General features: G+C 45.0%; 113 protein-coding genes and 1 pseudogene (1 of these 114 running past the window's edge). 65 read left to right on the top strand and 49 right to left on the bottom strand.

From position 1 onward, the window contains the following. Positions 1-131, top strand: the final stretch of a protein-coding gene (locus LZU85_RS14420; RefSeq protein ID WP_237287392.1) for a sensor histidine kinase. The gene continues 1903 nt to the left of window position 1, outside the view; 131 of the gene's 2034 nt are visible here — the last part of the coding sequence; its start codon lies beyond the left edge, outside the window; the stop codon is at positions 129-131. An 84-nt stretch (positions 132-215) separates the two neighbouring features. On the opposite strand, the gene LZU85_RS14415 is transcribed toward LZU85_RS14420, so the two are convergent. Both LZU85_RS14415 and LZU85_RS14410 read right to left on the bottom strand, forming a co-directional pair. After that, positions 216-1097, bottom strand: coding sequence for a mechanosensitive ion channel family protein (locus LZU85_RS14415; RefSeq protein ID WP_237287391.1), 882 nt, complete (start codon positions 1095-1097; stop codon positions 216-218). Between the two features lies 1 nt (position 1098). Continuing rightward, positions 1099-3444 (bottom strand): ATP-binding protein, encoded by a 2346-nt coding sequence (locus LZU85_RS14410; protein WP_237287390.1) that lies wholly within the window; start codon positions 3442-3444, stop codon positions 1099-1101. A gap of 223 nt (positions 3445-3667) precedes the next feature. Here LZU85_RS14410 and LZU85_RS14405 point away from each other — a divergent pair, with 223 nt between their 5' ends. Beyond that, entirely contained in the window at positions 3668-5260 is a 1593-nt protein-coding gene (locus tag LZU85_RS14405; RefSeq protein ID WP_237287389.1) for an ABC-F family ATPase, read from the top strand. Between the two features lie 109 nt (positions 5261-5369). Here the strand turns inward: LZU85_RS14405 and LZU85_RS14400 are convergent, their stop codons facing one another. Continuing rightward, positions 5370-7232 (bottom strand): methyl-accepting chemotaxis protein, encoded by a 1863-nt coding sequence (locus LZU85_RS14400; RefSeq protein WP_237287388.1) that lies wholly within the window; start codon positions 7230-7232, stop codon positions 5370-5372. Between the two features lie 126 nt (positions 7233-7358). Beyond that, complete coding sequence (locus LZU85_RS14395; protein ID WP_011150298.1) at positions 7359-8186, bottom strand: formate dehydrogenase accessory sulfurtransferase FdhD; 828 nt, start codon at positions 8184-8186, stop codon at positions 7359-7361. Positions 8187-8469: 283 nt separating this feature from the next. Between LZU85_RS14395 and LZU85_RS14390 the strand changes: the two genes are divergently transcribed. From LZU85_RS14390 to cobB, 11 genes are all read left to right on the top strand, one after another. Continuing rightward, the gene (locus LZU85_RS14390; RefSeq protein ID WP_011150297.1) at positions 8470-8928 is read left to right on the top strand and encodes a DUF3305 domain-containing protein; all 459 of its coding nucleotides are present in this window, start codon (positions 8470-8472) and stop codon (positions 8926-8928) included. Next, positions 8918-9505 (top strand): DUF3306 domain-containing protein, encoded by a 588-nt coding sequence (locus LZU85_RS14385; RefSeq protein WP_237287386.1) that lies wholly within the window; start codon positions 8918-8920, stop codon positions 9503-9505. Before LZU85_RS14390 ends, LZU85_RS14385 begins: the two co-directional genes overlap by 11 nt. Positions 9506-9734: 229 nt before the next feature. Then, a complete protein-coding gene (locus LZU85_RS14380) occupies positions 9735-11393 on the top strand; it encodes a 4Fe-4S dicluster domain-containing protein (RefSeq protein ID WP_043877171.1) in 1659 nt (552 codons plus the stop codon). A gap of 9 nt (positions 11394-11402) precedes the next feature. Continuing rightward, on the top strand, positions 11403-12026 hold the full coding sequence (locus LZU85_RS14375) for a TorD/DmsD family molecular chaperone (protein ID WP_237287384.1): 624 nt from the start codon (positions 11403-11405) through the stop codon (positions 12024-12026). A 62-nt stretch (positions 12027-12088) separates the two neighbouring features. Continuing rightward, positions 12089-12289 carry a twin-arginine translocation signal domain-containing protein gene (locus LZU85_RS14370; protein WP_011080438.1) on the top strand — a complete coding sequence of 67 codons (201 nt, stop codon included), beginning with the start codon at positions 12089-12091 and terminating at the stop codon, positions 12287-12289. A 12-nt stretch (positions 12290-12301) separates the two neighbouring features. Further along, complete coding sequence (locus LZU85_RS14365) at positions 12302-15157, top strand: formate dehydrogenase subunit alpha (protein WP_072605467.1); 2856 nt, start codon at positions 12302-12304, stop codon at positions 15155-15157. 11 nt (positions 15158-15168) lie between these two features. Beyond that, positions 15169-15777 (top strand): formate dehydrogenase FDH3 subunit beta, encoded by a 609-nt coding sequence (gene fdh3B / locus LZU85_RS14360; protein WP_011150292.1) that lies wholly within the window; start codon positions 15169-15171, stop codon positions 15775-15777. 14 nt (positions 15778-15791) lie between these two features. After that, on the top strand, positions 15792-16850 hold the full coding sequence (locus LZU85_RS14355) for a formate dehydrogenase subunit gamma (protein WP_237287375.1): 1059 nt from the start codon (positions 15792-15794) through the stop codon (positions 16848-16850). Continuing rightward, the gene (locus tag LZU85_RS14350) at positions 16834-17262 is read left to right on the top strand and encodes a membrane protein (protein WP_017420117.1); all 429 of its coding nucleotides are present in this window, start codon (positions 16834-16836) and stop codon (positions 17260-17262) included. The genes LZU85_RS14355 and LZU85_RS14350 overlap by 17 nt, the downstream gene beginning before the upstream one ends. Before the next feature lie 358 nt (positions 17263-17620). Beyond that, positions 17621-18841, top strand: a complete 1221-nt coding sequence (locus LZU85_RS14345; RefSeq protein ID WP_237287374.1) for an ammonium transporter — start codon at positions 17621-17623, stop codon at positions 18839-18841. A 174-nt stretch (positions 18842-19015) separates the two neighbouring features. After that, positions 19016-19753: a Sir2 family NAD+-dependent deacetylase gene (gene cobB, locus LZU85_RS14340; protein WP_237287371.1), complete on the top strand. Its 738-nt coding sequence runs from the start codon at positions 19016-19018 to the stop codon at positions 19751-19753. Positions 19754-19816: 63 nt separating this feature from the next. On the opposite strand, the gene LZU85_RS14335 is transcribed toward cobB, so the two are convergent. The 5 genes from LZU85_RS14335 to potA form a co-directional block, all read right to left on the bottom strand. Further along, the gene (locus LZU85_RS14335) at positions 19817-20854 is read right to left on the bottom strand and encodes an extracellular solute-binding protein (protein ID WP_072610592.1); all 1038 of its coding nucleotides are present in this window, start codon (positions 20852-20854) and stop codon (positions 19817-19819) included. A gap of 160 nt (positions 20855-21014) precedes the next feature. After that, complete coding sequence (locus LZU85_RS14330; RefSeq protein ID WP_011080449.1) at positions 21015-22046, bottom strand: extracellular solute-binding protein; 1032 nt, start codon at positions 22044-22046, stop codon at positions 21015-21017. A gap of 103 nt (positions 22047-22149) precedes the next feature. Further along, the gene (gene potC / locus LZU85_RS14325) at positions 22150-22920 is read right to left on the bottom strand and encodes a spermidine/putrescine ABC transporter permease PotC (RefSeq protein ID WP_011150281.1); all 771 of its coding nucleotides are present in this window, start codon (positions 22918-22920) and stop codon (positions 22150-22152) included. Continuing rightward, positions 22920-23777, bottom strand: a complete 858-nt coding sequence (gene potB, locus LZU85_RS14320; RefSeq protein ID WP_237287369.1) for a spermidine/putrescine ABC transporter permease PotB — start codon at positions 23775-23777, stop codon at positions 22920-22922. Before potB ends, potC begins: the two co-directional genes overlap by 1 nt. Then, complete coding sequence (gene potA, locus LZU85_RS14315; RefSeq protein WP_176298790.1) at positions 23761-24894, bottom strand: spermidine/putrescine ABC transporter ATP-binding protein PotA; 1134 nt, start codon at positions 24892-24894, stop codon at positions 23761-23763. Before potA ends, potB begins: the two co-directional genes overlap by 17 nt. Positions 24895-25268: 374 nt before the next feature. Between potA and LZU85_RS14310 the strand changes: the two genes are divergently transcribed. The 3 genes from LZU85_RS14310 to LZU85_RS14300 are packed head-to-tail and all read left to right on the top strand — an operon-like array spanning position 25269 to position 27528. After that, complete coding sequence (locus LZU85_RS14310) at positions 25269-26066, top strand: DUF2189 domain-containing protein (RefSeq protein ID WP_011080453.1); 798 nt, start codon at positions 25269-25271, stop codon at positions 26064-26066. Next, positions 26059-26847 carry a glucosaminidase domain-containing protein gene (locus LZU85_RS14305; protein ID WP_045620014.1) on the top strand — a complete coding sequence of 263 codons (789 nt, stop codon included), beginning with the start codon at positions 26059-26061 and terminating at the stop codon, positions 26845-26847. The genes LZU85_RS14310 and LZU85_RS14305 overlap by 8 nt, the downstream gene beginning before the upstream one ends. 18 nt (positions 26848-26865) lie before the next feature. Next, positions 26866-27528 (top strand): DUF2987 domain-containing protein, encoded by a 663-nt coding sequence (locus LZU85_RS14300; protein WP_237287367.1) that lies wholly within the window; start codon positions 26866-26868, stop codon positions 27526-27528. Positions 27529-27597: 69 nt separating this feature from the next. On the opposite strand, the gene ttcA is transcribed toward LZU85_RS14300, so the two are convergent. The 11 genes from ttcA to ccoN all read right to left on the bottom strand — a co-directional run bounded on the left by ttcA (position 27598) and on the right by ccoN (position 37567). After that, positions 27598-28530 (bottom strand): tRNA 2-thiocytidine(32) synthetase TtcA, encoded by a 933-nt coding sequence (ttcA, locus tag LZU85_RS14295; RefSeq protein WP_237287365.1) that lies wholly within the window; start codon positions 28528-28530, stop codon positions 27598-27600. A gap of 115 nt (positions 28531-28645) precedes the next feature. Then, positions 28646-29593, bottom strand: coding sequence for a universal stress protein UspE (gene uspE, locus LZU85_RS14290; protein ID WP_176298795.1), 948 nt, complete (start codon positions 29591-29593; stop codon positions 28646-28648). 132 nt (positions 29594-29725) lie between these two features. Then, positions 29726-30472 (bottom strand): FNR family transcription factor, encoded by a 747-nt coding sequence (locus LZU85_RS14285; protein WP_176298796.1) that lies wholly within the window; start codon positions 30470-30472, stop codon positions 29726-29728. 85 nt (positions 30473-30557) lie between these two features. Further along, complete coding sequence (locus tag LZU85_RS14280; protein ID WP_176298797.1) at positions 30558-31235, bottom strand: sulfite exporter TauE/SafE family protein; 678 nt, start codon at positions 31233-31235, stop codon at positions 30558-30560. Further along, positions 31232-31405 carry a cbb3-type cytochrome oxidase assembly protein CcoS gene (ccoS, locus tag LZU85_RS14275; protein ID WP_176298798.1) on the bottom strand — a complete coding sequence of 58 codons (174 nt, stop codon included), beginning with the start codon at positions 31403-31405 and terminating at the stop codon, positions 31232-31234. Before ccoS ends, LZU85_RS14280 begins: the two co-directional genes overlap by 4 nt. Before the next feature lie 2 nt (positions 31406-31407). Further along, positions 31408-33777: a heavy metal translocating P-type ATPase gene (locus tag LZU85_RS14270; protein WP_237287364.1), complete on the bottom strand. Its 2370-nt coding sequence runs from the start codon at positions 33775-33777 to the stop codon at positions 31408-31410. Between the two features lie 4 nt (positions 33778-33781). Further along, on the bottom strand, positions 33782-34258 hold the full coding sequence (locus LZU85_RS14265) for a FixH family protein (protein ID WP_237287361.1): 477 nt from the start codon (positions 34256-34258) through the stop codon (positions 33782-33784). Positions 34259-34344: 86 nt separating this feature from the next. Beyond that, complete coding sequence (ccoP, locus tag LZU85_RS14260) at positions 34345-35322, bottom strand: cytochrome-c oxidase, cbb3-type subunit III (protein WP_176298801.1); 978 nt, start codon at positions 35320-35322, stop codon at positions 34345-34347. After that, entirely contained in the window at positions 35322-35495 is a 174-nt protein-coding gene (locus tag LZU85_RS14255; RefSeq protein ID WP_176298802.1) for a cbb3-type cytochrome oxidase subunit 3, read from the bottom strand. The genes ccoP and LZU85_RS14255 overlap by 1 nt, the downstream gene beginning before the upstream one ends. Before the next feature lie 10 nt (positions 35496-35505). Then, a complete protein-coding gene (gene ccoO / locus LZU85_RS14250; protein WP_176298803.1) occupies positions 35506-36126 on the bottom strand; it encodes a cytochrome-c oxidase, cbb3-type subunit II in 621 nt (206 codons plus the stop codon). Between the two features lie 13 nt (positions 36127-36139). Next, on the bottom strand, positions 36140-37567 hold the full coding sequence (ccoN, locus tag LZU85_RS14245) for a cytochrome-c oxidase, cbb3-type subunit I (protein WP_176298804.1): 1428 nt from the start codon (positions 37565-37567) through the stop codon (positions 36140-36142). Between the two features lie 256 nt (positions 37568-37823). Between ccoN and LZU85_RS14240 the strand changes: the two genes are divergently transcribed. The 3 genes from LZU85_RS14240 (at position 37824) to LZU85_RS14230 (ending at position 41206) form a co-directional block, all read left to right on the top strand. Continuing rightward, positions 37824-38177, top strand: a complete 354-nt coding sequence (locus LZU85_RS14240; RefSeq protein WP_237287360.1) for a hypothetical protein — start codon at positions 37824-37826, stop codon at positions 38175-38177. A 115-nt stretch (positions 38178-38292) separates the two neighbouring features. Beyond that, positions 38293-39507: an FIST signal transduction protein gene (locus tag LZU85_RS14235; protein WP_237287358.1), complete on the top strand. Its 1215-nt coding sequence runs from the start codon at positions 38293-38295 to the stop codon at positions 39505-39507. Next, complete coding sequence (locus LZU85_RS14230; protein ID WP_419795973.1) at positions 39494-41206, top strand: ATP-binding protein; 1713 nt, start codon at positions 39494-39496, stop codon at positions 41204-41206. Before LZU85_RS14235 ends, LZU85_RS14230 begins: the two co-directional genes overlap by 14 nt. A gap of 604 nt (positions 41207-41810) precedes the next feature. Here the strand turns inward: LZU85_RS14230 and LZU85_RS14225 are convergent. Beyond that, entirely contained in the window at positions 41811-42323 is a 513-nt protein-coding gene (locus tag LZU85_RS14225; RefSeq protein ID WP_053543213.1) for a helix-turn-helix transcriptional regulator, read from the bottom strand. A gap of 108 nt (positions 42324-42431) precedes the next feature. Here LZU85_RS14225 and LZU85_RS14220 point away from each other — a divergent pair, with 108 nt between their 5' ends. The 5 genes from LZU85_RS14220 to LZU85_RS14200 all read left to right on the top strand — a co-directional run bounded on the left by LZU85_RS14220 (position 42432) and on the right by LZU85_RS14200 (position 45313). Next, positions 42432-42623 carry a hypothetical protein gene (locus tag LZU85_RS14220; protein ID WP_011152123.1) on the top strand — a complete coding sequence of 64 codons (192 nt, stop codon included), beginning with the start codon at positions 42432-42434 and terminating at the stop codon, positions 42621-42623. Further along, positions 42620-43915 carry a replication initiation factor domain-containing protein gene (locus tag LZU85_RS14215; protein WP_182291602.1) on the top strand — a complete coding sequence of 432 codons (1296 nt, stop codon included), beginning with the start codon at positions 42620-42622 and terminating at the stop codon, positions 43913-43915. The genes LZU85_RS14220 and LZU85_RS14215 overlap by 4 nt, the downstream gene beginning before the upstream one ends. A gap of 3 nt (positions 43916-43918) precedes the next feature. After that, entirely contained in the window at positions 43919-44266 is a 348-nt protein-coding gene (locus LZU85_RS14210; protein WP_017789047.1) for a DUF1293 family protein, read from the top strand. Between the two features lie 113 nt (positions 44267-44379). Beyond that, the gene (locus LZU85_RS14205; protein WP_017789048.1) at positions 44380-45030 is read left to right on the top strand and encodes a hypothetical protein; all 651 of its coding nucleotides are present in this window, start codon (positions 44380-44382) and stop codon (positions 45028-45030) included. 67 nt (positions 45031-45097) lie between these two features. Beyond that, complete coding sequence (locus LZU85_RS14200) at positions 45098-45313, top strand: DUF8087 domain-containing protein (RefSeq protein ID WP_080527277.1); 216 nt, start codon at positions 45098-45100, stop codon at positions 45311-45313. Positions 45314-46172: 859 nt separating this feature from the next. On the opposite strand, the gene LZU85_RS14195 is transcribed toward LZU85_RS14200, so the two are convergent. After that, positions 46173-46685 (bottom strand): helix-turn-helix transcriptional regulator, encoded by a 513-nt coding sequence (locus tag LZU85_RS14195; protein ID WP_053543213.1) that lies wholly within the window; start codon positions 46683-46685, stop codon positions 46173-46175. 108 nt (positions 46686-46793) lie between these two features. Here LZU85_RS14195 and LZU85_RS14190 point away from each other — a divergent pair, with 108 nt between their 5' ends. The 5 genes from LZU85_RS14190 (at position 46794) to LZU85_RS14170 (ending at position 49675) form a co-directional block, all read left to right on the top strand. Further along, positions 46794-46985 (top strand): hypothetical protein, encoded by a 192-nt coding sequence (locus LZU85_RS14190; protein WP_011152123.1) that lies wholly within the window; start codon positions 46794-46796, stop codon positions 46983-46985. After that, positions 46982-48277, top strand: a complete 1296-nt coding sequence (locus LZU85_RS14185) for a replication initiation factor domain-containing protein (protein WP_182291602.1) — start codon at positions 46982-46984, stop codon at positions 48275-48277. The genes LZU85_RS14190 and LZU85_RS14185 overlap by 4 nt, the downstream gene beginning before the upstream one ends. A gap of 3 nt (positions 48278-48280) precedes the next feature. Beyond that, the gene (locus LZU85_RS14180) at positions 48281-48628 is read left to right on the top strand and encodes a DUF1293 family protein (RefSeq protein ID WP_017789047.1); all 348 of its coding nucleotides are present in this window, start codon (positions 48281-48283) and stop codon (positions 48626-48628) included. A gap of 113 nt (positions 48629-48741) precedes the next feature. After that, positions 48742-49392: a hypothetical protein gene (locus LZU85_RS14175; protein WP_017789048.1), complete on the top strand. Its 651-nt coding sequence runs from the start codon at positions 48742-48744 to the stop codon at positions 49390-49392. Between the two features lie 67 nt (positions 49393-49459). Beyond that, the gene (locus tag LZU85_RS14170) at positions 49460-49675 is read left to right on the top strand and encodes a DUF8087 domain-containing protein (RefSeq protein WP_080527277.1); all 216 of its coding nucleotides are present in this window, start codon (positions 49460-49462) and stop codon (positions 49673-49675) included. Between the two features lie 498 nt (positions 49676-50173). Here the strand turns inward: LZU85_RS14170 and LZU85_RS14165 are convergent, their stop codons facing one another. Beyond that, positions 50174-50446: a hypothetical protein gene (locus LZU85_RS14165; RefSeq protein WP_237287354.1), complete on the bottom strand. Its 273-nt coding sequence runs from the start codon at positions 50444-50446 to the stop codon at positions 50174-50176. Between the two features lie 239 nt (positions 50447-50685). Between LZU85_RS14165 and LZU85_RS14160 the strand changes: the two genes are divergently transcribed. After that, positions 50686-50991, top strand: a complete 306-nt coding sequence (locus tag LZU85_RS14160) for a hypothetical protein (RefSeq protein WP_237287347.1) — start codon at positions 50686-50688, stop codon at positions 50989-50991. 6 nt (positions 50992-50997) lie between these two features. Next, a complete protein-coding gene (locus LZU85_RS14155) occupies positions 50998-51618 on the top strand; it encodes a hypothetical protein (RefSeq protein WP_237287346.1) in 621 nt (206 codons plus the stop codon). A 611-nt stretch (positions 51619-52229) separates the two neighbouring features. On the opposite strand, the gene LZU85_RS14150 is transcribed toward LZU85_RS14155, so the two are convergent. After that, entirely contained in the window at positions 52230-52976 is a 747-nt protein-coding gene (locus LZU85_RS14150; protein WP_237287345.1) for a hypothetical protein, read from the bottom strand. Between the two features lie 214 nt (positions 52977-53190). On the opposite strand from LZU85_RS14150, the gene LZU85_RS14145 reads away from it, so the two are divergent. The 17 genes from LZU85_RS14145 to LZU85_RS20905 all read left to right on the top strand — a co-directional run bounded on the left by LZU85_RS14145 (position 53191) and on the right by LZU85_RS20905 (position 61473). Further along, entirely contained in the window at positions 53191-53415 is a 225-nt protein-coding gene (locus LZU85_RS14145; protein ID WP_237287344.1) for a hypothetical protein, read from the top strand. Positions 53416-53457: 42 nt separating this feature from the next. Continuing rightward, the gene (locus LZU85_RS14140; RefSeq protein ID WP_237287343.1) at positions 53458-53778 is read left to right on the top strand and encodes a hypothetical protein; all 321 of its coding nucleotides are present in this window, start codon (positions 53458-53460) and stop codon (positions 53776-53778) included. Continuing rightward, positions 53771-54322, top strand: coding sequence for a hypothetical protein (locus tag LZU85_RS14135; RefSeq protein ID WP_237287342.1), 552 nt, complete (start codon positions 53771-53773; stop codon positions 54320-54322). The genes LZU85_RS14140 and LZU85_RS14135 overlap by 8 nt, the downstream gene beginning before the upstream one ends. Beyond that, positions 54309-54788 carry a hypothetical protein gene (locus tag LZU85_RS14130; protein WP_039452206.1) on the top strand — a complete coding sequence of 160 codons (480 nt, stop codon included), beginning with the start codon at positions 54309-54311 and terminating at the stop codon, positions 54786-54788. Before LZU85_RS14135 ends, LZU85_RS14130 begins: the two co-directional genes overlap by 14 nt. Beyond that, complete coding sequence (locus LZU85_RS14125; RefSeq protein WP_237287341.1) at positions 54751-55521, top strand: hypothetical protein; 771 nt, start codon at positions 54751-54753, stop codon at positions 55519-55521. Before LZU85_RS14130 ends, LZU85_RS14125 begins: the two co-directional genes overlap by 38 nt. Before the next feature lie 137 nt (positions 55522-55658). Further along, on the top strand, positions 55659-55787 hold the full coding sequence (locus LZU85_RS20910; protein WP_039452211.1) for a hypothetical protein: 129 nt from the start codon (positions 55659-55661) through the stop codon (positions 55785-55787). A 12-nt stretch (positions 55788-55799) separates the two neighbouring features. Then, positions 55800-56630, top strand: coding sequence for a major capsid protein P2 (locus tag LZU85_RS14120; RefSeq protein WP_237287340.1), 831 nt, complete (start codon positions 55800-55802; stop codon positions 56628-56630). Between the two features lie 9 nt (positions 56631-56639). Continuing rightward, a complete protein-coding gene (locus tag LZU85_RS14115) occupies positions 56640-56930 on the top strand; it encodes a hypothetical protein (protein WP_237287338.1) in 291 nt (96 codons plus the stop codon). A 130-nt stretch (positions 56931-57060) separates the two neighbouring features. Further along, the gene (locus tag LZU85_RS14110) at positions 57061-57255 is read left to right on the top strand and encodes a hypothetical protein (RefSeq protein WP_237287336.1); all 195 of its coding nucleotides are present in this window, start codon (positions 57061-57063) and stop codon (positions 57253-57255) included. Then, positions 57252-57620, top strand: a complete 369-nt coding sequence (locus LZU85_RS14105; RefSeq protein ID WP_237287334.1) for a DNAase — start codon at positions 57252-57254, stop codon at positions 57618-57620. Before LZU85_RS14110 ends, LZU85_RS14105 begins: the two co-directional genes overlap by 4 nt. 2 nt (positions 57621-57622) lie before the next feature. Further along, positions 57623-58141, top strand: coding sequence for a chemotaxis protein (locus LZU85_RS14100; protein ID WP_237287332.1), 519 nt, complete (start codon positions 57623-57625; stop codon positions 58139-58141). Continuing rightward, a complete protein-coding gene (locus tag LZU85_RS14095) occupies positions 58138-58869 on the top strand; it encodes a hypothetical protein (RefSeq protein ID WP_237287331.1) in 732 nt (243 codons plus the stop codon). Before LZU85_RS14100 ends, LZU85_RS14095 begins: the two co-directional genes overlap by 4 nt. Before the next feature lie 3 nt (positions 58870-58872). Continuing rightward, complete coding sequence (locus tag LZU85_RS14090; protein WP_237287330.1) at positions 58873-59979, top strand: hypothetical protein; 1107 nt, start codon at positions 58873-58875, stop codon at positions 59977-59979. A gap of 81 nt (positions 59980-60060) precedes the next feature. After that, the gene (locus LZU85_RS14085; RefSeq protein WP_237287329.1) at positions 60061-60444 is read left to right on the top strand and encodes a structural protein; all 384 of its coding nucleotides are present in this window, start codon (positions 60061-60063) and stop codon (positions 60442-60444) included. Further along, positions 60425-60808 (top strand): hypothetical protein, encoded by a 384-nt coding sequence (locus tag LZU85_RS14080; RefSeq protein WP_237287328.1) that lies wholly within the window; start codon positions 60425-60427, stop codon positions 60806-60808. Before LZU85_RS14085 ends, LZU85_RS14080 begins: the two co-directional genes overlap by 20 nt. Next, complete coding sequence (locus LZU85_RS14075; protein WP_237287327.1) at positions 60805-61212, top strand: hypothetical protein; 408 nt, start codon at positions 60805-60807, stop codon at positions 61210-61212. The genes LZU85_RS14080 and LZU85_RS14075 overlap by 4 nt, the downstream gene beginning before the upstream one ends. A gap of 135 nt (positions 61213-61347) precedes the next feature. After that, positions 61348-61473, top strand: coding sequence for a hypothetical protein (locus LZU85_RS20905; protein WP_272909908.1), 126 nt, complete (start codon positions 61348-61350; stop codon positions 61471-61473). Between the two features lie 33 nt (positions 61474-61506). Here the strand turns inward: LZU85_RS20905 and LZU85_RS14070 are convergent, their stop codons facing one another. The 6 genes from LZU85_RS14070 to matP form a co-directional block, all read right to left on the bottom strand. Further along, positions 61507-61926 carry a hypothetical protein gene (locus tag LZU85_RS14070; RefSeq protein WP_237287326.1) on the bottom strand — a complete coding sequence of 140 codons (420 nt, stop codon included), beginning with the start codon at positions 61924-61926 and terminating at the stop codon, positions 61507-61509. A 152-nt stretch (positions 61927-62078) separates the two neighbouring features. Beyond that, positions 62079-62207: a DUF3693 domain-containing protein gene (locus LZU85_RS14065; protein ID WP_419795972.1), complete on the bottom strand. Its 129-nt coding sequence runs from the start codon at positions 62205-62207 to the stop codon at positions 62079-62081. A gap of 43 nt (positions 62208-62250) precedes the next feature. Then, positions 62251-63468: an HDOD domain-containing protein gene (locus LZU85_RS14060; protein ID WP_237287325.1), complete on the bottom strand. Its 1218-nt coding sequence runs from the start codon at positions 63466-63468 to the stop codon at positions 62251-62253. 202 nt (positions 63469-63670) lie between these two features. After that, on the bottom strand, positions 63671-63997 hold the full coding sequence (locus LZU85_RS14055; RefSeq protein WP_237287323.1) for a hypothetical protein: 327 nt from the start codon (positions 63995-63997) through the stop codon (positions 63671-63673). A 104-nt stretch (positions 63998-64101) separates the two neighbouring features. Continuing rightward, positions 64102-64413 carry a DUF3634 family protein gene (locus tag LZU85_RS14050; protein ID WP_176298810.1) on the bottom strand — a complete coding sequence of 104 codons (312 nt, stop codon included), beginning with the start codon at positions 64411-64413 and terminating at the stop codon, positions 64102-64104. Between the two features lie 15 nt (positions 64414-64428). After that, complete coding sequence (gene matP / locus LZU85_RS14045) at positions 64429-64878, bottom strand: macrodomain Ter protein MatP (protein WP_237287321.1); 450 nt, start codon at positions 64876-64878, stop codon at positions 64429-64431. A 189-nt stretch (positions 64879-65067) separates the two neighbouring features. Between matP and LZU85_RS14040 the strand changes: the two genes are divergently transcribed. Both LZU85_RS14040 and fabA read left to right on the top strand, forming a co-directional pair. Then, positions 65068-66711: a S16 family serine protease gene (locus tag LZU85_RS14040; protein WP_237287319.1), complete on the top strand. Its 1644-nt coding sequence runs from the start codon at positions 65068-65070 to the stop codon at positions 66709-66711. A 71-nt stretch (positions 66712-66782) separates the two neighbouring features. Next, entirely contained in the window at positions 66783-67301 is a 519-nt protein-coding gene (fabA, locus tag LZU85_RS14035) for a bifunctional 3-hydroxydecanoyl-ACP dehydratase/trans-2-decenoyl-ACP isomerase (protein WP_011080474.1), read from the top strand. 142 nt (positions 67302-67443) lie between these two features. Here fabA and rmf read toward each other — a convergent pair whose 3' ends face one another. From rmf to LZU85_RS13965, 14 genes are all read right to left on the bottom strand, one after another. Continuing rightward, positions 67444-67617 carry a ribosome modulation factor gene (rmf, locus tag LZU85_RS14030; RefSeq protein ID WP_176298813.1) on the bottom strand — a complete coding sequence of 58 codons (174 nt, stop codon included), beginning with the start codon at positions 67615-67617 and terminating at the stop codon, positions 67444-67446. A 165-nt stretch (positions 67618-67782) separates the two neighbouring features. Further along, on the bottom strand, positions 67783-69468 hold the full coding sequence (locus LZU85_RS14025) for a DUF3466 family protein (protein WP_237287316.1): 1686 nt from the start codon (positions 69466-69468) through the stop codon (positions 67783-67785). A 7-nt stretch (positions 69469-69475) separates the two neighbouring features. After that, positions 69476-71395, bottom strand: a complete 1920-nt coding sequence (locus LZU85_RS14020; protein WP_080536104.1) for an ABC transporter ATP-binding protein — start codon at positions 71393-71395, stop codon at positions 69476-69478. Beyond that, positions 71373-71615, bottom strand: coding sequence for a glutaredoxin family protein (locus LZU85_RS14015; RefSeq protein WP_176298816.1), 243 nt, complete (start codon positions 71613-71615; stop codon positions 71373-71375). Before LZU85_RS14015 ends, LZU85_RS14020 begins: the two co-directional genes overlap by 23 nt. A gap of 14 nt (positions 71616-71629) precedes the next feature. After that, entirely contained in the window at positions 71630-73750 is a 2121-nt protein-coding gene (rlmKL, locus tag LZU85_RS14010; RefSeq protein ID WP_237287314.1) for a bifunctional 23S rRNA (guanine(2069)-N(7))-methyltransferase RlmK/23S rRNA (guanine(2445)-N(2))-methyltransferase RlmL, read from the bottom strand. Between the two features lie 504 nt (positions 73751-74254). Then, positions 74255-74797, bottom strand: coding sequence for a cell division protein ZapC (locus LZU85_RS14005; RefSeq protein WP_039553641.1), 543 nt, complete (start codon positions 74795-74797; stop codon positions 74255-74257). A gap of 155 nt (positions 74798-74952) precedes the next feature. After that, positions 74953-75963, bottom strand: coding sequence for a quinone-dependent dihydroorotate dehydrogenase (pyrD, locus tag LZU85_RS14000; RefSeq protein ID WP_237287313.1), 1011 nt, complete (start codon positions 75961-75963; stop codon positions 74953-74955). 296 nt (positions 75964-76259) lie between these two features. Continuing rightward, positions 76260-81098: an NAD-glutamate dehydrogenase gene (locus LZU85_RS13995; RefSeq protein WP_237287311.1), complete on the bottom strand. Its 4839-nt coding sequence runs from the start codon at positions 81096-81098 to the stop codon at positions 76260-76262. A 207-nt stretch (positions 81099-81305) separates the two neighbouring features. Continuing rightward, entirely contained in the window at positions 81306-81524 is a 219-nt protein-coding gene (locus tag LZU85_RS13990) for a DUF2835 domain-containing protein (protein WP_176298820.1), read from the bottom strand. A gap of 51 nt (positions 81525-81575) precedes the next feature. Then, positions 81576-84182 (bottom strand): aminopeptidase N, encoded by a 2607-nt coding sequence (gene pepN / locus LZU85_RS13985; protein ID WP_237287310.1) that lies wholly within the window; start codon positions 84180-84182, stop codon positions 81576-81578. Between the two features lie 263 nt (positions 84183-84445). Then, the gene (locus LZU85_RS13980) at positions 84446-85114 is read right to left on the bottom strand and encodes a hypothetical protein (protein ID WP_237287308.1); all 669 of its coding nucleotides are present in this window, start codon (positions 85112-85114) and stop codon (positions 84446-84448) included. Between the two features lie 196 nt (positions 85115-85310). Next, positions 85311-87311: a carboxy terminal-processing peptidase gene (prc, locus tag LZU85_RS13975; RefSeq protein ID WP_237287307.1), complete on the bottom strand. Its 2001-nt coding sequence runs from the start codon at positions 87309-87311 to the stop codon at positions 85311-85313. A gap of 17 nt (positions 87312-87328) precedes the next feature. After that, on the bottom strand, positions 87329-87952 hold the full coding sequence (gene proQ / locus LZU85_RS13970; protein WP_013571847.1) for an RNA chaperone ProQ: 624 nt from the start codon (positions 87950-87952) through the stop codon (positions 87329-87331). Positions 87953-88051: 99 nt separating this feature from the next. Beyond that, on the bottom strand, positions 88052-88525 hold the full coding sequence (locus LZU85_RS13965; protein WP_038963528.1) for a GAF domain-containing protein: 474 nt from the start codon (positions 88523-88525) through the stop codon (positions 88052-88054). Positions 88526-88652: 127 nt separating this feature from the next. Here LZU85_RS13965 and LZU85_RS13960 point away from each other — a divergent pair, with 127 nt between their 5' ends. The 4 genes from LZU85_RS13960 to rsmF all read left to right on the top strand — a co-directional run bounded on the left by LZU85_RS13960 (position 88653) and on the right by rsmF (position 95942). Beyond that, the gene (locus tag LZU85_RS13960; RefSeq protein WP_176298824.1) at positions 88653-90452 is read left to right on the top strand and encodes an ABC transporter ATP-binding protein; all 1800 of its coding nucleotides are present in this window, start codon (positions 88653-88655) and stop codon (positions 90450-90452) included. A gap of 57 nt (positions 90453-90509) precedes the next feature. Further along, positions 90510-91784 carry a paraquat-inducible protein A gene (locus LZU85_RS13955; protein ID WP_176298825.1) on the top strand — a complete coding sequence of 425 codons (1275 nt, stop codon included), beginning with the start codon at positions 90510-90512 and terminating at the stop codon, positions 91782-91784. Beyond that, on the top strand, positions 91768-94425 hold the full coding sequence (locus tag LZU85_RS13950) for an MlaD family protein (protein WP_176298826.1): 2658 nt from the start codon (positions 91768-91770) through the stop codon (positions 94423-94425). The genes LZU85_RS13955 and LZU85_RS13950 overlap by 17 nt, the downstream gene beginning before the upstream one ends. Positions 94426-94523: 98 nt before the next feature. Beyond that, the gene (gene rsmF / locus LZU85_RS13945; RefSeq protein WP_176298827.1) at positions 94524-95942 is read left to right on the top strand and encodes a 16S rRNA (cytosine(1407)-C(5))-methyltransferase RsmF; all 1419 of its coding nucleotides are present in this window, start codon (positions 94524-94526) and stop codon (positions 95940-95942) included. A gap of 298 nt (positions 95943-96240) precedes the next feature. Here the strand turns inward: rsmF and LZU85_RS13940 are convergent, their stop codons facing one another. Then, a complete protein-coding gene (locus tag LZU85_RS13940; protein WP_176298828.1) occupies positions 96241-97077 on the bottom strand; it encodes a CvfB family protein in 837 nt (278 codons plus the stop codon). Between the two features lie 96 nt (positions 97078-97173). Here LZU85_RS13940 and LZU85_RS13935 point away from each other — a divergent pair, with 96 nt between their 5' ends. Then, positions 97174-98532 carry a hypothetical protein gene (locus LZU85_RS13935; RefSeq protein WP_176298829.1) on the top strand — a complete coding sequence of 453 codons (1359 nt, stop codon included), beginning with the start codon at positions 97174-97176 and terminating at the stop codon, positions 98530-98532. 2 nt (positions 98533-98534) lie between these two features. Here LZU85_RS13935 and LZU85_RS13930 read toward each other — a convergent pair whose 3' ends face one another. Beyond that, a complete protein-coding gene (locus LZU85_RS13930; RefSeq protein ID WP_176298830.1) occupies positions 98535-99020 on the bottom strand; it encodes a PaaI family thioesterase in 486 nt (161 codons plus the stop codon). Between the two features lie 340 nt (positions 99021-99360). On the opposite strand from LZU85_RS13930, the gene LZU85_RS13925 reads away from it, so the two are divergent. Both LZU85_RS13925 and LZU85_RS13920 read left to right on the top strand, forming a co-directional pair. Then, entirely contained in the window at positions 99361-100413 is a 1053-nt protein-coding gene (locus LZU85_RS13925; RefSeq protein ID WP_237287304.1) for a 3-deoxy-7-phosphoheptulonate synthase, read from the top strand. Positions 100414-100438: 25 nt separating this feature from the next. Then, complete coding sequence (locus LZU85_RS13920; protein ID WP_017422085.1) at positions 100439-100921, top strand: YajQ family cyclic di-GMP-binding protein; 483 nt, start codon at positions 100439-100441, stop codon at positions 100919-100921. Between the two features lie 218 nt (positions 100922-101139). On the opposite strand, the gene LZU85_RS13915 is transcribed toward LZU85_RS13920, so the two are convergent. Beyond that, positions 101140-102066, bottom strand: coding sequence for a siroheme synthase (locus LZU85_RS13915; protein WP_176298831.1), 927 nt, complete (start codon positions 102064-102066; stop codon positions 101140-101142). A gap of 457 nt (positions 102067-102523) precedes the next feature. Here LZU85_RS13915 and LZU85_RS13910 point away from each other — a divergent pair, with 457 nt between their 5' ends. The 6 genes from LZU85_RS13910 to LZU85_RS13885 all read left to right on the top strand — a co-directional run bounded on the left by LZU85_RS13910 (position 102524) and on the right by LZU85_RS13885 (position 108094). Continuing rightward, positions 102524-103552 (top strand): amino acid ABC transporter substrate-binding protein, encoded by a 1029-nt coding sequence (locus LZU85_RS13910; RefSeq protein WP_176298832.1) that lies wholly within the window; start codon positions 102524-102526, stop codon positions 103550-103552. A gap of 73 nt (positions 103553-103625) precedes the next feature. After that, complete coding sequence (locus tag LZU85_RS13905; protein WP_176298833.1) at positions 103626-104831, top strand: amino acid ABC transporter permease; 1206 nt, start codon at positions 103626-103628, stop codon at positions 104829-104831. Position 104832: 1 nt separating this feature from the next. After that, positions 104833-105930 carry an amino acid ABC transporter permease gene (locus LZU85_RS13900; RefSeq protein WP_176298834.1) on the top strand — a complete coding sequence of 366 codons (1098 nt, stop codon included), beginning with the start codon at positions 104833-104835 and terminating at the stop codon, positions 105928-105930. A 23-nt stretch (positions 105931-105953) separates the two neighbouring features. Next, a complete protein-coding gene (locus LZU85_RS13895) occupies positions 105954-106703 on the top strand; it encodes an amino acid ABC transporter ATP-binding protein (protein WP_176298835.1) in 750 nt (249 codons plus the stop codon). A gap of 202 nt (positions 106704-106905) precedes the next feature. Further along, positions 106906-107574, top strand: a complete 669-nt coding sequence (locus tag LZU85_RS13890; RefSeq protein WP_176298836.1) for a Bax inhibitor-1/YccA family protein — start codon at positions 106906-106908, stop codon at positions 107572-107574. A 190-nt stretch (positions 107575-107764) separates the two neighbouring features. Beyond that, positions 107765-108094 (top strand): TusE/DsrC/DsvC family sulfur relay protein, encoded by a 330-nt coding sequence (locus LZU85_RS13885; protein WP_237287302.1) that lies wholly within the window; start codon positions 107765-107767, stop codon positions 108092-108094. A 28-nt stretch (positions 108095-108122) separates the two neighbouring features. Here the strand turns inward: LZU85_RS13885 and yccX are convergent, their stop codons facing one another. After that, positions 108123-108395 carry an acylphosphatase gene (gene yccX, locus LZU85_RS13880; RefSeq protein WP_237287300.1) on the bottom strand — a complete coding sequence of 91 codons (273 nt, stop codon included), beginning with the start codon at positions 108393-108395 and terminating at the stop codon, positions 108123-108125. 88 nt (positions 108396-108483) lie between these two features. On the opposite strand from yccX, the gene LZU85_RS13875 reads away from it, so the two are divergent. After that, positions 108484-109887 carry a methyl-accepting chemotaxis protein gene (locus LZU85_RS13875; protein WP_237287299.1) on the top strand — a complete coding sequence of 468 codons (1404 nt, stop codon included), beginning with the start codon at positions 108484-108486 and terminating at the stop codon, positions 109885-109887. Between the two features lie 108 nt (positions 109888-109995). Beyond that, positions 109996-111189 (top strand): class I SAM-dependent methyltransferase, encoded by a 1194-nt coding sequence (locus tag LZU85_RS13870; protein ID WP_237287298.1) that lies wholly within the window; start codon positions 109996-109998, stop codon positions 111187-111189. A gap of 68 nt (positions 111190-111257) precedes the next feature. On the opposite strand, the pseudogene LZU85_RS13865 reads toward LZU85_RS13870, so the two are convergent. Next, positions 111258-115238: pseudogene (locus LZU85_RS13865) on the bottom strand (cadherin domain-containing protein); the annotation flags it as partial. Positions 115239-115343: the final 105 nt, after the last annotated feature.

Raw genomic sequence — 115343 nt, 5'->3', positions numbered from 1 at the left:
GCCAGAGTTTGCTTAGCCAATCAGGCGGGGAGATCAAAGTGCGTTCACAACTGGGGATAGGCAGCACGTTTAGCGTTTACCTCCCAAGAAAGAACGAAGCCAAACTGCGTGATACCTTGCTGATTCAATAATTGTGTGGATGAGCATAAAGAAAGCTCTGTCATATCGACAGAGCTTTTTACTTGGAGGGTTTATTGATGCTTGTTGAACACCGCTTATTGGCCGCTGAATGCAATCCTTGGTGGTTTGATGCCGTGCTTCTTAAACTCTTTCATTACACGTAAAGTAATGTCAGATTCAAACAGTTTTTCATAAGCAGTGTCCACCACATAGGCTTTGCAGGTTAGCTGGATGGCCAAATAGTTGTCCGTGATCGTCTGTTTCACCAGTACCACCACCGGTTTTGGTAGATGGATGTAACGGCTAGACGAAGCCGCTTCCTGAATCAACTCACGCGCAAGCACAATATCCTCATCCATACCGACATAGAAGGGAATCACCACCTGCATGTCGAGTGCGCCATAGTTTCCACTGACCGTCACTTCATTGAGAAACTTGTTGTTCGGAATGGTAATAATGTCATCGGTCAGTGTTCTCATGCGCACAGAACGAAGGCCAATCGCGATGATGTCACCATAGTTGCCTTCAAACGTGACACGGTCACCCACCTGAAACGGGCGGTCAATCATCACCGTCAACCCGGCAATAAAAGACGCGGCCAAGTCTTTCAACGCAAAACCAACCGACACCGCCAGCGTGCCTCCGATTAAGGCTAAGATATGGTCGTTGATGCGAAAGCTCATCATAAACACCACAAGGCCAGCGGTTAAGTAGATGAAGAACTGTAGGAACGATTGGGTTTTCTGCAACAGCATTCGATACTGCGCAAACTGGCCACCGATGGTCTCTACCATCGAGCTCATGAACTTCAACAGCAACCATGTAACGGCGATGATAATGACAGAGAAGAACACACCGCTCCAGCGGATCAAGCTGGCAAATTGCTGGATGTTTTCCATATTGGCGATTTCTTCCGTTGCGAAAGCCGGTGCCGAGATTAATGCCGCGGCGAATAGCGCGTAGAGTTTCTTATTCATATTACTTCACCAGCAAATGTTGACGATCGAGAACGTTGGTAATGTAGCGGAACCAATGGTCCGAGACGCGAGCTTTATCCTCATTCCAAGCAATAAAACCGCGGCTTTCAAAGAAACGCAGTGTGCCAATCACTTCAGCGATGCTGAGCTGAGTACACTCAGAGAGCTCTTCGGGAGAGGCCACTTCAAGTTGTACAATCGAACGTAACACCGCCAGCATCGGTTTAGGCATCTGCTCCAGCTCCTTGGATTCCGGCGCATGGAACAAACGTACCACGACGCTTTCAGACTCTTTATTGCGTCGTAACGACAAACGGAAGAATCGCAGCGCAACGGTTGGGTTACCATCGGAGTAGTGCCACAAAATTCGGTAGAAGCCTTGCTTGGCTCGTTCTTCCTCTGAAGTCTCTTCTTGATCCCACTGCTTAGGCACCACAAGGCCATCAAAGCTCAGCGGATTTTCAATATCCTGATTTACGCGGCTATCGAGTAAGGCAGAGATCTGCTTTTCATTCCAACGAGGCAAAAAGGAGACCCAATCAAACAGCAGTCGCTCGCCACGAGCGCGATCGACAAAACGCCAGCTTGCTTTTTCAATCGCCATCACAACGCGGTGATTTTGTTTAGAGCGGCGTAGCAGGTTCGTCAGTTTCATCAATCCAGCTAAACCACCAACCATGGGCTTCACCAAGCGCTGTGCGTTATCAACTGCGATGAGATACGGCGTTTCACTTTTCCGCAAGAACGCTAAAATTTGCACTTCTGTCGACTCTTCTGACAAGCCTAATCCTGTTGCCAACTGTTTCAACAGCTCTGGATAACCGTCGTAAGGACAATTGAGGTAAAGCGGCGTGGCATTTTTCACTTTGCCAAGAATTTTCTTCAACACCGATGTGGTACCCACACCACGCTCACCTGACAACACACAAATCGCTGGGCTATCGGTCAACAAATAACGAGAGAGGTTTTGAATCTCGTCAGTGGCGTAATCTATCCACTCGCTGTCTTGCTGTGGCGGCAAGACATACTGAAACGCCGCATCACCACGAATGCGCACCAGTGAATCGTTGCCATCACGATTACTTGTCTGTTTTGCGACCTCTATCCGGAATAAATAGGCGAGCGCTTGGCTAAACATGGTGTAGTTAGACAGCACTCCAATGATTCGTAGTTTAAAGTGATGAGCAATGATCCACACTGCCGCAATGGCCGTGGCAGGAATGCTAAGGATCAGCGCATCTTTCTGTTTAACTGCCCACTGGACCCAAACAGGTCGTTCGGAAAGCCGATCGACCACGTCAAACACGGTCGCACGCCATAAGCGCAGAACAGAGATGGTGACCAACACAAACCAAAAATAGAGTGCACTGTAGATCCAGTAGTAAATCGTACCTTTGCCTAACGTGCGCACTGAAATTTGCAGAATCACGCCAGCAATAATCGCACTCCATACATAGCGTCGAATGGTAGATAGACGAAGTGCGACCACCTTTTTATTCGAGCTGCGGCTATTACGATAAGCAAACTCAAGAATAAAACTAATGGCAATGGAGCCGCCCAATATCCACCATGTGAAAATCTCCAAATAAACCAAATGCTGCAAACTTGGCAGTGAGGCGAGAATACGCAGCGACACGGTAATCGCGATCAACCAAGCTATGGCTTTATTGGCTCGGCTTATGTACCAAATAAACTTAACCCATAATGGTGGTGCCGTATTGGTTTCAAGTTGGCTTTCGCGAAAGAGTGTAATGATGCGTTTACTATTGGCCATCCACCAAACCAAAAGTAAGTAGACTGCAAACACTTTTAGCCCCGTCCAGATCACCGGTACAGGTGAAATAAACGTGTTCTTAATCAGAGCACGGAAACTGCGTAGCTGGAAATGGACCAGGTACTCAATGTTAAGTTTGGTCAGCGCAAGCTCTTGGCGAAACTGAGTTACACCATAAGGGCCAAAGCCGGTAAGCTGCTCTCTACTAGCCGTATCCGTAAGCTGGAGTAAGCGCGCTTTACTACTGCCAAGGCTGTTTAGCGTGAGATATTGTTTCTCGACCAACAACCATTGTGGCGCAGTGGGGGCTTTACGATACTGGGCTAACGCTGCTTTAAAAGCATCGCCCTCGGATTTTTGTAATTCGAGCACGGCGGAGAGCAACTGATTTACCTTGATGTGTTCCTTGGGACCCATAAAAAGTGGATCGGGCAGAGCACTTAAGTCACTTTCGATACTCAATGCCTGCGCACTAACCTGAGCTGGCGTCTGTGCTGCATACTGCCATTGGGCAAACGTTGCTGGCGCAAACAACAGAGTAAAACAAACAAATAGACGTAATATTTTTTGCATAATTGGGTCGTAATCTTTAAACATAACGAAGAGATTGTAGTCTCAAAAACTGTTCATAATTCAGACAAATAGAAATTTGCTGTGAAACTTTATCCATATTCACCTTTCGTATGTCAACGTTTTGTGATTTAAGTCATAAAAATCAAAGCTTGCACTCTTGGGCATGAACAAGTAACGTTGCGCAGTTTTTTCTATTTGTTACTTACTCACTAAGGTAAAAGCTTTGATTTCTACAGCGAACATCACTCAACAATTTGGCGCTAAGCCACTGTTTGAAAACATCTCAGTTAAATTTGGCGAAGGCAATCGCTATGGTCTAATTGGGGCAAATGGTTGTGGTAAATCAACCTTTATGAAAATCCTCAGTGGTGAACTTGAACCAACGAGTGGTAACGTTAGCTACGACCCAAATGAACGTGTTGCAAAACTGAATCAGGATCAGTTTGCCTACGAAGAGTTCACGGTTATCGACACCGTTATCATGGGTCACAAAGAACTGTGGAAAGTGAAGCAAGAGCGTGATCGTATTTACTCGTTGCCAGAAATGAGCGAAGAAGATGGCATGCGTGTTGCGGATCTTGAAGTCGAGTTCGCGGAAATGGATGGCTACATGGCAGAAGCGAAAGCGGGTGAGCTTCTTCTTGCTGTGGGTATTCCAATGGAACAGCATTACGGCCTAATGAGCAGTGTGGCACCAGGTTGGAAACTGCGTGTGCTTCTAGCACAGATTCTATTCGCCGATCCAGACATCATGTTGCTTGACGAACCAACCAACAACTTGGATATGGATACAATCCGTTGGTTGGAAGACACACTAAACGCGCGTAACTGCACCATGATCATCATCTCGCACGACCGTCACTTCCTAAACTCTGTGTGTACCCACATGGCGGACTTGGATTACGGTGAGCTGCGTGTTTACCCAGGTAACTACGACGAGTACATGACCGCGGCGTCACAAGCTCGTGAACGTCTACTCAGCGATAACGCGAAGAAGAAAGCGCAGATTGCTGAGCTACAAACCTTCGTAGCGCGTTTCTCTGCCAACGCATCAAAAGCAAAACAAGCGACCTCTCGTGCGAAGCAAATCGACAAGATCAAACTGGATGAAGTAAAAGCGTCTAGCCGTCAAAACCCATTCATTCGTTTCGAACAGTCAAAAGAGTTGTTCCGTAATGCTTTGATTGTTGAGAACCTAAGCCAAGGTTTTGAAGATAACTTGTTCTCAGACTTCAACGCGATTTTTGAAGTGGGTGAGCGTGTTGCGATCATCGGTGAGAACGGTGTGGGTAAAACAACCCTACTCAACACGCTGGCGGGTGTGCTAGAGCCACGCACTGGTGAGTTCAAATGGTCTGAAAACGCCAACATTGGTTATTACGCACAAGACCACGCGCATGAGTTCGCAGAAGGCCAAAACCTAATGGAGTGGATGGGCCAATGGCGTCAAGAAGGCGACGACGAGCAAGTAGTCCGTGGTTTCCTAGGGCGTATGCTGTTTGGTCAAGACGACATCAAGAAGTCGGTAAAAGTCCTATCTGGTGGTGAGCAAGGTCGTATGCTGCTTGGTAAACTGATGATGCACAAACCAAACATGCTGCTGATGGATGAACCAACCAACCACATGGATATGGAATCGATCGAATCGTTGAACAACGCCCTTGAGCAATACAAAGGCACATTGTTCTTCGTCTCGCACGATCGCGTATTCGTAGACTCACTGGCAACTCGCATCATTGAAATCCGTGATGGCAAAATCATTGACTTCAAAGGCACTTACTCTGAGTACCTAAAATCACGCGGTGTAGAAAGCTAATTTCGCGTTGCGTGCTTAAAAAGATCAAACAAAGAGCCTCACTGAGGCTCTTTTGCTTTTTCTGCTATCTGTCGTCACTAAGTCGATGAGGGCAAGTAGGTTAGGGCGTTCAATACTTAAATTGGGCGACGATCTTTTCCAGCTTGTGGCTAACATCCGACACTTGTTCGCTGCATCGGACAGAGCCAGAAACGATCTCATAAGTGTCCCCCGCCAGCTGCGCGATTTGCGTAATATTGCGGTCAATTTCTGCTGATACCATTGATTGCTCTTCTGACGCCGTCGCAATCTGCGTATTCATATCAAACATCTCGGTGATTTGAGTGCTGATGCCTTCAATCGCTTCGATCACATGGCGCGTATCCACATTCGTTGTCCGAGCTTGATCGACACTGTCTGCCATTTTGTTGACCGTTTGAGCGATCCCTTTCGTCAGTGCTTGTACGGTGGATTCAATTTGTAAGGTGGAATCATTGGTTAGCCGAGAAAGCTGACGCACTTCATCAGCGACCACGGCAAACCCTCGGCCACTTTCTCCTGCGCGCGCCGCTTCGATGGCCGCATTTAACGCCAACAGGTTGGTTTGCTCTGCAATGCCTTGAATGGCAGAGACAACGGCATTGATTTCGCGGCTTTGTGCTTCAAGTGCTTGGATCTGCGCTTGTGACTCTTCGATACTGATGGCTAACGTATCAATTCGCTTACCTGTCGCGTGGGTGAGTTGCAGTGCTTTATCGGCTTCGCTATTCACTCGTTGCGCATTTTGCGCAGCCGATTCAATATTGGCGGTGATCTCATTGGTCGTCATCACCAGTTCATTTACCGCCGTTGCGACAGACTCGGACTCTAACTTCTGCTGTTGAGCATTTTGCATACTTCTCTGCGCTGCTTGCTCTGAGCTGCAAGAGCTTTCACCTAATACACCCATCACAGACGCCAGCTGTTTGATGTTGTCATGTAGGTGGCTGATAAAGAGGTCGAATGAACGGGATAACTGCGCTAGCTCGTCACTGCCTTTGGCATTCATTCGTACCGTTAAATCTCCGCTGCCATTGGCAATGTCATCCATCAAGAGGTTAATGGCTTTGATTCTAGAAAGAATACTACGGCCAATAATGTAGAGCAGTGACGACAACAGCACGACGATCGCCACGCCCATCCACTGTAAGTGGCTGCGAATATCCGCTGCAGTTTGCTCAACGCTCTGCTTGATGGTGGTTTGTAGATCAGCAATCGCCTGTTCGGTTTTGTGCACATTGCTACGGAGCGCGCCTCTTAGGCCTTCGTTTGCGGTCAAGCCAAGCGTTTCGATCGCGCTGACGTATCGAGATAAGGTGTTGGAATAATCGGTAAAAGCGGGAGACAAACTGGTTTCAAACTTGGCAAACTGGCGAAGCCCTTCGAGCAGCGCCACCTTGTATTCTTGCGTTGGTTCGGTGACAAAAGTTAAGTCGTGGTCAAGCAACTGCAAAAACTGCGCGGTAAGTTCTCCATCATTGGCGCTGAGTACATCGGTTTTGAGCACGCGACGTGCTGCAAATAGCTCACTTTGCAACGCGTCAATGCTTGCCAACTGACGCGCCAATTGATGAAACTGAGTTTGATACTGAGATAGGGTGGTTACAATTTGCTGACGTTGATCGTCAATGGCAATCGACTCACTAGCAAGAACGTCTGATAAGTGGTCAATGCGCTGTTGCAGTTGAGAATAGGTATTGTCGAAACTCTTCAGGTATTTTTCGCTACGACGAGCCAAATAATCTTTCTCGTGTCGGCGAAGCATCAACAGATCAATGGAACTGCTTAAGTTTTCTGTCGAGGCGTGCTCCAAAGAGGACAAATGCTTTGCGCTGTTGTTCTCATAAAGCGCGTAGGCGGCAACGCCTAACAGCAAAGTCACATTGATGAGCAGCAGCTTGGTTCGGATAGAGAATGAAAAGAAAAAACGTTTTTGAACAGGTGATCCGGACATGGATACCTCCCATTTAGCCAGTGACGTAGTTAACCTATCTCTGCTTTTGTTTCATTTATGTTTCAAATTTATTGCAGGGAATATTCAACTATTAGCGCATGGGAGGCGTTTTGCAAGTTAGGCGATTTAACTCTCTTGGCCTTTGACATCAAAAATGATGTTTTCACCGCCGGTAAAGACTTGAAAGCGTAAGCCTTTTGCTCGTGCGATGGTGGTAATACCAAATTGACGTGCTAAATCTAAACCCATCTGCGTGACACCAGAGCGAGAGAGCAAAACAGGGATGCCCATTTGAGCCACTTTGATCACCATTTCTGAAGTGAGACGGCCTGTGGTGTAGAAAATCTTATCCGCGCCCGATTCTTGGTTTAACCACATTTCACCGGCAAGCGTATCCACTGCGTTGTGACGGCCAACATCTTCGACAAACGAGCGAACTTCATCGCCTTTGCACACCGCACATCCGTGTACTGCGCCTGCTTTTTTGTAGGTATCGTTGTAGTGGGTGAGCGCTTCTAAGGTCTTGTAAATCTCCGACTGTTTGAGCGTCACCTGGGGCACTTTATAGTGTTCTAGTTGTTTCATCACGTTGCCATACATAGTGCCTTGCCCACACCCTGAGGTAACGGTTTTCTTTTTCAAAGCCTGTTCAATGTGTTCTACATTCTCTTTTGTCACTACCGCAGCGCTGTTGGTTTCCCAATCGATGATCACCGATTCAAGAGAGTCAACTTCCGATAAGAAGCTTTGGTTCTTGAGATAGCCCAAAACGAGTGCTTCAGGTCTCGAGCCCAGTGTCATTAGCGTCACCACTTCTTTCCAGTTCAGAAGAACGGTTAAAGGGCGCTCACAAGCAATTTGCTTAATTAACTTCTCTCCATATTCATCGAATACTTCCACTTCAATGGTTTGCAAAGGGTTTTCACTGGTTTTAATAATGTTGGGTTTGACCACTTCTTTTTCCTGCTTGAATGGGTGATATCAAGAATCACCGAAGAAACACGTTTGCCAAAGGCGGGGGAACAAAATCAATTCAAAAGCAATTACCGTTCCAACGTTATCTACCGTACGGCGTCTCACATCTAACACATGTTACATATGGAAACATTCGCTTTATAACCTTGGCTTAGAATTTGCTATTAAACGGCACAAAGCGATGCAACAAGTATGCACCTAGGCCTCGAATAGGACTAATGTATGTTTAAAGGCAATCGCATAGCAACATGATGGGTGGACCATGTCAAATTCAATAGACACACAAAGTAACATCGAAAAGAGTGACGCTCTGTGGCCAATTGGCTGCAACCTCGTTGCACATGAAATCACAACCGGGATTTGGGTGACCACACAGTGGCAGCTAACGGGTTTTGAGTTAAAGCCAGAAAGCCACCATAGCCATGTCGTCACGCTTCAGTTGTTCCGTGACGAGCGAACCGACTACCGTTTTAACCTCAGCTCGCAAAATCCGAAACTCTTCGTTGTGCTTGAAAACGTAGAGGAAACGCCAAAGATCACAACCATCTCTGCATCACAATCGGTGGCTGGCCAGTATATGGATGGCGACTATTTAGTGCTTTCTTGTGAGATGCCATTGCCAATTCAGGCATGGATGGAAGCGTTTATCGGCCGTCATGGCGAGTTATTAGAAGAGCGCCGCAAGAAACGCAAAGGTGCGGGGCGAGCAAGTGGCAACTGATTTTTTCTCTCGCTGGTCCTCTCGTAAGTTAGCGGGAGAGACGCAAAAGCAGCCAAAACAAAGCGATGAAGCTATCGCAGCGCACTCATCGCTCACCGATGAGCAGAAAAACGCGGTCGAAGAAGACCACGTGTTACTCTCAGAGCTGCCATTGGGTGAAAAAGAGGTTGCTGATGAGCTGACGGAGCAAGAACCTACTATTTCAGCGCTGTTGGCCAGTGAAGCGACGCAAGAAGTAAAAAAAGCGGCACTGCGTAAGCTTTTCCACAGTGAAGAGTTTAACGTGGTTGATAGGCTCAATGATTACGATCACGACTACAAGTCTTCGATTGGCGCTCTTGCGCCCAATGTGGCGCAGACGTTAAGAGAATGGATGAAGCCAGTTGAGGAAGCGTTGACTGAGGCCGAGCCTGACAGTGCACCTTGCACATCGGATGGTTCAGTAGCCGTTGATAACGATGACAGTATTGAGGCGATCAGTGACACGCTAACGCAATCTGAGACTCAGGCCCTGACTTTATCTCAATCCGATCTTCCTGCAAATGAAACGCGAGATGAGACAAAAGATCCCACATAAAAAATAGGTACATTTTGACGCGGGATAGGAAAATTCAATTAGGACAAAATGTCCCAATTGAATTTCTCGTCATCGATAGTGCCGTAAAACTCAACAAATCCTACGCTAACCGACTGAATAATAAGCGTATAAAAGTTGGTATAGCACTTGCTAATGCTCCACAACAATAACTGAATCATCAGTATGACCTGCCAATCCTTCGCAGTGTTGGCCAGTGTGGAACAGAGCAATGATAAAACAACTATTACAGCAATCGACTTCAACCAATGGCAAAGCGCGACTCTATGCGTTTGAAAACACCGTTGAGTTGGGAAATCTGATACCGCCTACCGTGAGCTATGAAAGCGGTGGTAATACACTCATCGTCGGCCCTAGTGCCATTATTCAAAGTGCAGCCGCACAATTGAGCCAAATGACTTCGCTAACTTTGCTTTCAACCGATGGCGAGAAAGGCGATGCGCAAATCTATTACGCCGATTCCGTTCAGTTGAGTGGTTTTTTGGGTACCTTTACGGTGCTGGTTGAAAACCAAGGCCAACGTTTGAATCTGGCGAAGGTGGCCATCAATCACGATGTTTTTGATGTGGTTCTGGATTTGTCACTCAACGGCCTCATGTCGGAAGAGGTGCCGGTCCCTGGCTACTATCCTGTTGGGCGTGGCTATCCAAAACTAACGGATGCCCTGCAAGAAATCCCAACTCTAATGGGCACATTCGACAAGCCAAAATATTTCCGCTTAGATACCGATCTGTGTGCGCACAGTTCCCGTGGCGTCAAAGGTTGTGAGCGTTGTGTTGACGCGTGCCCAGCAGGCGCACTCACTAGCCAAGGATCTGACAAAACAGGCCATCATATTGAAATCAATCCTTATCTCTGCCAAGGGGTGGGGACGTGTGCCACCAGTTGTCCGACAGAAGCCATTCATTACGCATTACCGAATCCACAAGAGACACAAAAGTTCATTGAAAGAACGTTGGCAAACTATGAAAGCGTTGGTGGTGTGAACCCCATTATCCTGATTTGCAGCGAACGTCATGAAATGTACAACGTCATGGCACTCAAGGCGCTACCCGACAATGTGATTCCGATCGTGGTGGAAGATCTGCCCTCTGTCGGCATCGATAGTTGGTTTGCTGCGCTCGTTAATGGTGCAACGCAAGTCTTGTTTGCTGCAAGTCGCCGCATGCCCGCAACGATTCAGCGCGTATTGAATAGCGAAGTCGCGATCGCACAAGAGTTACTTGGTCAATTAGGCATTGCGAAAGAGTGCATCGATATTCTCTATCTCGAATCATTGATGGAAGGTGCACCAGTCCTCTGTACTGAACATTTCGATCTTGCTCTTGGCGATTTGCAAGGCAACAAACGCCAACGCTTATTTACTGCACTCGATGCGCTTGCAACCTCGCGTGTACCAGTAGAAAACACCGTCGCTCTTTCCAGTCATGCTCCCTATGGCGCCGTGTCTTGTGCAACGACGGGCTGTACCTTGTGCATGAGTTGTGTGGCGGTTTGTCCGACTCGCGCTTTGCACACCGATGGAGAAAGCCCTTCGCTTCAATTTGTCGAGCAAGATTGCGTGCAATGCGGTTTGTGCACCAAAGCCTGTCCTGAGCAAGTGCTGACACTGACTCCTCGTATGAACTGGGATAAAGAGAGCCGTCAAGCGGCGGTGGTCATCCATCAAGAAAAAGCCGCGGAATGCTTGCGTTGTCATAAGCCTTTCGCGCCCCAGTCCATGATCACTATGCTACAAGATAAGTTACGCGGTCACTCTCACTTTGCGAATGATGCAGCGCTTAATCGCATCGCAATGTGTGAAGACTGCCGTGTCATCGATGTTTTCGAATCGATGGCGGTAAACCCAGAAAACCAACTGAATTACTAGGGCACACGAATGGATATCCAACCAGAATCGTCGTCATTAAGAGCTGATATTTATTTGCTGCTATCGACGCTATTTCGCCAAGCTCCATCTCCAGCATTGCTTGAGCTATTGACGTTGTTAGACACCGTAGCGGATGGCAGTGAAATGCAAAATGCGTGGTTGCAACTGAAAGCGGCCGCGAGCCGTTATTCCGACGCAGAGCTTGAAGAAGAGTATCAACAACTTTTTATCGGGATTGGTCGTGGGGAAGTGGTGCCATTTGCCTCATGGCACCTTACGGGTTCTTTGATGGAAAAACCACTGGCCGAGATCCGTACCGATCTTGCTCGCCTTGGCTTTGAACGCCAGGAGCATGTCAAAGAGCCGGAAGATCATATTTCAGCCTTATGTGAAGTGATGGCGGCGCTGATGGAACAGACCGATGCGCAGCAACAGGCGTTTTTCAACCGCCACCTTGCGACTTGGTATGTTTCCCTCACCAAGCAAATCGATCAAGCCGAACACGCCGGATTTTACTTGGCGGTTAGCCAATTGCTCGGCGCATTTTTCAATCTGGAAAAAGTGCGTTTGACGCAAATCATGCCGGACAACAAAACCAAATTAAAAATTGAGATTAAAAACTTGGCGGATTAGCCAAGCGATCTCTTTTAGAGAGGCTTAAGCCTCCAAAAATCTACCTGACAGGTAAGGAAGCAATGATGAAAGAAAAAAATGAGATTAACGAAAGCCGTCGTGACCTTTTAAAAGGTATCGCCACGGCAGCAGTAGCAGGCGCCGTCGTTGCTGGCACCACACAAGTGGCCTCAGCCTCAGAAGTTACTCCTGTAGAAAAACAGGCGAAGAAAAAGGGATATCACGAAACTCAGCATATCCGCGACTATTACGAAACTCTGTAGGAGCCATCGTCAATGAAACTAATCAAACGCTCAGACAGCGTCACGAAAGAGCAAAAACAGCTTGGCATTAGCCGTCGTGTATTTATGCGCAATAGTTCACTCGCTGCTGGTGGCGCGATTGCCGGAGCAAGCTTGTTTGCGCCAGGAATGATCCGTAAAGCGGAAGCGAAAAGTGTCGATGCGAGCGCACCTATCGAAGTAAAACGCACCATCTGTTCTCACTGCTCTGTAGGCTGTGGTATTTACGCAGAAGTGCAAAACGGTGTTTGGACGGGTCAAGAGCCGGCTTTTGATCACCCATTTAACGCTGGTGGTCACTGTGCCAAAGGCGCGGCATTACGCGAACACGGCCATGGTGAGCGTCGCTTAAAATACCCAATGAAGTTGGAAAACGGCAAGTGGAAAAAACTTTCGTGGGATCAAGCGATCGAAGAGATCGGCAACAAAGTATTGGAAATTCGTGAGCAATCCGGCCCGGATTCTGTCTACTGGCTGGGCAGTGCCAAGCACAACAACGAACAAGCGTACACCTTCCGTAAAATGGCATCGATGTGGGGCACCAACAACGTCGATCACCAAGCGCGTATCTGTCACTCCACCACGGTGGCTGGGGTAGCGAACACTTGGGGTTACGGCGCGATGACCAACTCCTTCAACGACATGCACAACTGTAAGTCGATGTTGTTCATTGGTTCAAACCCTGCCGAAGCGCACCCAGTGGCCATGCAGCACATCCTCATCGCCAAAGAGAAAAACAGCTGTAAGATCGTCGTTGCGGATCCTCGTCGCACACGTACCGCAGCAAAAGCGGATCACTATGTTTCTCTGCGCCCAGGTACCGATGTCGCGTTTATTTGGGGCGTGCTGTGGCATGTCTTCAATAACAAATGGGAAGACAAAGAGTTCATTCGCCAACGCGTATTTGGTATGGACGAGATTCGCGCTGAAGTGGCGAAATGGAACCCGAAAGAAGTTGAGCGTGTTACCGGTGTGAGCGAAGAAGACGTTTACCAAACAGCGAAACTGCTTTCTGATCATCGTCCGGGTTGTATCGTTTGGTGTATGGGCGGCACTCAGCACACGACGGGTAACAACAACACGCGTGCCTACTGCGTGCTTGAACTGGCGCTGGGCAACTTAGGTAAGTCCGGTGGCGGTGCGAACATTTTCCGTGGTCACGATAACGTGCAAGGCGCAACAGACCTTGGTGTGTTGTCACACACGCTTCCGGGCTACTACGGCTTGGCAGAAGGCTCATGGAAACATTGGGCGAAAGTGTGGGGCATCGATTTCGACTGGTTGAAAAACCGCTTTGACCAGAACAAGTACAACGGCAAACAGCCGATGTTCAACATGGGTATTCCGGTGTCTCGTTGGATCGATGGTGTATTGGAAAACAAAGACAGTATCGAACAAAACGACAACATTCGCGCCATGTTCTATTGGGGCCACGCGGTTAACTCGCAAACCCGCGGCGTAGAAATGAAGAAGGCGATGGAAAAACTCGACATGATGGTGATTGTCGACCCATATCCAACCGTCGCAGCCGTCATGAACGATCGCACCGATGGTGTCTATTTGCTTCCTGCAACAACTCAGTTTGAAACGCATGGCAGTGTGACGGCGTCAAACCGTTCCATCCAGTGGCGTGATCAAGTGATCGAACCGCTGTTTGAATCAAAACCCGATCATGAAATCATGTATCTATTGACCAAAAAGCTGGGTTTTGCCGATCAACTATTTAAAAACGTTCGCGTTGTTAACAATCAACCTGTGATTGAAGACATCACTCGTGAGTTCAACAAAGGGATGTGGACCATTGGTTACACTGGCCAAAGCCCTGAGCGCTTAAAAGCACACCAACAAAACTGGCACACCTTCCACAAAACCACCTTGGCAGCGGAAGGCGGACCGGCGAATGGTGAAACCTATGGTTTACCGTGGCCATGCTGGGGCACTCCAGAAATGAAGCACCCGGGAACCCACATTCTTTACGATACATCGAAACCTGTTGCACAGGGCGGCGGCACCTTCCGTACACGTTTCGGCGTTGAGTTTGAAGGCAAGAGTCTGCTGGCCGATGGCAGCTACTCGAAAGACAGTGACATTCAAGATGGCTACCCAGAGTTCAGTGACAAACTACTAAAACAACTGGGTTGGTGGGACGATCTAACCGCAGAAGAGAAAGCGCTCGCGGAAGGCAAAAACTGGAAAACCGACCTTTCAGGGGGTATCCAGCGTGTTGCTATCAAGCATGGTTGTATTCCTTTTGGTAACGGTAAAGCACGGACTATCGTGTGGGAGTTCCCAGATCGTGTGCCTCTGCATCGTGAGCCGCTTTACACGCCACGTCGTGATTTGATTGCCGATTACCCAACATGGGATGACGCGGCTTCAATCTACCGTCTACCAACGCTGTATAAGTCAATTCAAGACCAAGATAAGTCGCAAGAGTATCCAATCATCCTCACTTCTGGCCGCTTGGTGGAATACGAAGGGGGTGGTGAAGAAACCCGTTCGAACCCTTGGTTGGCAGAACTGCAACAAGAGATGTTCGTGGAAGTAAACCCGAAAGACGCCAACGATCTGGGCTTTAAAGATGGCGACATGGTTTGGGTTGAAGGGGCAGAGAAAGGCCGTATTCATGTTAAAGCCATGGTGACACGCCGTGTTAGACCAGGAATGGCATTCATTCCATTCCACTTTGGCGGCAAGTTCCAAGGTGAAGACTTACGCAACAAGTACCCAGAAGGTACTGATCCGTACGTGATTGGTGAATCAGCAAACATCGCCACCACCTACGGTTACGATCCTGTCACTCAGATGCAGGAAACCAAAGTCACCCTCTGTAACATTCGTAAAGCGTAAGGAGTCTTGAAATGGCTAGAATGAAATTCCTCTGCGACACCAAACGCTGCATCGAATGCAACGGCTGTGTGACCGCTTGTAAAAATGAAAACGACGACGCATTAGAGTGGGGCATTCAGCGCCGCCGCGTTGTTACCTTGAACGATGGTGAACCGGGCGAAAACTCCATCTCAGTGGCCTGTATGCACTGTACCGATGCCCCTTGTATGGCGGTTTGTCCTGCAGACTGTTTTGAACATACCGAAGATGGCATTGTGCTCCATAACAAAGATCTGTGTATCGGTTGTGGTTACTGCCTGTTTGCTTGCCCATTTGGTGCGCCTCAGTTCCCGAAACAAGCCTCATTTGGCGAGCGTGGCAAAATGGACAAGTGTACTTTTTGCGCCGGTGGTCCAAACACCGAACCGGGCTCAGAAGAGGAACGTCAGAAGTATGGTGCCAACCGTATCGCAGAAGGCAAACTGCCAATGTGTGCTTCGCTGTGTTCAACTAAGGCCCTCTTGGCGGGTGATGCAGAGAAAATCTCCGACATCTTCCGTCAACGTGTCGTGGAACGTGGTGCAAAAGAAGCCGGTTGGACCAACGGTGAAGATCTATCCTACGATGCAACTCGCAGCTAAGTTTGGAGAGAGTCATGTTACAAGCGCTTAAACGTGGTTCTCTTGCAGTACTGTCTTTTTGGACAGTACTGCTGTTGACCTTAAGCTTTACCACGGTGGCACAAGAAAAAGAGAACTCTGTCGATCAAACGGAAATGACGCAATTAGCCGGGGCCGATTTTTGGCGTCAAGTCAGGGCAGGTGAGGTGGGTTACACCACGTCGACCTTTCCTGAGCACGGCGTGCTTATCAGTACCCCAGGTCAAACTTGGTATCTGTTAAAAGAAAAATGGATGTCGCCTGCCGGAGCAATCGCTATTTTTGGCAGCATTGCTATGGTGATCATGGCGTATGTGTTTGTTGGTCCTTTGATGCTCAGCAAACCTCGCACAGGGAAAAAGCTCAAACGCTGGTCACGATGGGATCGTGCGCTTCACTGGAGCATGGCGTTTACCTTTCTCACCCTTGCGTTTAGCGGCTTGATGTTGGTGTATGGTAAGCACTTCTTAAAACCTTACGTTCCTTCTGAAATTTGGGGTTTTGTTATTCTGCTTGCCAAGCAATACCACAACTACATGGGGCCATTATTCTTCATTTTGCTGACCTTTATCTTGCTGAAATGGTGGCGTAAATCCATACCAACAATGACGGATGTACGTTGGTTTATGAAGCTCGGCGGCATGGTAGGCAAACACAAAGGCACCCATCCATCGGCAGGTTTTTCTAACGGTGGTGAGAAAGCGATCTACTGGTTATTGATTTTCTTTGGTGTGTTTGTCGCGGCCAGTGGACTGATCCTAGATTTCCCTATTTTCGGTCAAACACGCCGTGATATGGAACTTTCTAACCTTGTGCACATGATTTCGGCTTTGATCCTTATCTGTGGATTTATCTTCCATATCTACATTGGCTTGTTTGGCATGGAAGGGGCACTCGAAGGCATGGTGACCGGTGAAGTGGATGAAACATGGGCTAAAGAACATCATGATTTGTGGTATGCAGAAATGATGGAGAAAGAGCAGCAGAGCGGCTCTCAATCCTCTAGCACCAACGAGCAAGCGAAGGTAGGAGGTCATCGTGAACAAACCTCATAAGGGTATTTGGATTGCTTACATCCTCAGCTGTTTAACACCATTTACTTTCTTACTATCTGGCGTTATCGCGATTGTTTATGCAGGGTATCGGTTGGATAAAAACCAAGATGGTGACGTTGTTAATTCACACTACTATGGATTAATTCGAACCTTCTTCCTTTATCTCACGTTTTTCGTTGTCTTGATCGTCACCGTAGCAACCTCGAACGGTGTACTGGTCGGCGTCAGTGAATACTGGGTCAGCAGTACGGTTTTGGACAACGTACTCAACAGCGTTGCCTACGCGATTCCCTACGTGGGTATGCTGTTTGCAGCGCTAGCGATATTGGTTTGGTTCTTGCGCATGTACCAAGGCATGGTTCAGCTAAGCAACAATCAACCACATAGACCATCGACGGGCCCAAACTTATAGAAAAGAGCAAACAGAGAAATAGCAAAATCCCCTCAACTGAGGGGATTTTTTTTTCTAGCCAAAATTTTCCGTCACCTACTGTTTGTTGCACATAGAAGGTGCGCTTTCTTTTGGTGCAACTGAACTAATTATGTGCATATTTACCTTAACTCAACGCCTATCACGACTTACAAACCGCTCTGCCAAAAAAATAAATCTCGCATATTCAATTGGATAGAATTTATTTATCAAATTGATAATAATTGGAATGCTCCTTGCTCTATGTCACATTCGACGTATTTTCTCACCAACATGGTGATATCAAACTTTACTGATGCACAGGATAAGTGCACTACAAAAATAACGGAGAGATCGAATAATGAGCGATACTGCCAGTCAGGTTCACGGAGCCGTTCAAACCCTGACACAAAGTTCAGACACCTTATTTTTATTGCTTGGCGCTATCATGGTGTTCCTTATGCACGCCGGATTCGCTTTCTTAGAAGTCGGAACGGTGAGACATAAAAACCAAGTCAATGCCCTGGTTAAAATCTTAGCGGATTTTGGCATTTCAACTTTGGCGTACTTCTTTATCGGCTATTGGGTCGCCTATGGGGCGCATTTTTTTGCCGATGCGGAAACCTTAGCTCAAGGTAACGGCTATGAGTTGGTTAAGTTCTTTTTCTTGCTGACCTTTGCCGCAGCCATTCCTGCGATTGTTTCGGGGGGCATTGCCGAGCGAGCTCGTTTTTATCCCGTTTTGATTGCGACATTCTTCACCGTGGGGCTTGTCTATCCTCTGTTTGAGGGCATTATTTGGAACGGAAATTTCGGTGTTCAAGCTTGGTTTGAAGCCACCTTTGGTGTCGGTTTCCATGATTTCGCTGGATCTGTGGTTGTGCATGGTGTCGGAGGATGGATTGCACTGGTTGCGGTGATTTTCTTAGGCATGCGCCGAGGACGTGTGCGTGCAGGGAAACACACTAACTTTGCCCCTTCAAATATTCCTTTTCTCGCCTTAGGAGCATGGATCCTGTGCGTCGGTTGGTTTGGATTTAACGTGATGTCTGCACAAACACTGAATGGCATCAGTGGTTTGGTTGCAATGAACTCACTGATGGCAATGGCGGGCGGGATTGTTGCCGCGCTCATCGCTGGCAAAAATGACCCGGGCTTTATTCACAACGGACCACTTGCAGGATTGGTCGCTGTGTGTGCAGGATCGGATCTCATGCATCCTCTTGGCGCTTTGGTGACGGGTTCGGTCGCCGGTGTTCTGTTTGTTTACTTGTTTACCTACTTGCAAAACAAAACCAAAATTGATGATGTGTTAGGTGTTTGGCCACTTCATGGTGTCTGTGGCGCTTGGGGCGGGATTGCAGCTGGCATCTTTGGTCAATCATCGCTAGGTGGGCTAGGGGGCGTCAGTTTTACCGTTCAGCTCTTGGGTACGCTTTTGGGCATTTTGGTTGCTCTGATTGGCGCTGGTATTGTTTATGGTGCGATTAACCGCCTCAGCGGCTTGCGACTCTCTCAAGAAGATGAATTTAATGGCGCGGATTTAGCGATTCATAAGATCTCTTCCGTTAACGCTGAATAGAATCAAACGATTTATAAGGGCGGCGGCATTGCGTCGCTCTTTTCTCTCCATTTTTGCCTTATCTCTCAAAACCGTATCTTACTCCGAATATTTAAGACTATGGTCTAATCCTCATAACTACTGTTGTTTTTCGTTCAGTGGTAAGCTGTGACAAAAGAACTACAAGGATAGGTTATGAACTTCCCATATCGAAATATCGTCGTATTGACCGGAGCTGGAATTTCCGCTGAGTCAGGTATTCAAACCTTTCGAGCACAAGATGGACTGTGGGAAAACCATCGTATTGAAGATGTCGCAACGCCGGAAGGTTTCGCCAGAGACCCCAATTTAGTCCAAGACTTCTACAATCAACGTCGTAAAAAACTGCAAGACCCTAATATAGAACCGAATGCCGCACACCTCGCACTTGGCCGACTCGAAGCCGAGCTCGACGGTCAGGTAACGATCGTTACCCAGAATATCGACAATTTGCACGAACGTGGTGGCAACAAGAATATCATTCATATGCATGGTGAGTTGCTCAAATCTCGCTGCAGTGTCTCAAACCAAGTGATTGAGGAAACGGGGGATATTCTGACAGGGGATCTTTGTCATTGCTGCCAGATGCCATCGCAGATGCGCCCTCATGTTGTTTGGTTTGGTGAAATGCCTCTGAGAATGGGAGAGATATACTCAGCGTTAGAAACCGCCGACCTGTTTATCTCAATTGGCACGTCCGGTGTGGTTTATCCGGCCGCCGGGTTTGTCCATGACGCCAAAATGCACGGCGCACACACAATTGAAATCAACCTTGAACCCAGTGCGATCGAAAGTGAATTCGTTGAAAAGCGCCACGGTAAGGCAAGTGTTGAAGTGCCTAAGTTGGTCGAGGAACTGCTTGCGCATTTAGAGAGTAACGTCGAAAAAGCATAATGCTCGTTGAAAGAAGGATCAAAAAAAGCGGCCACGGCCGCTTTTTCTTTTTAACCAATAAAATTAGTTATTTACTTTGAGTTTTTGGAAGTACTCATCGTAAAGCACACTGGCTTCACCGACTTCGTCTTGCCACACACCATTATCCATCACTGATTGTGGAGGGAAGATGTTTTTGTCTTCCGCAAACTCTTTAGGAAGCAGTTTGTAAGCGGTTTTCACCGGGGTTGGATAACCGATTTCCATCGCAATTTTTGCTGCATTTTCTGGGCGTAGAAGGAAGTCGATCATCTTGTGGGCGGCTTCAATATTTTTCGCACCCGCTGGAATGGCTAAGCTATCCATCCAGAAAATTGCACCTTTCTCAGGCCAGATGATGTCAATTTTTGCACCTTCTTGACGCGCCATATATGCAGAACCATTCCAAAGCATACCCAGTGAAACCTCACCCGCTAGATAGGGATTAGCTGGGAAATCTGAGTTGAACACCAATACATTCGGGATCAATTTTCTCAGCTCTTCATACGCGGCTTTGATCTCGTTAGGGTTGGTTGTGTTTGGCGAGTAACCAAGCTTTGAAAGCGCGATGTGGAACACTTCACGTGCATCGTCCATCAACATCAATTGACCAGCCCACTGAGTATCCCAAAGATCTCCCCAGTTTTTTACTGAGCTCTTGTCCAGCATGTCAACGTTGATACCAATACCAGTCGCACCCCAAATGTATGGAATAGAGTAGTCATTACCTGGGTCAAATGGCTTGTCTAGATAGTTCGCGTCCAGTTCGGCAAAGTGAGACAGCTTGGCTTTATCCACTTTTTGTAACATCCCTTCTTTACGCATCTTTGAAACAAAATAAGTAGAAGGAACGACCAGATCATAGCCACTGCCTTGAGTCTTTAACTTTGCGTACATGCTCTCGTTAGACTCGTAGGTTGAATAGATGACTTTGATACCCGTTTCTTTAGTGAAATCTTCTAACACTTCACTTGGGATATACTCAGACCAGTTGTAGAAATACAGTTCTTGATCTGCGGCAAATGAAGAAGTTGAAAATAAAGTAGCAGCACACAATGCGCCGGTATACAGTGCTTTTTTCATTACTGTTCCGCTCATATCAGCGTGCCCTAAAGGGCAGGTGGTTATATAAAAACTGGCAATACAATATCGCCAGAAAAACAGCGTCAGATTATATCAGCTAAGTAAAAAAATAGGCAGCTTTACGCTGCCTATATGATGAGTAATGAAGCAATTGTGCTGATTATTGGCCAGCTTTAAGCTTCATGAAGTAGTCTTCATACTTCACTGTTTTGTCGCCAACGGCGTCTTGCCACTCTACGCGGTCAAGATCTTCTTGTGACGGGAACAGTGGCGCAACATCTTTGAACTTCGCGTTTGACTCAGCAACAGCGGTCAAGTAACCCGTGTCGTTAGAGATTTGCTCTGCAATTTCTGGACGAAGTAGGAAATCGATCATCTTGTGCGCCGCATCCACGTTTTTCGCACCAGAACTAATTGCAAAGTTATCTACCCAACCAATGCCGCCTTCTTTAGGGAAAACAAGCGTTAGAGGTAAACCTTCTTTTTGTGCTGCCGCCGCACTGCCGTTCCAAAGCATACCAACGCCTACTTCGCCAGACATGTATGGTGCGCCTGGGTTGTCAGAGTTGAATACCAATACGTTTGGCATTAACTTTTGCAGTTCTGCGTACGCTTCATCGATTTGTTTTTCATCGGTGGTGTTACCCGAATAACCCAATTTGCGTAGCGCGATATGGAACACTTCACGAGTGTCGTCCATCAACATGACTTGGCCTTTAAGCTCAGGTTTCCATAGGTCTGCCCAGCTTTGGAAGTCATTTGGATCGTACATATCGGTGTTCACAGCAAGACCCGTGATCGCAACAACATGTGGGATAGAGTAGTCGTTGTTTGGATCGTAAGGTTTATCTAGATAGTTCTTATCTAAGTTTTTGAAGTTTGTTAGCTTCGATTTATCAATCTTCTGCAACATACCTTCATCACGCATCTTAGAAACGAAGTAGGTAGAAGGTACTACCAGATCATAGCCTTGGTTGTGCGTTTTCAACTTGGCGTACAAGGTTTCGTTCGACTCGTAAGTCGAGTAAATCACCTTGATGCCCGTTTCTTTCGTGAATTGCTCTAGGATATTACTGTTGATGTAAGGACCCCAGTTCATAAACACCAATTCTTTATCTTCCGCTGCAACCGAACCGGAAAACAGTGAAAGCGCACATGCACTACCAGCTAATAAAGTAGCCCATTTTTTCATTTACGTTAGCTCCAAACCAAACGTTGCCCGAAGGCATTCTTATAAAAAAGCAGAATGGTGAATCACCATTCTGCTTCGCGTTTAAACACAACCAGAAGGCGGTTTATTTAACTTTTTCTCTCGCAAGGATTTGCGAGGTGATCACCAATACGAGTGACACGACCAGCATGACGGTTGCCAATGCGTTGACCTCTGGAGAGATACCCACTTTCACCATTGAGTAGATTTTCAGTGGCAGAATCTCATAAGTCGGGCCCGTCACAAACGAACTGATGATAACGTCATCTAAAGATAGGGTAAAACTCAGCAACCAACCAGCTGCAACAGCCGGTTTCGCCAGCGGCAGAATAATTTGCTTCAGAATCACCCATTCGCTTGCACCAAGGTCTTTTGCTGCTTCAAGCATTTTCACATCAAAACCGTTTAAGCGGCTATAAACCGTGACCACAACAAATGGCAAACAGAAGGTGATGTGCGCAACCAAAAGAGTAAAGAAACCCAATTGTGCACCCAGCACAAGAAACAGCGCCAATAGAGAAATAGCCATCACAATATCCGGAGACATCATAACGACAAACAGCATACCGTTGACTGCACTTTTGCCTTTGAACTGGTAGCGGAATAGGGCAACCGCCGTCAAACTGCCGATAATCGTTGCGGCAGTTGCTGAAAAAATCGCAACGTTAAACGAGTGCCATGCAGCTTGCATCAAGCTGTCGTTATTCACTAGCGCGTGATACCACTTGGTGGTGAATCCGCCCCATTTCATACCAAACTTGTTTTCGTTAAACGAGTTGGCGATCAATACGATGATTGGTAAATACAAAAACGCATAAACCAACGTCATAAAGCTAAATCTAACTGTACGCCCCATTAGTCCAGCTCCACTTTCTTATTCAACAATTTACCCGCGCGATAGTAGGCATAAAGCATAATCGCCATTGCGATGGTCAACGCGATACTGGTCGCAGCCCCAAATGGCCAATCACGGGCATTAAGCACTTGGCTCTTAATGACGTTACCAATCAGCAAGTTTTTCGCACCACCAAGCAAGTCTGAAATGTAGAACATGCCCAGAGCAGGGAGGAGAACCAGCAAACAACCGCCGATAATGCCAGGCATGGTCAATGGCAGAATGACCTTTGTTAGGGTCTGGAACTTGTTTGCACCTAAGTCTTTTGCCGCTTCGATGTATGTGTTATCCAGTTTTTCTATGGCTGAGTACAACGGCAAAATCATAAATGGCAGTAGAATGTATACCAAGCCAATCATAACCGCAGTTTCGGTAAACATAATGCGTATCGGTGTATCAATCAGGCCAACGCTTAGCAGTGCTTTATTGAGAACACCTTGCGTTCCCAACACAACTTTTAGCCCATAGGTGCGGATCAGTGAGTTGGTCCAGAAAGGCACAATCACTAAAAACAGCATAATTGGACGCCATTTGTGTGGCATCTTCGCCACAATGTAAGCGAATGGGTAGCCCACTACCAAACAGATAAGGGTTGCCACAATCGCCATATAGAAGGAGTGCAGCAACACTTTCACGTACAAAGGATCGAGCAAACGCGCGTAGTTATCCAATGTAAACGTCATCTCAATGAGGTTAGCTTCATCACGCGTCAGAAAACTGGTGCCAATGATCATCAGGTTTGGAATCAGTACAAAAAGAACCAACCAACCGACAATCAGCGTGATAATGGCGTTTTGAAGACTAAATTTCTTGCTCATCACTTAGTACCACTTCCCAGCTTTCAACCCAAGTAATGGCGACTTTTTGTCCCAAAGAGTGGTCCACATCAGGATCATCTTCGTTAAAGAACTCGCTTACCATTACACGCATGCCAGATTCCGTTTCAATAACAGAATCAAGAGTCATCCCTTTGTAAGTACGCTCGGTAACGTGACCGACAATACCTTTCTCTTCGGATTCTTTGATCTCTTCAATACGTAAGTCTTCTGGACGAAGTAGTACTTGCAGTTTCTGACCTTCCGTTACCGGCTCATCAAAATAAACCACAGAGTCAACACCTTCAATTTCTGCACGAATGCGTTTTTCGTCAAGGCGTTCTTTTGCTGTTGCTTCAAAAACGTTGATTTCGCCAATGAAACGCGCAACAAATAAATTTTTCGGATCTTCGTAGATTTCGCGAGGTGAACCATCTTGCTCGATAACGCCTGAGCGCATGACGATAATGCGGTCTGACATCGATAGTGCTTCTTCCTGATCGTGCGTGACGAAAATGAAGGTGATGCCAAGCTGGCGCTGTAGCTGCTTAAGCTCAATCTGCATTTGCTTACGTAATTTGTAATCAAGCGCTGATAGGGATTCATCAAGTAATAGTACTTTTGGTTTGTTCACCACAGCACGCGCAATTGCAATACGCTGCTGTTGACCACCAGAAAGCTGATGAGGTTTACGCTGAGCCATGCTTTCAAGGCGAACCATTTTAAGTGCGTCCATTACACGAGGTTCTATCTCAGACGAAGGCACTTTTTGCATACGTAGACCAAATGCGACATTATCAAAAACGGTCATATGCGGGAAAAGCGCATAGCTTTGGAATACGGTGTTGACATGCCTTTGTTCCGCAGGAACATGAGTGACATCCTGATTGTCGATCGTAATTTGGCCGTTATCTGCAGTTTCAAAACCTGCGATCATACGTAAAACCGTTGTTTTACCACAGCCAGAAGGCCCAAGAATCGTTAAAAATTCACCGTGATTAACGTCTAGGTTTAAATTACCGATGATTTCCTTACCATCGAAACTCTTACTGATACCAGATAAACGGATTACTGGTTGTCCTGCGTGTTTTTTAGCGTTCAACGTCTGTATTTCTCCCACATTGGTCACGTAACTCGTATGACCTGTAGTAATTCACAATAAGGCGCGCATGATAATCACCAAAAGTGTGAAATTAAAGTAATTTCTCATGTCAAAACGGAAAAAGTTTTTCAGGTAAAAAACTCGATTAGTTACCATACTAATACATAGGATAAAGTGAATTTTCCAAGTGATTGAATGAATGTCAAAATATCCTGTAACAAACTGTTCTGTCGCCTATAGTTTTCAAGCGGTTAATTATCAATCAATTTGCAAATAAAGCAAGCAGTTGGTTAGCAAACAGAGTTTAGCAAACGTCAGATTTCAGTATAATGAATGCCTTTCTTATCAAGACAAACTTTTACAGCAGATAAGCAAGTCAGCTTAGGATATCTATGAAAAACGAATTCGAAAAAGAGATTAACATTGGCGGTACTATTGAAAGTGCGCTCTCTGGTCAATATGAGCTGAGTGCTGGAGCTGTTTTTAGTGAAGCTTGGAAGAAAACGATGTCGCATTTCTTCAGCTTTTCTCCAGCTATCGTGCTGCTACTCGCGCTACAGTTGCTGATTTTCTATATCGCACTTCAACTGCAACTTGGTGAGCCGAGTGTCATCCTTGATGCCATCGTCAATCCCGATTTACTGACTGAACAAATTGTTTCGGCTATTTATGTCGCAAACTTCAGCTACGAAGTGATTAGCGCCCCGATTTTTGCCGGTGTCAGCTTGATGGCGATGAGCCATGCTGCAGGCTTACAGACGAAAACTCGCCACATCAGCAAAGGGCTTCAATACACGATTCCCGTTATTCTTGCTACTTTGTTCAGCTTGATGCTTCAAGGCTTACTGGGCATGATTTTTCCTTTGCTTTCACTTTATCTTTCAATGGCGTTTAGTCACTCGATTCTGCTTATCTGTGAAAAGAATGTTCCACCAATGCAATCTCTGCTGCTTTCTTTACGTGCGATCAACCGAAAAATTCTAGTCGTATCAGGTTTGTACCTGCTGGTGATGGTGATGTTTGCGGTAGCAACGATCTTTTATGGCATCGGGTTGATTTTTGTTTTGCCATTTTTCTTCCATCTCAAAGGTATTCTCTACCGCGAGATGTTTGGTATCCGTTTGAAAATAGTGGCTACCTCCGGTTCCGACGACAATAACGATAACAATTCACAGGTATTTAATGCTTAACCCATCACAATCTACATTTTTAAAAGTGACCGCTGTTGCGGCTTTTGTTGCTTTCTCTGCTGTCGGTCCATATGTGTTCTATCGAGACCATCAACCTAAAGAACAAGTACAAGCTATTGAGTCTTTACCTGACTTCGCTGCGATTCAAAATGTCGCCGAGAAAAAAAGGGCCTTTTTCGACTATCTAAGACCTATGGTGGCACTGGAAAACCAACGCGTGCTTGAAGAGCGTTCTTTTCTAGAATCTTTGGATATGGCCAACTTATCGGAAAAGCAGAACGCTCGACTCGACAAGTTAGCCTCTCGTTACAATGTCACACTTTCAGCGGAAGAAGCTAATGAAGACTCTTTGAATGAATTGATGTTGAGAGTCAATGTGTTGCCAGAAGCGCTCGTCATGATTCAAGCTGCCAACGAGTCCGCTTGGGGAACTTCGCGCTTTGCTCGTCAAGCAAACAATCTCTTTGGCCAGTGGTGCTATACCCCAGGATGTGGTGTGGTTCCACTTGAACGTAATCAAGGTGCTTTCCACGAAGTGGCGAAGTTTTCTTCGGTTCAAGATTCGGTTCATGGCTATTTTATGAACGTTAATCGTAATCGTGCATACAGAGAGCTGCGTGAGATTCGCGCCACTCTTGATATGCAAGGTCGCGATCTACAAAGCGTCTCCGTGGCGACAGAACTGACGAATGGCCTGCTTTCATATTCAGAGAGAGGGCAGGATTATGTTGATGATCTGCAAGCTATGATCCGCCACAATGCAGAATTTTGGACAAACTAAAACAATAAGAGAAATAGAATGAATAAGATTGGCCTCACCTTACTCTGTACCGCCTTATCCTCTTTCGTGGTAACACCGGTATCTGCGCAAGAATACATGTTTACCTACTCAAAACTCTTTTCTCAATTAAAAAACAATACCAAAGAGGGGCATGAAGACGTTAAGGTCGGCATTTTTTTCGTTAATCCTCAAACCAAACAGCTTTGTAATATTGAAAAAGCATGGATGGAAAAAGAGGAGCATTACGAAGAATTTATGATTCCCGCATCAAAGGAATTACCGCTACCAATAGACAACAACCTTAAGTCAGCAAATCCACTGGTTTTTGTTCAGACACCGCAAGATATGCGCTGTGACTACTCGCTCGTTGTGATGACCAAGCAGCCATTACAAGGAAAAGTGACGTATGAGCAGCTAGAGCCACTCATGCCACAGATGAAAACCATGTTGGATGATTTGGGCGGCATGTTTTCTAGCTGGTTCACGCCTGATGTAGAAGGGGTGACAATGGAGTTCGCCGATCAATTGAACGACATGATTACCTTCTCCAATGGGCAGAAAAAAGCGATCGTCAACGGTAAGGTGCAAGTGGCACTTAGTGAGATAGGCGAAACTGGCTATATGGTGTTACCGCAGCCCACTATGCGCGTTTTGCCTTACTTACCTGCGGCTAAGAAGTAATGAGTTGAACACTCAAGTGATAAAACAAAGGCTACCAACATGGTCGCCTTTATTGTTTTTGCAAGCTGATTAAATATTGGCCACATCTAGCTTTAAGCTTGGATCAAACTCGTGCACCATATCTTCATCTTCGACGGTTGCAACAGGTATTTCTTCTTTGTCGAAACCGATATCACCACCGTTAATCACGCCTGAATCTTTGTTGATCGATTTAAAATCAAACAACTCAAAATCCGCTAAATGGCTTGGCACCACATTCTGCATTGCGCGGAACATTGTCTCAATACGACCTGGGAAACGCTTATCCCAGTCATTCAGCATCTGTTTGATATTTTGACGCTGCAAGTTTGGTTGAGAGCCACATAGGTTACATGGAATGATAGGGTAGCCGGTCATATCTGAATATTTGATGATGTCTTTCTCACGGCAGTAGGCCAGTGGACGAATCACAACGTGTTCACCATTATCTGAAACCAGCTTAGGTGGCATACCTTTCATTTTTCCACCGTAGAACATGTTTAGAAACAAGGTCTCTAGTATGTCGTCACGATGGTGGCCTAGTGCAATTTTTGTTGCGCCGAGTTCTTTTGCTGTACGGTACAAAATACCACGACGTAAGCGAGAACAAAGTGAACAGGTCGTTTTACCTTCAGGAATCTTATCTTGAACGATCGAGTAGGTATCTTCTTCTACGATCTTATATTCCACACCTAAACTTTCTAGGTATTCAGGCAGTACATGTGCTGGAAAGCCAGGTTGCTTTTGGTCAAGGTTAACAGCGACAAGAGAAAAGGAGATTGGTGCACTTTTTTGTAAGCTCATCAGGATGTCCAACATGGTAAAGCTGTCTTTACCGCCAGACAAACACACCATAATACGGTCACCGTCTTCGATCATGTTGAAGTCCGCAATCGCTTGGCCTGTATTACGACGAATACGCTTTTGTAACTTGTTGAAGTTATATTGTTGAGCTTTAGTGCGCTCTTGAATTTGCTCTGTCATCGGCTGTTAGTCTTAAAACACATCAAAATAAATGAAGTGCGTATGATACGGATAAATTTCCAAGATGCCAGTACCGGACAAAAAAATCCCGGGCTTAATTACCCGGGAGTTTAAGTTATGAAGCTGTCGTTGGATCTAATGGACTCACGTAGCCTTTTGGCTTCAGCGCTAATACATCACAGTTGATTTTATCAATCACATGCTCGGCGGTGTTGCCGATAAACACGGCGGAGAGGCCAGTACGTCCCGTGGTTCCAAGAATCACCATTGCGGCATTCAGCTTTTCGGCGGCAGAAGGAATGACATCCTCTGGTAAGCCTTGTTCTACAATAGTGTGTTCTTCATCAATACCATGCTGCTGTCTCAGCGCTTTCATGGCTGTTAGATGATGCCCACGAACGGCATCTGTATAGGTTGTCGGATCAAACTCTGGAAGTTCTATCGTGATATTGGCTGGCGTCACTGGGTACGCATTGACAAGATACGCTTCTGCATCTAAACGGTTCGTGATCTCTTTTAGTCTTTCAACCATACTATTGTTTAACTCAAGGTGAGTTTCGTTTTCAGAACCAACATGAACTGAAGCAAGGATATTGGCATGCTCTGGCCAATCGGCATTTTTGATCAGCAACACGGGGATAGGGCACTTGCGTAATAAATGCCAGTCAGTAGGTGTAAAGATAACCGACTCAAGAACGTCGTGTTTACGAGTTCCTTTAATCAAAATGTCGTGACCACCGCCGAAGACTTCTGCAATGATTGCTTCATACGGACGGTTATGCCAAACCACTTTTATTTCAAACTCGACGGAATCATCTAAATAGGGCTCTGCAATCTTTTTCAACCACTGCTCGCGCTGAAAAATAACACCACGTCTCATTGCATCACGTTCATCAATAGACAGCATTGACGTCATGTCATATGAGAAATCGTATATCGATAAAAAGAAGGTTATGTGACTTTTAGAAACGCTCTTTTTCGCTAATTGTACTGCTCTTGCCAATGCAGGTTGCTCATCTTTATTGATGTCTGCAACAACGAGGATTTTACTATAAATACTCATATTTCAGCCCACTTATGTTGTAGAACCATATAAATACTTTAGCGTAAAAAAAGGAGAAATATTAGGATATTACGAAGAGAATGAAGAAAAGTATGATGTAGCTCAGGATTGAGCCACATCACCTATAAGGATTTAGTTTTTCGAAACGCCCGCTAGCTCCATCAAAGCATCGTGGTCAAGGATAGTGATGTACTTACCTTTAACACTGAGCATTTCCGATTTCTGAAAACGCCCTAGTAAACGGCTAATGGTTTCAACGGTTAGACCTAGGTAATTACCAATATCACCACGAGTCATCGTAAGTCGAAACTCACGTGGGCTAAATCCACGCTGGGAGAAGCGAGTTGAAAGGTTATACAAGAAAGCAGCCAAACGCTCCTCTGCGTTCTTTTTTGAAAGAAGCAGAATCATCTCTTGATCGCCTTTAATCTCGTTACTCATCAGACGCATAATTTGCTGACGTAACTTTGGCATTTTACCTGAAAGGTCATCTAAAATTTCATACGGGATTTCACAAACCATTGATGTTTCAAGTGCTTGAGCAAAGCTAGGATGGCTATCACCAGTAATAGCATCAAAACCAACCAAATCGCCCGCTAAGTGAAACGCTGTAATCTGCTCATCACCCTGCTCAGTGATCGTGTAACTCTTAATGGTACCCGAACGAATGGCATACAGAGACTTCAATACGTCACCTGCTTTAAAAAGCTCTTGCCCTTTTTGAATCGGTTTTTTACGTTCGATGATCTGGTCTAGTTGATCTAATTCAGCTTCGTTCAATGTAAACGGAATACACAATTGGCTGATACTACAATCTTGACAATGAATCGCACAACCGCCTGACTGGATGCGCTTTGTCGCAGGTTTTTCAGAAATCATAACAACCTTTCACTATTTGATATACGTCAATATTTTAGCATTGCTTAATACTAAAGGATAGTAAAAAAAATGTTCTAGCCCTTAGTTAGTTGACTAATTGTAACAACTTCAGAGCCTCGTAAGCGGTGTAAACGCCGTAAGCAAAAAGGGAAAAAGCCGTAATATGACGAAATGTTAATGACGATTGCAAACGAGTAACAAACTGCGCACCAAACCCAACCAATATCATTGCTGGCAAGGTGCCTAGCCCAAAAGCAAGCATAATCAGAGATCCGTTGATAAAACCTCCAGAAACAGCCGACCAAGTTAAAGCCGAGTAGACCAAACCGCATGGCAACCATCCCCAAACAAAACCGTAGGGAAGAGCTTGTAGAGGATGTTTAATAGGAAGCAGGTGTGCGGTTACTGGCTTAATCCATCGCCAGATGAATTGCCCACCTTTTTCAACGGTCAATAGCGCACTCCATAGTTTGGAGATATACAGGGCTACAAGAATCATAAAAGATGCGGCAATCAATCTTAGCCAAGCTAATGAGTGGTTTAAGCCACTGAGCTCAGTTAATGATGAGACTGCTCCACCAATCAATCCGCCAAATAAGGCATAGCTAGTGAGGCGTCCAAGATTATAAAGGAGGGTATTGCGAATAGGTGAAGCTTGCTGCTGTCCGAGGTTAAGTAAAGAAGCGATACCACCACACATGCCAATGCAATGACCGGCCCCAGCAAGACCGATCATAAATGCGCCAATAAAGTCGGGCGTCATTCCGCTCTCTCAGCTTTAGTACTCTTTTTTTGCTCTTCGTCGAACAAAATATTGCTTCCCTGCCTCTCGAGGTCTTCAAACTGTTCGCTCTTCACCGCCCACAAAAACACCGCCACCGCAATGCACACCAAAACAATTGCAATAGGAATTAGAAGATACAAGCTTTCCATAGTTACTTACCGTGCTCTTTAAGCAGCCTGAGAGAATTTGAAACCACTATTATAGAACTCGCAGACATTCCTACAACAGCAATATAAGGAGCAACCAAACCTGCCACAGCCAACGGCAATATCAAAAGGTTATAACCCAGGGACCAAGCCAAGTTCTCTTTGATGATACGGCGCGTGCGCAAAGCAAGCTCTCTGGCTTCAAGCAGCTTATCTAGTCGGTCACCCAAAAGGGTCATATCAGCAGATGCTTTCGCTACATCCGTACCACTACCCATAGCGACAGACAAATGGGCACCAGCTAAAGTGGGCGCGTCATTGATACCGTCACCAACCATCAGCGTAATGTCGTTGATGTCGAGACCTTTTAGGTAGGCGAGCTTGTCTTCAGGTTTTGCAGAAGCAACAACGTGCTCGATTCCAACGGCTTTTGCGACACTTTCAGCATTGGCTGCCGAGTCTCCCGTCAATAAGGTGGTCTTAATACCCGCTTGAGCAAACTTTTCGATCAGTTTGTGGCTTTCTTTACGAATAGGATCATGGTAGATAAACGTAGCAATGTGTTGGTTATCCAAAGAGAGATACACCGCATTTTGCTCATCGGTTGAAGCACCTAATACATATTCAGCACTGCCAATTTTTACCGTAACGCTATTCCACTTTCCACTAATACCAGAACCAATTACGTTACTCACATCACTGAGCACAAAATCTTGGGTCGAATAAGACTTAAACGCTCTCGCAATAGGGTGGTTTGCATGATTTTCTAAACTCGCCGCCAATTGCAGGCATTGCAGGTCGGTTAAGTGTGCAAACACCTTGGTCTCTTTGATTTCGATATCGCCTTTGGTTAAGGTGCCCGTTTTATCGACAACCAGATGGTTGACCTTACACAGTGTTTCAAAGACATGGCCTTTGCGAAGCAGAATACCAAAATTGCCCATACGTGACGTTGCGCAAGTCAATGCTGTAGGCGTCGCTAGCGAAAGGGCGCAAGGGCAGGTTGCAACAAGCACAGAGAGCATAATCCAAAAGGCATCTTCTGGTTTTGTCTGATGCCAAAAAAACCATGTTGCCGCAGAGATAATAAGAATAGCGCCAACAAAGTAGCGAGCCACAACATCTGCCACTTCAGCGATTTTAGGCTTAGAATGCTGCGCTTCATCCTGAAGCCTAACAATATTAGAAATAACCGAGTCCGCTTTTGAACTGCTCACTTGCAACACGAAGGATTCATCGCCATTCATTGTGCCTGCATATACTGCATCACCTTCACGCTTCACAACATGGACGGATTCACCAGTTAACATCGATTCATCAATATGAATGCGGCCTTCGATCACTAATCCGTCTGCTGGGATATGTTCTCCCGGAAGTACACGAACCCGGTCACCAATCTTTAAGCTCTTAACTGGCACTTGCTGTCCGTCGAGTGTGGTCGCAATTGCTGGAATCAATTTGAGAAGATTACCGCTCGCTGCCGCTGCTTTTCTTCTCGCTCGCATTTCTAAGAAACGGCCTACAAGTAGGAAGAAGGTAAACATAGAGATAGACTCAAAGAACACTTCTCCTTGCTCTGTGACCGTCGCAACAAGGCTAGCAAAATAAGCAAAAATCAGTGCGATGGACACTGGCACATCCATACCCAGCGTCCGACCTTTAATACTGCGCCATGCATTGATATAAAAAGGAAGAGCTGAGTAAAGCAAGACAGGGGTTGCAAAAATCAAACTCACCCATCGAAAGTAGTTCTTAAACTCCGGTTCGAGATCGCCAAAAACTTCTAAATACAATGCAACAGCGAGCATCATCACTTGCATTGTTGCCAGTCCCGCTATACCTAATCGATAGAGATACTGCTTCATCGTTGCATGGTATGACGCCTCTTGTTGGTCAGCCTCGAAAGGCGCCGCTTTGTATCCCAACGCATGAATGCCAGAGAGAAGCTCGCTCAATTTAGTTTTTGACTTATCCCAAGAGAGAAGCGCACGATTCGTGGTAGTATTTACCTTTATTGACACCACACCCGCTTGCCCATTCATTTGTTTTTCAATTAGCCACGCGCACGCGGCACAAGAAACGCCCTCTAAAGAGAGCATCACTTCACAGTGATTATCATTACTTCGTACAAATTCAGATTGAACTTCTTCATTATCGTAATGAATGAGTGATTTGAGCTGCTCAGGAACAAGTTCAACTTTTTCAGCGTGAGCCGTTCTATATTGATAGTAGGAAACAAGGCCGTTGTCGATAATGGTCTGTGCCACAGTCTCACAACCGGGGCAGCACATGTCTCGAATCTCACCTAAAATTTCTACTTTAAAATCCGTATTGACCGGTACATCTTCACCACAGTGATAACAGGATTGCGTCATGGTCTTAGTTCATCAAAACAGTTGCAGAAGAAGGGAAAGTCACACGGCCTTGAACTAGCCATTTTTGATCATGTGGTTGCAGTTCAATAAACCAAGGGCCTTCCATTTGGTGCTCTGGTGATAAACGATAGACACCTTTGGCATCCGCCGTGAGTAACTGTGTAAAATCTCGGTCGGGCAGTGTGCGATGCGTAAATGTCGCCGTCAACGCGGGAAAATGAGGCAGTGCACCTTTGTTGAACTCAATAATAATGACATTGTTATCTGAAGAGACGGCGGCATTTAGGCCTAGTTCCTTCGCAACATTAAGCTTGCTAATATCGATGTTGATCCCTTTTCCTTTTTTATAGTAATCCTCAGCAACGAGAGAGACTGAGTTTTGTGAAAATATCACCACTGTTACGACCGTCCACACTACCACTGTCAGTGGCAAAATGATCAGAAACCACGGCCAAAACTGTTTATACCAAGGCTTTACCATAAAAAAGTTCTCAACAACTAAATGAAAGATAAGGGCTTTAATTTAAAGGAAAGACAGCCCCTTAAAAAGGGGCTGTTATTGAAATGTTACTTATTATTCTCGCTGTTGCTTAGACTCCAAACATAAGCGGCAACGAGTTGAACTTTGTCTTCTCCTAGAATATCTTTCCAGGCTGGCATCACACCAGAACGGCCGTTCATTACTGTTTCAGTGACATCCGCACGAGAATCACCAAACAACCAATCATTGTCGGTTAAATCTGGCGCACCAACAGCAGGGTTACCCTTACCATCAGTGCCGTGACATGCTGCACAAACAACGAAACGGGCTTTGCCAGCTTCAGCTTCACGTGCGTTCACTTTACGACCAGAAAGGCTTAGCGTATAACTCACCACTTCTTGAACACCTTGTTCGCCAAGTGCATCTTTCCACGCAGGCATCTGACCGATACGGCCATGCATGATTGTCGTTACGATAGCTTGCGGCTCACCGCCGTAGAGCCAGGCTGTATCTGTTAGGTTAGGGAAACCTTTCAGACCACGAGCGTCAGAACCATGACACTGCGAACAGTTCTGTAAAAACAGTCGTTGACCAACTTTGATCGCTTCATCATCTGTTGCGATCGCTGGAATAGGACGGAGGCCATTTTCGTCAAACGCTAAACGACGGAACGCTTCACCAAAGTAGGCATCCGCATCATCCAACTCTTTGGCGTATTGGTTCAGTTGCTTGTTCGATTGAGCATTAGCAACTGCCAGCTTAGACTCCTCAACTGTACGAACTGTTTGAGCAGAACTCTGCCAGCCCAAAACTCCCTTAAAGTTACCCAAACCAGGGAAAAGGGTTAGGTATACCGCTGCAAAAATAAATGTACCTACGAACAAGTAAGTCCACCATTTCGGTAGTGGGTTATTTAACTCGCGAATACCGTCGTACTCGTGGCCCATGTCTGCACCTTCTTCGACGCCCATTTTATCTTTAGCGCACCAGTAAAGAAGTACAGCACAGCCAACAAGCGTACCGACAGTAATCACAATAATCCAGAGACTCCAGAATGTAGTCATTACTTCGTCACTCCTTGTTTAGTTGGGCTAGATTTCTCTTCGTCAGCAAAAACAAGGTTAGCCGCTTCGTCAAAACTCGCTTTGCGTTTTTTGCTGTAAGCCCAAGCTACAATGCCTATAAAACTGGCGAAAAGTACAACGGTATAAACACTGTGAATTGTACCGAAATCCATCATTGCCCCCTTATTTCATCGCATGACCGAGAGATTGAAGGTAAGCGATGATGGCGTCCATCTCTGTCTTTCCTTCTACATCTTTGGCCGCATTAGCAATCTGTTCATCCGTGTATGGAACACCGAACTGATTACGGAACACTTCCAACTTCTTCTGGGTCAATTTGCCATCAAGTACATTTTCAGCAAGCCATGGGAAACCAGGCATATTTGATTCTGGTACTAGCTCACGAGGGTCTAACAAGTGAACGCGATGCCACTCATCTGAGTAACGACCACCAACACGTGCCAAATCAGGACCAGTACGCTTAGAACCCCAAAGGAAAGGATGTTCCCAAACGCTTTCACCAGCGACTGAGTAATGACCATAACGTTCTGTTTCCGAGCGGAAAGGGCGGATCATTTGGCTGTGACAAACGTTGCAGCCTTCACGAATGTAAATATCGCGACCTTCCATTTCCAACGCAGAGTAAGCACGTAAATTTTCTACCGGCTCTGTTGTTTGCTTTTGGAAAATCAGTGGTGTGATTTCTACGAGAGCACCCCAACTGATTGCAAAAACGATTAAGATAGCCAACAAACCGACATTGCGTTCAATGATTTCGTGGCGATTATTAGAATTAGAACTCATTCTTTAAATCTCCTTATGCCGGTTGAGCAATAGCTTTCAAGCTTTGCTTAGGTGCTGTTACTGTTTTGTACGTGTTGTATGCCATTAAGAACATACCCGATAGGAAGATAAAACCACCTAAGAAACGAACAAAATAGAATGGATAAGATGCTTCAACAGACTCTACGAAACTGTAAGTTAGCGTACCGTCTGAGTTAACTGCACGCCACATCAGACCCTGCATTACACCAGAGATCCACATTGCAACGATGTACAGTACTGTACCAATAGTCGCCAACCAGAAGTGAACATTGATTAGGCTTACTGAGTACATGCGCTCTTGGTTAAATAGGCGAGGGATCAAGTGGTAAACCGAACCAATTGACACCATTGCAACCCAACCCAACGCACCAGAGTGAACGTGACCTACGGTCCAGTCTGTATAGTGTGACAATGCGTTTACTGTCTTAATCGACATCATAGGGCCTTCGAAAGTCGACATGCCGTAGAACGAAAGTGAAACGATCAAGAAACGCAGGATAGGGTCGTAGCGAAGCTTATGCCAAGCACCGGATAGAGTCATAATACCGTTGATCATACCGCCCCATGATGGAGCGAACAGAACCAAAGACATCACCATGCCTAGAGACTGAGTCCAATCTGGAAGCGCCGTGTAGTGTAGGTGGTGAGGACCAGCCCAGATATACAGAGACACTAGTGCCCAGAAGTGAACGATCGATAAGCGGTATGAATAAACAGGGCGCTCAGCTTGTTTCGGTACGAAATAATACATCATACCCAAGAAACCCGCTGTTAGAAGGAAACCTACCGCATTGTGGCCATACCACCATTGAACCATCGCATCAACAGCGCCAGAGTAAATTGAGTAAGATTTACCTAGCGATACCGGGATAGCCATGCTGTTTACAATATGTAAAACAGCCACCGTAATGATGAAGGCACCGAAGAACCAGTTCGCCACATAGATGTGGGACGTGTTACGTTTAACCAAAGTTCCAAAGAACACAACCGCATATGAAACCCACACAACCGCGATTGCAATATCGATAGGCCATTCTAACTCTGCATACTCCTTACCAGAGGTAAAACCTAGAGGTAGGGTGATTGCAGCGGCGAGAATAATTGCTTGCCAACCCCAGAAGGTGAAGGCGACGAGAGGACCACCAAATAGACGAGTTTGACAAGTACGCTGTACAACGTAGTAAGACGTTGCGAACAGGGCACTGGTACCAAACGCGAAAATAACCGCGTTAGTATGCAGGGGACGTAAACGACTGTACGTCAACCACGGCGTATCAAAGTTGAGCTGTGGCCATACTAATTGAGCGGCAATCAAAACACCAACAGCCATACCGACAATACCCCATAAAATGGTCACAAGGGTAAACTGACGAACGACTGTATAGTTGTAGTTTTGTTCAAGCTGCTTTTCTTGGCTCATTTGCATGCTTCCAATTTCTAATTAACTACACTTTACTTCCAACACGACTTGCGTCGTAATGCCACCCAAATCAACTCAAGAAATACTGTGATATCATCACGTTATTACTCTTGCCGACTTTAATAAAAAGTGGCATTTTCAGTGGCACACTATACTTGAATTAACAATTCAATGACAGAGTAGTAACCTTACAGAAGCTCTGGAAATCATCTTTTATTTTAAAACTTTGAAGTTTGTAACAAGGAAAACTGAAAAAATGCCGGCACAAAAGTTAACAAAGGCGAGGCTTGCACAAATAATAATCATGCTAACGATATTAGTTGCCGCGTTTATATGGAGATCATTGAGTTATCAGCCAGTAAAAACCATTGACTGTTCACAAAAATCTCGATGTGAGTTAACACTTGAAGGTGAGAAAATTACTTTTTACCGCATTAACGGGCAAATACAGATCCAAACCGATAAAATGGACACTTTCAAAATTGATCTAGATCAAGACGTTACATTAAAATTCGTTTCGAATTTAACCATTACCGACATGAAGGAGTTGGAACAAAACATTAGGATCTTTAATAAGAAAAATGAACTTGTTGCCATCATTATTCTATAAATATGACTTAGTACACGTTGTTTCCGCAATATGACGATTTTTAGAACCAAAACATTATCGACTAGCCTGACTATTGGTATAAAGTAGTCTTAGTTGCAAAAACCTATAACTCACGATGCTTTGTCAATCAGTATTTAGCCACATAACTCACGAAAATTTAGCCGTTATAGAACTCAAAGAGCAAATTGTTCATGAGCACTTAGCGATGCTCATTTGTTATTACACTGAAGAGTATTCTTGTGAGCGGCTTAGAGAATCGTTCCAAACGCATTTTCCAGGCATCCCCATTCATGGCTCCAGCTCCTGCCGAGCAATTATGACCGATAAGGGCTACCATAGTGGGCCAGTTATCGGTGTATTCGCAATCTACGATAGTGGCAGCAATGCATACGGAACGGGAATATCCCATATCAACACAGCAGAATGCGACATCACCGCAACCATGTTTTATACGCTAAACATGGCACTTAAAAACGCAGATAGAATCGGTGAAGTACCAAGTCTCATCTTGTTGCACGCCACTCCGGGGCACGAAGAGTCTATCATCAAAGCAATTGATGAAAAATTTGGTACGTTAGTTCCTATTATCGGTGGAAGTGCTGCAGATAACCAAGTAGAAGCGAACTGGTCAATTTTTACCAACCAGGGAACTTCTAAACAAGGGGTTAGCTTAACCGTCTTTTTTTCGTCTCAGTCAATTTTCACCGCCTTCAGCGCTGGCCATACACCGACTGAATTAACAGGTACGGTAACCAAAGTTAGAGGACGAGAGATTCTAGAAATTGACAACCTACCAGCGAGTCAAGTCTATCGAGATTGGACTAAAATCCATCTTGATGAAAGTGAAAGGAATCAGCTAATTTTCGATATCGCAACAGCGTATCCTCTAGGAAGAATCGCCGGACAGCTGTATGACTACCCATATTTTATTCTGTCTCACCCAGTTAGAGAGACCGAGAGTCAAGGCATTGAACTCTTTTCAAGTATTGAAGAAGGTGAACAAATTTTCTTAATGCAAGGCTGTAAAGATCAACTTATCAGCCGTGCAGCCAAAGTGATCAATGCTGCCTTTTGGCAAAAGCTTGAAGACTCACAAAAAATTGGGGTTATAAACATCTTTTGTGCAGGTCCCATGATTCATCTACAGCAAGACATAGACAGAGTACTTAATCAACTGATGGAAGAACTCGATGACCGGCCGTTCATTTGTCCTTTCACATTCGGAGAGCAGGGTAGGTTTGTTGGAGGGGAGAATGGACATGGTAATCTGATGATTTCGTCCGCAATCTTTCATTCGCCTGTTGGTGATAAATCATATGACAACGTTTGAAAAAGAGGCTCTACACGACGCATTGGTGGAGCTAAAAAAAAGCCGAGAAATTGAGAAACGCTTAGCTGGAGAGAACAGCGCGATCCTCAGCGCAATTTCTGCAATGAGTGAAGCAAAAAATACACATGAAATATTTTTAGGCCTTCATCGCGTTCTCAATAAGTACATTGATTTTGATGATTTTGTCGTGATTACACGGCACAGTCGTCAGGAAAATTTTAAAACACTGCTCACCACAAATCAGGTTTTCAATGACACCGAATGGAGTGACGGAACCAAGTTCAATAGGGTACTCAATGGTGAATGTATATTACTCTTTGAACCAATTGCATTGACTGAGTTTGAAAAACTCAACAGTTTCGTCAAAAGCCATATCAACTCAGTCTTACTGACCGGTATAAACGCACAAGTCACTCAATCAGTTATCTTATTGATCGGCAGTAAAAAAGGGCAGTTTAGTATTGAATCAAAGGAAACGTTAAAACGCTTTCTTCCCCTTATTGAACGTGCCGTTATTGACATTGAAAATAAAGAAAAGTTACAACGTATCGTCGAATTAAGAACGCGAGAGCTCGCGTTAGCGAGAGAGGAGTCTGAAAGAGCGAACCGAGCGAAATCCGAGTTTCTTGCTATGATGAGTCACGAGTTAAGGACGCCACTGAACTCAGTACTTGGAATGTTAGACGTACTTAAGCAATCAGAGCTGTCGTTTGGGCACAATAATATGCTCTCTCAAATGGAAAACTCTGCTGAGTTATTACTAACCATTATCAGCGATATTCTTGATCTTTCAAGGATTGAATCAGGCGAGTTCTCCCTATCAGAGCAATGGATTAACATAAGTGACACTGTATCTTTTGTAATTTCACAGCAACAGCACTCCGCACTTTCAAAAGGGCTAAAGCTTGATCTAGACATTTGTCTAGACTCCAACCGCCACTATTGGCTCGATCCAAGCCGCCTGTCGCAAGTATTATTTAACCTTGTAGGCAACGCCATCAAGTTTACACAGAAAGGCACCATTCATGTACTCGTTGAACTTGAAAGCGACAACTTAAACATTCAGGTAAAAGACACCGGTATTGGAATCGAAAAAGATAAGCTACCATCTTTATTTACCGCGTTTAAGCAAGCGGACAGTTCCATTACGCGAAAATTTGGGGGAACTGGCCTCGGTTTGGCCATCACAAAGCATCTTGTCGAGTTAATGAGAGGCCAAGTCTACGTATCGAGCGTCTATGGTAGAGGTTCGACATTCACGGTACAAATTCCAGTAAAAAGCAGAAAACTGATCCGACGTAGCCTGATTTCAGATGTACGAAAACAAAGTTGCGCACTGAATGTCCTCGTGGTTGAAGATACACAATCAAATCAGATGGTTATCCAGTTGCTTTTAAACAAACTTGGTCACAACGTTTTTATTGCCAATAACGGCAGTGAAGCGATCGAATTTATCGAATCGAACACCGAAACACTCGACGTTGTCTTTATGGATGTTTCAATGCCAATAATGGATGGCTTGACCGCAACAAAAATCCTGAGAAAAAACGGGTTCGAAGTACCCATCATTGCGTTAACCGCACACGCACTGGCTAGCGACAAGCAGAAGTGCTTGAGCGTGGGTATGGATAATTTTGTCGCCAAACCGGTTCGGAAACAAGAGTTAGCAAATGCGATAGAAGCTTTAATGGTCTACTAATATAGAACCTTAAATCTTTGATTATAATGTTCTATATTAGGAGCTGCATTATGTTGAGCGGTCTTTCGTCAGTACCATTGCGCCAGCACTGACGAACTGAGCCGATAAAAAATGTGGATGAGTACCTTGCTCATTGTCGGAGCTTGCTTCGTACATGCTAGGAGCGAGAATCATTTTTCAGGTGATAGCCCGTAACATAATGTGCCTAATACGCATTTTGCAGATTTAAATTGCTATCAACTTTTCCCCTGGTAATTTTTAATTCCCTTTAATTTGCTATCAAATTATCAACCGGCTTTACTTGCCTCGATCTCAAAATGCAATCAATAAACTTCTTTCATGTGCTTTTTGAAGACGATATCTGCTGTGTATCCTCTACAGGCGCAGCCTGTGGGGGATACATAGCGTGATATTGTCGAGTTATGCAATGACTAAGTTTTTTGATTATGCCTGACCGATGAGGAGTAGCGAAGACTGAGCGGCGACGATGAGGGAGGGCTTGAACCCCCGTCCTGTACTACGGGGGTAAATTCCACCAAACTTCTGGCGTTCACCTCTTTTTGTATCCGCAAACGAAGTGCGCCAGTGTTTGAGCGATAGCGAGTTATTCCGCGTTCTTGATCATTTCTTCATGTTCAAAAATATCTTGCTCTCTTTTGGCTTTTTCTTCAGCTGCTATCTCTTCTCCATATTCTTGATAATGTTCCATCATTGCTTCTGCCTTTTCTCTTTCTGCTAGGAATCTCTCTAACAGCTCCTCATTTGTGGGCTTTTCTGCATCAAGTCTTTTAATGAACTTTTCTTTGTCTTGTATGAACTCTAATAGAATGGAAGTGAAAGTCACTTCATCTATTTCTCTCATGATACTGGCAGTTTTCTTCATAAACTGGAGTTCATTGATGTTGGTATCGAACTTTCTACCTCGGCATATCTCACTTTCACTCACGCTAAGTATTTCAGCTAACTTCTTTATATCACTCGCTTTTGGTTCGTTTTTTCCATTTTCCCATTTCATATACGTTTGTGCCGTTACACCTACGTAATCCGCGACTTCACTTTGCTTGAGTCCTTTACGCTCACGCATCTCTTTTAATACATCTTGAAGCATTATTTTCATCTCTAGCTATCCTTTTGTTTTATTGTACATGCCATTTTTAGCACTTTGAGTTTACATGTCCATTATCATAGTTTAAAGTATCTAAAAATACACTTGACAGGGTTTGCCATGAACAAGATTTTCTACGACATGATGCCTGACCACACCGTATCCGTTTACGTATGCGGTGAGTGGGACTTGTTCCGTTCGTATGGCAGTCTTGTTCAGTGGTGTGATAGTGAATTCATCGACTATGAGTTGGTTGATATCACGGATACAACCAAGGCTGAGCGCATGGCTATCATGGAGGGTTATGTATGAATAACCGTCTATGCATGGAATGCGGCGCTGTTTACCATTCATTGGTGACGTGTTGTTGTCCTGAGTGTGGTAGTGGTGTTATTTGGCAGCAAGCAACCACAACCGATACCGGATGGAAATTCGCTCATAAGCTCTCATCTGATTACATCTTTAGACCCAAAAAAGCAGGGTTAAGACCTGAGTTTGTTCCTCATCATGTTGAGCAGTTCCGCGATGTTGAGGATTATGAACAGAGCTTAGTTGTTATCGATTACCTTACTTTCACTGTTAAAATCAATGATTTCCGCCATTGCAAAAAAGAGTCTCCCTATTCTGGCATTCACTTTCCTAGTGCGCCCGTCTTTGAGTCTCATAACGCAAAAACCACGCAAGAGATTGAAGCCTATAGCCGCTATTACCGCGATGCTTACATGGAATATCTTCAAGAGACGGTTAGACGGTTCATTACTCATGTTCTTGGCTTTAACTACAGCGCACCTCGCGGCAAAGGCTTTCAGTTCTATGATGATTCTTTCATTCTCACTTCTGCTGATGGGGATGATTATTGTGGTCAAGTCGGGGTAGGCGGCAACAATGACACCATTCACTTTCAAATTAATGGCCATGGTTGCAAGCATCTGTTTCTCTCTCGCTCCTGCCGTTATGTTCACCACTGGCTAAATACGGTTCTAGGTGTGAAACACTTGGCACGTGTTGACCTCGCTTTTGATGATTTTGATGGTGTTCATACCTGTGACGCGGCTGAGCGTGCGGCTTGGGATAACGGCTTTCGCACCGCTGTTCGTGGGCGTTCGCCTAAAATTGGTCGCAATGATGAGTATTACTTTAACTCAGATACAGGTGAGAAAGTCTTTACTAAAGAGCAGTGCAATGTCGGCTCTCGTCAATCTAATGTCTATTGGCGTATCTACAACAAGAAACTGGAGCGCAACATCGAGGCGGAGGACTTTGTCTGGTATCGCTCGGAGGTTGAGCTTAAAAAGTGGGATGTGGACGTCATATTGAATCCTTTGGCGGCTTTCAAGGGGCTTTGCGCTTACTCATCTTCGCTTATCTCTGATGACATTACGCCTGTAAAAACCAATCGTAAATCTAAGTCTAAGAAGCGTGTTGCTCTTGATTTGGTTTCCGCTGCCTACTGGATGAAACGACAGTACGGCAAAACGCTCAACGCTCTTGTTGAGTTTCATAATGGCGACCTAGAAAAGGTAGTCAGTTCACTGGTGAGGGATGGAACCTCGTTTACGTTCCCGTCCAGTCATCAACGTCTAATGAATGTAATTTTGGAGTAACGTATGGCTAAGCCTGTGTTTGTTCTTGGTATCGATATCATGTGGAACCCGTCTCGTGGCGAAATGGCCCAACTGAATATCTCGCGTCCTTTAAAGCCTGTGAATTCAGATAACTTTAAACGTCGAACCATTGGAGAGTCTGGGGATGTTAACTCTAAGTGGGATACGCCTTTGATGATTGACCACGATTATGCTTTGAAGCTTGAAAAGTCGGGGGCTTTAGTGCCACGTCGTGAATATGAGTTGGTGCTCGAACTCAATCAAGATGACCCATTAGCAGGGGCCATTGTTACAGAGCTCATTCCTGTTGACGAAGAAATCAAAAAGCATTTTCAAGCGTCATTGAAATAGCATTTTGTATCAAGAAATCATTAACTTAATCGCTCTAGCTTCCTTGTATACGGCTTATTTTTATTGGGGGAGCTAAGGCTTCTTTTACCCAAAAATTAGGCTAGGGGGCTATCATGGAAAGCTCATTACTCTCATCGCATGTTGACTTGGAGTGTTCTTTTTCTGACTTACTGATTAAACGTCCAGTAATGACAGAGGAACCGTTAAAACCTAACACAATTCGCTACTGGACTGATGACGAGATAAGTCAGTTAAAAACCTTGTACAGAAAGGGCACTCCTTTTAAAGAGATGTCTTTAATTCTCAATCGAACTGTTACTGCTATTAACTCTAAAATCAAACAGTTGAATCTTGTTCGCTGTAAGGCGTTATCGGCTGAGCAAGAGCTTTTCCTCATTAAAAATTACTGGCTTCTGGGGACTGAGGGATGCGCTAAAAAGCTCAATCGTAGTCGTAGTGCTATTGTTTATTACGCAAGGTTGTTAAACCTCAAAATTCCAACAAGAGACCAATACAATCCGCCTATTTATCGAAAGTTATTGCCTTATGATATGGCTAAACGACTCTCGATTCTTGAACGTAAATCGCCAACATCCAAAGACCGGATAGAAGATTCTGTTGTCATTCTTTACGATAAATATCGCCCCTCAAAGCCTATGTCAGCTTTTCATTTAGATGAGTTGTGTTTGGCTCTCGATAGGCATTTTGGTCGTCGTGACGGTGTGACTGCGAATGCGTTATTGCATGGATACAAGGCGGTGTGACATGTCTTGCATATACTGTGTCATTTTAAATGATACTATGTACTCCTTTCGTTTATGGACTTGAATTATGATTAAAAACAAACCATTAGAGGGCTCAACTTGGTTATCTCCTGATGGCATGAGCTTTTATATAGAGCATGTATCAGAGGCTACAGATGGATTTTATACCGTAGAAATTATTGATACAGAGAGTAAAGACGACCCGTTTGCAGCGGGAGATCTCCTTACATCGAATGAGTGGCTTGAAATGGTTAACCGTTTTCATTTGAGCCCTCAGGCATAGCCCCGCAGGGATAAGGGCACTCCTCATGGTTTTGGGGAGTGCCTTCGCTAATCTGCCCGAAAAGCAGGGCGCTTGCGCCCGTTGCTCCCGTTCCTGAAACGACAAAAACCCCTTCGTCCTGCTAAGCCAGCCTTCCAGAGCCTTTCCGCGCCAGTGGCGTTTTATCCTACTGGAACACTTCCATTCTTTCCGCGCTAAGCGTTGCGAGTGTCGAGCAATGCTTTTGATTGTTGTTACAGCATTCAACGCTAATACTCATTTTATGAATTTCGAGAAATCAAAAACTGAGTATTAGGAGCTGCATTATGTTGAGCGGTCTTTCGTCAGTACCATTGCGCCAGCACTGACGAACTGAGCCGATAAAAAATGTGGATGAGTACCTTGCTCATTGTCGGAGCTTGCTTCGTACATGCTAGGAGCGAGAATCATTTTTCAGGTGATAGCCCGTAACATAATGTGCCTAATACGCATTTTGCAGATTTAAATTGCTATCAACTTTTCCCCTGGTAATTTTTAATTCCCTTTAATTTGCTATCAAATTATCAACCGGCTTTACTTGCCTCGATCTCAAAATGCAATCAATAAACTTCTTTCATGTGCTTTTTGAAGACGATATCTGCTGTGTATCCTCTACAGGCGCAGCCTGTGGGGGATACATAGCGTGATATTGTCGAGTTATGCAATGACTAAGTTTTTTGATTATGCCTGACCGATGAGGAGTAGCGAAGACTGAGCGGCGACGATGAGGGAGGGCTTGAACCCCCGTCCTGTACTACGGGGGTAAATTCCACCAAACTTCTGACGTTCACCTCTTTTTGTATCCGCAAACGAAGTGCGCCAGTGTTTGAGCGATAGCGAGTTATTCCGCGTTCTTGATCATTTCTTCATGTTCAAAAATATCTTGCTCTCTTTTGGCTTTTTCTTCAGCTGCTATCTCTTCTCCATATTCTTGATAATGTTCCATCATTGCTTCTGCCTTTTCTCTTTCTGCTAGGAATCTCTCTAACAGCTCCTCATTTGTGGGCTTTTCTGCATCAAGTCTTTTAATGAACTTTTCTTTGTCTTGTATGAACTCTAATAGAATGGAAGTGAAAGTCACTTCATCTATTTCTCTCATGATACTGGCAGTTTTCTTCATAAACTGGAGTTCATTGATGTTGGTATCGAACTTTCTACCTCGGCATATCTCACTTTCACTCACGCTAAGTATTTCAGCTAACTTCTTTATATCACTCGCTTTTGGTTCGTTTTTTCCATTTTCCCATTTCATATACGTTTGTGCCGTTACACCTACGTAATCCGCGACTTCACTTTGCTTGAGTCCTTTACGCTCACGCATCTCTTTTAATACATCTTGAAGCATTATTTTCATCTCTAGCTATCCTTTTGTTTTATTGTACATGCCATTTTTAGCACTTTGAGTTTACATGTCCATTATCATAGTTTAAAGTATCTAAAAATACACTTGACAGGGTTTGCCATGAACAAGATTTTCTACGACATGATGCCTGACCACACCGTATCCGTTTACGTATGCGGTGAGTGGGACTTGTTCCGTTCGTATGGCAGTCTTGTTCAGTGGTGTGATAGTGAATTCATCGACTATGAGTTGGTTGATATCACGGATACAACCAAGGCTGAGCGCATGGCTATCATGGAGGGTTATGTATGAATAACCGTCTATGCATGGAATGCGGCGCTGTTTACCATTCATTGGTGACGTGTTGTTGTCCTGAGTGTGGTAGTGGTGTTATTTGGCAGCAAGCAACCACAACCGATACCGGATGGAAATTCGCTCATAAGCTCTCATCTGATTACATCTTTAGACCCAAAAAAGCAGGGTTAAGACCTGAGTTTGTTCCTCATCATGTTGAGCAGTTCCGCGATGTTGAGGATTATGAACAGAGCTTAGTTGTTATCGATTACCTTACTTTCACTGTTAAAATCAATGATTTCCGCCATTGCAAAAAAGAGTCTCCCTATTCTGGCATTCACTTTCCTAGTGCGCCCGTCTTTGAGTCTCATAACGCAAAAACCACGCAAGAGATTGAAGCCTATAGCCGCTATTACCGCGATGCTTACATGGAATATCTTCAAGAGACGGTTAGACGGTTCATTACTCATGTTCTTGGCTTTAACTACAGCGCACCTCGCGGCAAAGGCTTTCAGTTCTATGATGATTCTTTCATTCTCACTTCTGCTGATGGGGATGATTATTGTGGTCAAGTCGGGGTAGGCGGCAACAATGACACCATTCACTTTCAAATTAATGGCCATGGTTGCAAGCATCTGTTTCTCTCTCGCTCCTGCCGTTATGTTCACCACTGGCTAAATACGGTTCTAGGTGTGAAACACTTGGCACGTGTTGACCTCGCTTTTGATGATTTTGATGGTGTTCATACCTGTGACGCGGCTGAGCGTGCGGCTTGGGATAACGGCTTTCGCACCGCTGTTCGTGGGCGTTCGCCTAAAATTGGTCGCAATGATGAGTATTACTTTAACTCAGATACAGGTGAGAAAGTCTTTACTAAAGAGCAGTGCAATGTCGGCTCTCGTCAATCTAATGTCTATTGGCGTATCTACAACAAGAAACTGGAGCGCAACATCGAGGCGGAGGACTTTGTCTGGTATCGCTCGGAGGTTGAGCTTAAAAAGTGGGATGTGGACGTCATATTGAATCCTTTGGCGGCTTTCAAGGGGCTTTGCGCTTACTCATCTTCGCTTATCTCTGATGACATTACGCCTGTAAAAACCAATCGTAAATCTAAGTCTAAGAAGCGTGTTGCTCTTGATTTGGTTTCCGCTGCCTACTGGATGAAACGACAGTACGGCAAAACGCTCAACGCTCTTGTTGAGTTTCATAATGGCGACCTAGAAAAGGTAGTCAGTTCACTGGTGAGGGATGGAACCTCGTTTACGTTCCCGTCCAGTCATCAACGTCTAATGAATGTAATTTTGGAGTAACGTATGGCTAAGCCTGTGTTTGTTCTTGGTATCGATATCATGTGGAACCCGTCTCGTGGCGAAATGGCCCAACTGAATATCTCGCGTCCTTTAAAGCCTGTGAATTCAGATAACTTTAAACGTCGAACCATTGGAGAGTCTGGGGATGTTAACTCTAAGTGGGATACGCCTTTGATGATTGACCACGATTATGCTTTGAAGCTTGAAAAGTCGGGGGCTTTAGTGCCACGTCGTGAATATGAGTTGGTGCTCGAACTCAATCAAGATGACCCATTAGCAGGGGCCATTGTTACAGAGCTCATTCCTGTTGACGAAGAAATCAAAAAGCATTTTCAAGCGTCATTGAAATAGCATTTTGTATCAAGAAATCATTAACTTAATCGCTCTAGCTTCCTTGTATACGGCTTATTTTTATTGGGGGAGCTAAGGCTTCTTTTACCCAAAAATTAGGCTAGGGGGCTATCATGGAAAGCTCATTACTCTCATCGCATGTTGACTTGGAGTGTTCTTTTTCTGACTTACTGATTAAACGTCCAGTAATGACAGAGGAACCGTTAAAACCTAACACAATTCGCTACTGGACTGATGACGAGATAAGTCAGTTAAAAACCTTGTACAGAAAGGGCACTCCTTTTAAAGAGATGTCTTTAATTCTCAATCGAACTGTTACTGCTATTAACTCTAAAATCAAACAGTTGAATCTTGTTCGCTGTAAGGCGTTATCGGCTGAGCAAGAGCTTTTCCTCATTAAAAATTACTGGCTTCTGGGGACTGAGGGATGCGCTAAAAAGCTCAATCGTAGTCGTAGTGCTATTGTTTATTACGCAAGGTTGTTAAACCTCAAAATTCCAACAAGAGACCAATACAATCCGCCTATTTATCGAAAGTTATTGCCTTATGATATGGCTAAACGACTCTCGATTCTTGAACGTAAATCGCCAACATCCAAAGACCGGATAGAAGATTCTGTTGTCATTCTTTACGATAAATATCGCCCCTCAAAGCCTATGTCAGCTTTTCATTTAGATGAGTTGTGTTTGGCTCTCGATAGGCATTTTGGTCGTCGTGACGGTGTGACTGCGAATGCGTTATTGCATGGATACAAGGCGGTGTGACATGTCTTGCATATACTGTGTCATTTTAAATGATACTATGTACTCCTTTCGTTTATGGACTTGAATTATGATTAAAAACAAACCATTAGAGGGCTCAACTTGGTTATCTCCTGATGGCATGAGCTTTTATATAGAGCATGTATCAGAGGCTACAGATGGATTTTATACCGTAGAAATTATTGATACAGAGAGTAAAGACGACCCGTTTGCAGCGGGAGATCTCCTTACATCGAATGAGTGGCTTGAAATGGTTAACCGTTTTCATTTGAGCCCTCAGGCATAGCCCCGCAGGGATAAGGGCACTCCTCATGGTTTTGGGGAGTGCCTTCGCTAATCTGCCCGAAAAGCAGGGCGCTTGCGCCCGTTGCTCCCGTTCCTGAAACGACAAAAACCCCTTCGTCCTGCTAAGCCAGCCTTCCAGAGCCTTTCCGCGCCAGTGGCGTTTTATCCTACTGGAACACTTCCATTCTTTCCGCGCTAAGCGTTGCGAGTGTCGAGCAATGCTTTTGATTGTTGTTACAGCATTCAACGCTAATACTCATTTTATGAATTTCGAGAAATCAAAAACTGAGTATTAGGTATTTTATGGTAAATAGCACTTATGTTTAATTGCATACTTAACACCGAAAATAAAAGTAAAGGGGCGAGTATCGAAACTTCATGAGCGTAGCGTTGCCACTCATTTAACATAATATACATAATGCGCACTGAGATAGACAAAAAAGAAAGGTAACTAATTCATCGAAATCAATATGTTACCTTTACTTTTTGCCTGTCATAATCATGCTATCTTTTGGTGTTCAGTTAAACGTTCTAAAGCACCAATGGCGCGTCCGTTTTTGGAGCGTTCAGCGATGATAGCCAACAGTACCAAATCAACATCTAAACCTAGCATTTCAGCGATTTCACAAGCCATTTCATCACTCATTGTGCCGCCATTTCGCCATTTATTGACCGTAGAATGGTTAATGTCTAAAAATCTTGCTACATGCCTATCACTAAGTAATTGTTTTTCAATACGTAATCGGTTGAGCAAATCAAGCGTTGTTATCATAAATTTCCCTCCAAATCCTAGTATAGACCACTGTGTACACTGTATAGCAACCAGTCGACACACATTTAGAAATGATCTTAAATGTGTTCGTCCAAGCCGTGATGGTTCCGACATCTATCAAAATTGCCCTTAGCTATCTGAGTGAGTCGAACACGTTGACGGTACTAAGGGCACCCCAACACTTGATAGATGCGGCAGATTTGGACGGGGATTTGAATAGATAAACAAGGACATTAACCATGCAAACCACGAAACCTGACACGACACCCGAACAACTCATCACTTTCCAAGCTCACAGCGCAAAAATGCTTATGCGTGTAGCAGAGATCGGAATCAAAAAAGAAATTACTATCTCCTGTGAGCTAATGAGCTATGAAAGCGGTAGCCTTAGCTTCTCTGTACATTGGTTTATCAATAACGAACGTTATGCACCTTGTGACGACAACTATTGCTATACGTTTTTCTCTGTTAATGAAATCGATCAATGGTTTCTTGATGCAAATATCGCCCTTGATTTACTTCAATATGAGTCAAAGGCGGCGTAGTTAATCATGACTAACGAGCACATCCAATACAACAAACGAAGAAAAGACCGCCCGTTCGCGGCTTTTCATCGTGCTGCGTTGGAGAAAATCGCTCAATGCCCTTCTAGCTCTGTCGCGTTCCTAACGTCCAACGGGCGCGGCATCCGTAAATCTTTCGCTATCGACATTATAAAGCTAATGACGGTTCTCGTTGAGGAAATGTGTCTACACTCGCGCAAAATAGGCAAAGCAACTAAACACGGCTTTGCGCTGCGTTCGTGGGCTTACATTGCCGAGAAGTGTGATTTACCGTTGTGGCGCATTAAGCAGTGCGCGAAATTTGCGTTCCTGAAAGGCTGGATCACGTCTAAACAGCCGCGTGAGTCTTTCACCGGGAAAGACAACATCGAGAAGTGGCGCGGCCTTGCGTCTATCAAACGTGTCGAAGTACGCTATTTCTCTGACCTCGGGATTAAGTTCGAGGAAGAATATTATAAAGCCAAAATAGCCGCTAAAGAGTGGTTAAAATCGATCGCAAGGCGCTTAGAGCGACCGATTAAGTACATTCAAACGCCAGTCACCCTACTTCGCCGCCGCCGCAAAGAAGCAGCGCAAAACGCCCCACAGAACGCCCCTATACCCATTTAGATTTGCTCTGATTCATGCCCCTTAGCTGGGGTTTTCTGCGTTGCATACAGCTTGTCGAGCTCTCCAAGTATGTCATTTTTTGACATACTCAGCCTATTTGGTATGTCATTTCTAAGTTATCCACACCGCTTTGACATTGATTTGAGTGCTTTTTGCTCGCTCATTGGTTGGGGTTGTGCATAACCCTGTGATTTGTGATAACTAACTACTCCTAGTTGTTGCTACGAGTTGTTACACCCTTCAATTAGTCATCATAGTCTTCGACTAGAACAATGATCGTAACAAAAATAATAAAAATATTGTTCTTTAACCCGTGTAAACACGGGGATAAGTGAAGCGTGCTTCTATGTCGCAAGCGACATGCGCACTTAGGGGCTGCACCACTGCAACTGACGTCTAAGGGCTTTCGCATTCGCTTTTGATGTGTCGGCCGTTTCTATCGCTTCGCGATGGCCTAGCAAGGTAAGGGGTCGAATTTGAGCGTGGTGGCGGTATTGAAAAATAATGTCATTCAAAACGTCCTTGAAAACGGCATATGCCGTTTTTCTGTGGTAGCAAAAAACCACCCGAAGGTGGTTTTGTTAGTGATGTGCTGTTCTATTCATTAACGCTTAACAACGTAGTAATTCGCCACAAGTATTTTGATCATATACATAGGCACTACCCCAAAGAACGTTTTCTTCGTTGGCCATTACCGCGAGAATGTGGAATTTCCCGTCTTGTTTCACGGTGACGAGTCTCGCTTCGTAGTCCACACCATTAAAAATAGGATCCGCACAGTTTGCTGCGGTGACGTTGGTCGCGCTGTAGTAACCGTCTACACGTGTCAGTGTTCCACTAAAGATACATGAACCATTGACGGTAAAAGTACCGTCTACTGCGAATATCCAATTCGAGCCGTCATCTGGATTATGATGATATCCGGCCAAATCCGTCAATGATAGGCTGTCGCCTGTACGGTCAAACGAATAAATCAGGTTCGTTCCCTCTAAGACGGTATTGGCAGTTACCCCTGTTTCATTGAACGTGAGTGTTGCTTCTACATCTTGGCTGTAAAAGTTAATTGTGTCTGATACCACGTTTAACCCTTTGGTGGTCATCGTGTTGCCGTTGATTGTGTGCGTATCGTTGATAAGGATTTCATTGTTCACATAGTCACCAATGATGACCGAGGCCAACGGCATATCACTATCGACTAACATCACAACGAGATCGGTATCATTGATGTAGATACCGTCTTTTTGATAGGTGGTCGCTTGTTTATCGGTTGTGCCTTGCGGTGATGCATCTGAGCTGCTACCGCCACCACACCCCATTAACAGCGCGGTCGTTGCCAACGCTAATAACGTTTTTTTCATGGGAAATTCCTTTTTAATCATTACGTAATGTCTGAAAGACGGCGCATATTATCGCTGGAAATGTCAAAGCGTGGATGAGTAGCTGATGAGTTTGCGATTCGATTCGTGGAAAGTATGTAATAGATTGCATTTAAAGGCAGAGGCTATAAGATAACTGTGATGGATTCGTAACCACTTCACGGCTTGTTTCTTCAACGTCAGTTAGGAAATAAGCATGGCTTTACAAAATTACTCGCAACAAATGGCAAAGTTGGTGCTCTATCGTCAGGCTTTGCCTCCGCCCGACTCTCCACCGCAAGAATTATTCAGCTTTGTTCGCATTGGCGGTCAGCTATGCGCGGAACAAACGGCGCTCAATACTTCTGTTCTCGCCCGTTTAACTCAATTTGAAGCCGCTAACGATGCTACTTACTCAGAGCGCACTGAAAACGTCAACTAAAACGTCAACCAAAACGTCAACTACCGCCGGGAGGCTGGAAAAATGAAACAACTCTCTATCAATGAATGTGAGCGCGATTTGGCTGCGCTCGATGCCGCTGATCAACTCACTAACAACGTCACTGCAGAAATTGAACGCTTTAAAGCGATGGACATGAAAGATGTCATGGCTAAAGCAACAAAAGCCCTGTTTGGTGGCAACTTGTCACCGGAGGCCTTGGGCTTACCGTCTAATTTCTTTGCCCAATTGGAGCAATTGGCAAAGCTCAACAACGTAGCGCGAAGCAAATACCGTGAGCAAGTAATGGCAAACCTCGCCGAACTGCGTGAAGTCCAAGACATCAACGGGGGTGAGCATGAGTAAGCACCCCAACCCGGTTAGAGGCCATGTACGCTGCCCAGTTTGCGCTACCCCTTCAACCGTTCATCGTGTAGGCGAAGGCAAACTGATTGCCGAAGGTGAACCGACAAAGAACGGGCGCAACCTCGGCTTGCATTACTACCGCTGCCCAAATTGCGGTAATAGCGCCATGAGCAAAACCATTGATAGCTACATTGTCGCAAACATGGTGAGCGATGAAAGTCAGCTTAACGCCCTTTTAACCGCTGTCTCAACCGAAGTAACCGACGCCCCTACACCGCTAGAAAACAACGCGCAACCGGAGGCAATCAACGCTGATTCGGTTGAATTGCTGTTAGCTGATGAAGGTGACGACAGCAGCAATGATGCGGCTTCCAACGCGATTGCAACGGTTGAAAACTCGGTTAACGCCCCCGTTGAACTGTTGCCACTGTTCACCGTCAAACGTGTGCTCGCCTTGCTTGGCGTGTTGGTGTTTGTCGCTTGGATGGTGAGCAAACTCGTTCCTGTTAAACAACCGGAGGCGCAACCGAATGCAAACGTTTGAAGGTGAACAAGAGATTAACTTTCCCGGGGCTGCGGCGAACGATGATTGGGGCGATTTTAGTACCGTCATTTCACAGCTAGAAACACACGAAAAAAGCGAAGCCAATGCAACCGAATCGGCCAGCGTTGACGCGAGCGAAAGCGTCAATAGTGAAGCATTTGAAGGGCTGCTCAATGTGGTGTTTACCGTGTCTGAGCAAGCAACCTCGATCATATCGGGGATTGACTTCGCCTTTGATGAAAAAGGCAAGGCGGAAGTGATTAAGGCGGCGATTCCGGTTATCAATAAGCATGGTAGTCAGTTGCTTGGCCTCTTTGGTAACTACATCGAAGAAGCAACGCTATTGCTTGCCGTTCTCGCCCTTGTCTACACATCAAAGCGCCACGTCACGCAACTGAAAATCTTGAAGCTACAACAGGATGCCGCGAATGCCGAAAGTCAAAAAGCCGCCTCTCAAGCTGCCTAACCCGGTCAACTCAAACCCCTCGCTCGATGCGGAACATATTATCTACGTGGCGGGGACTGGCGGAGGGAAAACCTCCGCCGTTAAGCACTTGGGTTATGTGCCGAAAGCCTCGCAAGCGGTGTTCTTTGACCCTTACCGCAACTACGCCGGGCAAAAGTTCCAAGGCCAACAATGCCATGGCACAAGCTCACGCCTTGCGTTTCTCAAATCGCTGTTAATGGCGCGTAAGCGCGGCCAATCGTTCAAGCTCGCTTATGTGCCAGAGTTTGGCGCGTGTGCCGATGAACTAGAGTTCTTTTCGTCTGTGGTTTGGTCTATGGGCAACGGTCAAGCACCTAAGCTGCATGTCGTCATTGAAGAACTCGCAAGCTGTGTCGAAAGCTCCGGTAAATTACTCGGTAAAGCTGGCGAGTTGTGGCGCGGCGGTCGTCAGTTTGGGCTTGTCTGTCATAGCGTGTTTCAAAAAGGGCAAGAAGTGCCGAAAACTGTCACTGACCAATCGTCTACATGGTGGATTGGCGCGGTTAACTCGGTCGCCGATGCTCGATACTTGGCAGACAAAAAAGGCTTGAACGTCAGAGAGATAGAAACGCTGATTTCGGCCAAAGTGAACAAAGAGCGTATCGGCAAACCGATTGCTGAATTTTTGTTGGTCAAAGATGGTATCGGCAACGTCTCAAAGCAAGCGTTCAACTGTGCTACTGGGTTGAAAGTGGCGCTTTCCTACCGCTAATTAAATGTGATTTCTTTCACAATTCAACCTATAGGTTACGCGCTTAACCTATAGGTTACTCCGCATTCCCTACCCGTTCATTTTCGCTTTTTATAGCTGGGCAATTTTTATTCGTTCCACACATTGAAAGGCAAACTATGAAAAAAGAACACAAAACCATGCTGTTAACGGTGGTGGCTGCGTTGGTAATCATCGCCATTATCAACAACGTTGCACCGCTTGAGCCGCTTAAAAAGCAGCTTAATGGCAATTCTGGCTGGTTCTAAGGGGGCTACTACATGGAATTACTAGAAACCTTGTTTAACCCTCGCCCTAAAGAGCTTGATCCAGTTGAAGGTACGGCATGGGGCAATCAAGCCACATTGCGCTTAGTCGCGGGTCCCACTTATCAAAGCATCGAGCTAGTGACTGACATCACTAACCCGGCAGACATTGAGCGTGTGCGCATTACGCACAACGGCAAAGAGATCGTTTCTCTCTCCGGTCAAGACATCGTTGATTTGCGCGAGCACCGCAAGAAGTACGTGCAACCGGGGCGCTATATGATTGCGTTCTGTGACTTGCTGATGCGCACAAAAATGGGCGTTCGCCAGGGTGAGCTGGTCACACTACCGGGTGAAATTTGGTTCGTGTACATCCAACTCAAAGCGAAAACGGGCGTAGCAGCACCAAGCATTCGCGCACGTGCTCACATCACCGAAGCGCAATCACAGCGCGTCTTTATGCCGCGTATCTACTCGCTAACTTGGTTCGCCAGTGCCGAAGGCCGCACCCCGTTTGATTGGGCGGAGCGTTCGCCATATCTGCACATCAAACGTATCCATTTCAAAGATGATTCAATCAACCGCATTCGCGTTCTGCGCGATGACCGCGAAGAAATGAACGTCAACAAAGCGGATAACGCGTTTGATTTGGCCGATGCGGAACTCGAGCAAAACGTGGGCTGGTTCTCGCTTGATTTCGTGCGTACTGGTTTCGGTGCCGAAGGCAAACTCAGTACCTACGCAACGCGATCACTTCAGTTTGAAGTGGAGAAAAGCGCACCGGGTAGCGTTCCGGTGATTGTTGAAGCTATCGAGCAAGTCGCTATCCCTCAAACCACAAAGTAAGGGGGTTGCATGAGCTGGTTAGACAAACTTTCTGATGCTGGCGGTGAGCTGCTCAACGCTGCAACCGATGCGGGTGGCGCATGGCTCAACGGGACGGTTGAACGGTCGCTTGATAAGAAATCGCAAAGTAACCCGGATGAAGCGCGAAAAAACGAAGTACAAGGGCAAACGGCCAGCGGCCAGCCCTTGCACCCAACGAATCACTTGATTCAGCCCTCTATGGATAACGTCAAGGTGTTTGGGGCGCTTATTGTCGCGTTCATGTTGGTGGTTTTTCTCATCGTGCAAGGTAAACGCTAATGCCCTATCTACTTATGGCGGCGTTTGTTGGCGGTGGTTATGTCGGTTTTAAGCTGTCCGGGGGCTCGGACAAGCTCATTACTCTCATAATCATCGCGGCGGTTCTCTACATGTTAACTAAGGGGGGTAAATGATCCCAAACGTCACAAACTCGGGAACGATGCCCATTACTGGAGGGCATGCAGGACCATCGACAGCAACAAGCAGTAATCAAAGCGGCCAGAGCGTAGGCGGGATCAATATGGGAAGCCCTAACGGTGTCAGCCCTTGGTTGATTGCTGGCGTGATCATCGTTCTCGCCTTTTTGCTGATGAAAAGCAAATGATTCAGATTGCAGAAAAATCAAAGGCTTTCGAGCGTTTGGAAATCGCATTTCGCGCTTGCCCTGATGATTTTGCAGAGCTGAAACAACTCGTAGAGGCTGGGAAAGTCAGTCTCTACGACATTCGCGGCCAAGGTTATGACATCACGCTTGCGGGTGAAGTCGTAGGTGACAGTTATTTCTTGTGGGGTGTGGCTGGTTTCGGCGTTGTCCCGGCAATTAAAGAACTCGCAAACATCGTCAGAAAGTCCGGTTTAACAAGCGTTAGCGCGGTGACTTATTTTCCCGCCTTAGCTCGTTTAGTTCGCAGATTGAACACCAACGAGCGACCGGACGGTGAAATAACTTTAATGAAAATGAGAGTGTGATCATGGGTGGTAAATCAAAATCGAGTAACACCACGAACTCAACGAACGTCAGCGGCCAGAACGCGATAAGCGGCGATAACCTCGGCACCGCAATCAGTGGCGTAAACAATTCGACAATCAATGTAACCGCAACCGACCACGGCGCAATCGACAAAGCGTTTGAACTCGGAGGTGAGTTAATCAACCAATCTGGGGAAATGTTTGATAGTGCGATCGGCTTTGCCGGGCAAGTGAACAAAGATTCACTGTCTTTTGCTTCAACCGTCAATCGTGATTCATTGCAGTTTGCAGAAAATGCGCTCGAAGACATTGCATCGAGCAACAGCGAAAACTTGCAAATGCTGGCGGGATTGTCGGGCAGTCAATCCAAACAAAATTCAGACAGCCTCAACGCAATTATGGATCTTGCGAAGTTCAAGCAAGACAGCGGCCAGAGTGAACACAACCAACAGCAAATCATTCTGTTAGTCGTTATCGTGCTTGTGCTGGGCCTGATTACCTTTATGGCGGTGAAACGATGAATATCAGTCTAAAAGCCTATCAACCCCTACCCGTTTTGATTTCGGGTCAGTGGGTACATTTGGAAACGGCACAGCAAGCCGTGGCGCTCGAAAGTGAAAACGGTGACCGCGTCACGCTCCGTAAAAACGCGGTGGTGAAGTCTCAGAGCGTGATTGGCCGAGTGCTTATCCACTCCGACATTGACCAAGAAATCACGTTAGAGTTTGGCTATGGCGACTATACACCGCCGCAAAATATCCAAGGCCAAACGGTTTTAGTCTCTGAGCTGCCAGCAGTCAAAATCGCACCAGAGCAAAACATTGCTGTTTCATCCTTGCCAGCAGTAAAAATCGCACCAGAGCAAGCGGTCAAAGTATCAGAGCTGCCAGCGGTACAGATTGAAGCAAACCAAAGCGTTGCAGTGTCACAAATCCCGCCTGTAGAACTCGCACCAGAGCAAAGCGTAAAAGTGACCTCCTTGCCCGTGGTGCGCATTGCGGCCAATCAAGCTGTAAAGGTGACGGAAAGCGATCAATTGGTTGTACTCGAATCAGTGATGCCCTTGAGCATTCCAGCAAACAGTGAGCGAAAGCGTCTTTATATCAAGGCCAAAACAACCAACGCACAAGACGTTTTGATAAATGGGGTTTATCCCCTCAACCCGGGCGAAAAAATTGAACTGGCGACACGTGCCGCCGTTGAACTAACAGGTGCGGCAAGCGAAAGCGTTGTCGTTTTGGAGATATAAACCATGTCATTGAAAGAACAAATACCAAGCGGTAGCCCAAGAAACAAAATTGAGTTTCTTGCTGATTATATCGAGCAGCAAATTGCAGAAATGAGCCAGGGCTCAGAAGTTGCACCGGAAAATCTCTTGGTAAATCCTACCTTCGAGTTTATTCAATCTGAATTTGTAGGCGCTATGGGCGGTTATAGCGCCGGATTCTGGTCGTTTATGCACAAGTCAAAAAGCGTTGTTGGTGATATTGGGATTGGCAAATCACTCACGCGCCCTGTTCCGGTTGGTTGGGGAGTAGAGTTCAGAGCCAACTCGGGTGAAGTTCAAACGGATTTCAATTTGCGCCGCAATAATTTTGATACGCACAAAAATAATTTTACTGCCCCTGCATTCTTCCAAATGAGCTCTGGAAACTCAGCGAACTTTGATTTGTGCCTGTTTTCTGTTTTTGTTGCTCCCGCCTCTGTTTATAAAAGCAGCATCAGTGGTGAGGAAACGTTTAGTGCGTATTTTGTTGGTGCAAATGAAAATGCCGGGCGATTTGGAATCGTAGAGCTGGACTTTAACGGTAACGCTAAGAAAATTGTTGCTCAAAAAACCATAAGCAACAGTGGCGACCCGTACTTGTTCAGTGAAGACTGGATCCACGGTATCAAACTCAAATCTAACTGCATGTATGCGTATTTTGTCGAATCAAATTCCAAAGGTGGCTCACAGTACGGGTTTTCTTCCCCGGTGGCGGCGGGAGTTTTCTTAAATCACGGACAAGAAAACAAGCGACCAAATTTTGAATCGAAAATAAAAATGCAGTCATTAACGCGTACGTCAATGGTGATAGCCAAGCCCACTCTTGAAGAGCTTAGAGTCGGAACGGCGGTGAAACTGCCTGCTCTCTACATGCCGTTTGGTATCGAAAAGCATCTGATTGCGTGCGTGACAAACGCAGACAACACCAATCAAGCACCAAGCGATGACTTAAATGGTACGTCAGCAACGATCACAGCAATAGACACTATCAACGTTAAACACGTTTATTCGGGAATTGGTGTCACAAATCTAAATGTCATGGTTTTTTACTCAGAAACACCCCTCACGATTGACTTTTTTAACGCTGTGTAAGGGGGAAACATGCCCTCTATTCGCTTTGTAATCATAGGAGTAGCAACCCTACTCCTTCTATTCATCAAAGGAGATTCTCACATGCCGAGAGGTATCAGAAATCGCAATCCGGGCAACATCGAGGACAACGGCACCGCGTGGCGTGGCCGTATGGGTAATGATGGTCGCTTTATCATTTTCGATACACCTGAAAACGGGGTTCGCGCTATCGCTCGAATCATTGCCACATATCGAACAAAACACGGCCTCAACACCCTTGAGGGCATTATCAACCGTTGGGCGCCGCCACATGAAAACAATACCGATGCGTATATCCGACATGCAGAAAAAGCACTCAACATATCGCGTCATGAGGCTATCGGCCAGCAACACTTAGAGCCCCTAATCAAAGTGATCATCAAACACGAAAACGGGGTTCAGCCATACAGTGACAAGGTGATACGCGATGGTATTGCAGCGGCTTAACCAACAGCTTGTACTAACCGTGTTTTTGCTGGCGCTTCTGGTTGTCATGTGGCGCTGGTTCAGTGGCCGATTATCGCAAGGCGTAGAGAGTGCGCTCGATGTCGTCACAGAACCCGGCGGTGAACTACTGAGTGACATCACCGCGGCGCTCAATGGTCACGTTCCTGTCGAGCTGCAACCGCTAGTCATCCAAGAACGCCACGTAAACGCAGATTACACCCTCAAAGCAGAGGCCGAGAAAGTCTATTGGAAAATCGGCGACTATCAGCCACTCCTTTACAAGCTGTTTGGTGGCGTTGGTAGGCCGATGAAAACACGCTATCGGCACTTAATCGGCGAACCTATAACGGAGAACATTCTATGATAGGTGGAATTTTTACGCTGTTAACCAGTGGCCTTGAGGCATACAAACAGCACAAACAAAACAAAGCCAACGAGCTCAAACGCAAAGATGAGTTCGAGCAAGAAAAGCACAACAAGAACTTAGAACGGCTACAAGCTGGCGACTTGCACGCAACTAGCCTAGATGAAATCAGCATCAAAACCCGAGGCTGGAAAGATGAGTTTCTTTTCATCTTCTTCATTCCAATCGTGATGTGCTTTATCCCCGGCTACGCACAATACGTTCACCAAGGCTTTGCAAGCCTAAAAGACATACCAGAGCCGTATTGGTGGGTAATCGGTGCGATTGTAGTTGATACGCTTGGTATGCGCTCGATGCTTCGTTATTTGCTCGAATACTTTTCAAACAAATTCAGGGGTAAATAATGGACTTCGCACTATTAACAGGCTGGACAATCACACCAGACACAATCATAAGCCTATGGGTAGCAATTTCACTGACGAAAGTGACCAACGCCCATAATTTACGAATCACTATTTTAGAACAAGAGAGAAAGAAAGATGGCAACTAAAAAACAAGCACTGAAATCAGACGGCACATTAAAAAAAGGGTATCGCTGGGGTAAAGGTGGCCGAATTATCGAAGCGAAAAAACCGAGCAAAAAACGCAAAGTGACTCGCAAATAATATGTAATTAAGCCCCGAAGTTTCGGGGCTTGCTTATTTAGGGCGTATCAACGCCCTATTTTTAAATCTGCGCAAATAACGAACATCTCTACCATTCGTTTTTTTTCGCCTGAACTGAACGACATTATGACCAAGGGATATTTTTATATCGAGCTCCATTAAGTCATAAGCCGAAATCGCACGACCTCCGGGGGTGTAAATTACATCCCCTTTTATCTTGAACTCCCGCCACACCTTAGATACAGGAAGGTAGCCGCGATGCTTGATCAAAAGCAAACGAACCACTGAAAGCGGCCAGTTGTGCTTCACCCGCCAGTTGCGAACCGTTTGAACTGATACGCCGAAATATTCCGCCGCTTCTTTATCGCTGTCGAAATGCCATAGGAATAAGTCACTGACTTGGTTTAAATGTAAGCCGAAGTTATAGAGCTCGTCTCTGACCTTTTTACACATGTGATCTCTGTCTCATTTTATTTAAATGGACAAAAATCATATTTTTGATTGATATACCCAACAACAAGACCTAAGCACCTATTTTATTACGAATTGAAAAAATCCGATGAACTTAATATCTTGCCTATCAAACGCAAATTAAAACTTGCTTATTAGAGTAAATATTTAACATAAAAAACACATAATACGCACTTAGCTAAGGCTTCCGTAGGGCTGCCAATCCACAAAGCTAAGCCACCGCAAGCTATTGAAATTCCACGCAAACCGAGCCCGTTATGCATTTACTGAATCACTCAATGCGGATTGCGTGAAGCTATAACCAACTTACATAGACAGTGTTAAGCGTCCTGGCATTCTCGCTTGAATATCTTTGAGCGATGTTCCGGGCATTTGCACTTGAGCAAACCAATATGGTTTGTGCTTTTCTACAAATGCATTGCTGTGCTGTAATCCATCATAGATTGAGAATGCTCGGCCTTGCGCTAATGCAGCCCCTGCAATACTTCTTTCCTCAACTGGCACTTTATCGATATCTTCCATCACTGCATTTTTAATAAACATCGCATTTGCTGGCCAATCCATAGACTCCAAAACTCGTTTGGCAAGCTGTCCCTCAAGTTCGAAAATGATTTTGGGTAAAAAAGACATATTGGCGACCACCTCAGCGCAAGCGTAATACTCTTCACGCATATCTTGCTCACGGTATTTGAGCATCATCTCAACTAAAGCATCTTCAAATGTATGCGTAAAATGGTTTGATGCGAGAAACTGACCAACCGTTCTCAGTACACCTATTAAAATGCCAGCATCAGGTTCTTTGAAGTTTGCATCTTGTAAGCGCATTCTGGTTACATTTGCGGTAACTATCATATGTTGCCACATTTTAGGAGCAATCAACTTGGTGTTCGCATCGGACCATTTGAGCATCGGCCTAGCCATCAGAACAGGGAAAAGTAAACGGCAATTTTCTATGCCCATCTGCCCTATTGCAATCTTGGCATCGGTTACGCTTTTTGATGATTTCCCTATACGCTCACAGAACTTAGGATTCGTAACCAGATCTAAAATGCTGGAACTAAGCTGATGACTCAACGTCGTCAAAGTACTTAACTTGGAAAAGCTCAAGGATGGGGAGTAAGCAAACGAAGCGAGATGATCAAAGTTAGGAATGCCATTGAACAATTTGTCTATGGATGTGTTGAGCAGTTTTTCAACCATTAAGTGCTCAGCATGACGGGTAACATCCACAACGACGCGTTTATGGGTATTTTGCCTTGCTTTTACCTGTTCACGCCGCTCAACCACTTTAGCCTGTTCACATTCTAATAAAATGCGTTGATTGCGAGTAATACGCTCATCTTCAGAAAAAATAACGTCTTCGCAATAGCGACCTTGTAAACTAAGTAGGTTATCAACGTTAGACTGATCGAGAATGTATTTCATACTCACTAACCATTTGGCATGTCTAACATTAACCTCATTTGCCACTTGTTCCGCTGTTTCAATCGCTTCTTGTGTATACCGTCTGTTGGCGAGTAGCAAATCTGTATCCCTTTAAAGATTTATCACTAGTTTTAGTTTATTCCATAGAGACCAAAAATGAGAAACAAAAGTGATATTGCTTCCATTATTTAATCTTGAAATTGCCTACTCTGTCACTATAAGTCACTGACGATAATCGTTCTTGAACATCACATCGAGTAGTAAACGTTCACAACACACCATGTTTTCAATCAATTATTAATTAGCTCGAGATGTGAATGACAATCATTCGTTCTGGTACCTTATAGCGAAATTTACTGCCAACTTTGATTAATTGCTTAGCAAAGCGACATATTTGGGCATCCCCCGTCCCATTAACCTTCTCTACCACCGCATGCTTATCAGTGTGATGAAAGTAGACAACAACATCACAGTAGCCCGAATAGTGAACAAGTTGTTTATCGACTTTCTTTTGAACTGACTTTTTTAGCTTTAGCGCTATCGGGTTACGAGTGGAATCATCGGCATAAATTACATTTGGATAGAAAAATAAGAGAGATGCAAGAAGAAAAGTGACACTGTATCGCATGATTTTTCCAAATGAAAATACTATACAGTGCTCAGACCGGATAATATACATCGATTTGATTCAACTGCGTGACCGATTAATGGTAACTGCAATTGATATGTTTGTTAGGCGTGTTTCTTACCTTTGTTAGACTTAAATCCTTGGTGTGGAAATACGTTCCGGATTCTTTGCTGGACTTTCTTTGGCACTTGTTTGCTGAACACCAACTTTGCACCAGTACGTAAGCTGTAAACTTTCATTTCACCATCAAAAGGAGTCTTCTCACCAATCTCCATTAAATTATGGCGAAAAGACGGTGGCAAGTTCCCTTTGACTGAATGAATATGCCCTTCTTTAAAAGAAACCTTCAAAACTGGGCGGTCAATGGCCACTAGCCAAAAGATAACGATAGCGGCAACGATGATGACATACAACATGCGTGTTCTCCTGCACTAATCGGATAATAACTTGCTTAAGTCTTCTTTCAGAGTCGATACGGCTGCACTCGCCTTTTCGCTACGAGAAGCTTCACTCAGTAAATACTCAATCGCGTCGGACAATGTACAACCCAATTCATTCGCACGCGTCGATAGCTTTTCCCAAACACGATAATCTAAATCGATGGATTTTTTCTTTGTATGGATCTGCTCAGCATTAAAATGGCGCTTACGTTTAGCACGAATGGCTTGTTTGAGCTTCTTATCCAACTCATCCGCCATGTGCAAATCAATCCACTCGAGGACTTTGGTCGGCTCATGTTCTAACTTTCTTAATTCAGAGACCGCATGGTCAGCTTCACTCGAATCAATATATTTAGTGATGGTTTCTCCATCCTTCCACTTACTGATCAAATACTGCCATTTCCACCCACATTCCAAGTTTTCGAGTTGTTGATATTTCATTTTTCCATGTCCTAGGCGCCGCTTAGGGTGACAGCGTAACCCAGGTGGGTTCATTTCTCAACAAAACGTGTTCGAAGGATAGAGAGAGATCAACTTTTTCCTCCCTCACCCTCTATTTAGCCGGATTTAACTGCAGATTTTGTTGGTTCTGATATACTCCGCTGCAATTAAAGTTTATGAAGAAAGTCAATGAACCAAATTAACTGGCAAGCCGTTACGCCACAATTCGATCAATTTGAATCGTCTTTTGCTAATCTTCACTCTATTGAGTTAACCCATTATTTTGAGCTACAAGAGCGTGCGTTAGCAACATTCCGTCACTTTACCCTGCTTTCTGGATTGGCTCGTTTCTTGGTGATTAATTGTTGTGATAACTCTATCTATCGCGGTTTGGTTGAAGAAGGATTGAGCTCTATTGATCCTGAACTGGTGGTATTAAAAACAGAGACGCTGTCTCCTTCTCATCTCTTTGACTGTTATAAGCTTAGTGCTAATGGTGATGTCGAAATTATTACCGGATTGTTCTCGAAAGCTCGTGGTGGCATTGTCACAGTGTCGGCGAATTTGCTGCTTGCGAATCCGGGCTCTTGGCCAGCAATTAAGGCGGCAGTACTAGGCGAACCCCTACCCATATCTCCATTAAAACCCGAGTGGCAATCATCGCACATGGAGCCGACTCACTACGACATAAAATTGGTCATTACGGGTGACCGTGGGCAATTGGCGGATCTTGAGTATCTTGATTCTGACCTCTTCTCATCAATGTCTTTGTTCACTGAGCTCGAAGAAGATTTTCACATCGGTGAAGAAAGCTTGGATTCCTATGTCGGCTACATTAAATGGATATGTGAACGGTACCATCTCCCCAGTTTTGATCAGGATGCGCTACGCCGTTTGTTGATTGCCGGCGTTCGTGAAACAGAAGACCAACATTATCTTCCTCTCTCACCAATTTGGCTTCATCAATGGCTCTCTCTGGCAGCTCTTGAATCGCAAGGCTACCAGATCAACGGTGAGCACATGGATACGGCCATTGAGGAAAAATATTTCCGTGAGTCTTATCTCCCCCAACGCGCTATCGACGATATCCTTGATGGCCAAGTGATCATTGAAACCACCGGCGAGCAAATTGGCCAGATTAACGGTCTGACCGTGATTGATGTCGCTGGTCACCCGGTTTCTTACGGTGAGCCTGCTCGAATTTCTTGTGTGATCCATTTTGGTGACGGTGATATCTCTGACGTTGAACGTAAAGCCGAGCTTGGTGGAAATCTTCATGCAAAGGGTATGATGATCATGCAAGCACTTGTCAGCAGTGCACTTCAGCTAGACGCGCCATTGCCTTATTCTGCTTCTATCGTATTCGAACAATCTTACAGTGAAGTGGATGGCGATAGTGCGTCGCTTGCTGAATTCTGCTGCCTAGTCAGCGCCCTATCAGAGTATCCTATCAATCAGCAAATCGCGGTCACGGGTGCCGTGGACCAATTTGGCCGTGTACAAGCCGTAGGAGGTCTAAATGAAAAAATTGAAGGCTTCTATCAGGTGTGTAAACACCAAGGCTTTACAGGTGAACAAGGGGTCATTCTACCAGAAACAAACCTTAAACATCTGGCACTTCATAAAGAGGTGGTGGAAAGCATTAAGCTTGGTGAGTTTCATATTTGGGCGGTATCCGACGTTGAAGACGTGATCCCTATCATTATGAATAAACCGTTTTGTGGCGAAGACGAAGATAGCGTACTCAACAAAATTGCGGAAAGAATCGATAACTTTGCGAAGCATGATCATCCGCAAGGCTTTGTTCAATGGCTTAAAAACTGGTTTGTCTAGTACTGATCGGAGTTGTTTAGCGTACACCTGTTCACTAACATGCCACTGTCTAAAATTGGAGTTTACAAACAATGCAGAATAAACGTGAATCATACACTCGTGAAGATCTTCTAGCCTCAAGTCAAGGTGAGTTATTTGGCCCTGGATACCCTCAATTACCAGCTCCAAATATGCTTATGATGGACCGAGTAACCAAAATGTCGGAAACCGAAGGTGATTTTGGTAAAGGTCTTATCCTTGCTGAGCTCGATATCAAACCTGATCTATGGTTCTTTGACTGCCACTTTCCAGGTGACCCTGTAATGCCAGGTTGTCTTGGCTTGGATGCGATGTGGCAGTTAGTTGGTTTCTTCCTTGGTTGGGTAGGCGGCAAAGGTAAAGGCCGTGCTTTAGGTGTTGGTGAGGTGAAGTTTACCGGTCAAATCCTCCCTACAGCGAAAAAAGTGACCTACGAGATCCACATGAAACGAGTGGTCAATCGTAAGCTTGTTATGGGATTAGCGGACGGTCGAGTTCTTGTCGACGGTAAAGAAATTTACGTCGCTAAGGATCTAAAAGTGGGTCTTTTCCAAGATACCTCAGCATTCTAAGTAACACAGCTTTCCAGTTATTTTGATGAGACGGCCCTTGGGGCCGTTTTTTCTTGAGCCTTCAATTTTTATTCAGCTCAATAATAGAAAAGACCCACATCGTGGGCCCTTCTTTAAAATCCTTCTGTGTTGTATGTGGACATCATTTATAGAGACCAGAAAGTTTGTCACTTCTGGCATCACGCCAACCACCTAACCAATACGAACGAGCGTCCATCTGTTGATAAGGACATTCTTCCTGAGATCTACCGTTTAAGCCTGCCTTGTAGCCTTGGGATTGTGCTCGGTCTAGGCGATCACGCTTTTGTCTCTTCATAATTTCTACCTCATACAGGTCCATTAGAACTAACGTACTACTGTGAAACTTTAGTGGAGCTTTTATGACTCCACTATTAAGAATTGACCAAACGAAGGGATTTCTCAAGCGATAAAAAAAGCACGGCTCCAAAACTGTGAAGCCGTGCTTAGTTTAAAAAATAGCCTATTTTCTGCGGAACCCAACCAAGCCCATGAGTGTCAAAGCCAACCAACCAAGCCCTGCACCATTTCGCACTGCTGAGGCTTTTTCCACTGGACGTGTGTCAATGTTACTTGCCTTGGCATCTGCAATAGGAACTAGCTTAACGGCTACAACCGATTCCTTCTGAGAACCTTCACCACAATAGGAGTTGTGTGCGGTTGTATCGTAGCCACCTTCACACTTAATGGCAGTTGCAGAAATCACACCTGCATCGTTGATATCCGTTGCGTCGATCACTCGATATTGGTTGTTGTGCTGTGAAAACTCACCACCATTTGTCAGATCATCCAAGTACCAAGCTTTATCACCAAATATCGCCCTGCGCTCAGGAGTCGGTGTAGATGTTTTTTCATCGTAATATGGCAGAATAAATCCACGTTTACGACGCGGCTTGCCGTCGATCTCACGAGTATCTTCAGCGTCCAACTGACCAACAATTTCATTGTATTTGTTGATCCCCCCCATTTTGCCACCAGCACCAGAGAAAAAAATTCCCCCTAGCTGAGGTAAAAATGTAGCCGTTGGAGCCGGGTCTCTTACATCGGTCACCACAAACAAGCGATTGGCCGCTGAACCTTCAGAAGGCTTACCACCAGCGCGCTTTGCCTCACCAACAGCGATAAAGTTACTGTTTACGTTAGTGACAACAGAATTACTGTGAATGACGTCGCTCCCAATTTTCATTTGAGCGCCATTGACCAGTTTGGTTACCCAAGTAGAATCTGTGAACCCGACATCACCAAGAGTTCCTACAAAAACACTAGCATTAATATAGTTGTCATCAAGATAAGTGTTGTAACCGACACCATAAATTATATCATTCGCTGGATCTGTATCACCCTTGTCATCGACAACCACATCACGCATACTCCCTTGCGCTAAACGCTCCCCATCTCTATTACCGCCTTGGGGCCAAGCTAACTGCTTTACAACACCATTATCATCCCAAATCGCAGCCTTGCTTGTGTGGTGTGAACCATTTTCATTAGTTGTACTCGTAGCAATACTACCAACCGTGTAAGTACCATCGGTTTTCCAAGCTCGTGATTGATAAAAAGAGCTTACATCTGTAGGAGATATAGGAGCGACAACTCGATTTCTCGTCTCACCGGCAATGCTTTGATTGCCAACAGGTTGTGCAGATTCCGTGAGACTATTGATAACATTGTTCATCTCATTGAGATAGGCTGAAGCGTCTCCTTCAACATAAGCAAGTGAATTAGAACTCGTGTTGCCATTGAGTTCGCGACTCCATGGTGCCCAGTGAATCGATGCCCACGTTTCACACGTCGAATAACGAAGCTCGTTGTAGCAATAACGCTCAAAGTCATCAAACTCTTGGATATAGCCAAACGTCGCGTCCATCGCAAACGGAAGCTCTTCTCGATAGCTAACACCATCAACCGACACTCTTGTTTCAAAAGCTAACTTAAACTGAGCATCGCTACATGCCACTCCAAAGCACCCCAGTGGCGATGCAACATCACCGGCTTGGATCGCTACACCAAAAGCATCGTTATAAGACGAATTACTACCATTCGATGCAGGATCAACTTCAACAACCTTATACAAGGCGGCGTTGGCATTCATAGCGCTACCAACAAGTAGCGCGACTGTGGTTAATTTGAATCTAATACTGCAATTCATCTACTTATTAACTGTCCTGTTGCATAGCTTCGAGCTCTTCCCATCTCTCGAAAGCAATTTCTAATTCCTGCTCCAGTGCGGCAAGTTGCTCTAACACTGGTTGCGTTGTCTCTACGGGTTGAGCAAAAAACTCTGCGGAGTTTACTTGCTCTTGAAGCGCTTCAATATCCGCTTCCAACTGTTCTAACTTGGCAGGTAGTGCTTCAAGTTCTCGTTGGAGCTTATATGATAACTTCTTAGAGGTATTCTTAGCTGGCGCAGTTTTGGGAGTTTCCTCAACGACTTTTGCTTTAGGCGCTGATTTTTCCATCACTTCTCGAGCTTCGATCGCTTGTTTGCGCTGCTGTTGAGCATCATGATAACCACCGACAAACTCTTCGATTTTTCCTTCACCTTCAAAGATCCAGCTTGTCGTGACGGTATTATCCACAAACTGTCGGTCGTGGCTGACCAGCAGCAGAGTACCTTGATAATTGGCAAGCAATTCTTCTAAAAGTTCCAATGTTTCGATATCTAAATCGTTAGTTGGTTCGTCGAGAATCAATAAATTGTTTGGTTTTAGGAAGATACGAGCAAGAAGCAGACGGTTTTTTTCACCACCTGAAAGTGCTTTGACGGGTGTACGAGCACGCTTCGGCGAGAAAAGGAAGTCCTGAAGATAGCTCAACGCATGGCGTTCTCGCCCACCCACGGTGACTTCTTGTTTACCATCCGCTAGGTTATCAATGACCGTCTTTTCAGGGTCCAAAATCTCTCGATATTGGTCAAAATACGCGACTTCCAGCTTAGTACCACAATGCAAACGGCCAGATTCCGGTTTTAGCTGATCCAGCAGTAACTTAAGGACAGTGCTCTTGCCACAACCATTAGGGCCAATAAGCGCGATTCGATCCCCACGCATGATATTAAAACTGAAATCATCAACAATTTTCTTTCCATCGAATGAAAACTGCAGTTTTTCTGCTTCAAAGACGATCTTGCCAGAGCGTGCGGCGTCATCAATCTGGATTTTGGCTTTACCTTGCACGTCAACTCGACTCTGGCGTTCCTCTCGCAGCTTTTTAAGTGCCCGAACACGACCTTCATTACGTGTGCGGCGTGCTTTGATGCCTTGACGAATCCACACTTCTTCCTGAGCGAGCTTTTTATCAAACTCTGCGTTTTGCATCTCCTCAACACGAAGCATTTCTTCTTTTTCAATAAGGTAGTTGTCGTAATCGCCAGGAAAAGAGGCAAGTTTACCGCGGTCAAGGTCAACGATACGCGTTGCCATTGCTTTGATGAAGGCTCGGTCGTGGGAAATAAAAATGATGGAGCCACGGAAATCTTTGAGGAACGTTTCTAGCCATTCAATGGTCGTAACATCGAGGTGGTTAGTTGGCTCATCTAGTAGCAAAACGTCTGGATCACATACTAGCGCTTTCGCCAGCGCAGCTTTGCGTTGCCAACCACCCGACAGATCGGTGAGCTTCGTTTCAGCATCCAGCTTTAATGCCGCCAACACATGCTTAACTCGGTCTTCAAATCGCCACGCGTTGGCGTGATCAAGCTGTTCTTGCACTCTCGCTAAGCGGTTAATGTTCTTTTCCGTTGGCTCTTGAGCAACAAGATCGAGAAGATCATGATAGATCTTTAATTGTTCGCCAACTTCAGCTAGCCCACTTGCCACATAATCGTAAACCGTTCCTGGTTCGTTTCGTGGGGGGTCTTGTTCTAAGCGCGAGACTACGACATCTTGAGTGATCTGTAGCTTACCATCATCAAGAATCACCTCGCCCGCTAGAACTTTCATTAAGGTCGATTTACCCGCCCCATTGCGTCCTACCAAACAAACTCGCTCATGCTCTTGAAGTACAAAATCAGCTTTATCAAGTAGAGGATTATCGCCAAAGGCGAGTTGACCATTATGAATGGTAAGTAATGCCATTATCGTCCAACCATTGTTTTAATTTTTCTAGATCAAAGGGCCAGCCAAGCTCTGACCCTTGAGAATGTAAGACAGGAATCGTGACCCCGTAACGAGAAAATAGCGCGTCATCAAACGCGATATCAGTCACTTGAACTTGTTCAGCAATGCCTGCTTGTTCCAACAACTCGTAAGCCATCTCACACAGATGGCATCCTTCGGTACTGTATAGGGTGATCACGTTCCTTGTTCCTATTACTTGTGGGTGACGACCCAACAGTTATGAATATGTTTGTTTCTTGAGAAATCGAGTGGCAGCGTCTGAGAAGAAATGTTTCTCGCGTCTAAACCCAGCTCTTCCATCGCTTCCATATCCATTTTGAAATGACGTTTATTGTTAGAGAAGACAATAGTACCGTTTTCTCTTAGCAGACGTTTTAAGTTTTTCATCAGTTTGATATGGTCACGCTGAACGTCAAACGAGTCTTCCATACGCTTAGAGTTTGAAAACGTAGGCGGATCAATAAAAATTAAATCGTACTGTCCCTGCGCTTTCTCTAACCACTGTAAACAATCTGCCTGCTCAAACTTATGTTGACGTCCGATACAACCATTTGCAGACATGTTGTCTTTTGCCCACTCAAGGTAGGTGTTCGACATGTCGACCGTTGTTGTCGATCGGGCCCCACCAAGAGCAGCGTGTACCGTAGCACTGCCTGTATAAGCAAACAGGTTAAGGAAATCGGCTCCTTTTGCCATTTCACCCAAACGGCGGCGCGTGATCTTATGATCCAGGAACAACCCCGTATCCAGATAATCGTACAAATTGACGATCAGTTTTGCACCATACTCGTTGACTTCCATTCGCTCAGAAACTTGACCCAATTTTTGATATTGGTTACGACCTTTTTGTTTCTCGCGAACCTTCAACACAACTTTGTTGGCTTCTACGCCGGTTACCTGAATCGAAGCACGAATGATGTCCGTCAGACGACGCTTTGCCTTCTCTTCCGGAATATCTTTTGGTGCGGCGTATTCTTGAATCACCAAGTGATCTTGATAGACGTCTATCGCCACGTTGTATTCTGGCAGGTCGGCATCATAGATGCGGTAACAATCGAGCTGTTCTTTTTGAGCCCATTTGCCAATCTTACCGATATTTTTCTTTAGGCGGTTAGCAAAGTCTGGTGCGATAGAAAGCGGGCCATCCGCACCTTCAATCTGCTCTGTACTTCTTTGTGCGATCGTATAGTTTTTTTGGTGACAAGGTAACGCACCGTTATTCAATTTAAACTGTTTTTCCGCACGCATGCGAAGACAGCTCAGCAGCTCGTCGGAACTCGAAAAAATAGATGCCGTACAACCACCAAACTGGGCTTTTAACTGACCACCAAATGCTGTGTATAGTGCAATCAATCCTGGCTCTGTGCCAAGTCGCTCACCATAAGGTGGGTTACAAACAATTACACCATTCTCAAATTCTTGAGGACGTGACACTGTAGCGGCGTCACCTAACTTAAACTCAATAAGATCCGCAACCCCTGCTCTGCGAGCGTTATCTTGGGCAATTTTCAGTACTTTTTCATCATTATCAAAGCCATAGAATCTTGCGCCAACTTTTTTGACACCTCTTCGGGCAATGACATTTGCTTCTGATTTTATTTCTGCCCACACTTCTGGCTCGAAATCTTCAAGTGATTCAAAGACCCACTTTTCACGTTTTACGCCAGGCGCCATGTTTGCTGCCATCATGGCCGCCTCTATCAACAACGTACCTGAGCCACACATTGGATCCAGAAGAGGTTGTTCCTCTGTCCAACCTGAGCGAAGGATGATGGCAGCAGCCAAGGTTTCACGGAGTGGTGCTTTACCAGATGCAGGACGATAGCCACGTTGGTGCAAGCCATTCCCGACCATATCAACACCAAGAATCGCTTTGTCTTTGTGGAGACGAACATGGATACGTACATCCGGACGCTCTTTGCTGATATTTGGACGTGGTAGGTTTTTCTTTTCGAAACAATCTACGATGCCATCTTTCACTTTCATCGCACCGTACTGGCTGTTACGAATCTCACGGTTCGTGCCGTTGAAATCAACCACAAACTTCTTAGTGCTGTGGAATTGATTTACCCAATTGATAGAGGACGTTGCCAAATACAAGTCCATATCACTTTGACAGGTAAACTCGGACAACACGCGAACAAAACGCGATGCCAACCTACTCCATAGACAGCAACGATAAACCTGTTCATTAGAGGCTTTAAATCTTACTCCAGCCTGTACTGGCTTAGCGTCTGCAATTCCAAGTTTTGTTAGTTCTTCAGCAAGAAGGTTCTCAAGACCATTTGAGGTAACCGCAAGATATTGGTTCATAGTGTTCTTTAGCTATTAAAAATGGCGTTGATTATACCTGACAAATCTACTCCATGCCTCGCATTTCAAGGACTTTTCTCATCTCCCTATGAGCCAGCGTATCAATTGGTCGTTTTATCGTCGTGAATTAATTACACCAACTCAGCAGAGATGAACGAAACGTAAACAAGCCTAAACCAAAATTCGGTTCAAATTGCGATAGTGAATGCTTATTCACGCAAAAACTGGACTATACCAGACTGTATTTATGCCGGTAACTTAATTACAAAACCACTTAAAAGAGGGAATTTATTACTCTATCGGTGATATTTCGTCGACAAAAGTGGACATTTTACGTGCTAAAAATGTGTGAAAAATGTCTACCTGATTGCACTACAGGCTCTCATAGTCGCAATATTTAGACGAGGTGGCATGGTGATTAGAGGGGGGATTGGATAGGAAAATGCAAAAAAAAATCGGCCAGAAGGCCGATGAAAAATGTATTGGAACGAAAATTAGGAAAGGTTATCCGACTAACGCCATAGGCATTAGCGTATTCATTCTTGCAGCAGTAGACATGCGATCGTGCATGACTTTGATGGCTTCACCATAACTTAAGCTCTTTGAACTGCTTAGCATAAAGCCTTCAAGCTCTACACAGCTGACTAAGCTTGCATTGTCCCCTGCTTCCAAAACGATAAATAGCCCTTGATTCAAGCCATTTTGCAGCTGTACAAGCTCCCCTTCATTGGGTTGGTAATCCAAACCTGTAGAATGGAAAAACCAACTCTTGGGTTGGACTGGCTTATGAAAGCGCTTAGCAGCAACGCAGTAGAGCGTCAGCTCATCTCTGCGATATTCACTCAAATCAAGCGACGACAGACATTCTTTGAAAGTCTGAAAGGCACTCGCGTCATCAACTGTGAAGTCGTTATAAGAGAAAGCGCAGTCCACCAGCAATTTATCACTAAGATTGGTTTGAAATAGATATCTATCGCCTAAGTCAAGCATTAGACGGCCTGACGGCTTATCAAAATACCAGCTCCATTTATCACTTGGTTTAAGCATCGTTCTATTCTCACACTGACTGATTCACAGAGGTAAACGCTTAATTACCCTCCAACTGTTTTGATTCTACAAACGAATGAATAAAAAAAAAGAGGAAACCAAGTCCTCTTTTTTCTGTTAGAAAAGCTGTTATGTCAGTATGTTAGCGAATCATTCTATAGATTTTTAACAATATCGCGTACTAAGCCAGGGCCGTGATAGATGAAGCCAGAGTATACTTGTACAAGATCCGCCCCTGCCAACATTTTCTCTTTTGCAGCAACATAAGAATCAACACCACCGACGCCAATAATTGGGATGTTACCTTGTAACTCCTTACGAAGTAATCGCACGACCTCAGTAGAACGAGACTGCAGTGGACGACCACTAAGGCCCCCAGCCTCTTGCGCATGTTTCATGCCTTCAACCATCGTGCGATCAAGCGTGGTATTGGTTGCGATCACACCATCGATCTTGTTGTTGATCAATGATTGGCAAATCTGGCTAATTTCATCATCGGTAAGATCCGGTGCGATCTTTAATGCCAGAGGGACATATTTACCATGCTTCTCTTCAAGCTCAGCTTGTTTACGTTTTAACTCAGACAACAACTCGTCTAACGCTTCACCATACTGAAGAGAGCGAAGTCCTGGTGTGTTTGGAGAAGAAATATTCACGGCAATATATCCCGCATACTCATATACCTTTTCCATACAGATGAGATAATCTTCCGCGCCCTTCTCTATTGGTGTATCTTTATTTTTACCAATATTAATACCTAATACACAGTTGTATTTTGCTTTCTTTACGTTCTCAACCAGGTTGTCAACACCTAAGTTATTGAAACCCATACGGTTGATTATACCTTCAGCACCCACCAAACGGAAAAGGCGCGGTTTGTCGTTACCTGATTGTGGTCTTGGCGTTACCGTTCCCACTTCAACAAAACCAAAGCCCATCGCGTCAAATGCTTCAATACACTCGCCATTCTTATCCAATCCTGCAGCTAAGCCTACTGGATTACGGAATGTTAAACCCATACATTCGACTGGTCGGTGTGGTAGCTGTTGACGATAGAGGAGATCAAGTGGTGTGCCGGTAAAACGTTTAAAATTTTGGATTGCAAGATCGTGTGCCTTCTCTGCATCCAATTGAAAAAAGCCAGCTCTGGCAAGACGGTAAAGCATTGTGCCTCCGAAAGAAAAAAGCCCCGTGTAAACGGGTTGGTATTATTTACTTAAAATCATCAGTTTTCAAATAAAAAGGTAAAAGTAAATCCAATTTAACGATTAAAAATGACTTATCTCAACTTTATCAATGAGTTAGTTAGGTGTTATTTCAATTAATTTCGACTTCTCTTGTGAACCAAACGTTTGCAGCGACTTCAAAAAGTGACAACGCAACAATGAGCTGTTCGTTTATTGAACTCAAATAGCAAAAAAGCCCCGTTACTGGGGCTTTTTAATCTTAAACAACTAAAACACTAACTGTTTGAGCTGCAATTTAAGTTGAGCAGCACTAATTCTCTTAGCGCGACAGAGAACTTCGCAAACTCGTGTACGGTGCCCACTTTAAACTCGTTTAGGATGCTTTCCCAACGATGTAGTGAGGTTTCATTGCGTTCCATCCACACATCCAGAGCATTCATCACATCACTCTTGCCTGATTCTATGCAATTTAACACCTGTGCCGTCAGCAAACGTTGTTGCCAATCGAGATCTTCGCGGAACGCTGCTCTTGCAAGTGCTTGCCAGTTATTATCAACAGCTTGGCCATTAATTTGCTTCAAGAACCAATGTAGTGATAAACGATCGCCTAAGTTGAAGTACAACTTCGCGGCTTCTTCGACAGTTTTATTGGTTTCACGAGCAACTGAAGAAATATCCAGTGCTGACTGCAAACTGGTCAAACGAGAAACACGGTTGGCCAATGTTGATTCAACACCACGTTGGATCCAGCTCTGAGCAAGTTCATCATGCTCCTCGACTTCCGACTCGACCAACATGGTATCAAGAGATTGCGTAATCACATCCACATCCGCTTGATACTTAGCGATTAACTCACTGACGGTATTCTTACCACTGCGGTTACGAAGCAACCAACGAGCAACCCGACGTAACATGCGACGCACATGGAACATGATCTCATACTGAGCATCTGCACTTGCAACGTTATCCAGTTTGCGTGTTTGATTCAGGACATCACCCAATGCATAAATTTCTCGCGCAGCACCGTAGGCGTTAGCGATATCCACCACCGACGCTCCCGTCTCCTCCTGTAGACGAGTGACGAAGTTACATCCCATTTCGTTCACCATTTGGTTGGCAAGCGATGTAGCAATGATCTCGGCACGCAGTGGATGTGATGACATCTGATCGGCGAACTTGTTACGTAGTTCACTAGGGAAATAGGCGATCAACTGCTTAGCATGGAAATCATCATTGGCAATCTCGTCATTGGCAAGTTGTTCTTTAAGTACCATCTTGCCATACGCCACCAACACTGCTAGCTCAGGACGAGTAAGCCCTTGACCCAGCTTCTCACGTTCTAGTAGCGTCTCGTCATCTGGGATGTTTTCTAAGACTCGATCAAGATAACCCGCTTTTTCCATAGTATGAATAAAGCGAATTTGCTCTTTAACAACGCTAACACCTTGCTGTTCAGTGACAGAGATAGACTCTGATTGACGGTACGCGTCATCTAAAACAATATCACCCACTTCATCTTGCATCGATTCAAGGATCTTATTGCGTTGTTTGATCGTCATGTCACCATGAGACACCAAACCATTCAAAAAGATCTTGATGTTCACTTCATTGTCCGAACAGTCTACTCCACCCACATTGTCGACAAAGTCTGTGTTTACTCGTCCGCCATTCAGAGCGTACTCGATACGACCTTTTTGAGTCATACCCAAGTTACCACCCTCACCAATAACCTTGGCATTAAGCTCACGTCCATCGATGCGCAAGACATCATTTGCACGATCACCAACATCAGCATGCGTTTCAGTCGATGCTTTTACGTAGGTACCGATGCCACCGTTCCAAAGCAGATCCACCTCCATCTTTAAGATCATTTTGATCAATTCATTTGGAGCAAGAGACGCTTTCTTAATACCCAACATCTTTTGGATTTCTGGCGTTAACGTGATGGACTTCGCTTTACGAGAAAAGATACCTCCACCTTTAGAAATCAATTTTGGATTGTAATCTTCCCAACTTGAACGTGGTAAGTTGAACAAGCGATTACGCTCCTCCCAACTCGTCTCCGAATCAGGATTTGGATCGATGAAGATATGCAAATGGTTAAATGCCGCTTGAAGACGTATGTGCTTTGACAACAACATGCCGTTACCGAATACATCACCCGCCATATCACCAACACCAATGGCCGTGAAGTCTGTTGTTTGGCAATCAACTCCCATTTCACGGAAATGACGCTTCACCGACTCCCAACCACCTTTTGCAGTGATGCCCATTGCTTTGTGGTCATAACCATTAGAACCACCAGATGCAAATGCATCACCCAACCAGAAGTTGTATTCAGCAGACACCGAGTTTGCCAAATCTGAGAAAGTTGCAGTGCCTTTATCTGCGGCAACCACCAAATATGGATCGTCCTCATCGTGTCTTACAACGTTCTTCGGTGGTACAACCTCCCCTTCAATGATGTTGTCAGAGACGTCTAATAGCGCACGAATGAAACGTTTGTAACAACGTTGGCCTTCAGCAAAAATTTCATCACGATTGGTCAACGTGTGCTGACGTTTACAAACGAAGCCACCTTTAGCTCCAACAGGCACGATAACAGTATTTTTAACCTGTTGCGCTTTCACCAAGCCAAGCACTTCGGTCCGGAAATCTTCTTGACGGTCAGACCAACGAAGACCACCACGTGCGACTTTGCCACCACGTAAATGCACGCCTTCAATGTCTGGCGCATAAACAAAAATCTCAAACGCTGGAACGGGCTGTGGAATTTCAGGGATTTCCCGTGGTTTTAGTTTTAATGACAACCAAGGTTTCGGTTGCTTTTGATCATCAAGTTGGAAATAGTTTGTCCGTACGGTTGCAACGATCATTTCCATGTAACGACGTAAAATACGGTCGTCATCTAAGCTATCAACAAGCTCAAGTTGCTCCGTAATCTTAGTGATCAACTCTTGCTGAGCCTTCTCTCCGCCTTTGTGCTTGGGATCAAAACGTTTTACGAAAAGATCCACCAGCCCTTTTGCAAGAGCAGGATAATGACTCAACGTGTCTTCGATATATTGTTGACTAAATGGGAAACCAACTTGACGCATGTAGCGAGCGTAAGCTCGAAGAATTGAGATCTCGCGTCCAGTGAGCGAGGCACCAAGTAATAGACGGTTGAAACCGTCACTTTCAAGTTCACCAGCCCACACGGCAGCAAAAGCTTGTTGGAAGCGATCTCTTGCTTCACTCAGATCAACCACGCTTTCGCTTTTGTGCAACATCGAAAAATCAAGGATCCAAAATGTTTGACCGTTCGTTTTATGGATCTCGTAAGGCGATTCACCAATCACTCGTAAGCCCAAATTTTCCAGCATCGGCATCACATCGGATAGATGGATTGGCTCATCTCTGTGGTATAGCTTCAATCGAACGGCTTTTGAATCTGCTGCCACTTCTTGGGGACGGTAGAAAAGCATACCCAGTTTGTTATCATCGCTCAGCGCTTCCAGTCTTTGGATGTCATCAACTGCGCTACCTGGCATCATCGCTTCTTTGTATGAACGAGGAAATGCCTTCATATACTCTTTTGACAATGGCAACCCTTTGCTTTCACCAAAGTTAGCAATGATTGAATCTTTAAGGCGATCATCCCAAGTAGAAGAGACTTCCATTAGATTTTGCTCGATATTCTTTACGTCAACGTCGATATTGTTATTGTCTACACGTACGATGTAGTGCGTGCGTGCTAAAGGGCCCTCGGAGAAATAAGTCGTAAACTCTACTTCTTGCTCGCTGCCAAAATATTGTTTGAGAATGCGCTGTGTTTGGCGGCGTAACTCCGTGTTATATCTGTCTCTGGTTACATACACCATCGCACTAAAGAAGCGCCCAAACGGGTCTTTACGTACAAACAGACGCAGCAAATCGCGATCGTGCATTTGTACCACGCCCATGCCGACTTCAAGCAACTCTTCTTCTTTTGCTTGAATGAGTTCGTCGCGTGGGTAATTTTCAAGAATGTTGTGAAGTGCTTTAAACGCATAAGAACCATCGCGATAGCCACTCGCATCAAGAATACGGTCAACCTTTTCGCGGATCAGTGGGATCGAAGAAACCGTTTGGTTATAAACCGACGAGGTATATAGACCAGTAAAACGATGCTCACCAATCACTTTTCCTTTCGCATCGAACTTCTTAATGCCAACGTAGTCATTGTAAGCAGGACGATGAATACGTGAGGCTTTATTACCTTTGGTGATGATCAAAGCACTTGGCTTTTTCGCTTCAAGTCGAGCGGAGTCTGAAAGTTGTGATAATTTAACGCCGCGGACACGGCTGTCATCGGCAAAGAGGCCCAAACCTTTGTCTTTTGTTGGCACGAGTTCCGTTTCGCCATCCACATTGACTAAGTCGTACTCTTTGTATCCCATGAACGTAAAGTTGTGGTCCCCTAACCAACGTAGAAATGCAATGCTTTCATCAAAACGTTCACCATCCATGGAAACCGCTGATTTTTGCGCTTCCAGTTGAGCCGTCACCTGCTCGAGTCGCTCCACCATGAGCAACCAATCGTTTACGACTAAACGCGTATCTGAAAGCACATCCAACAGTTCTTGTTTTAGATTGTGCATTTCATCTTTCTTACTTAATCTGTCAACTTCAATGTGGAATAGAGATTGTAGGACACCATCTTTACCGTTGACATCGGTCACTTCACCTTTGCCATTGCGAGTAATCTGTGTCGGATTATTCAACATTAAGTGACAACTTAGCTCTAATCGGCTCAACGCCATTTTTATCGAGTCAACCAAGAATGGGCTATCAGGAATAACCACTTCCACAATCGTATGCGTTGATTGCCAGCCATGACGACTTACTGTCGGATTAAATACTCGAACGGAAATGTCATCCGGTTTTTGCTCTTGAATATGATGCCATAAGCTCACAATAGCACCATAAAGATCGGATTCGTTTCGTTGTATCAAGTCGTCTTGAGAAATGTTACTAAAAAGGTGTTGAGCTAATTTAGTAACTAAAGGCTGGTGGGATAGCTCGAGTTTGTCTTGAATCAGTTGGTACACCTTTTCAAGCAGAACCGGCACTACATTTTCACGCGCGGTCATATTCACACTCCACATTAGAATAGTTTTTTTGTAGGGGACACTTAGCAATAAATCTCGCTAGAAGACTCGTCAACTAAGCATAGGTAATGCATGCGCTTATTGTAAAAGCAATATTGAAATTTAGTTAATAAAATTAACGAGAGATAGAGGTGAAATGTTTGATAATGTGACTAAGATTCGTGTTTAACTCACTGTCAAACTAGGTTCTTATAGTGATTCTAACTTAATAAAACGATGATTCTGGTCAGTTGTTAGTCTAAATCGCCCTTTTAAGCCTAACTGACTGAGGAATGGTCGAAATTTGACCGCCGGCAGCTGAATACGCAAACCGTGATCCGTAGTTACCTGCACTGCACTTGCCGCACCAGAATAATGCGCCAAAAACGCTTGATAGCTAATATTGAGTGTGAAGTAGTAATAATTCATAGTCTATTAGGCGTAGTTGGCATCACACCAACTACGCGCTATCGGATTAACTTAGCTTTCTAAAGCCTTTGAAACTTTTTCAAACAAATCTTTGGCTAAGTTCTCCATCGCTTTCAATCCTTCCAGTTCTTTACGGATCAGCGATTGGCGTTCTTGATCGTATTTAGCCAGTTTTAGCAAAGGATCGACCAAACGTGAGGCCACTTGAGGGTTTGTCGTGTTCAGTTCACGCAATACTTCCCCAGCAAAGCGATAACCTTCGCCTGACTTGTCGTGGAAGTTCACTGGGTTCATACCCAAGAATGCCCCAATCAGACTTCGTGTTCTATTTGGGTTTTTCAGACTGAACGCCTCATGGTTCATGGTTTCTCGAACTACAGTCAATGCGTTCTTCGCCGGGTTTGTTCCCTGCATGATAAACCATTTATCCATGACCAAACCATCATGCTTCCACTTATCACTGTAATCTTGCATCAGTGCTTCACGGCAAGGCAATTGCGCTTGGTTGGCAGATGCCATCGCCGCAATTGTATCGGTCATGTTGTTCGACTCTTGGTATTGCTTCAATACCAAATCATTACCCTCTTGAGTATACGCCAGATACGCTAGGCAGATATTGCGTAATGCACGTTGACCAATCGCCGCATGATCAATCGTATACTCAGCTTGCTTCAAGCTATGATAAAGCGCGCTCAACTCATCACTTAGCTGTGTTGCAAGAATGACTTTCAACTGTTTGAGAACTTGAGCAATTGCATCAACGTCGACTTGCTTGTACCAACCAGACACTTCATTGTGGTTTGGCAACGACATGACTTCAGCGATGAACGCGGGATCTAACTCTGCATTAAGAAGCACACCACGGAAGGCATCAATAACCGCTTCAGGCAGTTCTACTTCTTCACCCGCCTGAACTCGCTCAACATTTTGACGAATGTATTTGGCCAGTAACATCTGGCTAGCATCCCAACGTGAAAACTCGTTACGAGCATTGACCATCAGGAACATTAGCTCACGGTCTGAATAGTCGTACTCAAGCTTAACTGGCGCTGAGAATTCACGTAACAAAGAAGGCACTGGCTTTTCTGCCACATTCTCAAACATGAAGGTTTGTTTGTCGGCTTTCACATCCAGCACGTTTCCAACAGGCTCACCAGCAATGATCATTGGGATCACATCACCATTCGCAGCGTAAAGCTCGATGTCGAATGGAATATGCAATGGCTGTTTTTCCGCTTGCTCGTGTGTTGGCTCAGTCGACTGCTCAACAGTTAACGCGTAAGTTTGTTTAGCAGCATCGTATTGACTGCTCACACGAAGTGTTGGTGTACCCGACTGGCTGTACCACAAGCGGAACTGTGTTAAATCAACACCCGTCGCATCTTCCATGGCAGAGACAAAATCTTCACAAGTCGCCGCAGTGCCATCGTGACGCTCAAAGTAGAGCTTCATCCCTTTTTGGAAACCTTCTTCACCCAGTAAAGTATGATACATGCGAATAACTTCACTGCCTTTTTCATACACTGTTAGCGTGTAGAAGTTATTCATTTCAATCACTTTATCAGGGCGAATTGGATGAGACATTGGGCTAGCATCCTCCGCAAACTGCGGCCCACGAATGGTACGCACGTTTTGAATGCGATTCACCGCTCGGGAGCCAAGATCAGAAGAGAATTCTTGATCGCGGAAAACGGTTAGACCTTCCTTCAAGCTCAATTGGAACCAATCGCGACAAGTCACACGGTTTCCTGTCCAGTTGTGGAAATACTCATGACCAATCACGCGCTCAATGCCCAGGTAGTCTGCATCTGTGGCGGTTTGAGAGTTGGCTAAGACAAACTTTGAGTTAAAGATATTGAGACCTTTGTTTTCCATCGCACCCATGTTGAAGAAATCAACGGCGACGATCATGTAGATATCCAGGTCATACTCAAGATCGAAACGCTCTTCATCCCATTTCATTGAATTGATCAGAGAGGTCATCGCATGTGGTGCGCGATCTAAGTTGCCTTTGTCGACAAAGATTTCAAGATCAACACTGCGACCAGACTTGGTGACAAATTTATCGCGAAGCACATCAAAGTCGCCTGCAACAAGAGCAAACAAGTATGCAGGTTTTGGATGAGGATCTTGCCATTGAACCCAATGACGGCCACCTTCCAGTTCTCCCTCTGCGATGCGGTTACCATTACTCAGCAAATAAGGATATTTTGCTTTGTCCGCAATTACCTTTGTCTGGTAACGCGCTAATACATCAGGGCGATCGAGGTAATAAGTGATTCTGCGAAACCCTTCAGCTTCACATTGCGTACAGAACGCACCGCCAGACTTATACAGACCTTCCAAAGCAGTATTGGCTTCTGGGTCGATTTCTGTCTCAATCGTTAATTTAAATTCTTTCGGCAAAGCAGACAAAAGTAATGAGGCCTCTTTGACTTCATAGGCCGTCCAGTTTTCACCGTTAACTTTGACTGATTTAAGTTTCAGCGTTTCACCATCTAACTCAAGGACATCACTCTCGCCCATTTGCTTGACCTCTGACACCGCTGTCACTCGGGTGTGGTGATCATAAAGATCAAAAGTCAGGTCGATGTCGGTAATCGTGTGTGATGGCGCTTTATAATCTTTACGATATTTCGCCTGTGGGGTTTGAGACATATCTATAAATCCTTGTACAGTGAATCAGATTGTGCCCGAAGAGTTTGTGTCACTAAGCAAAACTGTATATACATACAGTTAAACGCTATTTCTTTCCACTTTATGCATCTGTATGGTAATTATTTCGGGCACAGATAAATTACCTCGGTTAGATGTGGTCTGAAAACGAATAAAACAAGGTTTGATACAAAAAAAGGAAGACTAACCATGTAGTCTTCCCTTCTATAAACAAAAATTCTACCACTAACGAATATAGACAAGCGTTATCTAACTCGATTGAGTACGGCAAGCATTTCCCCGCTTTCCTCCTTCAAGGTAAGCTGGTCAGTACCAAGAACATAAGTCGTATCATGCTCGCCGTCTTCATATAAGAGAACGAGATGATTACCTTCTGTGTAGTAGACGCCCTTCTTGACAGATTCGTCACCGCCTTCAGATGTCACTCTAAACATAAAGATAAAATCCGGCTGAAGGATGAGATCCAATTTATTAATTTGATTCGCAACCATACCTTCACCAGATAATGTCTCACTCGACCAAATTCCTGCTAAAGCATTTGGAAGGCCTTTCGTAAACATCACACCGTTGAGGTTGAGCATGTGATGGTTACTTTCGTATTGATAAACCTGTGGTTCATCGGTGTTCAAGCCTAGAATAATCGTATCTTCATTCGCGGTGTAAATACCTTCCCAATGATCGACACTGTAATCGCGCTTTTGAATATCAATTTGAAACTCGTACTTAGAGTTAAGTGTCAGTTTAATTGCCCTGAAGTTTTCTCGACTCGACTCCACATCAGGGTTGACTAAGTACCAGTCTCCGAGCAGTAAGGGGGTATCAAAATAGGTTAAATCAGAAGAATGTGTTCCCTGATCTTGCGCTTGTACATTAAACACCATGAGCGCTGTGAGCAAAGTTAAGAGCCATTTCATGTCATATCTCCACACTTTTAAGCTATTTTCTTAAAGCGTAGACATAGAGTTTTATTTGGGCGAATTTTTTTGATTTAAATCACATTATTGTTCAGAGAAAAATAACTTCATCTATACGTCATCTTTCCTTCACCTTGCTATGAGTTGAAAAGAAAAAAGCGAGCGTTAACGCTCGCTTTTTACCATCACACTGTTTTTAGGACGGTTTTTTCAGCATGTCTACCATGATTGCAACAGATTCATCAAGATACGCATCTGGCATTTCATAGTCTTTGGGCACATCGTCTAACGTTTTAAACGCTTCTTTACCCGCTAATGCTTGGCGTTGATTGATGCGATCTAGGCGCTGCTTATCAGCTTGCTCAGATTCTTGCTTACGCACTTTTTCATTCAAAGAAAGCGTATTGTCGTCTTTCTCTGCTTTGTACTGGGCAATGTCTTCCGCAATAAACTTAAACTCTAGCTCGTTAGCGATCCGCTCATCATGTTTTACACGCAATTGTTCAATCAAAGAATCATTACGTTGTAACACTTGATAATCGGCTTTCTCAATACTGTCCCAAGGTAGAGCATTATCTTCAACACTCTCACCTGTTTCTTCAGGATCAATCGCGGTAGGGAAAGGAATGTCTGGCACGACACCTTTATTTTGCGTGCTGCCTCCATCAATTCGGTAGAATTTTTGGATGGTGTACTGAACATAACCGATTTCTTTGTCAAACAAATCATAGATATGATTCAAAGAACGGTGCTGTTGTACGGTTCCTTTACCAAAGGAGTTTTCACCAAGGATAATGGCGCGGCCATAGTCTTGTAGTGCAGCGGCGAAAATTTCAGAAGCAGATGCACTATATCGATTCACCAACACCGTCATCGGGCCTGAATAACTGATTTGTCCATCCGTATCAGCGTTGACTTTCACTCGCCCATAACTGTCACGAACTTGAACCACAGGGCCTTTTTCAATAAACAAACCCGTGAGCGCAGTCGCTTCAGTTAATGCCCCACCACCATTGTTTCTCAAATCAACGATGATGCCGTCGACGCCCTTACCTTTGAGATCAGTAAGCAGCTTATCTGTGTCGGCAGAAAGACCCACATAAAAACTCGGTACTTCTAGAACACCGATTTTCTTGCCATCTTTTTCAATCACCTCTGCCTTCACTGCTCGGTCTTCCAAGCGAATTTTGTCACGCACAATTGTGACAACGTAACTCTTGGAATCTTTTCCTTCTGGCAGAACTTGTAGGTGAACTTTGGTGCCTTTAGGACCTTTAATCAGCTGGACAACATCATCAAGACGCCAACCGATAACATCAACGATGTCTTTTTTATCTTGGCCAACACCGATAATCCGGTCACCCTCGCCTAACTGTTTACTTTTAGACGCAGGGCCACCAGCAACCAAAGAACGGATGACAGTGTAGTCATCCGTCATCTGCAATACAGCACCAATGCCTTCCAGTGACAAGTTCATCTCAGACTGGAATTGCTCAGCGTTTCTTGGTGAAAGATAGCTGGTATGAGGATCCACTTCGCGTGCAAACGCGTTCATGTAAAGTTGAAAAACGTCTTCGTTACGCGTTTGAGTGATTCTCTTCATCGCGTTGTTGTAACGTTTTTCTAGAATGTCTTTAATTTCTGGCCAATCTTTGCCAGTCAACTTGAGGTTCAGCGCATCGTATTTTACTCGCTGACGCCACAGTTCATTAAGCTCGGTTTGATCCTTGGGCCAAGCCGCATCAGTGCGATCGAGTTCAATCTCATCATCCGTATCAAAGGTGATTTCTTGATCGAGCAGTTTGAGAGCATAAGAGAATCGCTCAAAACGCTTTTTCATTGAGAGATTGTAAACATCAAACGCGATTTGATTGTTGCCTTCTTTGAGTTGGTCATCCAACTCTGTTGACCACTTTTCAAATGAATCAATGTCTGCTTGGGTGAAGATATTCTTATTGTAATCAAGCATTTCTATATAGCGATTAAACATCGCACGAGAGAAATCATCGTTGAAATTAAAATGCTTGTAATGAGAACGAGTAAAACGGGAAGTGACCCTTTTGCTTGCAGTTTCGTGTTGAACTTCAGGTGCAAGTAAAGGGAGATCTTTTTCTGATAGTTTGGCTTCAAGAGCCTGAGCTGATGCTGCTAGCCAAAGGCTAGCAGCAATCAGAGTCACTTTTGAACGGCATTTCATGCGTAGGAGTGTCTCCTTTATGCGCGAAGGTGCTCCGCTTTCACAACCATTTGAAGGCCGTTAGACAGTTGAACTCGCACATCATCCTTATTAATTTCTACGATAGTCGCAGCCATGTTTCCTTTACCCATGTTTACGTTAACCGCTTTACCAGTGATCAATTCATCTGCGTTTAGCGCACGTGTTTCCACAGGTTGTTTCGCAGGCTTTTGCGCCTGAGGTTTGTTCGCACGACGTTGCTGAGGTGCTTTTTTAGCTTTTGGCTTTGACTTCTCTTCGTCACGAGCTTTTTGAGCTTGTTCTTTACGGCGAGCTTGTACCTTAGCTTTGCTTTCCGCTAGCGTTGCTTTCGCATGTTCAACGTGTTCTTCTTCTAGTACACCACACTCGTTACCATCTAGGTCAACACGAGTTGCGCCTAGTTTAACGCCGTGTAGGTAACGCCAAGAAGAAGTGTATTGTCTTAACGCTGCTCGAAGCTGAGTCTTGCTTACTTTTTCATCTTCACTTAGACGTTCAGCAAGATCTTGAAAAATACCAATTTTAAGAGGTTTCGCTTCACCTTCTAAAGTAAAGCACTTAGGGAAACATTCAGCAATATATGCAATAACTTCTTTGCTGTTTTTTAACTTTTCAGTCATGAGTTGTCCTGGTTTGAGCGGCCTGCCCGCGAGCATTAAGATAAAAATATTCTCGTATTATAGAGAGATGCGGGCGAAAAACCACTCTCGTTACCCAATTTATGCGTTGTTCGCGTGTGAATTAAGCAGCTTTTCTACTTCTGCCATGAAAAATGTTAACCCTTGTTCATCAATTTCACTAAATCTGCCCACACTTGGGCTATCAATATCCAGAACGCCAGCCAATTGCCCATTGATTGAGAATGGGATCACAATTTCTGAGTTGCTCGCCGCATCGCAGGCAATATGCCCTTCAAATTCATGCACATCATACACTCGTTGAACAGTGTAAGTTTGTGCAGCTGTTCCACACACACCTTTACCCATAGGAATTCGCACACACGCTACTTTTCCCTGAAATGGCCCTAAAACCAACTCATCTTCTTTATATAAGTAAAATCCCACCCAGTTGAGATCGGACATTCCCATGTTCAGCAACGCACTGATGTTTGACAGATTGGCGATTAAGTCACGCTCTGATTCAATAAGTGCGACTGCTTGTTTGGTGAGTGTTTGGTAATGTTCTATGGTCATATAAAGCTTTCCATTGTTTATTGCACAGCTGAAGCGTGCATTAATAATTTCCCGAATTTACTTTGGAATAGAATCAACAGCCGCTAGAATGCTGACTCTAATATAAATAGGACTTATTCTCATTATAATGTTATCGACATCCGACACTATTAGCCGCTCCTGGCTTTTAACACAAGCAAAAAAACACAAATCTAAGCTTGTGTTTGCGAACCTCATTGCCATTGTTGCCACTTTGGTTAGCGTCCCTATTCCTCTACTCATGCCACTCATGGTTGACGAAGTGTTACTTGATCAACCTGGTAAAGGATTGGCAGCGATGAATACCCTATTGCCTCAAGCCTGGCAAACACCGACAGGGTATATCTTCTTGACTTTGCTACTGGTGATCCTGATGCGTATCACCAGCCAAGCATTAAACATTTTACAGAGCCGCCAGTTCACCTTGGTCTCAAAAACCATTACTTATCAAATGCGCGCTAAGATGATCGATAAACTCGGTCGCATCAGTATTCGTCAATATGAGACTCGAGGTAGCGGAGGCATCAATGCGCACCTCATCACAGACATCGAGACCATTGACCAATTCATCGGCAGCACCTTAGCGAAGTTCGTGATTAGCTTGCTTACCGTCATCGGCACTGCAGGTGTTCTCCTATGGCTGGAATGGCGACTTGGCCTGTTTATCCTCTTAGTCAACCCTATCGTTATTTACTTCTCTAGAAAACTAGGCAGCAAAGTTAAACATCTCAAAAAGCGCGAAAACCAAGCATTTGAGCAGTTTCAAAATCGCTTAGTTGAAACCCTTGATGGCATTTATCAATTGAGAGCAGCCAATAAAGAACGAGAGTTTCTCTCTGAGCTCAAACAGCAAGCTGATCAAGTCCGACTCAACGCAGACAAATATGCTTGGCAATCCGAAGCCGCGGGTAGAGTCTCCTTTTTGCTCTTTTTGCTTGGTTTTGAGCTGTTTCGTGCCGTTGCGATGCTCATGGTGCTCTTTAGTGATCTCACTATTGGTCAAATTTTTGCTGTTTTTGGTTATCTTTGGTTCATGCTGACTCCGGTTCAAGAACTGCTCGGTATCCAGTTTTCTTGGTATAGCGCGAAAGCGGCGCTTACCCGCATCAACGCGCTTTTGGAACTGGAGGAAGAGTATAGACCTGAGTCGAAAGTCAATCCTTTCACTGATGGCAAAGAAATTGATGTTTCTGTCGAAAATGTCAGCTTCTCTTACAACCGTGAAACCACTGTATTAAATCAGTTGAATTTACGAATCCCTGCGGGAAAGAAAGTCGCGCTGGTTGGTGCCAGCGGTGGCGGGAAGTCCACACTAATTCAACTGCTAATTGGTGTGTATCGGCAAGATGGCGGTACTATTCGCTACAATAATGAATCCACAGATGACATTGGATTTGAGCTGATTCGAGAAAAAATTGCTGTTGTATTACAACAACCTATACTATTTAATGACAGCCTGAGGCATAATCTGACCCTTGGTGGTGACTATGACGAAAGCACGCTTTGGCAAGCGTTGGAAATTGCTCAGTTACAAGATGTCATAACGCAACTGACGGATGGTTTAGAAACTCAAGTGGGCCGCAACGGTATTCGTTTATCCGGAGGCCAAAGACAGCGTTTAGCCATTGCTCGCATGGTATTGAGTGATCCTCAATTCGTGATTTTGGACGAAGCGACGTCAGCGCTAGACACGGCAACAGAAGCCGCGCTGCATAAAGCGTTGAACGAATATTTGAAAGGTAGGACAACCCTAATCGTTGCACATAGGTTGTCAGCGGTTAAACAAGCGGATTTGATCTATGTATTGGAAGATGGCCAAGTTACACAAACAGGGACACACACCGAGTTGGTTGAACAAGACGGCCTCTACCAAACGCTTTATGGCAGTGTTCAATCTCACGCAAGTTGAACATCTGCTCCTATTGACATCGATTGAGCGAAGAACACTTATTAACGAGAGGTCGCAATGACCTCTCCTACTCCACAGCCAGCACCCGACCAACACAGCACTCGAATAGAAAATGTACGGCTTTGCCAAGGCTGTGAGCTCCCCGTTGACGTCATCTCTGTCAGAAAAGGACGCAGTGCTTTTTGCCCTCGATGTGGAACCCAGCTCTATCGTGGTGGCAACCCAAGCCTTTCTGGTAACCTCGCCATCGCGATCACCTGTTTGATGCTGTTTATCCCTTCTCACTTTTTTAACTTTATCAGCATTCGACTTTTTGGCGTCATGATCCCTGCAACACTCCCATCCGGTATGTTGACTTTAATGGATGAGGGCTTTGTCGCGCTGTCTTTGCTGATCATGTTCTGTAGCTCGCTCGCTCCCTTGCTGGTTTGCAGCTCAGTGGTATTGGCTCATGTCGCACTCAAATACAAATGGTTTAACGCCTTTAAGCATTCGCTGAATATTGTTCAAAATCTAAAGCACTGGATGATGCTCGATGTCTTCCTCGTCAGCATTGCTATTTCTTGTTTCAAGTTGCAGGACTATTCAGACATTTTTGTTGGCCCTGGTTTGATAGGACTGCTGCTGCTGCAGTTATTCAGCGTGTTACTCATTACTCGCGTCAGTGTCAGACGATATTGGGAGGCGTGGCATGCAGAAAGCCACTATCGACTCGCTGAAAAGCACATTCATTGCCATAGTTGTCATCTGTCACAACCTGAGCAAACCAATTGCGTTCGCTGTAGAAAGCCTCTGCACCACCGAAAGCCCCATTCGCTGCAAAAAACATGGGCCTATCTGATCGCTGCGACTGTCGCTATTTTCCCGGCGAACTTAATTCCGATTTCAATCCTCATCACAAACGGACAGAGACTTGAAGACACCATTTACTCCGGTGTCGCTGCATTAATAAAAAATGGTATGCACGGTATCGCCGCCATTATTTTTATTGCCAGTATTGTTGTGCCTGTCGCCAAGATTTTGGGCCTGACATACATACTGCTTTGCATTCATTTCAAGCGCACGATTTACCACCGTCAGCGGATGACCATTTATTTCTTCGTAAAATGGATTGGCAAATGGTCGGTGATGGACCTGTTTGTCATTTCGATCATGATGACCTTGGTCGACCGAGGTCAAATTCTCGATTTCACACCCGGGTATGGAGCGGTCGCGTTTGGTATGGTGGTTGTGTTAACCATGTTAGCCGCAGAAAGTATCGATCCCCGATTGATCTGGGATAACTACTCAGATGTAAAAAAAGATGAGTCATTGCATGAGCAAACAAAATAGTTCGCAGAGTTCGTATACACCAGATGTCCGCAAGAACAAAGGGATATCCCCCCTTTGGATTTTGCCCATCCTCACGATGTTATTAGCCGGATGGCTAGTCGCCAAAGCGATACACGATGCTGGTGAACGAGTACAAATCTATTTCTCCGATGCTCAAGGTCTGGTCGCGGGACGCACTACTATTCGCTACCAAGGTTTAGAAGTCGGTATGGTACGAGACATCAACTTATCGAAAGATCTATCCAATATCTATGTCGATGCCGATATTTACCCCGAGGCCACTCAATTACTGGGAAAAAACACCCGTTTTTGGTTGGTGAAACCAACGGCAAGCTTATCGGGTATTTCAGGATTAGATGCGCTGGTATCGGGTAACTATATCGCCATTCAACCAGGCGCTGACGACGATGAGGCAGAAAGCGTCTTCTATGCTTTAGACAGTGCTCCGACGGATATTCTCGCTGACAAAGGATTAACCATCACCTTGCGCGCGCGAGACTTGGGTGGCGTCTCGATTGGCTCAAAAATTGTCTATAAAAAAATCCCTATTGGGGAAGTCTACAGTTACCGCCTTGCAGAAAATGGCAAGTCGGTGACAATCTTAGCCCGTATCGACGATGAATATCGGCACATCATCAACCAACAGAGCCGCTTTTGGAATGTCAGTGGCATTGGCGCAAGTATTGGTTTTGAAGGGGTTGATGTTCGCCTTGAGAGTATGAGCGCCCTTTTTAGTGGTGCAATTGCCGTGGATTCACCTGATGACGGTGAACCGGTTGAAAAGAATGCGCAATTTCGCTTATACCGGGACTTAAAGACCGCCGGCCGCGGTATTTCTGTTCAGATCACGTTACCAGATGGGCACAATATCAGCTCCAATGGTGCCCCTATCATGTACCGAGGCATCGAGGTGGGTGAAATCACCAATCTCTCCCTCTCTGACGGAAGAGAAATGATCATTGCTAACGCAGCAATCCAGCCCGCCTTCAGCGACATGCTCACCACAGGCAGTGACTTTGTACTAGAAGAGGCGAAAGTTTCTCTCTCTGGAGTGGAAAACATTAGCAACTTGGTGCGCGGTAACTTTCTCACGTTAGTGCCAGGTGAAGGTGATAAATCTCGTCGATTCACAGCCATTAAAAAAGATGACTACGCGCAACAACAAGCAAAGTCGGTTTCCATTCGTTTGATTTCCGAAAGCTCTTACGGTTTGGATGCTGGTGCAAACCTGCTCTATAAAGGTATTGTGGTCGGATCGATCACTAAAGTAGGACTCATCAGTAAAACATCGGTAGAGAGTAGCAATCACGAAGTTTTTCTTGATGTACTGGTTGATCAACAATACGCACATCTCATTCGCGCAAACAACCGATTCTTTGTAACGGGCAGTGCGACAGCAGAACTCACAGAGTCAGGGCTAAATGTGACCGTTCCTCCAGCGAAACAACTGCTTACCGGCTCAATCAGTTTCATCAGTGAAGGGAAGCCGCAGGCGAATCAAGCCTACCAGTTATTCCAAAGCCGTTCGCTGGCTGAACTGGCAAAATTTAACCAAAGTGGCTCACAAACTCTAACGCTGTTCGCCTCTGAGTTGCCTCCTATTTCCAAAGGTAGCCCTCTTCTTTACCGCAACTTGACGGTGGGCAATGTTTCCGATTTTTCCTTGGCAAACGGTGGTGTAGAGGTTTCAATCAGCATCGAGAATCGTTATAAGCATCTCATCAATGATCAAACGGTTTTTTGGAACCGCTCGGGCGTCGAAGTGGACGCCAGCTTGGCCGGGGTGGCAATCAAAGCCGCTCCGCTTAAAACACTACTACAAGGTGGAATTGCTTTTGACACGGTCGCAGGCATTGAGAACAAAACTGGACAGCATTGGAAACTCTATCCGGACCAAAACCAAGCGCGCAAATTTGGCCGAATCATTACACTCAGAACCGATGGAGGGCAATCCCTCAGCAAGGGAATGGCGATCCAATATCAAGGGGTCAAGGTAGGAGAAATCACGCTAGTGGCGCCTGATTTCAACAAAGGCATCGTAGAGGCATCAGCAAGAATTCTGCCAGAATACGTTGCCAATGTGGCTTTGCAAGGTTCTCATTTTTGGTTAGCGGAACCCAAGATTGGCCTAAATGGGGTAAAAAACATCGACGCCCTAATCAGCAAATACATCCAGGTAGAGCCAGGAAAAGGGAAAGCGGCATTCAGTTTTGAATTAGCCAATAAGCCACCTCATCCAACGGGAACTGTGTTTACACTACAAAGTGAGCATCGTGGCTCGGTCAGTGTTGGAACGCCGATTCTTTATCGCGATATGGAAGTGGGCAGCGTGACCGATGTCCAGCTTGGTAAGTTTGCTGATCGTGTTGTCTTTAGTATCGAGATTCAAAACGAATACGCTTATTTGGTCAGACAAAACAGCCTGTTTTGGAATGTGTCTGGCGTAGACGTTTCAATAGGCCTATCCGGTGCAAACATCAAAGCGGGCTCATTTGATAGCTTGGTTCGAGGTGGCATTGCCTTCGCAACTCCACCGCAAAAACAACTCGAGCCTATCGCGCAGCAAGGCCAAGCATTTTTCCTCTACGACAAAGCCGAGGAAGATTGGAAAAAGTGGCGAACGGCCATTCCTAAACCTTAGTTTGACTCTAAATGCAGCTTTCGGGCTGCATTTTTATTTTTGTCTGCTCGCCAATTCGTTTATCATTCCCCTCCCATATTGGCACCTGGAACCCTACTGTGCATTCAAACGTCTATCTGCCAGAAACCTTTCTGGAAAAAATCAAAACCATCCTACCTAGCGCCCTGAACATGGACGACTTTATCGCCTACTGTCAGCAGCCACTGCGTAAAAGTATCCGCGTCAACACGCTCAAGATCTCCGTTGATGCCTTTCTTACCATCGCGCAAGAGAAAAGTTGGACGCTTCACCCTGTTCCTTGGTGTGAAACCGGTTTTTGGATTGAGGCAGATGAAAGCAAAGTACCGCTTGGCAACACGGCTGAGCACATGTGCGGTTTGTTCTATATTCAAGAAGCCAGCTCAATGATGCCAGTTAGCGCGCTCTTTCTGGGTGAAAACCAATTTGAATCGGTGCTGGATACCGCCGCGGCACCTGGCTCTAAAACCACACAAATAGCAGCATTAATGAACAACCAAGGCATTTTGGTCGCGAACGAGTATGCTGCAAGCCGAGTGAAAGTGCTTCACGCCAACATTGAACGTTGTGGTGTTCGAAATGCAGCATTGAGTAACTTTGATGGCCGTGTGTTTGGTGGTTGGCTACCAGAATCGTTTGATGCTGTGTTGCTTGACGCCCCTTGCTCAGGCGAAGGCACCGTGCGCAAAGACGAAGATGCAATGAAAAACTGGTCCCAAGAATCAGTACTTGAAATTGCGGCGACACAAAAAGATTTGATCGAAAGTGCATTTCAAGCGCTCAAACCGGGTGGTGTCATGGTTTACTCGACCTGCACATTGAGCGAAGAAGAAAACCAGCAAGTTTGTCACCATCTAAAACACACTTTTGGCGATGCCGTGGCGTTTGAAAGTTTGAGCTCGCTCTTCGATGGCGCAGAGAAAGCGCTAACCGAAGAAGGGTTTCTGCATATTTTCCCGCAAGTGTACGACAGTGAAGGTTTCTTCGTCGCGCGTATTCGCAAACTGGCGTCGGTCAACACTCCAGACGTCAACAAGAAAATGGGTAAGTTTCCATTTCAAAAAGCGAGTAAAAAAGAGAGTGCCTTGATTGAGAAATCCCTCTCTGATTCACTTGATATCAGTTTACCCACGGACAGCACCATTTGGTTACGAGACAACGATGTTTGGCTCTTCCCTAATGCTTTAGAACCCATGCTGGGTGAACTGCGCTTCTCTCGTATGGGGATCAAGCTGGCTGAAAAGCACAAGAATGGCTATCGTTGGCAGCATCAGATTGCAACAACATTAGCCAGCGGCGATGAGAAAACCGTTGTGGACATCGACACCGATGCCGCACGCGAATGGTTTATGGGTCGTGATATTTACCCAGACAACAGTGGCAAAGGTGAAGTTTTCGTCCGCTACCAAGGTGCCATTATCGGCTTGGGAAAATGGGTCAGTAACAAAATTAAGAATGGTTTGCCAAGAGAGTTGGTCAAAGATAAGAATTTGTTCTAGTTATAAGACCGCTTCCAAAAACAAATGAGTTCGACGCGTCGAACTAAGCAGCTCTAAAAGCCTGTACTACAATTAAGATTAGTTGAACGTGAAAGTGTTGGAGAGAATCCCCCTCAAGTAACTTTCCCAGACTTTACGGCACAACACAATTTAGCGCAGGCTCTTACGAGCCACTTCCCCTGGGCCCAACGATGGAAGCGATGGGCCTTTTTTTATATTAACGTTACATTTCGCTTATAACTGCCAGTTAACGACAACAACAGGCAATGATTTACTAACGAAGAATGCGATATGGCCACTATTTCACTAAACGAATGCCATCATCTTCAATCGTGATTTTTCCAGTTTTAAACAGACCACCAATCGTCTTTTTATAAGTGCCCTTACTGGTGCGGAATGCTGCAAAAATAGCATCAGGGCTGGATTTGTCATTAAGTGGTAAGAAGCCGCCTTTCTTTTCAAGTAGTTCTAGCACTTTTTCTGACAAATCATCCATCTTCGCGACGCCAACCTTCTGCAACGACAAATCAATTTTTCCATCTTCACGGATGTTCTTAATGAAGCCTTTCAGCTTCTTGCCAATAAACAGCTTGCCAAAAACATCCGATGGAAAAATCATGCCCCAGTGTGAACCATTGACAATCGCTTTGAAGCCCAACTGACTGCGCTCAGCAATGATCAGATCCACTTGCTCGTTGCGGGTGTAGTTCGCCGGTGTTTTATCAAGTAGCTTATTGAATTTGGTGGTGCCGACAATTCGGCCAGAGGCTTTATCGGTGTACACATACACGAGAATCGATTGACCAGCGGTAAAACGGCTGCGTTGCTCACTGTATGGCACCAGTAGATCTTTCTCTTTGATGCCCCAGTTAACAAAAGCACCCGTGCTGTTGACACCCTCAACCTTCATCAAGCCCCATTCGCCCACTTGTGCGATTGGCGTTTCAGTTGTAGCTGCCAATTGATTGTCGGAGTCAAAGTAAATAAAAACATCGATTTGAGCGCCGACGTCACAGCCTTCTGGCACATGTTTGTTTGCCAGTAAAATGCTGCCGTAGTCTTTTCCATCTAGGAATACACCAAAATCTGTGCGTTTAGTTACTTCTAAGTTGTTAATTTGACCAACTTTAATCATTGAATATATCTCACTGCAAATTTGCAGAGATTATACGTTATCTCTGCTATTCTTGCGCAAGTCTCAATACAATTATTTATCAAATAGGGTATTTCGTTGATTTCAGTCGATAAACAAGACTCCATCACCCTCAAGATCAGCCATATTATGGGGGCAAGTAAAAAACTCGATCTCGACTTCTACCTATTCGTACCTGGAGAGCTTGGGCTAACGCCTGAAGTTCTCTCTGAATCTGAGTTTTACTATACCTCTGTGGTGCAAAAGCGTTCTTATTACAGTGACAAAACGCTACTGCCTTTAGTTCACAGCCGATTAGCACAGCGGGGGCGTTTATCCAACACTCAGTATCGTGTTAGCTTGAGTTTGTTTGCCTATCAGTACGTGATCGCACTTGATAAAGCCGTGGCTAAACTGAATGAGCAATCCAGTGACGGCGTCACCGAAGATCAAGTCGATGAAGTGATTGAGATTTCTCTCGATATCCTCAAAAGACTGCGCCGCTCTATCCCGTATGAAGAAATTCTCAAGCGTTATTACGTCAACATCGATAACTATCTTTCTTGGTACACAGAACAAAAATTTCTTGCCTTGGTTGCCCACTTACCACGTGAAGGCGATTACAGCACCATCAAGGATCGCTTAATCACTCTCTGCGAAAAAGAGCAAGCACATCGAAAACTCAATAAGTACAACTCATCCAACGCAGCGGACGATGCAACGCGCATGACCAATAAAATGCGCCTTTTGCGGCGTTTGATTGAACATCCCATTGTTCTTAATGAGAAAAGTGTTTCATTGGGAAACAACATCAAACGGGTGATTAAAGGACTGGCAACCGGTCTTGTGATGGTATTTGTGACCACAACTGTGATTTCTGCGCGAGACTATCTTGGAGAAATTTCCGCATCGTTTATCGTGGCTATGTCGGTGATCTACGCGCTTAGAGAGATCTTTAAAGACGACTTACGTGACATGATGTGGCGTTGGATCCGCAAAGGTAAGCCGAAGTGGCGTCGCAAATACACCGACCCCACGACAGGGAAAGAGGTCGGCCACAAGTTGGAATGGTTAGATTACACCGTCATCAATAAACTGCCGGATCGCATTCAAGCTATTCGGAAACGACGCGTGGTTCAGCGTGAAGAGCAAATTCTTCACTACCACGCCAAAACGGAAATGTCGACGTCTCGCTTTTTGAGTGGCTATGAGCAAACACGCGAAACATTCAACATCAGTTTAAGACCATTTACACGTTTGATGGACAAAGGCAGCAACCGTATCTATCGGCTACAAGATGGGCAAGTCAGTCGCGAATCAGTGGAAAAACGCCATCTCTTTAATCTGATTGTGAAAGAAAACACCCACCAAGGTGAGCCCGTTTACTACCGCTGGAAAATTGTCATGAATCGCTCGAAAATTGTTGCCATCGAGAAAATCGAACAACCTGAAACCTAGCGTTACGCCCTAGGCGTCACTTTTTTAATCGATAGGGTTAAATCAAATTCGGCCATCGGCTCATCCCCATGCAAGGTGGGACAAAGCGCGGTAATTCGAACATCTTGATTAACCCTTTCACCTGTTTGCATGGTTTGAGCCAGCATTTGGTCGATCAAAGGGCCATCATGGCAAACAAAATGCACATCCGCCTCTGGCCTTTTAAGAAATTCCGCCTTAACGCCCTTAAACGCCAAGGAAATTTTCTCTCCTTGATTTTTGGCTTTGCTCATCGCCAAAAAACCACCTGCCACATCCGCACCAACCGCTAATGCGCCGAAGTACATACTATTCAGGTGGTTCTTTGTTCGTTTTCTTAGGGGGATTTTCACTTCGACCATGTTTTCATCAATAGCAATGATTTTGGGGCGACACAACCAGATCAGTGGGACTTTTGAAAACCCAAACATATTGAGATAAAGATTGGCTTTTTGTAGTGACGTAAGCATAGTGGCGTTTCCTTATAACTAGTCTGACCAGTTTCCTGCGCACAGCACCAGTTGTCAAAGAGTTGTTAACAAAAATCATCAGGTCGCTGAGTCGATCACGAATTTATCCCCGCGATTCATCATCAATTCAGTGAAAAATGTTCATTAACTCCCTTTTCATTAAGGCTTTTATTTATTAACAGTTGCTCATACCGTTTCACTTACGCTTATATTCATTTTAATTCACGCTAGCTTTACAGTTTGACACGGAAATAGATCCGTAAGATTCCAGTTAAATGGTTTATTCCTGAGACTAATTCCGTTATCTTTACCGCTTCGTTATAAATACCAAAGCTATCACATGCCACTAAAAACCGATGAATTGAGAACCCAACCTTTGGGTCCAATGCCAACTCCTGCTGAGTTGAGCCAAGCCCATCCGATTACCGACGATGTGGCCGAGCGAATTGCGAAATCTCGCAGACAAATTGAAGATATTTTAACGGGTAAGGACAACCGCCTTTTGGTGATTGTCGGTCCTTGCTCTGTGCACGATACTGAAGCCGCGATTGATTACGCGACGCGTTTGAGCTCGATTCAAGAGCAGTATCGCGATGAGCTGTTCATCGTTATGCGCACCTACTTTGAAAAACCACGCACTGTGGTGGGCTGGAAAGGCCTCATAACCGACCCAAATCTGGATGGCTCGTACGCACTAGAAGCTGGCCTGCATAAAGCACGTAAGCTATTGCTCGACATCAACAAACTTGGCCTTGCTACCGCAACTGAGTTTCTTGACATGATCACCGGTCAATATATTGCTGATTTGATCACTTGGGGCGCGATTGGAGCTCGAACCACTGAATCGCAAATTCACCGTGAAATGGCATCTGCACTCTCCTGCCCGGTTGGCTTTAAAAACGGCACCAACGGCAACGTGAAAATTGCGATTGACGCAATTCGCGCATCAAAAGCTTCGCATTACTTCTACTCTCCAGATAAAAATGGCCGCATGACCGTTTACCGCACCAGTGGTAACCCATATGGACACATTATTCTGCGTGGTGGTGATACCGGCTCTAACTTTGATGCAAAATCGGTTGAGTCTGCCTGTCAATCACTGGCTGAGTTCGATTTGCCACAGCGTTTGATCGTTGATTTCAGTCACGCGAACTGTGAAAAGCAACATCGCAAACAGCTCGATGTCGCGCAAGACATTTGTAACCAGCTAAAAGCAGGCAGCACTTATATCGCAGGCATCATGGCAGAAAGCTTCATTACCGAAGGCAATCAGCCGATGACTGATCTTGATAACTTGACCTACGGCCAATCGATCACTGACCCTTGCCTAAGCTGGGAACACACAGCGCAAATGCTGGATATGCTTGCGACTGCTGTAAAAGAAAGCCGTTAAGATAATAACTATAGGAACTTAAACCATGCCGTCATTTGACATTGTTTCTGAAATCGATACCGTTGAACTACGCAACGCTGTAGACAACTCAAACCGTGAGCTTTCGACTCGTTTTGATTTTCGTAACGTGCAAGCTAGCTTTGAGCTAGTAGAGCAAACGGTAAAAGTCTCTGCTGAAGGTGACTTCCAGTTAAAGCAAATGCGCGATATTTTACGTGGTCACCTTGCTAAACGTGGCGTTGACGCAAACTCTATGGATGCGAAAACGGCTGAGCAGACAGGCAAAAATTGGCATCAAGACATTGTTTTCCTGCAAGGCATTGAAACGCCAATGGCGAAAAAAATCGTTAAGCTGATTAAAGATGCCAAACTGAAAGTACAAGCTTCTATCCAAGGCGACAAAGTTCGCGTAACGGGTAAAAAACGCGACGATTTGCAAGAAGCTATTGCAGCAATTCGTGCCGCAGAACTTGGCCAACCGTTCCAGTTCAATAACTTCCGTGATTAGTGCATCGAACGGAATAAACAAAGCCTCTATCGAATAGAGGCTTTGTTCAATTAATAAGCCAAAAAAGAATGGCTGAACACTGCCAGTGATATGGAATCTTGTTGACTGTTCACCGCCAACAGAGCATCACTTACACACTAAGTGACTCATCAAATCAACTAGGCTTTTTCAACATGTTGAATGCTTCCCAACGCCACCAATAGGCAATCTAAAGAGCCCTATCGCTCAATCACCAAATCACCCTGCTGAAGAAAACTGAACTCATTGCTTCCAGATGGAAACAAGACACAAATCTTAATCGGTTCGTTTTTGGCTTCCTGTAGCTTTTCAGCAAGCTGTGCGGGAGACGTGTAACTGAAACGAACAGCATCTCTTCGCACCATTTCCAAAAACGGTTCAGACAACGCTTTTGGAGCAAGGACCAACTCTGCTTTCTGCATATAGCGCAAGGCCTTAATAGGTAACATTTCAACATCATCACTGCATGCAATCCAAGTGCACTGAACGTTACGTTGTATCGCCCCTTCAAGGGCCGGCAAAAATAGCTTGTCAAGCTGCTGTTTGTCGCTGGCTAACTTTACCTCTGACAAATCAAAAAACGCTTCCCAAAATGTGCGTCGTTCGTCAATGCTCTCAAAACGCTGTTTCACGGCATGACGTTTTGATTCGGCAAAATCAGCCAATAAACTCAGATTCTGTGGCAATATCGCCTCGAGCGACTCACGAATATTGCGAATCAAAACCGGTGAGGCACCACCACTAGATATTGCAATCTGCACTCGACCACGCACTATCATCGATGGAGTAATGAAATCACAATATGGCTTATCATCTACCACATTTACCAACAAGTTACGCTGTTTTGCGTCTCGATAGACTTGATGATTGAGAGAGGGATTATTGGTGGTAGCCCAAACCTGGACATAATGCCCATCCATCAATTCAGAAGAGTAAAAGTTCTTAACCCAGTAGCAAGCACCTTCTTTCACCCATTGCATCAACTCTTCAACCAACGTCGGGGAAACGATCGTTACTTTTGCACCTGCTTTTAACAAAGCCTCAATCTTGCGACTTGCAACTTCCCCTCCACCAACAACAAGTACGGGTTTGTTTTCTAGATCCATGAAAAGAGGAAAATATCGCATTTCGATCCCTGTCTATTGTTTCTCACTACGAGGCTCATCGTAACAGATTTGGTGCATAAATATCATCACAAAGTGGCACAACAAATAATTTTCGTTCAAATTTCAAGCCATTTTTGGTTGATTAATCCAATATCCACAACTCAAGCAAACTGAAAGTCGGCAATACTATTAATATATTTAACAAAAGCTCTCCTGCACCAAAGTATAAACCTGTTGCACTATTTACAATCGGTTAACACTTCGTCATTCTAATTACTGTTGGGTTTGTGATTACTCTCAAAAATCTTTTTAAATTATACATTTGAGAAATCCACAATCCTTTCCTACGCTTATAAATAATTGATTTTTGGATAGCCGTTTTTAGCCAAAATCAATCAGTTAGGATACGCACACAACTTTTGAGCACGTTGTATCAGGTTTTACCTGGTCTAACATGGATCATACAGGAAGGATACAAATGGCAAATAAATTAACAATTTTGGCTTCATTGGTAGCGGCTTCTACTGCTATGTTGTCATCAAATGCATTCGCTGCAGAAACCACTCTAGACAAAGTGATGAAACAGGGCTTTGTTACCTGCGGTGTCAGTACTGGTTTACCTGGTTTTTCTAACCCTAACTCCAAAGGAGAATGGGAAGGGATTGACGTAGAATACTGCCAAGCGATTGCAGCTGCAGTGTTAGGCGACAAAACCAAAGTTAAGTTTGTTCCACTTACTGCAAAAGAGCGTTTTACCGCTCTACAATCAGGCGAAATTGACGTTCTATCTCGCAACACCACATGGACTCTACAACGCGACGCTGCTCTTGGTCTTAATTTCGTAGGCGTAAACTATTACGATGGCCAAGGCTTCATGGTGAAAAAAGATCTTGGCATCAAGAGCGCGAAAGAGCTCGATGGTGCTTCAGTGTGTGTGCAATCTGGTACCACAACCGAACTTAACCTTGCAGACTACTTCCGCAACACAGGTATGAGCTACAAGCCTGTTGTGTTTGATACGGCAGCACAAACCTCAAAAGGTTTTGATGCTGGTCGTTGTGACGTGCTTACAACTGACCAATCGGGCCTTTATGCGCTTCGTCTAAACCTTGAAAAGCCTGATTCAGCCGTCGTTCTTCCGGAAATTATTTCAAAAGAGCCTCTTGGACCTGTTGTTCGCCAAGGTGACGATCAGTGGTTCAACATCGCTAAGTGGACACTCAATGCGATGATCAACGCAGAAGAGTACGGTATCACCTCTAAAAACGCGGAAGAAATGCTTAAGTCCGACGATCCAAACATCAAACGCATCCTAGGTATCGATGGCCCTAAAGGTAAAGGTCTAGGCATTCGTGACGATTGGGGTTACCAAGTCGTGAAGCAAGTAGGCAACTATGGGGAAAGCTTTGAGCGAACTGTTGGTACGGGCTCTCCACTGCAAATTTCACGTGGTGTGAATGCACTGTGGAATGCTGGTGGCTTCATGTACGCGCCACCGATCCGTTAATCACTTCCTACTATTAAATGGGCGGACAAGTGCCGCCCTTTTTTCTAGATAATGGATTAGAGGTTATTGTTGTATGAACCCTGATAAAAACATCTCGTCAAGTGCTCCCGCTAAGCCGGCAGCGGTAGGCAATCTGATTTACAACCCCACTTTTCGTTCGGCCGTTTTCCAAGTTATTGCTATTTTGGCGTTGGTCTTCTTCTTCTACACCATCATTAACAACGCACTTACTAACTTGAGTTCTCGAGGCATTGCAACCGGTTTTGACTTTCTGTCTCAAGAGGCTGGATTTGGTATCGGTTTAACCTTGATTGAGTACAATGAAACCTACTCTTATGGTCGTACTTTTATCATCGGCTTACTGAACACCGCGTTAGTCTCCTTTTTAGGTATTATTCTTGCTACATTTCTTGGCTTTGTCATTGGCATTGCTCGCTTATCCTCAAACTGGTTGGTGAGCCGTTTCGCAGCGGTCTATATCGAAATTTTCCGCAACGTTCCCTTGCTACTGCAGATATTCTTTTGGTATTTCGCAGTACTTCAAGCTCTTCCCTCTCCGAGACAAAGTATCAGTTTGGGTGAAGCGGTATTTTTGAACGTGCGTGGATTGTTCTTGCCTAAACCCATTTTCGAATCAGGTAGTGCATTTATTTTTGCTGCCTTGTTCGCTGGGATGATCGCCACCTTAGTGATTGGTGTCTGGGCTAAAAATAAGCAGAAGTTGACCGGTCAACAAACACCGATGGGACGTATTGCGCTCGCACTCATTGTAGGTTTACCTGCCGTCGTCTATTTTATTTCCGGTATGCCGATATCGACAGAATACCCACAACTCAAAGGTTTTAATTATCAAGGTGGTATTAGCATCATTCCAGAGCTAGCGGCACTGCTGCTTGCGCTGAGTATTTATACCGCAGCCTTCATTGCTGAGATTGTTCGCTCTGGCATTAACGCGGTGAATCATGGCCAAACCGAGGCCGCAATGTCTTTAGGCTTGCCACGTTCACGCACGCTCAAGTTGATTATTATTCCCCAGGCACTACGGATCATTATTCCTCCACTCACCAGCCAATACTTGAATCTGACAAAGAACTCATCGCTAGCGATGGCGATTGGTTATCCAGATTTGGTGTCCGTATTTGCCGGAACAACGCTCAACCAAACAGGACAAGCCATTGAGATCATTGCGATGACGATGGGTGTGTACTTGACGTTGAGCTTGACCACTTCCGCATTGATGAATATTTACAATAAAAAAGTCGCTTTGGTGGAGAGATAAAATGAAAGTACATCAATTTCAGCCAAATCTTCCACCGCCAGCCAACACCGTGGGTGTTTTGAGTTGGATGAGGAAGAATTTGTTTAACAGCCCAGTAAATTCAGTCCTAACCATCATACTTGCTTACTTTGCAATAAGTGCATTCTGGTACATCTTGGATTGGGCGTTTTTGAAAGCAGATTGGATTGGCACCACCCGCGATGCATGCAGTCGTGAAGGTGCTTGCTGGGTGTTCATTAGTGTGCGTTGGGAGCAGTTCATGTATGGGTTTTACCCACAAGAAGAACTGTGGCGCCCTCGCCTGTTCTACATTACGCTGGCGATTTTCACTGTGCTACTCGCCTATGAGAAAACACCAAAACGAATGTGGATTTGGTTGTTCTTTGTCAACATCTATCCTTTTATAGTGGCTGGATTACTCTATGGCGGCGTATTCGGTTTAGAAGTAGTGGAAACCCACAAGTGGGGCGGTTTACTCGTTACTTTAATCATTGCGCTAGTGGGGATAGTCGTTTCACTTCCAATTGGTGTTGCCCTCGCTTTGGGTCGTCGCTCTGATATGCCCATTATTAGAAGCTTGTGTACCGTGTATATCGAGGTATGGCGTGGTGTGCCGTTGATTACAGTGCTTTTCATGGCTTCAGTTATGCTGCCACTCTTCTTGTCCGAAGGGTCAGAAACGGATAAGTTGATTCGAGCCTTGATTGGCGTGGTGATGTTCAGTGCAGCCTACATGGCAGAAGTAGTGCGTGGCGGCCTGCAAGCGATACCAAAGGGCCAATACGAGGCAGCCGACGCTTTAGGGCTCACGTATTGGAAAAAAATGGGCTTAATTATTCTTCCGCAAGCGCTGAAAATTACCATTCCGTCCATCGTAAACACCTTTATTGGCCTCTTTAAAGACACCAGCCTTGTACTGATCATCGGTATGTTCGATGTGTTGGGCATTGGTCAAGCAGCAAACACCGATCCTGAGTGGCTTGGTTTTGCTACAGAAAGTTATGTATTTGTCGCGTTAGTGTTCTGGATATTTTGTTTTGGCATGTCGAGATACTCGATATGGCTAGAAAATAAACTACACACCGGTCACAAACGATAATTCAGAAAACTCAAGGACGTATTATGACGCAACAACAAGATTACATGATCCAACTGAAGGATATGAATAAGTGGTACGGTGAGTTTCACGTACTAAAAAACATCAACTTGAATGTGAAGAAAGGCGAAAAGATTGTAATTTGTGGACCATCAGGTTCAGGAAAGTCAACCATGATTCGCTGCATCAATCGCTTAGAAGAACATCAAGCTGGCCAGATCATCGTTTCTGGTAATGAACTGACCGAAGACCTAAAAAACATCGAAGCAGTAAGACGAGAAGTTGGTATGTGTTTCCAACATTTTAACCTCTTCCCTCACCTAACGGTCTTGGAAAACTGCACACTAGCGCCGATTTGGGTGAAGAAAATGCCGAAGGAGGAAGCTGAAGCCATCGCAATGAAATACCTTGAACGTGTAAAAATCCCAGAGCAAGCGGACAAATATCCAGGCCAGCTTTCTGGTGGGCAACAGCAACGCGTTGCCATTGCTCGTTCATTGTGTATGAGCCCTAAAGTGATGTTGTTTGACGAACCGACATCTGCACTTGATCCAGAAATGGTACGTGAGGTGTTGGATGTTATGGTTGAACTGGCAGAAGAAGGCATGACCATGTTGTGTGTAACCCACGAAATGGGCTTTGCAAAAGAAGTTGCCGATCGGGTGATTTTCATGGATGCCGGGGAGATCATTGAAGAAAACAATCCGAAAGAGTTTTTTGAGAATCCTCAATCGGACCGTACACAAAACTTCCTTGCACAAATTTTGCACCACTAATGCGAACCACCGAGTAAAAGAGGCGTTTTATCCGCCTCTTTTTTCGTTTTAAGTGGAAATAAAGTGTTACAAACTGGATAGTGCATAACTCATTATTTCTACTATCATTTTGGCTAGGTAAAAATAAACTCAGGCTTGATTTTTGGAACTATCGGCCTCATATATAGACATATAAATTAAACATACCTTCAAGAGGAAGATTATGAACAGTCCTATGTTTACTCGCACATCGAGTATGGAAAGTACTCTTCAAACCAATAAGGTTTTGAAAAACACGTACTTTCTGCTCTCTATGACCCTTGTGACCAGCGCTATCGCCGCGGTTGCAACTATGGCTATAGGTATTTCTCCGATGATGGCACTTGTGATGCAAGTCGCTGCAATCGGCATTCTGTTTTTTGCTCTACCACGTAGCATTAACTCATCAATGGGCATTGTTTGGACATTCGTCTTCACAACATTAATGGGTGGGGCTCTTGGTCCAATGCTGACTTACTACGCTTCAATCCCAAGCGGCCCTACTATTATTGCTCAAGCTTTGGGTTTAACAGGCATGGTATTCCTAGGGCTTTCGGCATACACCATCACCAGCAAAAAAGATTTCTCTTTTATGCGTAACTTCTTGATGGCAGGCCTCATCATTGTCATCGTTGCAGCTATCATCAACATCTTTGTTGGCTCAACGCTAGGTCAGCTTGTTATCAGCAGTGTATCTGCATTGGTTTTCTCTGGATTCATCCTATTTGATACTAGCCGTATCGTTCGAGGTGAAGAAACCAACTACGTGAGTGCAACGATTTCAATGTACCTAAATATCTTGAACTTGTTCACAAGCCTACTAACCATTTTAGGCATCATGAGAGATGATTAATCGTTTTGCATAAACGCGAATCAAGAGCCCGAAGCATTGCTTCGGGCTTTTTCTATTTATGTTTGCCAAGAAAAATCCCGATTTGCACGCTTTTTCTTCGCTCAACATAACTATGAGAATCTTTTGTTGAGCAGCACCTTACCGGTACGCTACCCTATACACATCACCAGTAACATGATGGATACAACGTATGTTCGTCTATAACGGCAAAGAAATTGAAACCGATGCTCAAGGTTACCTACTCGACCACACGCAGTGGGAAGAAGGAATGATTGCGATACTTGCCGCCCAAGAAGGCATTGAACTCACAGATGCGCATCTAGAAGTAGTTCACTTCGTGCGTAACTTTTACCAAGAGTTTAATACATCGCCAGCGGTGAGAATGCTGGTGAAAGCGATGGAAAAATCACACGGGCCAGACAAAGGCAACAGCAAGTATCTTTTTAAGCTTTTTAAAGAAGGGCCAGCAAAACAGGCGACCAAACTTGCAGGTTTACCAAAACCGGCAAAGTGCCTCTAACTCCCTATTCTTATCCTGTAGCGCTCAGCTACAGGATTTCAAACCCTTGAAATTCACGACAGGTAATTTCTTCTCTTTTAAGCTCATCGACGCGAGCCGTTTTGGGGCCGTGTTTTAACCACTGAGCAAACTCTTCTATCTTCTCCAGTTCACCACAGGCGATAACTTCAACATCTCCGTTATTCAAATTCTTCGCATAACCGACTAAATTGAACTTTAAACCCTGATGAGAGGTGTGATAGCGGAACCCAACGCCTTGAACTATGCCAGAGACCACAAATTTTTCGCATCTTATTGTCATCCGTATACCTCTCCGTTTTTTTGAGTGATATATTTATTAAGTCTATTCACCCCACAAAGGACCGTGGGTTACTACGAGTATAATAATTATGAAAGAAATCCCTTTTCGTTGGATTGATAAATATCTCATCCATCTAAAAATTCAAGAAAAGTTCTACTTGCTTTTCCTTCTCCCGCTAGTTGCACTGCTCATTCTTACCCTGGTTTTGGATAATGCAGCGGATGCCATGCTCAATCATTTGTATCAAGATGAACTTGTACTGATGAAGAATTTGATTGAAGCTGGTAACTTATCTCGCTCACAGGCCATGGATATCTTAGCCTCTTCCGACGTTATTTCAATTGGTAGTGGCATCGGTTCCGTTTCTGTTCTTAATGGCGCTTTTAGTATCGTTGCTACTCACGAACAAGACCTTTGGGCTGCCCTTTCAACTGCTCATTGGACCATTATCTGCGTCTCATTGTTCATCGTCGCATTAGCGGTTTACTACATTATGACGTTCATTGGTGGCGCAATGTTTACCATGAACAAAGCACTAAACACGCTAGCAAGCGGAGACTTAACGGCTCGAATGAACTTTTTCCAAGTTCGTGATGAGTTTAGCACCATCGCGATCACTATCGACAAAGTCGCCGAAAGAGAGCAAAAGATGGTGTTGTCGATACAAGAGTCGGTTGCGCTCATGCAACAAATCAGCTCCGATCTTAATCAATCCATCTCCAATAGTTCGGAGATTTCAAATACTCAACAAGAACATTTGAACTCATTAGCCAGTGCAACGGAACAGATGGCATCAACCATCAGAGAGGTCGCGAATCTTGCCCATGACTCAAGCGCGCAAACAGACGATGCGCGCAGTGTTGCTCAATCTGGTCAGGTTAAAGTTTCAAATACTCTAAACTCGATTTCACAACTTTCTACTGAAATTCAGTCGGCATCTAAAGCGGTTGAGGAACTCGATGCCAATGCAGCGCAAATTGATGAAGTCGTCACCACCATCAACGGTATTTCTGGGCAAACCAACCTACTGGCGCTTAACGCAGCGATCGAAGCAGCACGTGCTGGTGAACAAGGACGCGGATTTGCAGTAGTAGCCGATGAAGTTCGTGCGCTTGCCGGACGAACGCAACAAGCGACCGTCGAAATTCAAGCCATGATTGAGTCATTACAGCGTAATAGCCAATCACTGACTAAGTTGATGGAAGTCACGGTCAACAACGCGAACCAAGGACAGACCTTGATGTCAGAAGTCAATCATGAAATTGCTTCACTGGCAGATAAGAACCAAACCATTTCAGACAGCAGCACTCAGATTGCCACTGCTGCGGAAGAGCAAGGTGTGGTTGCCGACAATATCGCTGCCAGTGTGGAAGAGATTCGCATGCAATCAAACAACGTGTGTGAAATGATCAATATGACTTCTCGCAATGTCGAGCAGCTACGCCGTCAAAGTGATGTGATGGAAAACTTATTAACGGGAATAAAAGCATAATCTCGACAAAAAATGCTAAAGGCCGCGCTCGCGGCCTTTTTGCTATTTGCTTTTCTACGCTGATTCCTTGAAAATACCCCACTTTCATTTTTGCTTAAGAGAATTTCAATGTCCGCTGCCATCTATTTAGTAAAAGGTCGTGAGAAGTCAGTTGTTAGACGCCACCCTTGGATCTTTTCTCGTGGGATCGATAGAGTCGAAGGTAATCCACAATTAGGAGAAACCGTTGATGTTTATGGTCACGATGGCAAATGGTTAGCCAAAGCAGCCTACTCTCCTGAATCTCAAATTCGTGCTCGCGTATGGAGCTTTGAAAAGCAAGATATTAACAAAGCGTTTTTTGTAAAACGCATCCAAGACGCTCAACTTCTTCGCGAAGATGTGATTGAGCGAGATGGCTTAACGGGCTATCGCCTTATTGCAGCAGAATCTGATGGCATGCCTGGTGTGACCATCGACCGTTACCAAAATTTCTTCGTCTGCCAACTTCTCAGTGCAGGCGCCGAGCATCAAAAGCAAAATATTGTTGACGCCCTCGTTGAGGTTTTCCCTGACTGCAATGTATACGAACGCTCAGATGTTTCTGTACGCAAAAAAGAAGGCCTCAAAGAAACGACTGGTGTGTTACACGGTGAAATGCCACCGAAATCAGTCGTTATCGAAGAAAACGGCGTAAAAATTAGCGTTGATATCGTCGGTGGCCACAAGACCGGTTTCTACCTTGATCAGCGTGACAGTCGCCAACAAGCGATGAAATACGTCAAAGACAAAGAGGTTCTTAACTGCTTCTCTTACACTGGTGGTTTTGGTCTTTACGCTCTAAAAGGCGGTGCAAAGCGCGTGATTAACGCTGATGTATCTCAGCCAGCACTCGATACGGCAAAGTTTAACGCTGAGCTCAATGCGTTCGATATCTCCAAGAAACGCGCGGTTTTCCTAAACGCCGATGTATTCAAACTTTTGCGTGAATATCGAGATCAAGGCACCAAATTTGACGTGGTGATCATGGATCCACCAAAGTTTGCTGAAAGCAAAGCACAGCTCAACGGCGCATGTCGCGGTTACAAGGACATCAATATGCTTGCGATGCAAATACTGAATCCAGGTGGTACTTTGCTGACTTACTCATGCTCAGGTTTGATGGACCAAGTACTGTTTCAAAAGGTCATCGCTGATGCAGCAGTGGATGCAGGCCGTAGCGTAAAGTTTGTTGAACGTTTCGAGCAAGCCGCCGACCACCCAACCGATACGGCTTACCCAGAAGGTTTCTACCTTAAAGGGTTTGCGTGTAAGGTGTTGTAGTTTCATTCATATAAACTTTTGAATAATAAGCAAAGATTAAAAAAGGGCCTTTCGGCCCTTTTTGTTTACTAGTTATCATGAATCTTTAGCAAATCGTTCAAAATCGCATTCATGTTGGTAATAGAGTCTTCGTTTATATAAGACTGATACTGCGATGCACCATTCTCAATAACCACCGTTTGATGGCTAGAACCATGTGAAATCGTCAGTTCTAAGTGACCACCGTTAAGAGTAAGGCCTATCTCGTTACTCTCCAGCAATGAATCGATAGAGTCGTTCTGATTTGTATGGAGCAGATCCGAAAGATCAATCTTATCTTCACCGGCCGTAAAGTCGGTAATGGTGTCTCTCTCACCATCACGCAGTCCTGTTTGATCAACAAACTTGAAGATATCAACACCATCGCCACCCGTTAGGATATCATCACCAAGACCGCCGATGAGGATGTCGTTGCCACTACCACCAGTCAGAGTGTCATTACCAGCACCACCGTATAGGGTATCTTCGCCAACGCCGCCATCCAGCCTATCATTGCCACCTTGACCAAATAGAATATCGTTACCTTCTCCTCCCAAAAGGTGGTCATCCGCATCTCGACTAGAAGAAGAATCAAACTCGCGCATATGGCTTGTAATATAATCATGCATAGTCTTAGCATTTATATTAGCTACACCCATATTGAGTTTTTCAGCTACATATTCTTGAAGTGTTAGCTTTGTCATTCCATCGGCTGCGAATAGTACAGGCTCATCACCGAATAATATGTCGTCACCACTCAATGTGGAAATCGTATCTGCCCCCGGAAGAGTTTCTATTAGCTCACCAGCAATAGCCTCAGCTAATTCATCTACTTTGATGTTGTGGTCAACTACTTTGTCTGTATCAAAAACCTGCAAGATCTCTGCATTGACATCGTCGCCAATACCAATAGCTTGAACAGCCGATAAACCAGCCAAAACGTTAAACATATGAACTGCCTGAACTAGTTGAGATTCATCGGCATCATAGTAGTCCTTATACTTCAGCTTACCATGTTTATCTGACTCTAACGTACCTAGTAACACTCTCTGGCCACTTTGGTCTAAGTAAGGGGAATAAACATCGGCATGTCCGTGATGATACTCAACCACCACTACACCGTTAAGACTAATAGGCCCCGAATTCAAGAGCTGAGATAGATTAAAGTTATCACCCAAAACACCCTGTAAAGACAGTACTTCTCCTGTAGATTTATCTGCATACATCCAGAATTGGTCAAACTCGTCATCGTCAAGGTCATCGTTGCTTGCTCGATTAGGCATTCCATCAGTTATAAAGAACGAATGGTTTGTGGCACCATTTTGGGGTAGCATCGCGAACCAATCGATTGCAGAATCGAAACCCGATTCATAGTTGGTCAATCCCGTATCATTATCAATAATCTTGGTAAGAGCAGCCTCAAACTGACCTTTAGGATCATTCGAACTCAAATCAATACTAATGACATGAGAAGCCCTTGTTGCAAACTCTGTTAGTAGGATGTTTACGGTACCAGCATTGTCACCGCTAGCACTATCTACTAGCTTATTGAATGCCTCTTGAAGCTCAGGTTTAGCCTTGGTGATATCACCAGCCATACTTCCAGAGGTGTCAAAGATAAACGCAATATTGTAATCTTGTCCAGGTACGACCTGAAAACCAGACGTATCGCCAATTACGATATCATTCTCTGCTGATGTCTCGATGCTATCAGAGCCGCTCTGTCCCGTTGTAACCTCATATCCACGAATTGATACCGAGATTGAGCACGTGCCATCAGCACTATCTACAATCGCACCATTTACAACTTCATTGGACGTCGCTGTAACTGTAATTGGAAAGTCTAAGCTGCCTAAATAATCACTAGGCACACGTAGTTCGACATTCACATTTCCGCTATCACCCACAACCACGATCGGCAAGGTGTATACCCCATTTGACGGTAGATATTCTTGACCATCGACGAGAACAGTTACTCCATCAGGTATGCCAGAAAGGGTAATTGTATCTGCCAGAGCTTCACTTCCATCCGTATCGGTCAGTTTGGCATTAATAGTTATGGTGAACTCGGTATACACAGTTTCCTCTTTAACCAAATTACCATTTGAATCCATGATATAAACGCCATCGGTAAAGACAAATCTCTCTATACTGTATAAATCGTCACCTGAGCCAGACCATCCAAATGAAGTATCACGACCTTTCGTGTCTACAACATTCACTTTTTCTTGGTCAGTTCCAACATTCAATGGAGTAATTGTGTATTCAGAACGCTTTCCAGAATAAATAACCGTATCTAGACCCGCTTCACCTAGTTTTGAATGATAAGAACCACCATAAATTGAATCATCACCTTTAGAGCTATACGCTACATCGTCGCCAAGTTCACCTACGATCTGATCAGCACCACCTTTTACATCGAAAAAGTCGTTGAAATTAGTCCCGATGTGTAATTTTCCTAAGTCGTCGCCAGTAATTACCGCCCCTGAACCATTTGCGCCATCAATAAGCTTTTGAACATATTCGCTATAGTCAAAGCTATGATCAATTTTTTCAAGGCCTTGCCCAATTGCTATCGAAACCTTAGGCAGATTAGCGTCAGGTGTTACATCTATAACAACAGCGTACTCTTTGCTAATGCTGACACCATCAGACACTTTAAAGTCGAACTTCGCATAGTCTGACTCTTTATTGCCAACAACAACACCATCCTGAGAGGCACTGTTACTGCTCGATTCATGGCTATCTGGTGTAAATACTAACTTGCCCTCTTTAATGTCTTCATAGCTTACGGTAGTACCAATCTCAATAGCTGTACCATTTAGAGTCAATGAACCATCAAGTGGAACTGACTCAATAATGACAGACAATGACGATGGCAGAGTATCGACATCCGTCACACCAAAATCAGACCACTTAAACACATAGCTTTGATCTTCGTTGGTGACTATATGGCCATCTTCCGCAACCGGAGCTTCATTGACATTCAACTCATTCAGTTTGACATTGATATCGGTGGTTTTCTGCCCACCTAGGCCAGCATTTTCCGTCGCGGTCACCACCAGGCTGTGCACGTTGGCCAGCGCCTCAAAGTCGTTGGCCGCCGCCTCTGAACCGGCTTTCGTCAGGGTGATCACGCCCGTGATCGCATCAATCGCAAACCAGCCATTGTTGTTACCAGACTTGATGATGTAGGTCACCGCTTCGCCATCGGCGTCTTTCGCCGTGACGGTGCCCAGCACACTGTTCTCTGCGCTGTTTTCGTTGTAGCTGAAGCTGTACTGACCGTTAGTGATGCCTTCAAATACTGGCGCGTTGTCATCAATGTTCAACTCCGTCAAGTTCACATTAACTATGGTCTCTTTAACTTCACCTAAGCCAGTCACTTCGGTCGCAGTGACCTGTAAACGGTGTTCATTCAAAAACCGCTCAAAATCATTGGCTTCGGCATCCTGACCTTCTTGGGTCAGCGTAATCGCACCAGTGTCCGGATTAATCGCAAACCAGCCGTTGGTGTTCCCAGATGTAATGCTGTAGGTAACCTTCTCGTTGTCAGCATCAACCGCCGTGACAGTACCTAAAGTGGTACCCGCCAAGCGCCCTTCATCATAGCTGAAACTGTACTCGCCTTCTGGGTTGGTATTTTTAAACTCAGGTGCGTTGTCATCCAGGTTCTGCTCGTTGAGCTTGACTGTGATGTCGGTGGTCTTCACGCCACCCAGACCTGCGTCTTCGGTCGCCGTCACCACCAAGCTGTGCACGTTGGCCAGCGTTTCAAAATCATTAGTCAACGCTTTGGCACCTTCAGCAGTTAAGGTGATCACGCCCGTGGTCGCATTAATCGCAAACCAGCCGTTGTCGTTGCCAGACTTGATACTGTAGGTCACCGTCTCTTTATCCGCATCGGTCGCCTTGACGGTGCCCAGTACGGTGTCCGCCGCGCTGTTTTCGTCGTAGTTGAAGCTGTACTGACCCTCTTCAAAGACTGGCGCGTTGTCATCCAAGTTCTGCTCGGTGAGCGTCACCTTGATGTTGGTGGTGTTGACGCCATCGGAAGCGCCAACCACCAGGTTATGCACGTTCGCCAGCGCTTCAAAATCGTTGGCCGCGGCTTTAACGCCCGCTTCGGTGAGGGT

It is taken from the genome of Vibrio floridensis (genome assembly GCF_021852965.1).
Classification (GTDB): domain Bacteria; phylum Pseudomonadota; class Gammaproteobacteria; order Enterobacterales; family Vibrionaceae; genus Vibrio; species Vibrio floridensis.
Note: the sequence above shows the minus strand (reverse complement) of the source record. Positions and strands in the feature narration are given on the sequence as shown.

What these genes read in the sequence shown, in the direction of transcription:
- LZU85_RS14415 (WP_237287391.1), bottom strand. Translation starts at nt 1,097, where the DNA reads ATGAATAAGAAACTCTACGCGCTATTCGCCGCGGCATTAATCTCGGCA.
- LZU85_RS14410 (WP_237287390.1), bottom strand. Translation starts at nt 3,444, where the DNA reads ATGCAAAAAATATTACGTCTATTTGTTTGTTTTACTCTGTTGTTTGCG.
- LZU85_RS14400 (WP_237287388.1), bottom strand. Translation starts at nt 7,232, where the DNA reads ATGTCCGGATCACCTGTTCAAAAACGTTTTTTCTTTTCATTCTCTATC.
- LZU85_RS14390 (WP_011150297.1), top strand. Translation starts at nt 8,470, where the DNA reads ATGTCAAATTCAATAGACACACAAAGTAACATCGAAAAGAGTGACGCT.
- LZU85_RS14380 (WP_043877171.1), top strand. Translation starts at nt 9,735, where the DNA reads ATGATAAAACAACTATTACAGCAATCGACTTCAACCAATGGCAAAGCG.
- LZU85_RS14375 (WP_237287384.1), top strand. Translation starts at nt 11,403, where the DNA reads ATGGATATCCAACCAGAATCGTCGTCATTAAGAGCTGATATTTATTTG.
- LZU85_RS14370 (WP_011080438.1), top strand. Translation starts at nt 12,089, where the DNA reads ATGATGAAAGAAAAAAATGAGATTAACGAAAGCCGTCGTGACCTTTTA.
- LZU85_RS14365 (WP_072605467.1), top strand. Translation starts at nt 12,302, where the DNA reads ATGAAACTAATCAAACGCTCAGACAGCGTCACGAAAGAGCAAAAACAG.
- fdh3B (WP_011150292.1), top strand. Translation starts at nt 15,169, where the DNA reads ATGGCTAGAATGAAATTCCTCTGCGACACCAAACGCTGCATCGAATGC.
- LZU85_RS14355 (WP_237287375.1), top strand. Translation starts at nt 15,792, where the DNA reads ATGTTACAAGCGCTTAAACGTGGTTCTCTTGCAGTACTGTCTTTTTGG.
- LZU85_RS14345 (WP_237287374.1), top strand. Translation starts at nt 17,621, where the DNA reads ATGAGCGATACTGCCAGTCAGGTTCACGGAGCCGTTCAAACCCTGACA.
- cobB (WP_237287371.1), top strand. Translation starts at nt 19,016, where the DNA reads ATGAACTTCCCATATCGAAATATCGTCGTATTGACCGGAGCTGGAATT.
- LZU85_RS14335 (WP_072610592.1), bottom strand. Translation starts at nt 20,854, where the DNA reads ATGAAAAAAGCACTGTATACCGGCGCATTGTGTGCTGCTACTTTATTT.
- LZU85_RS14330 (WP_011080449.1), bottom strand. Translation starts at nt 22,046, where the DNA reads ATGAAAAAATGGGCTACTTTATTAGCTGGTAGTGCATGTGCGCTTTCA.
- potC (WP_011150281.1), bottom strand. Translation starts at nt 22,920, where the DNA reads ATGGGGCGTACAGTTAGATTTAGCTTTATGACGTTGGTTTATGCGTTT.
- potB (WP_237287369.1), bottom strand. Translation starts at nt 23,777, where the DNA reads ATGAGCAAGAAATTTAGTCTTCAAAACGCCATTATCACGCTGATTGTC.
- LZU85_RS14310 (WP_011080453.1), top strand. Translation starts at nt 25,269, where the DNA reads ATGAAAAACGAATTCGAAAAAGAGATTAACATTGGCGGTACTATTGAA.
- LZU85_RS14305 (WP_045620014.1), top strand. Translation starts at nt 26,059, where the DNA reads ATGCTTAACCCATCACAATCTACATTTTTAAAAGTGACCGCTGTTGCG.
- LZU85_RS14300 (WP_237287367.1), top strand. Translation starts at nt 26,866, where the DNA reads ATGAATAAGATTGGCCTCACCTTACTCTGTACCGCCTTATCCTCTTTC.
- ttcA (WP_237287365.1), bottom strand. Translation starts at nt 28,530, where the DNA reads ATGACAGAGCAAATTCAAGAGCGCACTAAAGCTCAACAATATAACTTC.
- uspE (WP_176298795.1), bottom strand. Translation starts at nt 29,593, where the DNA reads ATGAGTATTTATAGTAAAATCCTCGTTGTTGCAGACATCAATAAAGAT.
- LZU85_RS14285 (WP_176298796.1), bottom strand. Translation starts at nt 30,472, where the DNA reads ATGATTTCTGAAAAACCTGCGACAAAGCGCATCCAGTCAGGCGGTTGT.
- LZU85_RS14280 (WP_176298797.1), bottom strand. Translation starts at nt 31,235, where the DNA reads ATGACGCCCGACTTTATTGGCGCATTTATGATCGGTCTTGCTGGGGCC.
- ccoS (WP_176298798.1), bottom strand. Translation starts at nt 31,405, where the DNA reads ATGGAAAGCTTGTATCTTCTAATTCCTATTGCAATTGTTTTGGTGTGC.
- LZU85_RS14270 (WP_237287364.1), bottom strand. Translation starts at nt 33,777, where the DNA reads ATGACGCAATCCTGTTATCACTGTGGTGAAGATGTACCGGTCAATACG.
- LZU85_RS14265 (WP_237287361.1), bottom strand. Translation starts at nt 34,258, where the DNA reads ATGGTAAAGCCTTGGTATAAACAGTTTTGGCCGTGGTTTCTGATCATT.
- ccoP (WP_176298801.1), bottom strand. Translation starts at nt 35,322, where the DNA reads ATGACTACATTCTGGAGTCTCTGGATTATTGTGATTACTGTCGGTACG.
- LZU85_RS14255 (WP_176298802.1), bottom strand. Translation starts at nt 35,495, where the DNA reads ATGGATTTCGGTACAATTCACAGTGTTTATACCGTTGTACTTTTCGCC.
- ccoO (WP_176298803.1), bottom strand. Translation starts at nt 36,126, where the DNA reads ATGAGTTCTAATTCTAATAATCGCCACGAAATCATTGAACGCAATGTC.
- ccoN (WP_176298804.1), bottom strand. Translation starts at nt 37,567, where the DNA reads ATGAGCCAAGAAAAGCAGCTTGAACAAAACTACAACTATACAGTCGTT.
- LZU85_RS14240 (WP_237287360.1), top strand. Translation starts at nt 37,824, where the DNA reads ATGCCGGCACAAAAGTTAACAAAGGCGAGGCTTGCACAAATAATAATC.
- LZU85_RS14235 (WP_237287358.1), top strand. Translation starts at nt 38,293, where the DNA reads ATGCTTTGTCAATCAGTATTTAGCCACATAACTCACGAAAATTTAGCC.
- LZU85_RS14230 (WP_419795973.1), top strand. Translation starts at nt 39,494, where the DNA reads ATGACAACGTTTGAAAAAGAGGCTCTACACGACGCATTGGTGGAGCTA.
- LZU85_RS14225 (WP_053543213.1), bottom strand. Translation starts at nt 42,323, where the DNA reads ATGAAAATAATGCTTCAAGATGTATTAAAAGAGATGCGTGAGCGTAAA.
- LZU85_RS14220 (WP_011152123.1), top strand. Translation starts at nt 42,432, where the DNA reads ATGAACAAGATTTTCTACGACATGATGCCTGACCACACCGTATCCGTT.
- LZU85_RS14215 (WP_182291602.1), top strand. Translation starts at nt 42,620, where the DNA reads ATGAATAACCGTCTATGCATGGAATGCGGCGCTGTTTACCATTCATTG.
- LZU85_RS14210 (WP_017789047.1), top strand. Translation starts at nt 43,919, where the DNA reads ATGGCTAAGCCTGTGTTTGTTCTTGGTATCGATATCATGTGGAACCCG.
- LZU85_RS14205 (WP_017789048.1), top strand. Translation starts at nt 44,380, where the DNA reads ATGGAAAGCTCATTACTCTCATCGCATGTTGACTTGGAGTGTTCTTTT.
- LZU85_RS14200 (WP_080527277.1), top strand. Translation starts at nt 45,098, where the DNA reads ATGATTAAAAACAAACCATTAGAGGGCTCAACTTGGTTATCTCCTGAT.
- LZU85_RS14195 (WP_053543213.1), bottom strand. Translation starts at nt 46,685, where the DNA reads ATGAAAATAATGCTTCAAGATGTATTAAAAGAGATGCGTGAGCGTAAA.
- LZU85_RS14190 (WP_011152123.1), top strand. Translation starts at nt 46,794, where the DNA reads ATGAACAAGATTTTCTACGACATGATGCCTGACCACACCGTATCCGTT.
- LZU85_RS14185 (WP_182291602.1), top strand. Translation starts at nt 46,982, where the DNA reads ATGAATAACCGTCTATGCATGGAATGCGGCGCTGTTTACCATTCATTG.
- LZU85_RS14180 (WP_017789047.1), top strand. Translation starts at nt 48,281, where the DNA reads ATGGCTAAGCCTGTGTTTGTTCTTGGTATCGATATCATGTGGAACCCG.
- LZU85_RS14175 (WP_017789048.1), top strand. Translation starts at nt 48,742, where the DNA reads ATGGAAAGCTCATTACTCTCATCGCATGTTGACTTGGAGTGTTCTTTT.
- LZU85_RS14170 (WP_080527277.1), top strand. Translation starts at nt 49,460, where the DNA reads ATGATTAAAAACAAACCATTAGAGGGCTCAACTTGGTTATCTCCTGAT.
- LZU85_RS14165 (WP_237287354.1), bottom strand. Translation starts at nt 50,446, where the DNA reads ATGATAACAACGCTTGATTTGCTCAACCGATTACGTATTGAAAAACAA.
- LZU85_RS14160 (WP_237287347.1), top strand. Translation starts at nt 50,686, where the DNA reads ATGCAAACCACGAAACCTGACACGACACCCGAACAACTCATCACTTTC.
- LZU85_RS14155 (WP_237287346.1), top strand. Translation starts at nt 50,998, where the DNA reads ATGACTAACGAGCACATCCAATACAACAAACGAAGAAAAGACCGCCCG.
- LZU85_RS14150 (WP_237287345.1), bottom strand. Translation starts at nt 52,976, where the DNA reads ATGAAAAAAACGTTATTAGCGTTGGCAACGACCGCGCTGTTAATGGGG.
- LZU85_RS14145 (WP_237287344.1), top strand. Translation starts at nt 53,191, where the DNA reads ATGGCTTTACAAAATTACTCGCAACAAATGGCAAAGTTGGTGCTCTAT.
- LZU85_RS14140 (WP_237287343.1), top strand. Translation starts at nt 53,458, where the DNA reads ATGAAACAACTCTCTATCAATGAATGTGAGCGCGATTTGGCTGCGCTC.
- LZU85_RS14135 (WP_237287342.1), top strand. Translation starts at nt 53,771, where the DNA reads ATGAGTAAGCACCCCAACCCGGTTAGAGGCCATGTACGCTGCCCAGTT.
- LZU85_RS14130 (WP_039452206.1), top strand. Translation starts at nt 54,309, where the DNA reads ATGCAAACGTTTGAAGGTGAACAAGAGATTAACTTTCCCGGGGCTGCG.
- LZU85_RS14125 (WP_237287341.1), top strand. Translation starts at nt 54,751, where the DNA reads ATGCCGAAAGTCAAAAAGCCGCCTCTCAAGCTGCCTAACCCGGTCAAC.
- LZU85_RS20910 (WP_039452211.1), top strand. Translation starts at nt 55,659, where the DNA reads ATGAAAAAAGAACACAAAACCATGCTGTTAACGGTGGTGGCTGCGTTG.
- LZU85_RS14120 (WP_237287340.1), top strand. Translation starts at nt 55,800, where the DNA reads ATGGAATTACTAGAAACCTTGTTTAACCCTCGCCCTAAAGAGCTTGAT.
- LZU85_RS14115 (WP_237287338.1), top strand. Translation starts at nt 56,640, where the DNA reads ATGAGCTGGTTAGACAAACTTTCTGATGCTGGCGGTGAGCTGCTCAAC.
- LZU85_RS14110 (WP_237287336.1), top strand. Translation starts at nt 57,061, where the DNA reads ATGATCCCAAACGTCACAAACTCGGGAACGATGCCCATTACTGGAGGG.
- LZU85_RS14105 (WP_237287334.1), top strand. Translation starts at nt 57,252, where the DNA reads ATGATTCAGATTGCAGAAAAATCAAAGGCTTTCGAGCGTTTGGAAATC.
- LZU85_RS14100 (WP_237287332.1), top strand. Translation starts at nt 57,623, where the DNA reads ATGGGTGGTAAATCAAAATCGAGTAACACCACGAACTCAACGAACGTC.
- LZU85_RS14095 (WP_237287331.1), top strand. Translation starts at nt 58,138, where the DNA reads ATGAATATCAGTCTAAAAGCCTATCAACCCCTACCCGTTTTGATTTCG.
- LZU85_RS14090 (WP_237287330.1), top strand. Translation starts at nt 58,873, where the DNA reads ATGTCATTGAAAGAACAAATACCAAGCGGTAGCCCAAGAAACAAAATT.
- LZU85_RS14085 (WP_237287329.1), top strand. Translation starts at nt 60,061, where the DNA reads ATGCCGAGAGGTATCAGAAATCGCAATCCGGGCAACATCGAGGACAAC.
- LZU85_RS14080 (WP_237287328.1), top strand. Translation starts at nt 60,425, where the DNA reads ATGGTATTGCAGCGGCTTAACCAACAGCTTGTACTAACCGTGTTTTTG.
- LZU85_RS14075 (WP_237287327.1), top strand. Translation starts at nt 60,805, where the DNA reads ATGATAGGTGGAATTTTTACGCTGTTAACCAGTGGCCTTGAGGCATAC.
- LZU85_RS20905 (WP_272909908.1), top strand. Translation starts at nt 61,348, where the DNA reads ATGGCAACTAAAAAACAAGCACTGAAATCAGACGGCACATTAAAAAAA.
- LZU85_RS14070 (WP_237287326.1), bottom strand. Translation starts at nt 61,926, where the DNA reads ATGTGTAAAAAGGTCAGAGACGAGCTCTATAACTTCGGCTTACATTTA.
- LZU85_RS14065 (WP_419795972.1), bottom strand. Translation starts at nt 62,207, where the DNA reads ATGCATAACGGGCTCGGTTTGCGTGGAATTTCAATAGCTTGCGGTGGC.
- LZU85_RS14055 (WP_237287323.1), bottom strand. Translation starts at nt 63,997, where the DNA reads ATGCGATACAGTGTCACTTTTCTTCTTGCATCTCTCTTATTTTTCTAT.
- LZU85_RS14050 (WP_176298810.1), bottom strand. Translation starts at nt 64,413, where the DNA reads ATGTTGTATGTCATCATCGTTGCCGCTATCGTTATCTTTTGGCTAGTG.
- matP (WP_237287321.1), bottom strand. Translation starts at nt 64,878, where the DNA reads ATGAAATATCAACAACTCGAAAACTTGGAATGTGGGTGGAAATGGCAG.
- LZU85_RS14040 (WP_237287319.1), top strand. Translation starts at nt 65,068, where the DNA reads ATGAACCAAATTAACTGGCAAGCCGTTACGCCACAATTCGATCAATTT.
- fabA (WP_011080474.1), top strand. Translation starts at nt 66,783, where the DNA reads ATGCAGAATAAACGTGAATCATACACTCGTGAAGATCTTCTAGCCTCA.
- rmf (WP_176298813.1), bottom strand. Translation starts at nt 67,617, where the DNA reads ATGAAGAGACAAAAGCGTGATCGCCTAGACCGAGCACAATCCCAAGGC.
- LZU85_RS14025 (WP_237287316.1), bottom strand. Translation starts at nt 69,468, where the DNA reads ATGAATTGCAGTATTAGATTCAAATTAACCACAGTCGCGCTACTTGTT.
- LZU85_RS14020 (WP_080536104.1), bottom strand. Translation starts at nt 71,395, where the DNA reads ATGGCATTACTTACCATTCATAATGGTCAACTCGCCTTTGGCGATAAT.
- rlmKL (WP_237287314.1), bottom strand. Translation starts at nt 73,750, where the DNA reads ATGAACCAATATCTTGCGGTTACCTCAAATGGTCTTGAGAACCTTCTT.
- LZU85_RS14005 (WP_039553641.1), bottom strand. Translation starts at nt 74,797, where the DNA reads ATGCTTAAACCAAGTGATAAATGGAGCTGGTATTTTGATAAGCCGTCA.
- pyrD (WP_237287313.1), bottom strand. Translation starts at nt 75,963, where the DNA reads ATGCTTTACCGTCTTGCCAGAGCTGGCTTTTTTCAATTGGATGCAGAG.
- LZU85_RS13995 (WP_237287311.1), bottom strand. Translation starts at nt 81,098, where the DNA reads ATGACCGCGCGTGAAAATGTAGTGCCGGTTCTGCTTGAAAAGGTGTAC.
- LZU85_RS13990 (WP_176298820.1), bottom strand. Translation starts at nt 81,524, where the DNA reads ATGAATTATTACTACTTCACACTCAATATTAGCTATCAAGCGTTTTTG.
- pepN (WP_237287310.1), bottom strand. Translation starts at nt 84,182, where the DNA reads ATGTCTCAAACCCCACAGGCGAAATATCGTAAAGATTATAAAGCGCCA.
- LZU85_RS13980 (WP_237287308.1), bottom strand. Translation starts at nt 85,114, where the DNA reads ATGAAATGGCTCTTAACTTTGCTCACAGCGCTCATGGTGTTTAATGTA.
- prc (WP_237287307.1), bottom strand. Translation starts at nt 87,311, where the DNA reads ATGAAATGCCGTTCAAAAGTGACTCTGATTGCTGCTAGCCTTTGGCTA.
- proQ (WP_013571847.1), bottom strand. Translation starts at nt 87,952, where the DNA reads ATGACTGAAAAGTTAAAAAACAGCAAAGAAGTTATTGCATATATTGCT.
- LZU85_RS13965 (WP_038963528.1), bottom strand. Translation starts at nt 88,525, where the DNA reads ATGACCATAGAACATTACCAAACACTCACCAAACAAGCAGTCGCACTT.
- LZU85_RS13960 (WP_176298824.1), top strand. Translation starts at nt 88,653, where the DNA reads ATGTTATCGACATCCGACACTATTAGCCGCTCCTGGCTTTTAACACAA.
- LZU85_RS13955 (WP_176298825.1), top strand. Translation starts at nt 90,510, where the DNA reads ATGACCTCTCCTACTCCACAGCCAGCACCCGACCAACACAGCACTCGA.
- LZU85_RS13950 (WP_176298826.1), top strand. Translation starts at nt 91,768, where the DNA reads ATGAGCAAACAAAATAGTTCGCAGAGTTCGTATACACCAGATGTCCGC.
- LZU85_RS13940 (WP_176298828.1), bottom strand. Translation starts at nt 97,077, where the DNA reads ATGATTAAAGTTGGTCAAATTAACAACTTAGAAGTAACTAAACGCACA.
- LZU85_RS13930 (WP_176298830.1), bottom strand. Translation starts at nt 99,020, where the DNA reads ATGCTTACGTCACTACAAAAAGCCAATCTTTATCTCAATATGTTTGGG.
- LZU85_RS13925 (WP_237287304.1), top strand. Translation starts at nt 99,361, where the DNA reads ATGCCACTAAAAACCGATGAATTGAGAACCCAACCTTTGGGTCCAATG.
- LZU85_RS13920 (WP_017422085.1), top strand. Translation starts at nt 100,439, where the DNA reads ATGCCGTCATTTGACATTGTTTCTGAAATCGATACCGTTGAACTACGC.
- LZU85_RS13915 (WP_176298831.1), bottom strand. Translation starts at nt 102,066, where the DNA reads ATGCGATATTTTCCTCTTTTCATGGATCTAGAAAACAAACCCGTACTT.
- LZU85_RS13910 (WP_176298832.1), top strand. Translation starts at nt 102,524, where the DNA reads ATGGCAAATAAATTAACAATTTTGGCTTCATTGGTAGCGGCTTCTACT.
- LZU85_RS13905 (WP_176298833.1), top strand. Translation starts at nt 103,626, where the DNA reads ATGAACCCTGATAAAAACATCTCGTCAAGTGCTCCCGCTAAGCCGGCA.
- LZU85_RS13900 (WP_176298834.1), top strand. Translation starts at nt 104,833, where the DNA reads ATGAAAGTACATCAATTTCAGCCAAATCTTCCACCGCCAGCCAACACC.
- LZU85_RS13895 (WP_176298835.1), top strand. Translation starts at nt 105,954, where the DNA reads ATGACGCAACAACAAGATTACATGATCCAACTGAAGGATATGAATAAG.
- LZU85_RS13890 (WP_176298836.1), top strand. Translation starts at nt 106,906, where the DNA reads ATGAACAGTCCTATGTTTACTCGCACATCGAGTATGGAAAGTACTCTT.
- LZU85_RS13885 (WP_237287302.1), top strand. Translation starts at nt 107,765, where the DNA reads ATGTTCGTCTATAACGGCAAAGAAATTGAAACCGATGCTCAAGGTTAC.
- yccX (WP_237287300.1), bottom strand. Translation starts at nt 108,395, where the DNA reads ATGACAATAAGATGCGAAAAATTTGTGGTCTCTGGCATAGTTCAAGGC.
- LZU85_RS13875 (WP_237287299.1), top strand. Translation starts at nt 108,484, where the DNA reads ATGAAAGAAATCCCTTTTCGTTGGATTGATAAATATCTCATCCATCTA.
- LZU85_RS13870 (WP_237287298.1), top strand. Translation starts at nt 109,996, where the DNA reads ATGTCCGCTGCCATCTATTTAGTAAAAGGTCGTGAGAAGTCAGTTGTT.